Source organism: Phycisphaerae bacterium (genome assembly GCA_035384605.1).
Lineage (GTDB): Bacteria > Planctomycetota > Phycisphaerae > UBA1845 > PWPN01 > JAUCQB01.
Genome location: DAOOIV010000008.1, coordinates 1 through 91,258 on the forward strand (window position 1 = coordinate 1; position 91,258 = coordinate 91,258).

Annotated in this window: 77 protein-coding genes, 2 pseudogenes and 1 riboswitch; of the genes and pseudogenes, 46 read left to right on the forward strand and 33 right to left on the reverse strand. The window is 61.6% G+C overall.

All coding sequences use genetic code 11. From position 1 onward, the window contains the following. From PLL20_03690 to PLL20_03710, 5 genes are all read right to left on the reverse strand, one after another. Positions 1-728: hypothetical protein (locus PLL20_03690; GenBank protein ID HPD29072.1), on the reverse strand; the 728-nt coding region annotated here is incomplete at its 3' end. A 125-nt stretch (positions 729-853) separates the two neighbouring features. Further along, entirely contained in the window at positions 854-1,822 is a 969-nt protein-coding gene (locus PLL20_03695) for a prepilin-type N-terminal cleavage/methylation domain-containing protein (protein ID HPD29073.1), read from the reverse strand. A 22-nt stretch (positions 1,823-1,844) separates the two neighbouring features. Further along, positions 1,845-2,198, reverse strand: a complete 354-nt coding sequence (locus PLL20_03700) for a hypothetical protein (protein ID HPD29074.1) — start codon at positions 2,196-2,198, stop codon at positions 1,845-1,847. A 498-nt stretch (positions 2,199-2,696) separates the two neighbouring features. Beyond that, complete coding sequence (locus PLL20_03705; GenBank protein HPD29075.1) at positions 2,697-3,431, reverse strand: PEP-CTERM sorting domain-containing protein; 735 nt, start codon at positions 3,429-3,431, stop codon at positions 2,697-2,699. Between the two features lie 18 nt (positions 3,432-3,449). Beyond that, positions 3,450-4,169 (reverse strand): PEP-CTERM sorting domain-containing protein, encoded by a 720-nt coding sequence (locus tag PLL20_03710; GenBank protein HPD29076.1) that lies wholly within the window; start codon positions 4,167-4,169, stop codon positions 3,450-3,452. A 1,053-nt stretch (positions 4,170-5,222) separates the two neighbouring features. Between PLL20_03710 and PLL20_03715 the strand changes: the two genes are divergently transcribed. From PLL20_03715 to PLL20_03730, 4 genes are all read left to right on the forward strand, one after another. Continuing rightward, a complete protein-coding gene (locus PLL20_03715) occupies positions 5,223-6,566 on the forward strand; it encodes a hypothetical protein (protein HPD29077.1) in 1,344 nt (447 codons plus the stop codon). A 31-nt stretch (positions 6,567-6,597) separates the two neighbouring features. Next, positions 6,598-8,781 (forward strand): right-handed parallel beta-helix repeat-containing protein, encoded by a 2,184-nt coding sequence (locus PLL20_03720; GenBank protein HPD29078.1) that lies wholly within the window; start codon positions 6,598-6,600, stop codon positions 8,779-8,781. A 206-nt stretch (positions 8,782-8,987) separates the two neighbouring features. Then, positions 8,988-11,315, forward strand: coding sequence for a hypothetical protein (locus tag PLL20_03725; GenBank protein ID HPD29079.1), 2,328 nt, complete (start codon positions 8,988-8,990; stop codon positions 11,313-11,315). Between the two features lie 46 nt (positions 11,316-11,361). Beyond that, positions 11,362-15,186, forward strand: coding sequence for a PQQ-binding-like beta-propeller repeat protein (locus PLL20_03730; protein ID HPD29080.1), 3,825 nt, complete (start codon positions 11,362-11,364; stop codon positions 15,184-15,186). Position 15,187: 1 nt separating this feature from the next. Here the strand turns inward: PLL20_03730 and PLL20_03735 are convergent, their stop codons facing one another. Continuing rightward, positions 15,188-17,335: a trehalase family glycosidase gene (locus PLL20_03735; protein HPD29081.1), complete on the reverse strand. Its 2,148-nt coding sequence runs from the start codon at positions 17,333-17,335 to the stop codon at positions 15,188-15,190. 54 nt (positions 17,336-17,389) lie between these two features. On the opposite strand from PLL20_03735, the gene PLL20_03740 reads away from it, so the two are divergent. From PLL20_03740 to PLL20_03770, 7 genes are all read left to right on the forward strand, one after another. Continuing rightward, a complete protein-coding gene (locus tag PLL20_03740; GenBank protein HPD29082.1) occupies positions 17,390-18,517 on the forward strand; it encodes a uroporphyrinogen decarboxylase family protein in 1,128 nt (375 codons plus the stop codon). Positions 18,518-18,529: 12 nt separating this feature from the next. Beyond that, positions 18,530-19,579: a uroporphyrinogen decarboxylase family protein gene (locus tag PLL20_03745; GenBank protein ID HPD29083.1), complete on the forward strand. Its 1,050-nt coding sequence runs from the start codon at positions 18,530-18,532 to the stop codon at positions 19,577-19,579. A 63-nt stretch (positions 19,580-19,642) separates the two neighbouring features. Then, positions 19,643-21,856, forward strand: coding sequence for a hypothetical protein (locus PLL20_03750; GenBank protein ID HPD29084.1), 2,214 nt, complete (start codon positions 19,643-19,645; stop codon positions 21,854-21,856). A gap of 580 nt (positions 21,857-22,436) precedes the next feature. Continuing rightward, positions 22,437-22,709: riboswitch (cobalamin riboswitch) on the forward strand. A gap of 239 nt (positions 22,710-22,948) precedes the next feature. Then, positions 22,949-24,457, forward strand: coding sequence for a PEP-CTERM sorting domain-containing protein (locus PLL20_03755; protein HPD29085.1), 1,509 nt, complete (start codon positions 22,949-22,951; stop codon positions 24,455-24,457). Between the two features lie 75 nt (positions 24,458-24,532). Continuing rightward, positions 24,533-25,624, forward strand: a complete 1,092-nt coding sequence (locus PLL20_03760) for a hypothetical protein (protein ID HPD29086.1) — start codon at positions 24,533-24,535, stop codon at positions 25,622-25,624. A gap of 17 nt (positions 25,625-25,641) precedes the next feature. Next, complete coding sequence (locus PLL20_03765; protein ID HPD29087.1) at positions 25,642-26,454, forward strand: DUF1559 domain-containing protein; 813 nt, start codon at positions 25,642-25,644, stop codon at positions 26,452-26,454. Between the two features lie 67 nt (positions 26,455-26,521). After that, positions 26,522-27,040, forward strand: a complete 519-nt coding sequence (locus PLL20_03770) for a cob(I)yrinic acid a,c-diamide adenosyltransferase (protein HPD29088.1) — start codon at positions 26,522-26,524, stop codon at positions 27,038-27,040. Positions 27,041-27,222: 182 nt separating this feature from the next. On the opposite strand, the gene PLL20_03775 is transcribed toward PLL20_03770, so the two are convergent. The 13 genes from PLL20_03775 to PLL20_03835 all read right to left on the reverse strand — a co-directional run bounded on the left by PLL20_03775 (position 27,223) and on the right by PLL20_03835 (position 38,402). Continuing rightward, a complete protein-coding gene (locus PLL20_03775) occupies positions 27,223-28,680 on the reverse strand; it encodes a catalase (protein HPD29089.1) in 1,458 nt (485 codons plus the stop codon). A gap of 79 nt (positions 28,681-28,759) precedes the next feature. Continuing rightward, positions 28,760-29,158 carry a transcriptional repressor gene (locus PLL20_03780; protein HPD29090.1) on the reverse strand — a complete coding sequence of 133 codons (399 nt, stop codon included), beginning with the start codon at positions 29,156-29,158 and terminating at the stop codon, positions 28,760-28,762. A 303-nt stretch (positions 29,159-29,461) separates the two neighbouring features. After that, positions 29,462-29,944 carry a hypothetical protein gene (locus tag PLL20_03785; GenBank protein HPD29091.1) on the reverse strand — a complete coding sequence of 161 codons (483 nt, stop codon included), beginning with the start codon at positions 29,942-29,944 and terminating at the stop codon, positions 29,462-29,464. Then, positions 29,896-30,951, reverse strand: coding sequence for a metallophosphoesterase (locus tag PLL20_03790; GenBank protein HPD29092.1), 1,056 nt, complete (start codon positions 30,949-30,951; stop codon positions 29,896-29,898). Before PLL20_03790 ends, PLL20_03785 begins: the two co-directional genes overlap by 49 nt. Positions 30,952-31,262: 311 nt before the next feature. Beyond that, positions 31,263-32,432, reverse strand: coding sequence for an aminotransferase class I/II-fold pyridoxal phosphate-dependent enzyme (locus PLL20_03795; GenBank protein HPD29093.1), 1,170 nt, complete (start codon positions 32,430-32,432; stop codon positions 31,263-31,265). 303 nt (positions 32,433-32,735) lie between these two features. Beyond that, positions 32,736-33,788, reverse strand: a complete 1,053-nt coding sequence (locus tag PLL20_03800) for a 4Fe-4S binding protein (GenBank protein HPD29094.1) — start codon at positions 33,786-33,788, stop codon at positions 32,736-32,738. Continuing rightward, the gene (locus PLL20_03805; GenBank protein ID HPD29095.1) at positions 33,785-34,672 is read right to left on the reverse strand and encodes an ATP-binding protein; all 888 of its coding nucleotides are present in this window, start codon (positions 34,670-34,672) and stop codon (positions 33,785-33,787) included. Before PLL20_03805 ends, PLL20_03800 begins: the two co-directional genes overlap by 4 nt. Further along, complete coding sequence (locus PLL20_03810; protein ID HPD29096.1) at positions 34,669-35,316, reverse strand: hypothetical protein; 648 nt, start codon at positions 35,314-35,316, stop codon at positions 34,669-34,671. Before PLL20_03810 ends, PLL20_03805 begins: the two co-directional genes overlap by 4 nt. A 106-nt stretch (positions 35,317-35,422) precedes the next feature. Beyond that, positions 35,423-36,349, reverse strand: a complete 927-nt coding sequence (locus PLL20_03815; protein HPD29097.1) for an ARMT1-like domain-containing protein — start codon at positions 36,347-36,349, stop codon at positions 35,423-35,425. A gap of 66 nt (positions 36,350-36,415) precedes the next feature. Further along, on the reverse strand, positions 36,416-36,595 hold the full coding sequence (locus PLL20_03820) for a 4Fe-4S binding protein (GenBank protein HPD29098.1): 180 nt from the start codon (positions 36,593-36,595) through the stop codon (positions 36,416-36,418). A gap of 314 nt (positions 36,596-36,909) precedes the next feature. Beyond that, positions 36,910-37,302, reverse strand: a complete 393-nt coding sequence (locus PLL20_03825; GenBank protein ID HPD29099.1) for a hypothetical protein — start codon at positions 37,300-37,302, stop codon at positions 36,910-36,912. A gap of 175 nt (positions 37,303-37,477) precedes the next feature. Then, on the reverse strand, positions 37,478-37,837 hold the full coding sequence (locus tag PLL20_03830) for a DUF5320 domain-containing protein (GenBank protein ID HPD29100.1): 360 nt from the start codon (positions 37,835-37,837) through the stop codon (positions 37,478-37,480). Positions 37,838-38,000: 163 nt separating this feature from the next. Then, positions 38,001-38,402 carry a NifB/NifX family molybdenum-iron cluster-binding protein gene (locus PLL20_03835; protein ID HPD29101.1) on the reverse strand — a complete coding sequence of 134 codons (402 nt, stop codon included), beginning with the start codon at positions 38,400-38,402 and terminating at the stop codon, positions 38,001-38,003. Positions 38,403-38,610: 208 nt separating this feature from the next. On the opposite strand from PLL20_03835, the gene PLL20_03840 reads away from it, so the two are divergent. From PLL20_03840 to PLL20_03850, 3 genes are all read left to right on the forward strand, one after another. Next, positions 38,611-39,981 carry a sigma 54-interacting transcriptional regulator gene (locus tag PLL20_03840; GenBank protein ID HPD29102.1) on the forward strand — a complete coding sequence of 457 codons (1,371 nt, stop codon included), beginning with the start codon at positions 38,611-38,613 and terminating at the stop codon, positions 39,979-39,981. Positions 39,982-40,153: 172 nt separating this feature from the next. Continuing rightward, positions 40,154-40,516 (forward strand): NifB/NifX family molybdenum-iron cluster-binding protein, encoded by a 363-nt coding sequence (locus PLL20_03845; GenBank protein ID HPD29103.1) that lies wholly within the window; start codon positions 40,154-40,156, stop codon positions 40,514-40,516. A 54-nt stretch (positions 40,517-40,570) separates the two neighbouring features. Further along, positions 40,571-40,909: a NifB/NifX family molybdenum-iron cluster-binding protein gene (locus PLL20_03850; GenBank protein ID HPD29104.1), complete on the forward strand. Its 339-nt coding sequence runs from the start codon at positions 40,571-40,573 to the stop codon at positions 40,907-40,909. Between the two features lie 22 nt (positions 40,910-40,931). Here PLL20_03850 and PLL20_03855 read toward each other — a convergent pair whose 3' ends face one another. Further along, positions 40,932-41,159 carry a hypothetical protein gene (locus PLL20_03855; GenBank protein HPD29105.1) on the reverse strand — a complete coding sequence of 76 codons (228 nt, stop codon included), beginning with the start codon at positions 41,157-41,159 and terminating at the stop codon, positions 40,932-40,934. A gap of 382 nt (positions 41,160-41,541) precedes the next feature. On the opposite strand from PLL20_03855, the gene PLL20_03860 reads away from it, so the two are divergent. The 4 genes from PLL20_03860 to PLL20_03875 all read left to right on the forward strand — a co-directional run bounded on the left by PLL20_03860 (position 41,542) and on the right by PLL20_03875 (position 44,560). Further along, positions 41,542-42,375, forward strand: coding sequence for an MBL fold metallo-hydrolase (locus PLL20_03860; GenBank protein ID HPD29106.1), 834 nt, complete (start codon positions 41,542-41,544; stop codon positions 42,373-42,375). 116 nt (positions 42,376-42,491) lie between these two features. Further along, on the forward strand, positions 42,492-43,166 hold the full coding sequence (locus PLL20_03865; GenBank protein ID HPD29107.1) for a peroxiredoxin: 675 nt from the start codon (positions 42,492-42,494) through the stop codon (positions 43,164-43,166). 239 nt (positions 43,167-43,405) lie between these two features. Beyond that, positions 43,406-43,906 carry a tRNA (N6-threonylcarbamoyladenosine(37)-N6)-methyltransferase TrmO gene (gene tsaA / locus PLL20_03870; GenBank protein HPD29108.1) on the forward strand — a complete coding sequence of 167 codons (501 nt, stop codon included), beginning with the start codon at positions 43,406-43,408 and terminating at the stop codon, positions 43,904-43,906. A gap of 12 nt (positions 43,907-43,918) precedes the next feature. Then, the gene (locus PLL20_03875) at positions 43,919-44,560 is read left to right on the forward strand and encodes a class I SAM-dependent methyltransferase (protein ID HPD29109.1); all 642 of its coding nucleotides are present in this window, start codon (positions 43,919-43,921) and stop codon (positions 44,558-44,560) included. Between the two features lie 107 nt (positions 44,561-44,667). Here the strand turns inward: PLL20_03875 and PLL20_03880 are convergent, their stop codons facing one another. Together PLL20_03880 and PLL20_03885 are read right to left on the reverse strand one after the other, a co-directional pair. Further along, entirely contained in the window at positions 44,668-46,086 is a 1,419-nt protein-coding gene (locus PLL20_03880) for a metallophosphoesterase family protein (GenBank protein HPD29110.1), read from the reverse strand. 113 nt (positions 46,087-46,199) lie between these two features. Continuing rightward, complete coding sequence (locus PLL20_03885) at positions 46,200-46,883, reverse strand: hypothetical protein (GenBank protein ID HPD29111.1); 684 nt, start codon at positions 46,881-46,883, stop codon at positions 46,200-46,202. A gap of 175 nt (positions 46,884-47,058) precedes the next feature. On the opposite strand from PLL20_03885, the gene PLL20_03890 reads away from it, so the two are divergent. The 3 genes from PLL20_03890 (at position 47,059) to PLL20_03900 (ending at position 51,831) form a co-directional block, all read left to right on the forward strand. Further along, a complete protein-coding gene (locus tag PLL20_03890; GenBank protein HPD29112.1) occupies positions 47,059-48,678 on the forward strand; it encodes a sulfatase-like hydrolase/transferase in 1,620 nt (539 codons plus the stop codon). An 89-nt stretch (positions 48,679-48,767) separates the two neighbouring features. Then, entirely contained in the window at positions 48,768-50,558 is a 1,791-nt protein-coding gene (locus PLL20_03895; protein HPD29113.1) for a hypothetical protein, read from the forward strand. A gap of 49 nt (positions 50,559-50,607) precedes the next feature. Beyond that, a complete protein-coding gene (locus PLL20_03900; GenBank protein HPD29114.1) occupies positions 50,608-51,831 on the forward strand; it encodes a DegT/DnrJ/EryC1/StrS family aminotransferase in 1,224 nt (407 codons plus the stop codon). A gap of 72 nt (positions 51,832-51,903) precedes the next feature. On the opposite strand, the gene PLL20_03905 is transcribed toward PLL20_03900, so the two are convergent. Beyond that, positions 51,904-53,490 (reverse strand): glycosyltransferase, encoded by a 1,587-nt coding sequence (locus PLL20_03905; GenBank protein ID HPD29115.1) that lies wholly within the window; start codon positions 53,488-53,490, stop codon positions 51,904-51,906. Positions 53,491-54,230: 740 nt separating this feature from the next. Between PLL20_03905 and argB the strand changes: the two genes are divergently transcribed. After that, entirely contained in the window at positions 54,231-55,106 is an 876-nt protein-coding gene (gene argB, locus PLL20_03910; GenBank protein HPD29116.1) for an acetylglutamate kinase, read from the forward strand. A 217-nt stretch (positions 55,107-55,323) separates the two neighbouring features. Here the strand turns inward: argB and PLL20_03915 are convergent, their stop codons facing one another. Together PLL20_03915 and PLL20_03920 are read right to left on the reverse strand one after the other, a co-directional pair. Next, positions 55,324-55,467 (reverse strand): hypothetical protein, encoded by a 144-nt coding sequence (locus tag PLL20_03915; GenBank protein HPD29117.1) that lies wholly within the window; start codon positions 55,465-55,467, stop codon positions 55,324-55,326. Positions 55,468-55,721: 254 nt separating this feature from the next. Beyond that, positions 55,722-55,862, reverse strand: coding sequence for a hypothetical protein (locus PLL20_03920; GenBank protein HPD29118.1), 141 nt, complete (start codon positions 55,860-55,862; stop codon positions 55,722-55,724). 558 nt (positions 55,863-56,420) lie between these two features. Between PLL20_03920 and PLL20_03925 the strand changes: the two genes are divergently transcribed. Together PLL20_03925 and PLL20_03930 are read left to right on the forward strand one after the other, a co-directional pair. Continuing rightward, complete coding sequence (locus tag PLL20_03925; protein ID HPD29119.1) at positions 56,421-57,191, forward strand: ABC transporter ATP-binding protein; 771 nt, start codon at positions 56,421-56,423, stop codon at positions 57,189-57,191. A 176-nt stretch (positions 57,192-57,367) separates the two neighbouring features. Next, positions 57,368-58,168 (forward strand): annotated as a pseudogene (locus tag PLL20_03930) (AAA family ATPase). 661 nt (positions 58,169-58,829) lie between these two features. Here the strand turns inward: PLL20_03930 and PLL20_03935 are convergent. The 4 genes from PLL20_03935 to PLL20_03950 all read right to left on the reverse strand — a co-directional run bounded on the left by PLL20_03935 (position 58,830) and on the right by PLL20_03950 (position 64,078). Next, the gene (locus PLL20_03935) at positions 58,830-60,449 is read right to left on the reverse strand and encodes an ATP-binding protein (protein ID HPD29120.1); all 1,620 of its coding nucleotides are present in this window, start codon (positions 60,447-60,449) and stop codon (positions 58,830-58,832) included. A 214-nt stretch (positions 60,450-60,663) separates the two neighbouring features. Next, entirely contained in the window at positions 60,664-62,181 is a 1,518-nt protein-coding gene (locus PLL20_03940) for a hypothetical protein (GenBank protein ID HPD29121.1), read from the reverse strand. After that, on the reverse strand, positions 62,145-63,038 hold the full coding sequence (locus tag PLL20_03945) for a hypothetical protein (protein ID HPD29122.1): 894 nt from the start codon (positions 63,036-63,038) through the stop codon (positions 62,145-62,147). The genes PLL20_03940 and PLL20_03945 overlap by 37 nt, the downstream gene beginning before the upstream one ends. A gap of 8 nt (positions 63,039-63,046) precedes the next feature. Next, positions 63,047-64,078 carry an SUMF1/EgtB/PvdO family nonheme iron enzyme gene (locus PLL20_03950; GenBank protein ID HPD29123.1) on the reverse strand — a complete coding sequence of 344 codons (1,032 nt, stop codon included), beginning with the start codon at positions 64,076-64,078 and terminating at the stop codon, positions 63,047-63,049. A 290-nt stretch (positions 64,079-64,368) separates the two neighbouring features. On the opposite strand from PLL20_03950, the gene PLL20_03955 reads away from it, so the two are divergent. After that, on the forward strand, positions 64,369-64,827 hold the full coding sequence (locus PLL20_03955; protein HPD29124.1) for a PilZ domain-containing protein: 459 nt from the start codon (positions 64,369-64,371) through the stop codon (positions 64,825-64,827). 177 nt (positions 64,828-65,004) lie between these two features. On the opposite strand, the gene PLL20_03960 is transcribed toward PLL20_03955, so the two are convergent. Further along, on the reverse strand, positions 65,005-66,042 hold the full coding sequence (locus PLL20_03960; GenBank protein ID HPD29125.1) for a hypothetical protein: 1,038 nt from the start codon (positions 66,040-66,042) through the stop codon (positions 65,005-65,007). Between the two features lie 415 nt (positions 66,043-66,457). On the opposite strand from PLL20_03960, the gene PLL20_03965 reads away from it, so the two are divergent. The 14 genes and pseudogenes from PLL20_03965 (at position 66,458) to PLL20_04030 (ending at position 81,223) form a co-directional block, all read left to right on the forward strand. Then, the gene (locus PLL20_03965; protein HPD29126.1) at positions 66,458-67,213 is read left to right on the forward strand and encodes a PspA/IM30 family protein; all 756 of its coding nucleotides are present in this window, start codon (positions 66,458-66,460) and stop codon (positions 67,211-67,213) included. Beyond that, positions 67,213-67,589 (forward strand): annotated as a pseudogene (locus PLL20_03970) (four helix bundle protein). The gene PLL20_03965 and the pseudogene PLL20_03970 overlap by 1 nt, the downstream one beginning before the upstream one ends. After that, complete coding sequence (locus PLL20_03975) at positions 67,586-69,397, forward strand: AAA family ATPase (protein HPD29127.1); 1,812 nt, start codon at positions 67,586-67,588, stop codon at positions 69,395-69,397. Before PLL20_03970 ends, PLL20_03975 begins: the two are co-directional and overlap by 4 nt. A 17-nt stretch (positions 69,398-69,414) precedes the next feature. Then, positions 69,415-69,822, forward strand: a complete 408-nt coding sequence (locus tag PLL20_03980; GenBank protein ID HPD29128.1) for a hypothetical protein — start codon at positions 69,415-69,417, stop codon at positions 69,820-69,822. Positions 69,823-69,934: 112 nt separating this feature from the next. Next, positions 69,935-70,744, forward strand: coding sequence for a vWA domain-containing protein (locus tag PLL20_03985; protein ID HPD29129.1), 810 nt, complete (start codon positions 69,935-69,937; stop codon positions 70,742-70,744). Between the two features lie 134 nt (positions 70,745-70,878). Next, positions 70,879-72,609, forward strand: a complete 1,731-nt coding sequence (locus PLL20_03990; GenBank protein ID HPD29130.1) for an OmpA family protein — start codon at positions 70,879-70,881, stop codon at positions 72,607-72,609. 244 nt (positions 72,610-72,853) lie between these two features. Further along, the gene (locus PLL20_03995) at positions 72,854-73,795 is read left to right on the forward strand and encodes an ABC transporter permease (protein ID HPD29131.1); all 942 of its coding nucleotides are present in this window, start codon (positions 72,854-72,856) and stop codon (positions 73,793-73,795) included. Then, positions 73,792-74,700: an ABC transporter ATP-binding protein gene (locus tag PLL20_04000; protein HPD29132.1), complete on the forward strand. Its 909-nt coding sequence runs from the start codon at positions 73,792-73,794 to the stop codon at positions 74,698-74,700. Before PLL20_03995 ends, PLL20_04000 begins: the two co-directional genes overlap by 4 nt. 11 nt (positions 74,701-74,711) lie before the next feature. Further along, positions 74,712-75,581, forward strand: a complete 870-nt coding sequence (locus tag PLL20_04005) for a hypothetical protein (GenBank protein ID HPD29133.1) — start codon at positions 74,712-74,714, stop codon at positions 75,579-75,581. A 45-nt stretch (positions 75,582-75,626) separates the two neighbouring features. Next, on the forward strand, positions 75,627-76,574 hold the full coding sequence (locus tag PLL20_04010) for a histone deacetylase (protein HPD29134.1): 948 nt from the start codon (positions 75,627-75,629) through the stop codon (positions 76,572-76,574). A gap of 4 nt (positions 76,575-76,578) precedes the next feature. Then, positions 76,579-78,261: a glycoside hydrolase family 9 protein gene (locus tag PLL20_04015; GenBank protein ID HPD29135.1), complete on the forward strand. Its 1,683-nt coding sequence runs from the start codon at positions 76,579-76,581 to the stop codon at positions 78,259-78,261. 1 nt (position 78,262) lies between these two features. Next, the gene (locus PLL20_04020) at positions 78,263-79,456 is read left to right on the forward strand and encodes a hypothetical protein (GenBank protein HPD29136.1); all 1,194 of its coding nucleotides are present in this window, start codon (positions 78,263-78,265) and stop codon (positions 79,454-79,456) included. 89 nt (positions 79,457-79,545) lie between these two features. Then, complete coding sequence (locus PLL20_04025; GenBank protein ID HPD29137.1) at positions 79,546-80,340, forward strand: type IV toxin-antitoxin system AbiEi family antitoxin domain-containing protein; 795 nt, start codon at positions 79,546-79,548, stop codon at positions 80,338-80,340. Continuing rightward, positions 80,333-81,223, forward strand: a complete 891-nt coding sequence (locus PLL20_04030) for a nucleotidyl transferase AbiEii/AbiGii toxin family protein (protein ID HPD29138.1) — start codon at positions 80,333-80,335, stop codon at positions 81,221-81,223. The genes PLL20_04025 and PLL20_04030 overlap by 8 nt, the downstream gene beginning before the upstream one ends. A 183-nt stretch (positions 81,224-81,406) precedes the next feature. Here PLL20_04030 and PLL20_04035 read toward each other — a convergent pair whose 3' ends face one another. Next, positions 81,407-81,715, reverse strand: coding sequence for a tetratricopeptide repeat protein (locus tag PLL20_04035; protein HPD29139.1), 309 nt, complete (start codon positions 81,713-81,715; stop codon positions 81,407-81,409). A 274-nt stretch (positions 81,716-81,989) separates the two neighbouring features. Here PLL20_04035 and PLL20_04040 point away from each other — a divergent pair, with 274 nt between their 5' ends. The 7 genes from PLL20_04040 to PLL20_04070 all read left to right on the forward strand — a co-directional run bounded on the left by PLL20_04040 (position 81,990) and on the right by PLL20_04070 (position 89,133). After that, on the forward strand, positions 81,990-82,424 hold the full coding sequence (locus tag PLL20_04040; protein ID HPD29140.1) for a CBS domain-containing protein: 435 nt from the start codon (positions 81,990-81,992) through the stop codon (positions 82,422-82,424). Between the two features lie 101 nt (positions 82,425-82,525). Beyond that, entirely contained in the window at positions 82,526-83,182 is a 657-nt protein-coding gene (locus PLL20_04045) for a hypothetical protein (GenBank protein ID HPD29141.1), read from the forward strand. Between the two features lie 434 nt (positions 83,183-83,616). Continuing rightward, positions 83,617-84,621, forward strand: coding sequence for an outer membrane protein assembly factor BamD (bamD, locus tag PLL20_04050; protein HPD29142.1), 1,005 nt, complete (start codon positions 83,617-83,619; stop codon positions 84,619-84,621). Then, positions 84,621-85,151 carry an LPS assembly lipoprotein LptE gene (gene lptE / locus PLL20_04055; protein ID HPD29143.1) on the forward strand — a complete coding sequence of 177 codons (531 nt, stop codon included), beginning with the start codon at positions 84,621-84,623 and terminating at the stop codon, positions 85,149-85,151. The genes bamD and lptE overlap by 1 nt, the downstream gene beginning before the upstream one ends. A 77-nt stretch (positions 85,152-85,228) precedes the next feature. Further along, positions 85,229-87,253, forward strand: a complete 2,025-nt coding sequence (gene ftsH, locus PLL20_04060; protein ID HPD29144.1) for an ATP-dependent zinc metalloprotease FtsH — start codon at positions 85,229-85,231, stop codon at positions 87,251-87,253. A gap of 43 nt (positions 87,254-87,296) precedes the next feature. Next, positions 87,297-87,758 carry a GNAT family N-acetyltransferase gene (locus tag PLL20_04065; protein ID HPD29145.1) on the forward strand — a complete coding sequence of 154 codons (462 nt, stop codon included), beginning with the start codon at positions 87,297-87,299 and terminating at the stop codon, positions 87,756-87,758. A gap of 262 nt (positions 87,759-88,020) precedes the next feature. Next, entirely contained in the window at positions 88,021-89,133 is a 1,113-nt protein-coding gene (locus PLL20_04070) for an ATP-dependent 6-phosphofructokinase (protein ID HPD29146.1), read from the forward strand. An 86-nt stretch (positions 89,134-89,219) separates the two neighbouring features. Here the strand turns inward: PLL20_04070 and PLL20_04075 are convergent, their stop codons facing one another. Both PLL20_04075 and PLL20_04080 read right to left on the reverse strand, forming a co-directional pair. After that, entirely contained in the window at positions 89,220-90,659 is a 1,440-nt protein-coding gene (locus PLL20_04075) for a radical SAM protein (protein HPD29147.1), read from the reverse strand. Between the two features lie 82 nt (positions 90,660-90,741). Beyond that, positions 90,742-91,158: a hypothetical protein gene (locus PLL20_04080; GenBank protein ID HPD29148.1), complete on the reverse strand. Its 417-nt coding sequence runs from the start codon at positions 91,156-91,158 to the stop codon at positions 90,742-90,744. Between the last annotated feature and the right edge of the window lie 100 nt (positions 91,159-91,258).

Sequence of the window (91,258 nt, forward strand, 5' to 3'; positions counted from 1 at the left end):
GTGTAGGGAATGTCAGCGTAGGCCGTCTGCGGATCGGGCTGCACCGGGGTGATGACCGGCGGCAACGGATCATTGGTAATGATCAGGTTCTTCACATCCGTAAAATCGAAGCCTCCGCCACTCCAGTCCGTTCCGTAGAAACGCAGGCGACTCACGTTCGTGACGTCGAAGGTTCCTCCCTCGCTGTAGCTCTTGTTGACAAAGACTACCACATGCGACCATGTCGGGTACCAATCGCCGAAGGGGAAGAAGTTTACATTGGGCCCGTAAACGATGCCAAAATCCCGATATCCCAGATACGTGTTACCGTCAGCGGCATAGGTGTAAATGCGGACAAAGATGTTCGCATCGCCGTAGGGGTTGCTATTCGTTGCGGCATCCTGGTAGACGCGAGCATCGAACTCAATCCGCGTGCAGGGATGGCTTAGGTCCAAGCCCGTGCCCGGAGTCGTGATATGGGCCAGATTGGTGTCGAGGTAGGGACCGTAGTACCACCCCGAGTTGTAGTTGTTCCGGACGTAGCCTTCCGCCTCGTCCGCGCGGAAGCTGATGCTTCCGTTTAGATTCGGGGGAACATAGATCGCGTCGCCGTTGGGTGACTGGCTATTATAGGTGTCACCGTAATTGATCTGAGCATCCATGGGCACGTCGACGAGGACTGCACCCAAACCGATCGGTCCGCTGGTCGCCAGGATCAGCCCCGCCAGCCAAACTATCGAGTGTCTCATCTAACTCCTCCTCTTATTCCCGTGATTTCTGCAAGAACAACCCTGCCGCACACGCTGCGACAACGAGTCTTGATGACTTGCTGATCGTAGATCTTTCGCCTCCATATAGCTACGCCGTTAAAGGCTCATTGGTGCCAGCCCTTGTGAGTCTTGACGGCTCCGGGCCATTTGTGCTTCTTGGTCCACCACGATGGTGACAGGTCCGGGGGAAAGCTCGCCTCATTCTCAGGTGTACCCTCCGGGTAGGTGTTGTAACTGCCCGGGAAAGGCCGCTCATCGATGTCTTTGTCATTTACGAAACCGGTCCCGGCCGGATAACCGATCCGGGTGTGCTCGCGCGGTCGCCAGAAGTAGTGCTCGTTGGTTCTCAAGCCGCGGATGCGACCATCTGAATAGCGATCGGCAAGGTTAAGCCTGACCAGCCGCACGCTCGAATCAAGAAACAGCACGTTCGCGGCCAGCAGTGAGCGGCTACCGTGCCGATACCCCACGGTGTTACCACCCCAATAGGGAACGGTTGGACGGTTGTATTCGAGGCCTTCGGCGCTGAAACCGTGCATCCAGTTCCACCACCCGTCGGCGGCCAGAACCAGGTTACTTGTTTGCTTTTCGATAGAGAATTTGGTCCCTTGTACCTGCCAGCCCGCAGTGGCACAGGGAACGGAAATGCCGATGCTGTAATCCGATCCCGGCCCGCCGCCTTGCGGAATGGGGTAGTTGAATCCCCATTCCACCCCCCGCAACTGGTTCATCGGGTCGGGTCTCTTGTCCTTCGGGCAGTAACCTGTCTCCAGGTTCCCCAGGTGTTTCTTGGCAAACAAGACGTCAATCCACGTGGCCATGATATTCTGATGCCCCACCGCACCCGATGCCCCGCCATCGTCCAGCAGCGGAAAGTACTTGGCTTGCTCGTAACAATAACGCAGCGAAAGCCCCACCTGCCGGAGATTCGAGGCGCACACCACCGTCTTGGCCTGCTCCCTGGCCCCCGTCAATGACGGCAGCAGAATAGCGATTAACAAGGCGATGATGGCCACGACGACCAACAACTCGATGAGCGTGAACGCGCGATGGAAATCACGGCTATGTTTCATCGTCAACCCCCGCGATCCGGAATCAGTCCTTGACCGGGACCATGCCGGTCGCTGAACTGCCGCATTTCGGGCAATTCGCCATAATCGGCGGGTGCGGCGGATCACCAACCGGCTCGGGCACGAATGTCGCTTTGCACTGATCACACTGCCACAATTGCCAGGCAGCCGGTTTCCCGCAACTGCCACACTTGAACGGAGGCCTGGCCGCCGTATCCAACTTGGCCGTGAACTCGTTCCCACACGCCAGGCACTTGAGTCTCGCCTTGTAGTCCGTCCGGTCGGTAATATCATTGACATTTCCCGCCCGCAGCGCATATATAGCCACCGCCAAAGCCAGCAGCCCGATCGCAACGAGTATCTTTGCCCAGTTGCTCACTGGTTACTCACAACGTCTTCATCCGATGTTTGAAACCTGAGGGCAGACCGCCTTCTCGCGGGCCGCAACCCAAACGCACAGCGACCGGAAAACATGCGCGCAGGCCGCACCGCTCTCTGGCCGTAACGTTCCAGACTCGTTCCGCCCGCCGGCATGACATGCCCGCCGGCAACACTCGGAACGTACCCCCCTCCTTGACTTCGTTCACCTACCTTAATCTAGCCTATGATCGCCGAAATTCAAGATCCTCCACCTTTTGGAAAAGACCCGAATCGGTGCTCAGCAAGGCCGAGGTTGAATTTTCTCAGCAATATTTCTCCCCTGAACGGCAGCACAAGCACCCCCGCCTCGGTTTTGCTGCCCCCAACAGCGCCTCGTTCAATGTCGATCGAAGGTATCTACCGAGGTATCGTCTTGCCGCCTTACCAGCCGCCCGGCGTGTTCCCAGAAAACACAAAGAGGGCGGGCAGAAAAGCCCGCCCTCCGCAAGGAACGGTCTTAACCGCGTCTCCGCATCAGGAGCAGGCCGCCCAGAGCAAGCAGCCCCAGCGATGCCGGCTCCGGCACCGCCGTGATCACAAAATTGTCGATATAGGCTATGCTTGCGCCTGTACCCGTGGCGGCATCGTGACCGAGGTAGATCGTCCAGCCGGTCAGAGTGGTAATGTTGGCGATCGGGATGCCATCGTCAACCAGGACGCCGTCGTACCAGGAGTAGGCCTTCGACTCCTGGAAGTCCCAAACCATCGTGACGTTCGCATACCGGTCGAACACGGTCGGAGTTGAGCCGGCACCCGGGTTCCACCCGTGGGGCAGCGTACCGCCGAGATCCCATTGCAGGCCATACGTGGGCTCGCCCGCGTCCCACCACCACCACCACAGGTTCTCCGGCGCGTACTGCCCTGCAGGGCGATAGATGTCGTAGCTCACGGTCACGATCTGCCCCGCAAGATTGATCGCCGGAATGGCATGATCCATGGAAGACGTAGCTCCCTGGATATCGGGTACTTCGAGCTTAACAGCCTGTTGGCCAAGGACCGGATGGGGAGCGCTCACGACCACCGGATCCGCTCCGCCACCACCTCCTCCGCTCGTCCATCCATCTTGGCCGGCCAGCGCCCCCAGAACGATTCCAGGCGCCTCAAACCCGTTGGAGTCATACAAGGTGACTGCCAACACCGGCCCGGCCGCGAGCAACACGGCCAAGCCACATAACACATTCGTGAGTCTCATTGCTTTTCCCCTTTCTCTTTACGACCTGCGGCGGCGGGCAACCACCAAGCCACCCAGGGCAAGCAGCACCAGAGCCGCCGGCTCCGGCGTGATCAGCAGGTTTTTGAAATCGACGAAATCTGTTCCCTGGCCAGACCAATCCGTGCCGTAGAACCGGATGCGACTGACGTTGGTGACGTCAAACGAACCGCCATCGGTGTGCGTGGCCCCATTGACATCGATGGTGAGGTGCCACCACGTGGGGTACCAGGCACCGTACGGCGGGTTGCTGCTGTTCGCACCGTAGACAATCCCGTAATCCCTGTACCCCAAATACGTGTTGCCGTCAGCCCCATAGGTGTAGATTCGAACGAAGATCTGGGCATCGCCATAGGGGTTGGTATTCATCTCGGGGTCCTGGTAGTACCGGGCATCGAACTCGATCTTCGCATCGGCGGCGCTCAGATCCAACCCGCTGCCCGGCGTGGTGATGCCGGCCAGGTTCAGGTCGACATACTGATACCACCAGCCTCCCGCCCCGCCCCCATAGACCAGATTGTGCCGGACATGGCTTCCGGGGAAAAAGGTCTGCGTATCGGCGTTGAACGCGGGGTAAATGGCGTCTCCGCTGGGAGACTGGCTGTTGTAGGTGTAGCCCAGGTTGATTTGCTGGTCCATCGGTATCGACACCGGTAGAGCTGCAAGAGCCGCGGTTCCGACAACCAGCAGCGCCGCGACAGCCAATAGAATAGTCCTCATGGTTTTCGTCCTCCTCTTGGTAACGAACTTCACTTGTTTCACCTCAGGGCTGACTGAGTACCCTGCGATCCGCATGAACATCATTTTCGATACGCCAATGGCGCGATTGCCACATGGCACATAGGGCCGCAGTTAAGGCCGTCAGAGGAACGACAACAAAACCGTCAGAGGAACGCTCAGAGGTGCGCTCGTCCCCCCCTCTGCTCGACCGCTGAGAAAGCGCAAACAGCGGCCCCTCTAGCCTGCTATAGTAATGATTGGGCTGACCGGGGTCAACCCTTAATCGTCTTGGTTAGGCGTTTTTTCGCTAATTCATCATTCCGTCGTCACCCGCGCCAAAGCCGGGTATGGCTGGAGGGCCTGGAGGCTTGCCGAGAAACGCGCTCCGGCCAGAGGCTGGCCGGCCGCGACAGGCTTCTAAGCCGCTCTCCGAACGCAAGTTAGGGATGGCAGGTTTGGACCAGGGATGCGATCTTGACCATCCGGGGCCTCGTCCAGATGCGGCTGGTCGCCGGATAATCCCTGATTGGATCGCCTTATGGCAGGTGCGTGACAGTCTGGGCGGGCATGCCGACCGGTCCAGGTTGGGCGATCAAGGCCCTCCGGGTTTTCCCGCCAAAGGCGGGCTGATGGGCTGGCCGTGATACGGCCGGTTGGTGGTCGCCTGCGGTTCTTCCTTTCTAGGGTCTCAGCCCGTTTCAACGGGCCTAACTGACAAGGACAGGCCCGTCAAATCGGGCTTGACGGGGTAACAAAGTGAAGGGGAAATTGGCCGACCGTGAACCAGTCGTAAAACGACCGGCCTGTTTGCCCTTCGGGAAAGACCGCTGAAGCTGAAGCGGTCTGCTTCCGGCTTGCGTTCACGACAACCGGGTCAGCCGCGAGGACTGCCGCCGCCGCTGTCACGGGCCCGCTTGGGGCAAGCCCGGGCGACCCAGACTTGGAAGCGGCTTGACTTCCGTGTACCCTGGCCAACCCCCAAGCGCTCATAGGGCAAACGCGGTGCTCCTCGCAGGCCCAAGAGTTGGCAGGAGACGGGAGGACAAGCAGAGCATGCCAGCCTACGTGTCGTTTCGGTGGCGTTCGTCGCGGTTCGCGCTCAGTGCCTTCTTCGCGGTGATGCCTGCCGCGAATGCCGCTGAGTCGCCCGAGGAGTCTCCCGGCCAAGGCTCGACCCGGCCGGCCACGGTGCCGGCAGGCCTTTCGGACGACTTGACCGTCTGGCCCAATAAGGTCAGCTATCGCAACTCGGACCCGTGGATCTGGCAGAATCATGATCGGATTCGCGAAATGCGGCCGCGCGTGTTGGTGCTCAACTTCGCCAACGACGTGGATATGCCCGGCATTCAGGAGCGTACCGATAAGCTCATCAAGGCCCTGGCCGAGAGCACACGCTACCACGGCTTCAAGGACCCTGACGCCCCGGCATTCCTGAGGTATGAGGTCGCCAAGTACGTCGATATGCGCGACCGGCCCGTGCCACCCGAGCGTCTACACAAGAACAGCGCCTTCCTGCCGCTCAAGCCCGATGGCCCCAAGGATTTCGGGTGCGATTACGGCACGTTCTATGGGGACGCCTTTGCCCGCTTCTATGGGTTCCAGGATCCGAGGAACGACCGGCGGTACTTGAACCTGCATGAGCTGATCAACGCGGGGGTCGTGCACGAGCTGTGGTTCTATGCGATCCATGAGTACGAGGTGGGCTGGCCGGCGTTTGAGGTCACCGAGTTCAAGCAGTATTACGATGACCAGTGCCGGCCGATCGAGGGCAAGCACGGTCCCGCCGGCAACGGGCATGATGATTCGATGCCGTGGTCCGGCCGCAGCTTCCGCATGGCCTTCTTCAACCCGCACCGCGGTACAGGCTGCCAGATGGAAAACTTCGGCCACGGTCTCGAGGCCTACGCGAATCACAACGCCATCGGCTATTGGCGGAAGTACTTCCGGGAGTTCGCGGAACTCAATCTGGATGAGCGGTTTAAGCTGCCGTTCAGCTCACTGTATGAAATGCCCTACGGCCGCGACAACGTCGTCTCTTACCCGACGGCGACGACCATGAAGATCAAGCACCACGATCAGGAATACACGGTGGAGCCCTACATCGCCGTCGGGGGCAATGCTCACTGGCCGCCCGGAGCCCGCCACCATTACGATCTGGACAGCTCGTACACCGTCAAAAGCACCATCGAGAACTACCGGCTGCGCAACGGCCCGGACGGCAAGGACAAGGTGCTCGATTTCAACAAGGAGAAATACGCCCCATACCGCAAGACCGTTCCCGACTGCATGGGCGCGTGGATGGTCTTCTGGCGGCAGTGTATGCCGGGGTTGGACAATAAGTGCGTCGATGACGACGGCAAACCCATGAAGAACTGGTGGGTGTTTCTGTTCTACTGATGTCGAACCGCAAATGATGAGGACCCGTCCTATGAACCGGCTTCAATCATATCTGACCCCGGTAGCGCTCGTGCTTTCTTTCTCGGTCTCGGCCATCGCGGCTGAAACGATCGCCCTGAGCGAGGATAACATGGAGATTACGAAAGATACGGTCGTCAAGCCTGGCCGCTATCGCTTGCCCGATCCCGGCGACGACGGCGCCGTGCGCATCATCGGAAACGACATTACGGTCGACTTCCAGGGAGCCGAGATCGACGGCTCCTCGGAAGGACGGCTTCCCGACGCCTTCACCGGCAGGGGAATCATCATCCGTGGCCGGAACATCACCCTCAGAAACGCAAAGGTTCGCGGTTACAAGGTGGGTATTTACGCGAACGAGTGTCCGGGGCTTCTCATCGAAGACGTCGACGTTTCCGGCAACTATCAGAAGCATCTGTTATCTACGCCGGAGGCCGAGGACGACAGCGATTGGATATTCGGGCATGAGAACGACAAGAAGGAATGGATAGCCAACTATGGAGCCGCCCTGTACGTCGAGCTGTCCGACAAGATCACGCTTCGCCGCGTGAAAGCCCGTCACGGCCAGAACGGCATCTGCATCGACCGCGTCAACGATTCCAAGATCTACGACAATGACTGCTCGTTCCTGTCCGGTTGGGGCCTGGCCATGTGGCGATCCAACCGCAACGTGATCACGCGGAACGCCTTCGACTTCTGTGTTCGGGGATACAGCCATGGCGTTTACAACCGCGGGCAGGATTCGGCGGGCATCTTCATGTTTGAGCAGAACTGCGAAAACGTCCTCGCGGAAAACTCCGCGACCCACGGCGGCGACTGCTTCTTCGGTTTCGCCGGCCTGGAGGCCCTCGGAGACAAGCCGGCGCCGAGCCCCGACTTCGATTACAGGCGGCGGGGCAACAACGACAACCTGCTGATCAACAACGATTTTTCCTACGCTCCGGCCCACGGCATCGAAATGACCTTCAGCTTCGGCAACAAGTTCATCGGCAACCGGCTGGTGGGCAACGCCATCTGCGGCGTCTGGGGCGGCTACTCGCAGGACACGCTGATCGCTGGCAATCTTTTCGAGGAAAACGGAGGAATGGGCTACGGTCTGGAAAGAGGCGGCGTCAACATCGAGCACGGCTCGGCGAACGTCATCAAGCACAACACCTTCAGAAACAACCGGTGCGGCGTGCACCTTTGGTGTGCCCCGAATCCGGATTTCATGCAGAAACCCTGGGGCAAGGCGAACCACCAGAATCTCAAACCCACGACGATTGCCTGGAACACGTTCGAGGGTGATGAGGTCGGCTTTCATCTGCGCCACGCAATCGAGACGATTCTCATCGACAATCGGATGACCGGCGTGAAACGGGAAATGGTCGCGGATGAGAACGCCAAGACCACCAGACTCGATCAGCCGGCCGAAAAATGGGAGCCTCCGAAGTATCCGGTCTTCGGTGACACCCGACCGGTCGGTGCCCGCAAGAAACTGGCTGGGCGACACAACATCATCATGACCGAGTGGGGACCGTACGATTTCACCGACTTCATCGTCTATCCTCGGAAGGTCCTGGCCGGTGAGAAGGCTACTGTGCAGATTCTCGGTCCCTCCGGCGACTTCAAGGTCACCAAGGTTACCGGCTCGGTTCACGTGACGCCCATGGAGGGCAGACTTCCCGGGATGGTCACGGTCTCTGCTGTGAAGAAGGGCGTGCTGCCTTTCTCCATCGAATTGGATGCGGGTGGCAAGAAGCTCTCAGCCGTCGGGACGCTGGTGTCCGCGGACTGGGACGTCAAGTTCTACAAATGGGATCCCGCCGACGATCCCCGCGAGCATCAGGACCGCTGGGAAGCGATGATCGCCAAACCGCCTGTCGAGACCCGGAAGCTCTCCGCCGTCGACTTCAAATGGGGCGGCGGCCAGGCCGGCGATAAAGTCGGAGCGGACCACTTCGGCACGGTGGCCACGACGACCATCGAACTCCCCGCCGGCAAGTACAAGATCTGGACGATTTCCGACGACGGGATCCGCGTCTGGATCGACGACCAGCGCATCATCGATGATTGGACGTGGCACCCGCCCAAGGAAAACGGCACCACCGTGGAATTGGAAGCGGGCGCGCACACGATCCGTGTCGAGCACTTCGAAATCGACGGCGTCGCACAACTCCAGTTTCGGATGGAACCCGCCGAACAGGACAACAGGTAGATGTCCCTTGTAAGAACGGCCCGCGATCGCGGTTCGCTGCGGCCGATAGCCGGAGTCCGCCCTGCGCACCGCTTTTATCAGGACCCGCCTGGGCCGCTCATGCCTTGAGATGAGGAGGCAAACCGGATATGCTGGAATAAACGCGAGAGGGACTGGCCGGTAGCGGTCTCAAGCAAAGCAGCCATCGAACTCAAAGGAGTGCGGAGATGAAGCGGGTATGTCGTCGCGCCGCCCTGATCGTGGGCCTGGTATGGGTACCGAATCTGGCGGCGGCTCAAGACCTTACGGTCCTGAGCCCCCGCGCCCTGCTCATCAACTTCGACCCCATCATCGAGAGCCGGTCCGGCAAACGATTGCACACGGTGGGCGGATGGAACGACCCTTCGGCCCTGACGGCCGGCTACATCAACGACTTCGAGGCCGTCAGCCACGGACTGCTTCAATACCGCCTGACCCGTACGGTCAACGCCGACGTGTGGCCGATCAAAGAGGATGGTTTCCGCTACACCGATGAATCGTATCTGCAATGCCTGTCCACCTGGTCGGGCTGGCATACACCGGATCTGTGTGACTACAAGGCCAAGGTCCGCGATTTTGACTTGGCCCGTAAGGTGGATTCCGGGGAGATCGACGAGGTGCTCGATCACAGCGCCCCGTACTTCGGCGGCTATGAGACGCGAATGATCGGCCGCGGAGGCTATTGGTGTAACTCGCCAGCCCTGACCCGCGTGGCCTGCTCCAAGATCTTCATCATCTCGGTGTTCAACTACGAGCGGGGCGTCGGCGAAATGCTCGAGGACTTCGGGCATCGCAGCGAATCCATCCTGACCCACGTGTATGGCGGTTGGTCGGCCCAGCAAACGCATGCCTGGAACCGTTTCACTCTTTACGACAAGGTTTACCCGGGGGAGGCGGCTTGCGGCAACGTGCACTTTGCCCCGAACAGCGATTCCGATTACGACTGGGGCAACTGGCGTTACGTGGACAGCACCGCCGATTACTGGCTCAACGTTTTCCCCGAAGGCTATCCGAGCCGGATCTCAGACTATAAGCGATCGATGAATTGCAGTGAGTGGGGCTACGGCGACATCCGCTTGCACCACAAGTGGTGGTTCGCCCGTTTTCCGCACGCTGCCGGCTCCATCACCGAGTACGGCATGACCCGCCTGAACAACTGGTGGGCCTACGTGCAGGATTTCAACACTTACCCCGAGAGCGGGGGCGACCATGTGCCCGGCGGTACGCCTCCCGCGGCCGAGCCGTATCCCGGCGTCTGCGTCGCGGTGAGCGCCAACCTCCGTGATGACTGGGCACCGCAGATCAACGCGGCCGGCCGGCTCGTCTGGCACGGTTCCGACGGGTCGGACTTCGAGATCTACTCCGCCGATCGCGACGGCCGGATGTTCACGCGGATCACCAATAACGCATTCAACGATGAGGACCCGAAGATCAACGCCTCCGGCCGCATCGTCTGGCAGGGATTCGACGGTCAGGACTACGAGATCTACAGCGCCAACGCTGACGGGACTGACGTTGTCCGGATTACCAACAATACCGTGAACGACTGGCATCCCCAGATCAACGACCTGGGCAAGGTGGTCTGGGACTCGTTTGACGGAACCGATTACGAGATCTACAGCGCCGATGCCGACGGGACGAACGTCGTGCGGATCACCGACAACACGGCGGCTTCCGGCTACCCGCGCGAGGATGTCTGGCCGCAGATCAATAACTCAAACCGGGTCGTCTGGTTCGGCTACGACGGGTCCGATTGGGAAATCTACAGCGCCAACGCCGACGGCAGCGGCCTGATCAACGTCTCGAACAACGGTTACGAGGACGAGTACCCGCAAATCAATGACAGCGGGCGAGTGGTCTGGCATTCTTGGCTCAATTCCTGGAATACGGAGATCTACAGTGCGGACGCCACCGGCGGCCCCGTTGTCCGGCTGACCAACAACTCCTACGAGGACTGGTACCCGCAAATCAGCGACACCGGCCAGGTTGTGTGGATGGCCCGGACCGCGACGAGTTGGGAGATTTTCCAGGCCAATGCCACCGGCGGCGGCCTTATGCGGATCACCAACAACGGCACCCACGACCAGTACCCCAGAATCAACCTGGCTGGGGAGATTGTCTGGCAAGGTTTCGACGGCTCGGACTGGGAAATCTATACCCTTCGCGAAGGAGCCATCCTCCAGGTCACGAACAACAACTACGACGATCGAGCCCCCTGCATAAACGATCAGAGCCAGATTGCCTGGCATGCCGACAGCGCTGAGAACACAAGCGAAATCTTCTCCGCCATTCCGTTCGTGCCGGTCCCGGCCGACTTTGACGGCGATGGCGATGTGGACCAGGAGGACTTCGGCCACTTCCAGATATGCATGACCGGTTCGGGCGGAGCAATCACCCTCGGTTGTGAGGATGCCATTCTCGACGGCGACACCGACGTGGATGGTGCCGACTTGGACATCTTCATGAATTGCCTCAGCGGCGCCGACGTGCCGGGCGACACCGGGTGCGCCGGATAAAGCCCGCCGTCTTCCGGCGGAGCTTCGAACTGAAGAGGATCGAGCGATGAACCACAGATTGATTTCAACACTTGTCTCGGTTGCCTGTGCCGCGCCCGTGATGGGCGCTTCCTGGCCAATGAAGCATCGGGACCCGGCGCACACCGGACGGGCGGACTACACCGTCCCCGCGGAGCGGATGAACAACACGTTCTTCGACACGGTGCGCTGGCAGAAACGCTCGCCCGGTTCGCCCGGCGAGGGCGGTTTCACAAGCAGCTCAATGGTGTTTTACGACGGCGTCGGCCCGGGCGGCGCCGATATCGTCGTTGCCGGCTATCATTGGCCCAAAGGGGTCCAGGGCATGGACCGCCGTACCGGTCGTCTTTTCTGGAACGGAAACCCGAGCGGCGGAGAGACCATCGGCGCGAGCACCCCGGCCTTCTCCAACAATGGCGGCACGGTCTACGTCGTCAACGACGCGACGGCAAACGCTCAGTATCCCAACGGCCACCCGCTGATGGCGTTCCGAACCAACGTCGGGCCTTCGTCCTACTGGCACAATGGGTCGGATGCCAACCCCGGCCATCTCAGCATGCACTCACCCACGATTGCACCCGACGGCCGCATCTTCCTGCATTCTTGGGTCGATCGGCCCTACGCCGGCATGGACGACGGCAGCATGATCGAACAGAATTGGGCCGCCGCGACTCCCGCCGACTGCGGACTGAGCGATCCGTCTCTCTATACCGGCGTCAGCCCGTTGATGGTCGTCATCGGCGCCCGATGGGGGCAGATCAAGGCATACAGCGGTTCCACCGGTGCCGAGCTGTGGACCGCCAACGTCGGCGCAACGGTCGATGCCACCGTGACCATTGACCCGGCCAACGGCAACATCTACGTCGGCTGTGGCAGTGATTCCATCTTCGTGGCCGGCCTGGACAAGAATGGCAATCCGCTGTGGGGCAGCGAGGCAGTGATGGTTTTCTACAACGGCGGGGCAAGTCCCCAACGTGCCCAGGCCGCCGGTTGCCTCAGCCACGACGGTCTTACCTACTACTTCCAGACCAACGGTCAACAGGGCAATGGGCAATTGTATGCCATCAACACGGTTGACGGCTCGGTCAAATGGACCTACCCCACCGGCAGCACCGGCTGGGAGATGGTCTCATCCTCACCGATCGTGACCTCCAACGGCGTCATCATCGTCGGTAACAACGACGGCGACACCTATTATGCCATTCGCGACGACGGCACACAGCCCGTGCTGCTGGACACGTTCGCGGTCGACTCGGCCGGCAACGCCCGGGCTACGGCCACCATCGCCCCAGATGGCCTGCTTTATCTTCCGCTTCGCACCACCTGGATCGCCGGAAACGGCGATGGTGAAGGCCCCACCAACACGATCGAGAACCTGTTCACCGCCATCGACATCACCGCCGGCGCCACCGCCGAGTTGTGGCCTCCCGCAGGCCAGGCCGCCGTGGCCCTGAACCACGCCGTAGCCCTCTCCTGGCAACCGGTCCTCGATCCGACCAACCAGTTCCATCACTACGCCGTCTACCGCGCGACGACTCAGTTCAAGTCCGTGGACGGCATGAGCCCCATCGCCGCCGTCGATAACATCAATACCACGAGCTATCTTGACTCCACGGCGGTAAACGGCATCCACTACTACTACGGCGTTACCACCGTCACCAAGAGCATGACTGAGATCACCACCGTCGACGGCATCGGTCCACGCACGCCTCGCGACGAGACGGACCTGCACGTGCTCAGCCTCGCCCGCACACCGCAGTACCCACGATACCTGCCTGACTACACCTATTACTGGATCACCGAGCCATCCGGCTTCGGTCCGTATCTCTTCTCGGCGGCTACCTCCCTCGGCGGGGGGCAGACCGGCGCAACTCAACGCTGGCCGAACACCGGCGACACGGTCACCTACACGGCGACGGTTCGCAATCGCGGCACAAATACCTGGAGCGGTACCCTTTCAGGCACGTGGACGGTGGACGGGGCAGTGGTTGGTAACCCATCACAAGTTGTGACGCTCGCGCCGAATGCCACGACGAGTTTCACGCTCTTGCGAACGTGGGAGGGCCTGACCGTTGCTCGCGACATCGGTTTTGCCCTCAACGTCTCAGACGCCCGCGCGACGAATAACGCACTGGTCGTCAACACTAAGGCGGTACCCTTCCTCACCTACGTTGACCGGTCCTGCATCGAAAACTTCAGGGAAAACACGCCGGTCAGCTACCCGCAGGCCCGGACCGACGACATGCTCGACTGGCTCCAGCGACACATGACGCGGTTCAACGAGTTGTTCGCCGCCGCCGACTGCCGCAAGCGCGTGCACTACAACGTGCTCGAGGTCCTGGACGACGTCGCCCCGGATCCTGCGGTCGATACCACGCCTTACGCCATCTTCCCGTTCCGCTACCACGCAGACGAGGGAGATCCCCGCGGCTCCGGTTACTACAGCCCGACCGATGACATTGACTACGGACTGCTGCACGAAATGGGGCACCAACTTGGCCTGGTCGACATCTATCAGCTCGACGTCCCTGCCGAGGCGAACCAGGTCTCCGGGCAGGGCTACAGCGCGCGGGCCGACCTGATGCACGGTTGCAGCCCCTTGATCTCCGCCCATAGCGCCGGAGCCATGAACCATTGGTTGGACACGGTCCACGGTTATTACGGCCAATACCTGTACCAGTTGCCGGCCGAGATCCGGCTGCGAATCCTCGGATTCGATGGCCGGCCTCTGCCCGGCGCGACGGTCAAAATGTACCAGTACTGCGAGCGCCCGGGACAAGGAAAGGTCATTACCACGCAAATCAAGGCCCAGGGGCTGACCGACGCCAACGGCGAGTACACCCTGCCCAACGTCCCCATCGATCCTGTCAAGGTGCCGCCGGCCTACAACGGCGACGTGCTGAATGCCAACCCGTTCGGCTATGTGGCGGTCGTGGGAACCAATGGGCTTCTTCACTTTCGCGTCGAGTACAACGGCGGGGTGGACTACTGCTGGCTCGATATCACCGAAGCGAACGTCGCCTACTGGGAAGGCCAGACCACAACGGCGATCTTCGAGCGACTGCTCGGTCTGGGAGGGCCGGTCCAAACCCGGCCGCCCGACGATATGACCGAACTGAACGCGGCGGACTGGGCGGCCTGGGCCGAGGGTTCGAGCCCCGAGAACACCTACGTTGTTGACGATACCGGCCGTAAGGTCGTCGGCGCGGGATCGGTGAAGTTCATCACCGACGGGGGCTTCGATACCTACGTCCGTTACCCGCGAAGCTTCACGGCCCGGTGGAACCTCACGTCCGCCACCATGCTGAAGTTCAGGGTGTACGCCGAGAACCCCAGTCCCTACGACTTCCAGAACGGCAGCCCGTGGATTCGTCTCAAGGACGCCGAGAACAATTACTTCGAGTACCAGTTCTACATGAACGGGTCCCCGTACAACCTGTTGAACCAGGCCCTGGGGCAGTGGCGATCCTATGAGGTGCCCCTGGATGCGTCTCCCACGACCCAAACGGGATGGCGGCGCACGGCCGTCGGCAATCCCAGCCTGGCCAACATTCAGTTCCTGGAGATCCACGCCGACACGTGGGATTCCGGGTTTACGCTCTGGTGGGACGGCGTGGGATTTGATCTCCCGCCGACGGTGTCCGCTGATCTGGACGAGGATGGCGACGTCGATGAGAACGACTACACGATCTTCGAGCAATGCGCGACCGCCCCGGGCGTAAGGCTGCTCGCGGTGGACTGCGCGATTGCCGATTTCGACGGCGACAGCGACGTCGATCAGTCCGACTTCAGCGTATTGCAGCGATGCGTCAGCGGAGCCGGCATCACGCCGCCTTCAACCTGCGCCGATTGACTTACGATGCCGCCGCCGGCCACCGGTAAACGAGACCTGCGGCGGTGCGCTCGGCATGGACTGTCCGTCTGCCATTGATGCGACAGGATCTCGACAACTGCTGGGGTGTCGAGAGGGTCAAACTGCCCGCGGCGGGCGCAGAGACTTCGATCGGCTGGTCGGGCGCGGCGATGAGAGGGATCCGTACGATCATTCGCGAGTCGCACTCGATAAAGGGCTCCCCATTGCGAGTGACTTTCATCCCTTCGTCAAGCCGGATCTCGTATCGGTCGGTGCCGATCCGGACATTGCGGACGCCCGCGCTGGGAAATGACACCGAGCCAAAACGAAGAAAGCCGGTGGCCTCCACGTCGATCAACTCCTGGACGGCGATGTAGGCCATCAGTCCGCCCCAGTGATAAAGCCGGGCGGCGTTCCAGACGTCGCCCCCCTCGCCGGTCGTCGCATTGTAGTTCTCGTACACCCCGCCGTCCTTGCGCCAGTTGTACATGAACATCTCCAGCCCACGCCGGGCAAGATCGGCCGCAACGTCATCGAAGCGGTACCGTCGCAGCCCCTCGGCGACCAGGAGATTGAAGGGCCCCCATATCCGCCCTCGCCAGTAGTCGTTGTCGCCGAAGGCCGGGTCATTCCGCGCGATGGCCGGAATGACGTAACGTCCCCAGAATTCCGCTTCGTTGAGCAGATGTTCGCGGACCAGCCGCTCCGCCTGCCGCTCATCCGCCACGCCCGCGATCAGCGGAAAGAACGACGTCGGCGACCAGCGGTTTGAGAATCGCCCGTCCCAATGCCGGTTCGCGTAGATGCCGTGCTCCTCGTCCCACAACCGATCGTTGATGCGCCGACGCATCCTTTCGTATTCGCGACGATAAGCGGCCGCATCCTTCGGCTTGCCCAGAGCCTCAGCCATCGACGCCAGCGCCTCGCAGTCCATCGCGTAGTACGAGTTCAACGCCACGTCCGCCAATTCGAACGTGTTCGCCGACTCATTGAATGGAACGTCGTCGTACATCGGGGAGTTGTCCAGACCCGATTCGTACATCGCGCATTTGGCGGTGTGTTGCAGCGACGGGTTGTACGGAAGCAGTTGCGGGAATTCATATGTCGGCGTCGGGTTCGTGCCCCATTCCAGCAGGCCGTCCTCGTTGCCGTCGCGGTTCTTCATCCAGTAGGTATGCCACTTGCGAAGCCGAGGATAGATGCGCCGGAGCCACGCCGGATCGGGCTCGGCCTGCTCGACCTTCCAGATCATGTAGGCCCCCAAGGGCGGCATTGAGCGGTCGAGCGAAGCAGCCCCATGGGCCATGTAGTAGTTGGGGACCATGCCCAGCTCATCCACGGCCGCGGTGACAGCCTCAAAGTTGGCGCGGGACAGCTCCCTTGATTCATACGAGAGCATCGCTCCCACGAAGAAGGTGTCCCAGCAGAACACCAGCACGCCGCGCCAGTCATAACACCAGTCGCGGCTGACGGGAGACGACACCAGACGCCGCCGTGCGTCATACAGGGTGTTCCAATAGATGGCTCGCATCATGGCCTCCGGGGCTTCGGCCAGTGCTCCCGTACCGGCAAGGGCTTCCTGTTCATAAGCCTGGAAGGATCCCCCCGACGTCGCCATCGGCTTGGCGGGGGTGGCGATCAGGCTGGCTGCTTGGCCGGGTTCGGCAACCGCGTAGGGTTCGGCGATGTTGAGGAAGTAACGCCGCGGCCAAGTGGCGCCTTCCAGGTCAATCCGCCAACGGCCAAACGTGCTGCCGCGAGAAGTGACCGCCGGCGACTCGCCGAACGGCGCCACGAGCATGAAAACGATTCGGTGCCTTGTTTCGGCCAAAGGAGTCACCGTCAAACGCAGGGTCCCGCCGGTCTCGGTTGCCTCAGCCGCATAGGGCACGTTGCCGGCCATGAATTCCAGCCGGGCCGGCAGACCCATCGGAGCGTGCGGACCGAGGCAGCGCACGTCGCTCCATCGGAAAGTCTCGTACAAGTGCCCGATCTGCTTGCTGTCCGGCGACGGCGGTGATACGTGCTCATCCCAAATCGCGTACTGAACGACAATGTCCGTCCGGCCCTCCCGCAGGAAAACCAGCCGATTGAAGCCGCGAAAATCCCAGGTGTTCCATCCGGTTGGCTTGTGTTGAATCATGGCCATGAGTATACGACGACCGCTGGCATGGTCCAGCCTCCCTCATGTACAATAGCCCGCATGACTCACAAAGAACGCGTTGCCCGAACCCTCGCCCGCAAGCAGCCCGACCGCGTCCCCATTTACGACAAGTTCTGGTTCGAGGTCGAACGTGAGTACCGCGAACAATTGGGGTGCCCCTTCGTGTTCCATCCCGAGCGATCGGCATTCGACTGGGGGGCGGTTTCGCCCGAGACTCAGGCCACCACCCTTTGGGAGCTGTTCGACATGGACATTACCGAAGTCGCGTGGCCCGACTTCCGCCTGCGGTTCATCGAACCGGAGATCCTCGAAGAGACCGACGAGTGGATCCTCCTGCGCGACGGTAACTGGGCCGAACTGCGGTGGTGGAAACACAAGATGGGCACGCCCGAGCACGTCCGCTTCGGGATCGACACCCCCGATAAATGGGCCGAGGTTAAGGGCCTCCTGACGCCCTCGCGAAACCGGGTGCGATGGAATGAGTTCTGGCCGTTGTACCAGCGGGCCCGCAAGGCCGAACGATTCGTCTGCTACGGTGTGGCCGACCCGTTTGAGAACCTCAAGGACGTGGTCGGCCATGAGATCATGCTGCTCTCGATGATCGAGCGCCCCGAATGGGTGCACGATCTTTTCGAGACCTACACGGACCTGCATATCAAAATGCTTGAAATCGTCGAGGCCGAGGGCATGGTCTGCGACGGTGCCTTCGTCTACGGTGATATGGCCTATCGCAACGGGCCGTTCATGAGTCCCGCGCACTACCGCGAGTTCGTCCAGCCGTGCCACAAACGGCTGTTCGATGAGTTCCGCAAGCGAGGAATGCCAATCATCTTTCACACGGACGGCGACGTGCGGGTGGTCATCGACGATCTGATCGACTCCGGCATCGACGCCTTGAACCCCTTGGAGGCCAAGGCGAACATGGATGTTCGCGAGTTGGCGCCGAAGTACGGCCGGCGCCTCGGATTCTGCGGAAACATCGACGTCACCGTCCTGATGAGCAACGACCGCGACCGGATCCGCGAAGAGGTCCGCTCCAAGCTGGCCGCGGCAATGCCGTATTGCGGCTACATCTACCATTCCGACCACTCGATTCCGCCCGGTGTGACTCTGGAAACGTATCAGGCCCTGCTGGCCGAAGTCCGAGAGGCCGGACGGTACGAATAGAGGCTCCCTCTCATGACCAGACGCGAGATTGTTGAACGGGCGATCACGTTCTCGAAGCCCCCACGCCTGCCGATGAAGTTCGACGTGGTGGGGGTCAACGATTGTTATGACGTATGGACGCACGACCCGACCGGCTGGACCTGGGCCTTCAAGGAGCGCGCGGCAGACGAATGGGGTTGCGTGTGGGAACGCACGGAGGTCTCGAACACCGGCCAGGTCGTCGGTCATCCGCTGCAGGACTGGTCGCGTCTGGCAGACTATCAATGGCCCGACCCCGACGATCCCCGCCGATACCGCGATTTCCAGGAGCAGCTCGCAGGTGCCGACGACCGTTTCGTCATGTTCTGTTTCGGCAACGGCATCTTTGAACGCCTGCACATGATTCACGGCATGACCGAAACGCTCATCGACTTCTATGAGGAGCCGGATAAGATCCACGAAGTGATCGAGCGGATCCTCGATCACCACCTCCGGGTTTTCCGCAACTGCGCGCGCATCGCCAGCGGCCGGATGCACGCGGCGGCGATGGCCGATGACTGGGGCATGCAGGATCGGGCCTTCATCAGCACGGAACTCTTTCGACAATTCTTCAAACCTCGATACAAGCGATGGTTCGACGAGATCAAGGCGGCCGGCATGCATCCCTGGATGCACTCGTGCGGGCACGTCAACGAACTGATCGAGGAGCTGATCGACTGTGGCCTGGAGGTCATCAATCTTCAGCAGCCCAACACGGTTGGGATCGAAGACATCGGCCGGCGATATCGGGGACGAATCTGCTTCGAGTCGATCGTGGATACCCAGTCCACCTTGCCCCGCGGTAGTTACGAGGAAATCCGCGCTCAAGCGCATCGCCTGGTGGACGAGTGGGGAACGCCCGACGGCGGCTTCATTGCCAGCGACTATAACGATGCCGAGGCCATCGGCGTCACCACGGACCGCCGCCGGGTGATGTTCGCCGCATTTGCCGAGAAGGGCGGCTATCCCAATTACCAGCAGATCCTTGAGCAGACCCGCGAGGCCCTTGTGGGCCATTCCTGGGGCCGCGAGGCATCCGCGTAAGCACGGCCGGCGGCCAATCTGCGAACCTTCGGAACAAGCGGCCGGACAGAAGGAGGAGACACAATGGTCAGACCGCAAATCATCCTGGCACTGGCGTGGCAGGGCGTGATGCTCTTCTCCGTCGGTCTTGGGGCCCAACCCGTTGTCTCGGGTCGGTCCACTCCCGGCCCTATGGCTGCAACCAGGACAGTGCCGGTCTCCGTGGTCACAGCGACGGATGAGCACCGCTTGCAGCAACTCAAGGATCACGAACCGCTGGGCGCAAACATTCTCCGCCGGCCGTTTGATCCCACGTATGAGAGCGTCGCCGATGTGCTGCCGGCGATGTCGAAGCCGCGCGAGGTCGTGGGCGTCAAGGACCACCGGTATGAGATCGGGGTCGAATACGACGGCACGATCCAGATCCCCGACGACACCCAGACATGGGAGCAGACCGGAACCGTCGCGTATTTCGAGGTGGCATCGCCGGCGGTGCGGTTCGGGACAGGCGGGTGCACGAAGCGCCTGCTTCAGGGTTACCTTCCCATCGTGGTTGCCGATTGGAGGCACGAGCAGTTCGTATATCAAGAGACCGTCTTCGGCTGGTCCGAAACCATGAGCCCCGAAAAGGATCTGTACGCATATTGCCGTTTGCAGGCCTCAAACCGGTCAGATACGCCGCACGATGTGGACATCGTATTGCGTTGTGCGCCCAATACCGTCGTGAAAGAACCGCTGCGCAAGAGCCTCCGTGTGGCCGCTCAAGGCACGGCCGGGGTCTGCTTCAAAATGGCTCTGCCACTGGAGGCGGCCTCGGTGTCCGAGGTTGACGCCGGCGAATTCGAGCGGCGCCTCGACGAGGTCAGGCAAAGCTGGACCGCGATCTTGAACTCGGGCACGGTCGTCAATACCCCGGAACCAAGAATCAACGACGCCTGTCGAGCGTGGCTGGCGTACAATTACCTCGACGTGGACAAGAAGGGTGATGTGTATGAGCCGCACGACGGCGCCGGCTTCTACGAACAGGTCTACGGTTACTCCGCCGCCCTTTATTGCCACGCCCTCGATCTGTGGGGACGTCACGAGGATTCCCGCCGATATCTCGAATCACTGTTGACGTTTCTGCGGCCTGACGGTCTTTTCTTCGTGAACTACGGCCTGCCGGACCACGGGGCCCTGCTCTTCGCCTTGTGTGAGCATCATCGAATGACCGGTGACGATGCGTGGTTGCGAAGCATGGCCCCGGCAATGGTGAAAATGTGCGACTGGACAATCGCCCAACGCCGCCTGCCGACCACAACCACGGCGGACCCGAAACCCGTGACCCACGGCCTGATCCGCTTCACTCCCTACGCGGACTATCAGGAGCGGACGGTGAACTACTATGCCGACGCTTACTGCTGCATCGGTCTGGAACATACGGCCGCGGCGCTGGCGGCGGTCGGCATGGAGAATGAATCCCGACGACTCACCGCCGAGGCAACCGCCTACCGCAACGATATTCTGCGCTCCATGGATGCTGCGGCTTTCGAACGCGACGGCATGAGACTGCTGCCGATGGAGCCGGATACGCACCGTCTGCTCAAGAGCACGAATTACAGGGCAGGCGGCTACTACGGGCTGATCGCGTCGATGTTCCTGGAGAGCGAGTTCCTGCCCGCCGCCGATGAGCGCGCCCGTTGGGTCGTTGATGCCCTCGAGCGGCGCGGGGGCTTGATCATGGGCATGTGCGAATTCGACGGCGGCGTCGATCACGCGTACACTTACGGCTACTGGTTGAACTGCCTGCGGCGGGATGAGGTGCGCCGAGCGCTGCTGGGCTTCTACGCAACGTTGGCCTATGGCATGGGGCGCGACACGTATTGTGGCGTGGAAGTCACACAAATCATGACCGGCGAACCTACCCCGACCACACCGCATCTCTACTCGGGCACACAGCAGCTTCGCCTCCTGCGGATGATGCTGCTGCGCGAAGAGGGCGAGCGGCTGCTCATCGGACACGCAATCCCCCAGGCGTGGCTGGAGGCCGGCAAACGTATCGAGGTCCGCAATGCCGCCACCGCCTTCGGGCCGCTATCATTCGTGATCGAGTCCGACGAGGACGCGAGCCAGATCCGTATCCGGCTTGATCCGCCCGCCGCCCGGTTGCCCGCGTCGATCGACATCCGGCTTCGCCACCCCGCGGGCCGGAATCTGACCAGAGTCACCGTGAACGAGCAGCCGACCACCAGCTTTACCCGCGATACATTGAGTCTCCCGCCCCAACGCGGAGCAATACAGATCCGGCTGGCTTACTGACTGCCGTCCGGGCGCCCGGCTCTGGAGCCGCGGGGAATCAACATCAGTGGGCCCGCTTGGCGGGCGGCCTCTGCCTTCGGCAATGGCGGTGTCTTCGGATCGAACCTCTGCAAATCAGGGCGAACAACCGCGGCCTAAACCTGTCGGAACCCCACACACCCGGTTCATGGAGCATTTGGGCCGGTGGATGAGGGCTGGCAGGCTCGGCGAGGCCCCGCGAACCCCGGTGCAAGAGTTCCAGAAGAACAAGGGTGCAGACCTCGTCCCGTCGGCTCGCACGGTCGACGCCGAAGAACATCCCATCTACCTGCCGTGCGTGACGATCCCGACAAGGCCCAGGAGGTTCCGTTTCAGTGATTGAGGCTGGATCTGCGCCGACGGTTGCGGCTAAGCGACGAGGTCGTCCAAATGTAGTCACGACTTTTGGACACAAAAGGCCCTGGCGCTATCGCCAAAGCCGTTCTCGGCTCACAACTGTTCATCTTGGGCTGGGGAGGCGATGCGGCGCCGTTCAGCGATTCCGCAACGTGATTGTTCTGCAATTCGACAAGACCCTCTTGACACTTGTCCGCGCCGTGGTAGTATTCCGCCGTTGACAGGTACCCGGAGACCCGCTGAACGTTCTGCGGAAACCGGGTGAAAAGGGAAGCGTGGTAACCCTTCTCACGGAACGAGAAGGGAATTCCACCGCGGACGCGCCGCCGTGATGGGCGGCGGGCATCATGATTCGTGGTTAACAGCCCGCCGGCGTCCCGCTCAGTATGCCACTGTCGAGCCTGCAACGGGCCTCGATGGGAAGGCGAGCGGGAAGCAGCTCTGAGCCGGAAGACCTGCCTGTCGGAGCCTAAGGGTCCTCGCGTTTTTGGGACCGCAAGGTCTTGCTCCCTTTATCACAGATGATCGAGCAGCCTTGACGTTTCCCGAACGCGGTGGGCCACAATGTGTCCTCGCGCTCGGGACACCAAGGGATCGGCTGTCGCTCCCCTGGACAGCCGTACCGTGCCTTGGCCACCCCTCGAACACGAGGAATCAAACGAGTCTGACATCGTTCAGGGGGATTCCCCGCGCGCATCGGGGAGCAGGAGGTAAAGCATGTATCGTCGCAAGCTGTTGATTACAGGTATGGGGTTGATTGCCGCTGCCTGGGGCGGGCCGACCTTGGCAGGTCCTTACAGCGGGCCCGCCGACACCGCCCACGGGGTCGATCCTGCGATCCCCGCCGGCAGCCCGCTCTTCGTGGAGTGGGCCGACCGGATCCTTCCGCTGGGAGCAGGCACGTATTTTGCCCCGCGTGGGAGCACCAGCATTTCGCTCACCGGCTACAACAGCCTGGGCGATCTGGACGCCGCGCAGATCGCCGGTGGAGACTCGCCCGGCTATCTCACGGTGACCTTCCCGACGGGCATCCGCGACGGTGCCGGTCACGACTTCGCGGTGTTCGAGAACGGATTTGCGTACGGCTCGCCGAATGGGCTGTTCGCAGAGTTCGCCTATGTGGAGGTTTCCACCAACGGTGTTGATTTCGTTCGCTTCGACGGCATTTCAACCAACACGGCTCCGGTCGCGGGCTCTGGCGCGTTCGCCGGTTATGACGTGTCCAACGTATACAACTTGGCCGGTAAGCACGCCGCCGGATACGGCACACCTTTCGATCTCGCGGAACTGATCAACAAGCCGCTGGTACTCAGCGGCCAGGTCGATCTCAATAACATCCGGTTCGTGAAGCTCGTGGACATTCCTGGCAACGGTTCCTTCTTGGACAGCCTTGGCAATCCGATTCTCGATAACTGGCTGACCACAGGAACCGGCGGCTTCGATTTCCGATTGCCGGCCGGACAGGGGATAGGCGTCATCAATGTCGCGCCCGAGCCGGCGTCGTTGGCCCTCATCGGCTTGACTTGCGCATTGTTGACCGCGCGACGCAAATCTCGGCGAGCATCGCTGCGCTTGTTTGCGGGTGTCGTGTTGTGCATGGGATTGCTCAAGACCGGCCCCGTTCAGGCGGTCACGTTCGACGACATCGATTACTGGATCGGCAAGGGCAGTAATCGTGCCGGTTTCATCATCGACTGGAACGACGGCACGTCTGCGGAATCGCTGGTCTGGGGCTATCGCTGGGATGGCACGAAGAAGGGTGAGGACATGCTGCGGGACATTGTCGCGGCCGACGCTCGGCTGTTCGCGCTCGTCAGCGGATCGGGCGGCTACGGCGCCGCGCTCTATGGCATGGGCTACGACCTCGACAATGACGGCGTGTTCGGAGTCTCGCCTGCCTTGAGCTTCGACGCCGGCGGCATGGCGATGGGCAGTCCGAATGACTCGCGCGTGCCGACCGATACTGCCGACCACTGGAAGGAAGGCTGGATGAGCGCCGGCTACTGGAGCTACTGGCTCAGCGGTAGCGGGGACAGTCCGAGCTGGGGCTTCAGCGGTACGGGTATGTCAGGCCGAACACTGACCAACAACTGCTGGGATGGCTGGAGTTGGGCCCCCGGCTTCTCCGGAAGCGCACCATCTGAACCGGTCCCCGCACAGGTCCCCGATCCCGCCAGCTCATCACTGTTCCTGACTGGATCACTATGTGTCCTGCGTCGTAGATGATGAGAGGAAGCGCAACCGCGCCGGCCTCGCTCCTTCGCGGGGCGAGGTCGGCCTTTGCTGTTGGAGGAGACACAGATGGCACGAACGATTGTTACGTGTGCAGCAACGATCCTGGTAGCGATGGGTTCCGTTGCCGTGGCCTATGACTACGTTTACAGCCCCTCGGATTTCGCCGTTGAAGTCGTCGAGTACCAGCAAGGCGGCCCGGTCCCAGTGGATTGGATCTGGAACACGCCCTTTAACCTGCCCGAGGCTTCACTTGGGCGACCGACTATAGATACCACTGGCGACTGGTGGACCGGTCCGCCGACCGATCCGATTACCGTAGTTCCGGTCTACCCGGCATTTCGCGTTTGGGAGATGGTGTCTATCGGTGAAGGAGGACGCTTGGTCCTTGCGTTTGACCATGCGGTGGAGAACGATCCGCGGAATCCGTGCGGAATCGACTTCATCATCTTCGGCAACGCCTTTCAGGTCATCAACGGTGGCTCTTACTGGCGCAACGGTGACCCGAGCCAGTGCATCATCGGCACGTCAAGCATGTGGGCCGAGCCTGGCACGGTCTCCGTGGCCCAGCACTATGATCCCGCATATCCCGAGATGACGGTCTGGTACACGTTTGACAACCCGCCCGGGGCCGACATGTTCGCCCCCACGCTGGGCCGGATCTACGACCCCGATAATGCCCCGTCCGGTTTGCCCCACAACGGCTGGTGGGGAGCACCGACGCACCCGCTGATTCCCTTCAACCCGAACCTCGGACCGGCCGATTTCGTGGGTCACTCGCTGGCCCACTACGCGCGGAAGTACGGTTACTGCGCCGGTGGTACGGGATTCGACCTCGACGACGTCGGCCTCCAATGGTTTCGGTACATCCGCATCGACAACCCGGTCGGCAGCGGTATGACGCCTGAGATCGACGCGGTCGCCGATGTCGATCCCGACGCTCCGGCTCCAGACTTCGACTGTGATACGGACGTTGATGTGGATGACATGGCCTTCTTTGAGTCTTGCGCCACCGGTCCGGGACTCGGGCCACCGGCCGCGGGATGCGAGCGGACCGATCTCGACCAGGATGGAGACATCGATCAGGCGGACTTCGCCGTCGTCCAGAGATGCTACTCCGGGCCGGATGTGGCAGCCGATCCGGACTGCAAAGGCCTGTGAGTCTTCGGAGAATCACGATGAACGGCCGTCAGCGTGAGCGACGCGGATTCACCCTGATTGAGGTGCTCGTCGTGGCGGCGCTCATCGCGATGCTTCTGGCGATTCTGCTGCCCTCGTTGGGCCGAGCCAGGCATCTCGCTCGCAGCGTACAGTGCCTGAGCAACCTGCACCAGATGGGCGTCGCGGCGCATTCCTACGCCACCACGCACGGACGATTTCCGCCGTATCTCTACGGCAGTCCCGACGGATCGGTTTCGTATGGTTGGGACTTGCGGGTCCACTACCGATGGGAAGGCGGGCAGCGCAAGGCCACGGTCAAGCCGGGCCTTCTCTGGCAGGGCAAGACGATCGACGAGATCAATCAGTGTCCCAGCTATCAGGGCGGTGACAACTGGGTGGACTACTCCCATACGGGCTACAACTACAACAGCAGCTACGTGGGGTATTGCGAATACTACGCGGAGGTCTTGGAATGGCCGCCCGTCCCAACCGGCAAGCTCGTCGTCAAAGAGAACCCGGCTCGTCCCGAAGACATCCGACGATCGGCCGGCTGCACCTTGTTCGGCGATGGCGAGTACGTCGCCGGGGCCAACAAATTCATGCGGTCGCCGTTCAAGGGCCGCGACGGCTCGTTTTCGGGCAGATCGGCCGGCACCCAGGGATATCGCCACCTGAAACGCACGAACGTGGTGTTTGCCGATGGCCATGCCGAGTCGTGGATCAAGCGTTTTGCCGACACCTATGCGTTCGACCAGCCCAACGTGCGGCCGCATGGGGATGTCCCAACCGGGTTTCTGTCGGCCGACAACGGCCTATATGACTTGGACTGACGTGGGGCCAGGCGGCATGAACCTCACGAAAACAAATGACAACGCGACAAGGCGGAGGAGTCCTGATATGCCACAAGGCTACGTTCACGTATATACCGGCAACGGGAAAGGCAAGACCACTGCCGCCCTGGGCTTGGCGCTCAGAGCCGTTGGTGCCGGCCATCGGGTGTTTATCGCCCAGTTCGCCAAGGGCATGGACAGTAGTGAGTCGCGCGCTTTCGCACGCTTGTCCGATCGGGTGGTGCTGAGGCAGTTCGGACTTCCGCACTTCGTTCGGGGACAAGCGACGCCGGCGGACGTGACGATAGCCTCACTCGGTCTGCGTGAGGTGGAATCCGCGGTTCACGGCGGCGAGTACGACATGGTCGTTCTGGACGAGGCGAACGTTGCCGTGAAGCTTGGTCTTCTCCCATTGGACTGGCTGCTCCAGTTGATCGTTGAGAAACCCGAACCGTTGGAGCTGGTCATCACGGGTCAGGCGGCTCATCCGCGACTCATTGAAATCGCCGATCTGGTCACCGAAATGCGCGAGGTCAAGCACTATTTCCGCCGCGGCGTCTTGGCCCGAATCGGCGTCGACATGTGAACCATGCCTGCCCTCCGCCTGGCAGGAAACCACGCGAGGCCTTCCACACGAAGTGCGACGCGCGAATGAACGTCGGCGACGCCTGTAGCGAGCGCCGGCGACCCTCCGATTCGTTCGCCGTGCGTGCCGTGTATGATCCGGGAAATCCGCGCAGCCGGTCAGGGCCGTTTCCGTCGCCGGCCCTACTTGGGCACTTCGCTCAGCGGGATGCCCAGGGCTTTGGCAACACCCTCGCCGTAGGCGGGGTCGGCCTTCAGGCAGTTCCCGATGTGGCGGATCTTGATCTCCCGCGGTGCATCGCCCATCGCCCGGGCCGTATTGCCGAATAGAGCCTCCTGTTGCTGGGGGCTCATCAGCCTGAACAGGGCACCGGGCTGGGAGTAATAGTCGTCATCGTCCTGGCGGTGGCTCCAGTGGTCGGCCGCGCCCTCGATGGCCAGAGGCGGCTCGCGGAATTCCGGCTGCTCCTGCCACTCGCCGTAGCTGTTGGGCTCGTAGCCCAGAGTGCCGCCGTAGTTGCCGTCCACCCGCATCCTGCCGTCGCGATGGAAACATTGGACCGGGCAACGCGCGCGGTTGACCGGGATCAGATGATAATTGACACCCAGGCGATAACGCTGGGCATCACCGTAGGAGAACAGCCGCCCCTGCAACATCTTGTCAGGCGAAAAGCCGATGCCGGGCACGATGCTGGCCGGGTTGAACGCCGCCTGCTCAACTTCGGCGAAGTAGTTCTCGGGGTTCTTGTTCAGCTCGAGTACGCCCACGTCGATGAGCGGATAATCCTTATGAGGCCAGACCTTGGTCAGATCGAACGGATTGAACGGGAACTTGGCGGCGCCTTGCTCCGGGACCACCTGGATCTTCATGTCCCACTTGGGAAAATCGCCCTTCTCAATGCTCTCGAACAGGTCGCGCTGATGGCTTTCCCGGCACTTGCCGATGATGGCCTCGGCCTCGGCGTCGGTGAGGTTCTTGATTCCCTGCCGGGTCTTCAGGTGAAACTTGACCCAGAATCGCTCACCCTTGGCGTTGATGAGGCTGAACGTGTGGCTGCCGTAGCCGTTCATGTGGCGGTAAGAATACGGAATGCCCCGATCGCTCATCGTAATCGTGACCTGGTGCAGGGCCTCGGGCAGCGACGTCCAGAAGTCCCAATTGTTGCGGGCGCTGCGCAGATTGGTCTTGGGATCGCGCTTCACGGCATGGTTGAGGTCGGGAAACTTCAGCGGATCTCGCAGGAAAAAGACCGGCGTGTTGTTGCCCACCAGGTCCCAGTTGCCCTCCTCGGTGTAGAACTTGATGGCGAACCCGCGGATGTCTCGCTCCGCATCCGCCGCCCCGCGCTCCCCGGCCACCGTGGAAAACCGGACGAACACGTCGGTCTTCTTGCCGACCTTGGAGAAGATCTTGGCTTTGGTGTAGCGGGTGATGTCGTGCGTGACGGTGAACGTTCCATAAGCCCCCGAGCCCTTGGCGTGCATCCGCCGCTCCGGAATAACCTCGCGGTCGAAGTGAGCGAGCTTCTCCAGGTACCAGACGTCCTGCAACAACATCGGGCCGCGCGGCCCGGCGGTCAGAACGTTTTGATTGTCGGCAACCGGCGCTCCGACCTCGTTGGTCAGTTTCTTTTCATTCATAGCGTTCTCCTTTCTGAGTGAAGAGCAGTGCAAGACTAAGTCCCGTTTTAGATATCATCCAAATCATGATGAAAAAAACTTACTTCTTCTGCCTGCGGCCGCGAAGGACGACCTGATACTCCCGAACTGTGAACCGGCGAAGCGATTCCGCACCCGTCACGCGAAGAGCCTCCCAGGGCACGTCGTAGACCTTGCCCGTCTGCTCGTCGATGAAGTGGTGATGAGGCCGGACTTCGGCATCGAACAGGGCCAATCCTTCCTTGAGCACTTGCTGCCTCATTAATCCCTTTTTCACGAACAGGTTCAACGTGTTGTAGACCGTGGCCCGGGAGATGGTCGGACATCGCTTGCGAACCTTCGCCCAAGCCTCCTCGGCCGAAGGATGGCTTTCACGGTTGAGCACGACCCGAGCTACCGCAAGACGCTGCGGCGTCGGGTGAATGCCGTGCCGACGAAGAATGGCGATCAGATCCTCCACGATGATTAGACTAGGTCTAAGTCCGGACTTTGTCAAGAGCCGCTGCGTTTCCGGAGGGCACTGGCAAACAAGCCGCTGACGGCATGGGTGCCCGAACCGTCACGGAACCGGCCGCGCCGACGACCGCCTGACCCTCTCGGCCTCGGCCGCGTTTTCGTTCGGACAAACCGCTTATGGGAAGTGGTTTGTGTTCATGGGGCGGTTGACCCGCTCTGCCACTTGGGGGTGATCGCCTCCCGGCCCGATTCGACGTTGTTGCCGCAGGATCGGATTCTCGTCCCAATGGGCGATATCAAAAAGTCTTTACTCCCCCGGTTTGGATACGCGCTTTGCGACGATGTCTCGGATCTGGGCCACGTTGAATCCATGCCGGCGGGACAGTCGTCCTACCCGTTCCTGGTCAGAAACGTCCGAGGGCAACCCAAGATCAGACTTCAGCGTATCCGCCGTCACCCCCGTGGCGGCCCGGATGTTTCCGAGGGACATGGAACCGCTGATTTGTCCCCGCCCCTCACCGTTCCCGCCCCCGCGCCGCTCTCGGCCGACGTCGTCCCGCATGCGCCCCAGGCGGCTTTCCGCGTCGCCCCTTGAGATGACCTGTTTCACGGCGCTGCCCGCGTACCACGCCAAACCCGGAAATGCGAGCAACACGGCAAGGAGAAACACGATGCCACAGACGTTGCATCCGCCGGCACGAGGCGGGTCGGTTTCGGTTCCTCCGAGCATTCGCTTGACCATCACGCACACCCACGACCAGTGCGGTGCAACGTGAACGATCGGCAACATGGCATCGGGCTCCTATTCCAGGGGACCACGAATTGGCTCTTGGCATCCGTCTCGAATTGATCGAGCACGGGCGAGTAGGTCCGAATCTGAATCTCGTTGTCGGCCGGCACGAAACGGATGAGCCGCAGCCGGCCGTTGCCGCCGTTCTCGCGCTCCTGGTAGTCGGCGAGCATTTCGAGCACGTCGGCACCTGCGTCGTTTCGCGAGATCTGGTGATACTCCCCGACACTGCCAATGTGGCCGCAGAGAACCATGAAAACTTGCGGGCTGCGGCGGATGAGCTTCTGCCACATCTCCTCGCCCGAGTTGCCATCCTTGCGACACTCTCGCTGCGTCTGCCGACCGACCCCGGCGTCGCCTCGCAGGTAGCTGTGCGTGGTGATGATCGCCGACCGGGTGGGATGCCGGTCGAGAACACCCCGCGCCCAGTCGAGGGCATCGTCGGGCGCATCCAGTTCAAGATGCAGGATGACGAAGTCGACCCCGCCCCCGAAGAAAAGCTGGTACGAATTTAGGCCGTTGGGCGACGCGCCGCCGTACCACGGCCGGCCCTTGAATCGCCGCTCGGGGTCGAAATAGCGCAGATACATCGTCGCGATGCCCTTGCGGGCGCCTTCGTCGCTGTCATAGTCGTGGTTGCCGATCGCGATGCCGTAAGGAACCACCCCGTCGAGGACGGCCATGGCCTCGTCGGCAACCCTCCACTGCGAGGGCTCGTAGCCGTGGTTCTGGACGAGATCGCCCACGTGTGTAACGAAAACGATGTTCTCCTTGTCGCGGTTGAGTTTGATCCAGTTGGTCTGGGCGAAAAACAGATCCGGCCGTTTCTCGCTGTATATCTGCGTGTCCGGAAGCATCACGATCGAGAACGGACGCCGGGCGTCGGTTTGGGTTGCTGGTCCCGTGCAGCCGACGCCTGACTGCAGAATCAGCAGTACGCTGAACCAAACGAACCCCGTGTAGGCGGATGTCAGGTTGCGGCACGGCAAGCGTACGACAGTTTTCATTCTGCCTCCTTGCGGTCCATTCTGGTGTTCCACAACGACACGAGCTTCAGGCGATCAGAAGACAGAATCCAGGCGACATCGAGTCGGCGTTGCCTGTTCGGCTCGACCCGTCGGGCGCATCCGTCGCTCCCAGATTGTTCGGACGATCGAGATCTGGTCGCTCGGATTCGCTCGCGCTTCTCCGTCAAGTCGGTAGGGCCGCGTCGAGGTCGCCGCGGCGACCGAGACCTGCCATATTGTTGAGCTCGGGCCGGCAGGTCTTCGCCACCTTTGCCGGCTCCGACTATGCCCTACCGTCTTCACATAAGCTCTCAAAAGTTCTGCACCGCCCTTTCCGGCACGCATGCCAGCGCCTGCTTCAGATCCTTGACGAGCTTTTCGGCCGGTTCGATGCCGATCGAAAGCCGTACCGTGTTCTTGCGGACGCCGAACATGGTTCGCCGCTCGGGCGGCAGGTAAAGCATCGTAGTCAAATACGGAATACAGATCAGTGACTCCGTCGACCCGAGGCTGACCGCGTGATAGATGGTCTTGAGCGCCGCGACAAAACGCTTGGCGTCCTCTTCATCTTCGCCGACGTCAAAAGCCAGCATCCCGCCGAACCCTCCATGCATCTGGCGCACCGCGACGGCATGCCCCGGGTGGCTGGTGAGACCAGGGTACAGAATGCGGGTCACCTTGGGGTGCTGCGCCAGGAACTCGGCGACAATCTGGGCCCGCCGGGAAATGGCCTCGGCCCGCAGCTCAAACGTTTTGAGCCCGCGGTCCAGGAGAAACGCCGAGTAGGCGTCCAGGGTGCTGCCGATCGCCTGGCGGGTGAACCACAACGTATTGTAGTGCTCCTTCGAACCGGCGATCGCGCCGGCCATGAGATCGTTATGTCCCCCGAGAGCCTTGGTGGCACTGTGAACGACAAGGTCTGCTCCCAATTCCAGCGGATGCTGGTGGTAAGGAGTGGCGAAGGTGTTGTCCACGACGAGCATGGCCCCGACGGAATCGGCCGCCTGGCGGACCGCGCCCACGTCGATAATCTTGCACAGCGGGTTGCTGGGCGTTTCCAGGAAGATCATCTGTGTGTTGGGCCGAATGTGCTTGCCGATCCGGTCAGCCTCGTCGGCATCGAGCCAGGTGATCTGCACACCCATCCGCTCCAGGATCAACGACACCTTGTAGTTCGCCCCGTAGGTGTCGTGGAAGATGATCAGGTGGTCGCCGGTTTTGAGATACGTCAGATACACCATCGTACACGCGGCCATCCCGGAGGTGCAGACGACGCAGTCCTCGGCCCCTTCGAGCGCGGCGATCTTCCGTTCGACCTCGCGAACCGTCGGATTGTCATCGCGGTGGTAGGTATAGCCGTCGATCTCGCCGTCGGTAATCTGGCGGAGCACGTCGAAAGAGAGGTATTCATAGTTCACGGCATTGACGATGGGCGTGACCATCGGCCGGTTGCCATACGGAGTCAAGGGATCGGGGGCCATTCCGTCGTTTTCCTTTCCTTCTGAAAAAGCGTCTGGTCGTTGCCTGGACCACTACGCCCGTATCGTATCATAAACCGCTTCATCCTGCCTCAGGATTCGCGTGCGTGCGGCTGCCCGGCCTGCATTGGGGAGGTATTGTCGGTTTCGGTAGGATCGCCAACGGCCACAACGCCCGCACCATGGCATATAGGACACTGCCGGGCGAGTGCGACGCGTATCGCATCACGAATGAACGCGGAACGGTTCGGGACGCTCTTCAACATGTCCGCCAGGCAAGCGTCCACTCGAATGGTGACCACTGTCTCACGATGAGGACGTCCCATGATGCGGATCCTCCTGAAGGGTGAGCGTATCGAAACCGTCCCGGATGGCATCCCACAGACGACGTATGTCCTCCGAAGCCCCATGATCGGATGCTTCCACAACGGCTCGAGCGTCGATCTGTGCCTCGGTGAATGCGCGGTCGTAGCGAATCCGGCCGGCCACCGGGATGAAATGCTCCCGACAATACGCTTCGATGAGTTCTGACATCTCGGGGTTCAGGTCCCACTTGTTGACGCACACGGTCGCAACGATGCCGAAATGGCGGGTCAACTGGATGACCCGTCTCAAGTCGTGCTCGCCGCTCAGCGTCGGCTCCGTGACCACCAGCACAAGCCCCGCCCCGGTGATCGACGCAATGACCGGGCAGCCTAACCCCGGTGCACCATCGATGATAATCAACTCGATGCTCCGCTCCTCGGCGATACGGCGGGCATTACCGCGAACGATACTGACGAGCTTCCCGGAGTTCTCGGAGGCGACGCCCAGCCTGGCGTGCACCATCGGGCCGCAACGGGTCTCGGACACCATCCACTCGCCGCACAAACGCTCCGGAAAGTCAATCGCGCGCACCGGGCAGACCTGGACGCAGACACCGCATCCTTCGCAGGCGATCGGGTCAACCGCCAGCGCGCCTTGCCGCGTTTCACCTATCGCTTCGCTCATAGCCTGAATCATGTCGTTGTCTCTTGCGGGGCAGGATCTTTCGCAGTAAGCGCAGGAATGACAATCATAGGACGTGCTCCCGACAATCACTCCCGAGCTTCCCTCCGGGAACCGCCGTACCACGGCGCCGAATCTGCAATGCGCCAGGCACATCCCACAACTGGTGCAGTCCGCCTGACGAATGACTGCCTGATGACCGCTGTAGAAGTCATGGCACTCCTTGACCTGCGGTGAGAGAACAAGATGAAGATCGGCGGCATCGACGTCACAGTCAGCCACCACGCATCGGCCGGCCAGGACGGCCAGCGAGGCGGCAATCGACGTCTTGCCTGTTCCGCCCTTGCCGCTGATGACGACCAGTTCTCTCATCGCGAACCCCCTCCGCTCATCACGGCATGAGGCCGCGGAGAGGTCGCCAGTGTCGTCACTTCGCGAAGCAGGCTTCTGAAGCGATCCCGGTACTCTTGCGAAAGCAACGCGGCCAATTGTCCTCGCGAATACGCCTCGGCGACTCGCCGATCATCTGGTATCTCCGCTAGAACCGGAATCTGATTCCCGCTGCAATACTCCCACGTGGCCCGGTTACCGGCATCCGCTCGGTTCACCACAACGCCCGGCGGGAGATTCAGCGTCCTGACCATCTCAACGGCCAGTTTGAGATCGTGCAGCCCGAAGGGTGTCGGCTCGGTTACCAGCACGACGCAGTCAGCGCCGCGAACGCTTGCGATCACCGGACACGAGGTGCCGGGCGGGGCGTCGATCAACGTCAGATCCGTCTTGGGGGGCGCCGACTTGACCTGCCGGATCAGCGGCGGGCTCATCGCTTCGCCGATGTTCAGCACGCCGCGGTTGAACTGGATGTCTCCCGACCATCCCATTTCCAGAACGCCGATCTGGCGTGGGGTCTCGGTGATGGCCCCCGCCGGGCACACCAGCTTGCATCCGCCGCAGCCATGACAGAGTTCGGGGTAAACCAACACCGTGGTTCCGAGCGGCACGATCGCGCTGTACTGGCAAATCTCGCCGCAGCGACCGCACTGCGTGCACCTGGTTTCATCGACCTGCGGCACGGGGCGCGTGACCGGCTTGCTTACCAGCCACTCCGGTTTGAGAAACAAGTGTCCATTGGGCTCTTCCACGTCACAGTCAACGTAGGCAACGGTGCGGCCGTCGAGCGAGGCTACGTAGGCCAGGTTCGTCGCCACCGTGGTTTTGCCGGTCCCGCCCTTGCCGCTGGCTATAGCGATTCTCATGATGTTCGGTACGCCTCCTCGCTTTGTTCTCGCGGAGCGTCGACCGGCAATCGGCGCCTCGCCAGGATCAGCGGAAACACAATGTCGCTCGTGCAGCAGGGAACCCATACCGCCAGGAACAGAAAAACGGGAAGAAGTGCCCACGTCAGTGCGGTCACGTTGTCCCCCAAAGCCATGGTCATGTGGAACAAGGAAGCCCAGGTGCTCAGCAGCACATGGCCCGAGTGCGTGAACTTCGTCTGTGGCCACAGGCGCGCGACGGCAATCCCCAACAGCGCAAGAGGATTGACCAGCCACCACTTTTCGATAAATCCAAAGTGGACGCCCCTATTCGGCAATCCCAATAGATACTCCCCGACGTACGGGATGACCGAATCGCTCAAGGTCGCGATTCCGATTGACCCGACATATCCGACCAGGACGATTGCCAACAGCTTGCCTCCGCTGTGAAGCCTGTACATCGCCGCCGTCGCCAGCGCGCTGAGAAACACATGAATGGGATGAAAGGTCCAGAAAAGAGCGCTGGACGTGGACTGGGACACACCGGTCCACACAATGAGCGCCATGATGGCGATGCCTGTGGCAGTGCCAAAGGCGGTGAAGGGCACGTGAGCCTTGAGCTGTATGCGAATGTCCCTCAGCATTCCAATCGACTCCCTGCGCCACCAACCACCACGAACCATCGACATCGCCCGAACTGCTCCGCCACCCCCGCGTCCGGCGAACCGCCCGTCGCCGCCACTCCAATCTTCATGAGTGTGCCTCCTCCGCCAGCCGGTCGAAATCATCACCGGGCCGCTTAAGAGGGCTCTGCGAGACAACCCCATGTTTCCGCACGGCCATCTCGCCCAGGCGGCACTGGAGATCACGGGCGATGACGCCACATTTGACCTTGAGCAGAAAAAACAGGTTGCGATGACCGCACTCATTGAGCGTTTCATAGTTGCCCTGCCCCTTGGCGATGATCAGCTCCGCGGCATCGAACCGTTTGCGAAACGCCGGGCTGCACCGGTCCAGGATGGTCCCCGGCGCGTCGTCCCCGTTGTCGATCACCTCCACGAAATCCGCCAGGCCGGCGGCTTCGGCATCCTCCCGCGTGGCATCGTTGATGATCGGACCGGCCTTGACCACAACGGTCACGCTTCCGGGCGGCATCTGCTCGATCAACAAACGATCAAAGACGATCTCACCGGCGTTGTCGGCCAGGTATAGGATGTCACCCGCGGGCATGGCCGTCTGCCGGAGTGCCGCAACGGCATCCGGATCCACCTGCCCTTCGATCGCTTCGCGGATGGCCGAGCGGATGTCACTCTCGGTCAGGCCCGTCTTGACGCCCAAGTCGATCACATTGCCGCCAATGGCGAACCTGACCGCGGCCGCAAACGGGTCTCTCGAACTGATGACCACGTGCTTGAGGTCCGGATAGAGCCGCAGGGCAAACTCGTTGGCCTTCCGCTTGGCCGCCTCGTAAGGATCAGCCTGGCCGGTAAGTTCTCGAAGTCGGCGATGGATCAGACGACCCATTACCGGCGGCGGACTGTCGAAGGACATCGTTGACGCCAGCGCCAACACCTCGCGCAGAAGTCGTTCATGCACTTCCGGCGAGCCGGTCAGGTGGCGGGCTGAGTCAAGTGCTTGCCGCACAAAGCAAGGCACACAGTCCAGATAGGTCTGCACAATACCTCCAGATTCCGCCAAGGCGCCTGAGCCGGGCATCTCCGCATGAAGAATCCCCGCCTGTCATCACGATTCACGGGGTTGCAGACTGATCGCTTCAACTGGACACACATCCACGCAGGCGCCGCAACCCGAGCAGAGGGAGGCATCCACTTCGGCACAGCGGGCCATCCGAATGGCTTCTCTTGGGCACGCCGAAACACACAACCCGCAGGCCCGACACCGGGCCCGGTTGACCACGGCCACCCGCCTGACAACGGCCGGGGCTCCCGGGACATCGCGAGACCTCAACTCTGCCAGTTGCTGCTCCAGGATCTCGGCCCGCTGTCGGAGCTCAGCAAGCGTCTCGGTTCGCTCCGGCTGCCGAGCAGACGCGGTGCCAAGCGGTGCCGCTGACGAAACAGCCGGCTCGCTCCTCGATCTCTCGATACCCGCCCCGTCTGTCTGCCCTCGACGGCACCCGCCTCCTCTGCCGCCCATGCCGCATCGGCTCCGTCCTCGATGTTGCTTGCCGCGCAATGCTGAGCCTCCGTTTGGTTCTTCCTCAAGCGCCGGCTTTCTCAGGAAGCCGACGCGTCCATTGACTCGATCAACCACGTCAGCGACTGCTTCACCCCTTCGCTGAACCCGGAGAACGCCTCGCCCCGGAAGAAGATGAATGGCAGATACTCGAAGCTGGTCGATACGCCCTGGCTCTGCCCATACTGCAATCGCAACTGCCCCAAAAGGGCGAGACTGGCCGGATCCGTCGTCAGATGTTGCTCCACAACCAGATCCGGTTCCTCCGCCTGTATCCCAGCCAGCCAATTCAGCGCCTCGATGCACATCGGCCCCGTGCCGTTGTGAAAAATAAGCAACGTGTTCGAATCCGACGGATCCAAGACGCCTGTCGGACGTCCGTAGGCCGCCAAGACCAAGCCGCTACAGAACAGAGTCCACAGAGCCGTGCGCATATCAGGTCTCCCCAACGAAACCTCCATATACAACGCCTCCTCCAAACAGGCCGAAGAAGGCCATTGGAATCGCCAAAATCCACTGCAAGAGTCCCAATGCACAGCTCGGACACATGTGAATCATTCTCCTTTCGCCCGGGTAGCTACCCTGACCGGCTGTCGTGGATCCGGCAGGCTACCGGGCTTCTGATTGCATCGACTCGAGATCCGCAATCCGTTTGCGGATTTGCTCGAGGGTTTTTTCCATCTGTTCGGCCTGAGCCTTCAGAACCTGCGTCTGATACTCAGTCGTCGGCTCAGCGGCCATCGGGGACACGGCGCCGGGCACGGGCATTCGCGCCCAGAAGGGCAAACCCGTCGCATAGAACCAGTGACGCCATCCGCGGCCACCGCGTCCCCAACCGCCTCCTCGTCCCCAACCCATTCTCGGTAGGGGATTCGCGAAACCCGGCACGCCAAATCCGGCACAGTAGCCGGCGGCCCGGCCTGTCATCGGCCCCATTCCCATTGGCCCTGTTCCATCACCTGCTGGCATATCTACAACCTCCCTTCTCTTACGCCGGATGGATCTGATTGGCCGATCGATCCCCGGCGACCCACATTCGATCACACAACTTCACGTTGAGGGGCGTCTTCACGCCCAGCCTCGAAGACCGCATTGCCATCGGCTTTTGCTTTTGGCCATCGTGGAGGCGCGCTCACCGCACCCCCCTCGGGCCGCCAAGACCGCCGTGGCGATATCGTCGGCCTCGCATATGCCGGCGACGGCAACAACCGGGCATAATGAACCTCTCATCTGCCAGGTTGCCGTTCGCGAAAGCCTCCAGCACCTCGTCAATCCCGCCGCAGATATGCGAGATGACTCGCACCCCCGCAGAGGTCAGGGCCATTTCCAGCGGCCAGGAAATGGCCCCGCAAATCAGTACATCCGGTGCCAGTCCTGCTACCTGCTGCGCCCGCCGCAGCGGTTCCGTGGCGGTCAGGTCGACCTTCAGGCGAGCTTCTTCCCGCCCGTTCGCCACGTCGACAACCAGCAGATTGCCGGCGACATCGAACACCGGCGACACCCGATCCTGCCACTGAGGAATCGCGATTTTCATCACTATCCCCAGGTCTCAATCCGCATGCCAAGTACTCTTATGCCAACGTAATGGACGTAAACCATTTCTAAAAATAATGTTAGGAAAAACTAAGACCGACTGGATTTGTTCCGATAGAGTTGCTTATTGCAACACTTGCTGTCGGGCTTTCATTGCGTTATGCAATTCGTGTGCCTACACTGGTGGTGAGAACCCGGAGGTCGTAAACGTGCAGTCGACATATGCTCGGTCCCAGGAGGTGATCCTCGATTCCATCAACGAGGGCGTCTTCACCATTGATCTCGACTGGCGGATCACGTCATTCAATCAGGCGGCCGAGCGCATCACCGGTGTTGACCGGCAGGACGCCATGGGGAAGCCCTGCTGCGAAGTGTTTCGCGCCAGCATCTGCGAAGGCTCCTGCGCCTTGCGCCGCACCTTGAGCACCGGCAAACCGGTCGTGAATGCCACCGCGCACATCGTTAATCAGTCAGGACAGCGCATTCCGATTCGCCTCTCCACCGCCATCCTGAAAAAACCCGATGGAACGGTTATCGGAGGAGTCGAGACGTTCCAGGATCTCAGCCAGATTGAACAGCTACAGAAGCAATTGACCGCCCGGTATACGTTTGAGGACATCGTCGGTCGCAGTCCGGCGATGGTCAGCTTGTTTGAACTCCTCCCTCGGATCGCCGAGAGCGACAGCACGGTACTCATCGAAGGAGAAAGCGGCACGGGCAAAGAACTGTTCGCTCGAGCGATTCATAATCTGTCACGCCGCAGGCGCAAGCGTTTCGTGGCCATCAATTGTGCCGCTCTGCCGGATACCCTGCTGGAGTCGGAGTTGTTCGGTCACAAAGCCGGAGCGTTCACCGATGCCCGCCGAGACAAGCCCGGGCGTTTCGCCCTCGCCGATGGCGGAACCGTCTTTCTCGACGAAATCGGCGATATCTCTCCGGCCATGCAGGTACGGCTGCTTCGTGTTCTGCAAGAACGTCGCATCGAACCCCTGGGATCGGTCGAGCCGATCAAGGTGGACGTTCGCGTCGTGGCTGCGACCAACAAGGATTTGCTCAGCCTCGTCCGCGCCGGAAAGTTCCGCGAAGACCTCTTCTATCGCATCCGCGTGGTCTATCTCAAGCTGCCACCTCTGAAGCAGCGTCGGGAGGATATTCCCTTGCTGATCGACCGACTCATCGCCAAGTTCAGCCGACTGCAGGGAAAGGATATCGCCGGAGTATCACCCGAGGTGTTGGCCCGGCTCATGGAGCATGACTATCCGGGCAACGTGCGCGAATTGGAGAATATCATCGAGCAGGCTTTCGTCCTGTGTCAGGGTGGCTTGATCGAACTGCACCACCTGCCACCGGAACTTCGCCCGGTAACCAGCCAAGCGGGCGGAGAACACGGCACCCCAACGACGCTCAAATCAATGGAACGCCTCCTCATCGCCGAGGCCCTCCGTCGCCATCACGGCAACCGCAAACGGGCTGCCGCCGATCTTGGAATCAACCCCAGCACGCTATTCCGCAAGCTCAAAGCCCTCAAAATCGAGAGCCCGCCCACCGATGGCCGTAGCAGACCTCACATGGCCAAATAGTGCATTCTGCAATACTGCGGGACCGCTTCGAAGTGGACGAGGCCGTGTGCGCTCGCCGTGCCGAAATCACAAGGCTCGCTATACAAATAACTTACAAGGAATCGATTGCCATGATGCTCGTTGGAACGGTCCTTGCTCTAAACCCTGTCGCAAACCAAAGAGGAGGTCTTCCATGAAGGTGGTCGTGACAGCGCAGGGGCCGACGGCTGATTCGCCCGTAGACCCGCGTTTCGGCCGGGCTCAATACCTGATTCTTGCGGACACCGAGACTGGCGAGTGCACTGCGTTTGAAAACGTGGCCAACCTGAACGCGGTGCAGGGCGCCGGCATTCAGACAGGCAAAAGGGTCGTCGATCTGGCAGCCAAAGCGGTGATTACTGGACATGTGGGGCCCAAAGCCTTCTCAACGCTCTCGGCAGCCGGCATCGAGGTCTACACGGACGCATCGGGAACGGTTAACCAAGCTATCGAACAGTTCAAGGCCGGGGCACTCCAGCGGGCACAAGGCGCGGATGTCAAAGGCCACTGGGCGTAAACCTTTCAAGGTCGGCCGGGAATTGCCCGGCAGCAACGAACACGGGAGCAAGATATGAAGATTGCCGTACCAGTCGCGAATGGCCGTTTGTGCCCCCACTTCGGGCACTGCTCGCAGTTTGTGATCCATGAAGTGGATCCCGCGACGCGCAGAACGATCCGAAGAGAATACCTGACACCACCGCCCCACGAACCGGGCATATTGCCACGCTGGCTGCATGAGCAAGGGGTCAACGCCGTGATCGCCGGAGGCATGGGCCAACGGGCACAGCAATTGTTCGCCCAGAGCGGCATCGAGGTGATCGTCGGTGCGCCCGACAGAGACCCCGATGAAATTGTTGCCGCCTATCTGGCAGGGTCGCTCGAGGCAGGTGAGAATGTCTGCGACCACTGATGTGAGCCGTCGGTGTCATCCGTCATGTCTGGTGTGCGGCAGCAACCGGACGGACGGCTTGGCTCTGCATTTCCAACAGCAAACCGACGGAAGCGTCGTCGCCGAGTTCCACTGCGGTGCCGCCTTCCAGGGATATCCCGATCGTCTCCATGGCGGCGTCGTGGCCATGCTGCTCGACGCTGCAATGACACACTGCCTTTTCGCTCAAGACGTGGCCGGACTGACGGCCAAGCTCAGTATCCGTTATCATCGAGCCGTGGTCTTGGGTGTGCCGGTCGTGGTTCGCGCGAGGCTTGTGGACGCCAAGGCGCCGCTTTACTATCTGGAATCGCAGGTCATTCAAGATGGAGCTCTGTGTGCAACGGCCAAGGGCGCCTTTTGGGACTCCGCATGCGGAGATCTTGTTCGTGATGCGTCGGCGGAAGCGGCAGAAAGCTCGCAGGCTTGTTTTCGGTCGGTTACGATCCGGCCAAGAAGCAAGTTTCTTTTTCCTTTATCAGGGGGAAATGCTGATGCTCGACCGGCAACTGCGCGCCCGGAAACGCATCTGGGGACCGGTATGATGCCGGTCCAATGACCCAATGAAAACTCATCCCATTTTCTGTGGTGGGATGGTACTCCAAGAGCTGACCATGCTGTCAATCACCGTACTGGTCGAGAATACCGCCAACCGCTTGAATCTGCTGGCCGAGCACGGACTGGCCTTCTGGATCGAACGAGACGGCCGTCGCATTCTGTTCGACACGGGCCAGGGCTTGGCGATGCAGCACAACGCGGCGGTCCTGGGTATCGATTTGTCCGCCGTCGATGAGATCGCCCTGAGCCACGGCCACTACGATCACACCGGCGGACTGGCGGCGGCATTGTCGAACTTCAGGCAGGCGAAGGTGTACGCGCACCTCGCGGCCTTTCGCACGCGATTCGTCAAGGATCACGACGGCCAGGTGCGTCCCGTCGGTGCTCCCGTCGAATCCCGCGACTGGTTGAGTTCCCGCGTCGGGCAGATGATCGCCACCAGGGGCGGACCTGTCGGCTTGGGCGGCGGCATCTGGCTCACCGGTGAGATACCCCGCCGGAATGAGTATGAGGACACGGGGGGCGCATTCTACCTCGACGAGGCCTGCACCGCAGCAGACCTGGTCATCGATGACCAGGCAATGTTCATCGAGACAACCAAAGGGCTCGTCGTATTGCTGGGCTGCGCGCATGCCGGCGTCGTGAACACGCTGGAGCACATTCGCGCAGCCACCGGCGAGGCCCGCATCCACGCGATCATGGGCGGGATGCATCTGTTGGCCGCCGGGGAGCGACGCATGGCTGAGACGGCCGCGCGGTTGTCGAGCCTGAATATCGAGCACGTAGGCCTCGGCCACTGCACCGGATTTGCGGCCATGGCAAGACTTCACCGGGAACTCCCAAGTCGGTGCTTTCATTGCGTGACTGGAACGCGTTTGGTGTTCGACTGAATCCTTGGAACCTTGCGGCCAGATATCTGTGCGGCTTGCGCGCATGTTTCTGGATCGCAAAACGTTTGGTTTGCGGCCCGCAAAAAGGCGGTCCGCCTTAGGAAGGAGCAACATTCATGTGCTGCGAGAACAAGCTTCCGCTGATCGGCGAAAAGGCCCCGTCTTTCAAAGCGGAAACCACCCAGGGGCCTATCACCTTCCCCGATGATTTCAAGGGCAAGTGGGTTGTGTTCTTCTCTCATCCGGCGGACTTCACGCCGGTCTGCACGACCGAGTTCATGACTTTTGCCTGCATGCAGCCGGACTTCGAAAAGCTCAACTGCAAGCTGTTGGGTCTGTCCATTGACAGCACCTACAGCCACATCGCCTGGCTGCGAACGATCAAGGAAAAGATCGATTACAAGGGCATGAAAGGCGTCGAGATCGACTTCCCCGTCATCAGCGACTTGACGATGGAGGTCTCCAGGGCGTTCGGCATGCTCCAGCCGGCGGCGAGCAACACCCAGGCAGTGCGGGCGGTGTTTATCATCGATCCGCAGGCCATTGTCAGGGCGATTCTGTACTACCCGCTCAGCAACGGACGGAACATGGATGAGATCAAACGATTGCTGATCGCCATGCAGACGTCGGACAAGCACAACGTCGCCACGCCGGCCAACTGGCAGCCGGGCGACGACGTTATCGTGCCCCCGCCGGGATCCTGCGGCACCGCCAAGGAGCGCGTCGAGAAAGCCGCGTCGGATACACGGGTGCTCGACTGGTTCATGACCCTGAGAAAGTGCCCGAAATGAAACCCGCAGGGGAATGAGAGATCGCCCCTCCGGCGACCTGGGCGGTCGCGCCGGACACGGCCTGGTAAGGAAGCTTGCACGCCAACGATGGTGCTGTGTATAGATTGTCTCGTTCCGCCCAGGACACAGGATTGATGGCTGCATCGTCCGCTGACGCACTGAGCCCGTAACAACAAATGCGGCTACCGGCTCTGAAAAACCGGTAGACACCGTCGCGGCGTGCTGGGACGGGTATGACCATGACCTTGGAAGCAAGACCCATTGGAATCATTCACACTCCGTTTATCCAACCGGCAGGCACGCCGATCCAGCCGGTGTATGCCGCCTACGCCGAGGGAACCGTCGAGGTGTTCAAGCCCTTCGCGGAAGGGCTTGCGGATCTCGAGGGATTCGAGCGAATCTGGCTTCTTTATTGGTGCCACTGCTCGGCGGCCCCAAGGATGCGGGTCATCCCTTATCGCGACACACAAGAACGTGGTCTGTTCGCCACGCGGGCCCCGGCCCGGCCGAACCCCATCGGCCTGTCATGCGTCCGGCTGCTGCGTATCGAAAAAGACGTTCTCCACGTCTGCGAGCTGGACATACTCGACGGCACGCCGCTGCTGGACATCAAACCTTATGTGCCCGCGTTCGACAGCTTCCCGGACGCTGGAAGCGGCTGGCTGACTGAGGAGCGAACGGGACGGACGATTGCTGACGACAGATTCCATGTGGACAAGAATCCGACCGATGGACGATGAGGCCGACCAAGAATGAATATGGAACCTGACTACTTTGCCAAAGCCGCCGCGACCTGGGACAACGAACCGCGCCGCATCGCCTTGATGAAGGCGGTCGGCGAGGCAATACTTCGCGAAGTGCGACCCACCAGAGAGATGGATGCTCTCGATTACGGCTGCGGAACAGGGCTGATTGGCCTCTTCATCCTGCCGCACGTCCGCAGCGTGACCGGGGCCGACAGTTCCTCTGCAATGCTAAACGTGCTTCGCAAGAAAATCGCCGAGAGCGGCGTCAGCAACATGAGCGTCATCAAGCTCGATCTACAGCACGATCCCCTGCCCGCTGAACGCTATCACCTGATCGTCACCAACATGACCCTTCATCACGTTGCCGATGCGGACGCGGTGATGAGGGCTTTCTGTGAACTGCTATGGCCGGGCGGAATGCTGGGCATTGCCGATCTGGACACCGAGCCGGGCATCTTTCATCCCCCGCACGCCGCCGGCAGCGTGCATCATAACGGATTCGACCGGGGCGAACTCAAGATCCGGCTTGAGGAAATCGGATTTGAGGAGACCCGGGACACCACTGCTCACACCATTCGCAGGCCCGTGCAGGACGGCAGCGAACACGAGTTCCCGGTGTTTCTGATCACCGCCAGACGCCCGTGCTGAAAAGAACGGCCGATCACGGGTCTCATCGTGCGCGGGGCCGCGGTTACTCCTGGGGTTTCCATCCATAGGTGACGTACTTGTTGTCGAACGTACCGTCGGCGTACAGGTCAACCGGCCCCATTTCTTCTCCTTTGCTTTGCGGTTTCTGCGGGACGGCGGCGCTCAGGCACGTTGGGCACCTGCTCGATCATCTCATTGAGCTGGCCGGCTCGTTTCTTCAAGGTGAACGCGTCGTACAGATCGCCGGTGGCCGTGCGGGCCTCGTAACGCAACACGGGGCCGTCGATCGAGACGATCTGGTAAAGCTGGGTATCCTCGGCCGAGCGGCGGACCTCGGCGCGCGATGCGGGACTGAGATCGTACATCTTCGGGCCGCTCACCGACACCACGTACACCGTGCCGCCCGAAATTGAGCGCTCACCGGACCCCGTGGTTACGTTTGTCTCGGGCGCCACCAATCCGCTGCGCCCATAGGTGTGATCGTGTCCGGTCAGCACCAGGTCCACGCCATGACGATCGAACACGGGTTTCCACAGCTCGCGCAGCGGAGTGCTGTCCCGGCCCTTGGCCGTCGAAAAGATGGGATGGTGGAACGTGATCACCGTCCAGGTCTTCTTGTTCTCGGAAAGCACCTTGTCCATCCAGCCGACCTGTTCCTCTTGTTTCTCATTGGAGTTGAGCGAAATGATGCGGCAGTTCTGGTAGTCGATGTAGTAGACCGACTCGGCAAGTCCCTCCGGCCCATTGGCCGGGAACGCGAACTGGACGGCCCAGTGCCGGGACAACCAGCGACGGCTGGTTCCGTCCTGGTTCTTGGTCGAGGCGTAATCGTGGTTGCCGGGCGTGGCGATGACCGGGACCGTGGCGTTGATCCACGCCCCGGCGGCGAACCACTCGCCCCACAAGGCGTCGCTCTCCGCGCTGGTGACCAGATCCCCTGCATGTAGCGTGAAGGCCGCACGAGGCGCGTCCGAGTACGCCTGCCGAACGACTCGCGACCACATGCTGTGCAGGTCGTTCTGTCCGTCGCCCAAGTAAATGAATGAGAACCGCTCCGGGGCCGCGGAGGCCGTGCGGAACTGGAACCACTCGCTCCAGTTCTCACCGTCGCCGACACGGTACACGTATCTGGTTGCAGGTTTGAGATCGGTCATTTCGACGCGGTGCATGTGACACTTCGACAGGTCGCACCTGAACACCCGGGTGACGGCGTTGACTCGCCGGGCCCGCTGGGGGAACTGCGGCCCGGCCTCCGCCTCGGCGACCTCGCAGTAGGCGAGACTGACCTCCGTTGAGGTCCGCCAGGTGACCGCCTGCGTCGTGGTGGTGTCGCCTGTCCAGGTCAACACGATGCGATCCGGCATGACTGAAGGCGCATGCTGCACCGCGGCCGGCATACGCGGCGGGGCTTCCTGAGCTGAGCTGGGAGCCTGAGCAACCGCCGGCAGCGATGATACGAACAGCCCGATGAATGCTGCCCGAACGATGATCTTCCGCAAGGTCGTTATGCCTGCCTGATACATCATTGTCCTTTCCCGCCTGACGGCGTGCTTTCGGAGCTTGGTCGGAGCATTGTACACGCAAACTCGCCGGCTGCCATGCCCGCGGCTTTGCCCGGGCATGCGCCTATAGGTGGATTCTAGAGTCTATTCCTGTCATTCCTGCCGGGATGCTCTCCATTCGGATTGGGACATTCGGGATCGCCGCGCCGGACCCCCGGCGAGGGCGACCTCTGGCGAGCCGACGGGCCGTCGTCAACCTCATTGCCGGCGCCACCAAACGGACAGGACCGATCGTTCGTGCAGCCCCCGACACTCAGAGGTATGATACTGCCCTCAAGGTGATCGATGACGAACTGGCCTGCCGGCTCATGATCGTTTGCACGGCGACCAGAACGACTCAATCCTGCCGCGCCGTCGAATTCGTTCAAGTCATTCTTGAGCGCGGCCTTGGTTCGCCCCAGAAAATCGAGGGGACAAGCCCCTCGGCTCGTGAGAACCTCGCGGCCGGACGCCTGTGCGGCTCGCGCGAATGTTTCTGAGTCGCAGTGTGCTTGGCTCGCGGTCCGCAAAAAGACGGTCCGCCTTGGATGGATGAACGGCCGACCGGCTCGCCGGGCCGTGGCTTGGGCGTGCCGTTTGACCTTCTCGGACTGGCGGGTGACGAACGCTCCGAAGTCCTTGATCAAAGTGCCCTGCCGGGCTATGAATTGTTCCATGGCCTCGGGCCGGCCCAGGGGCAGATGGCCCTTGAACAGGATCCGGTCGAAGCAGGAAATCGTGCCAGTGATCTGGGCCTGATGCTTGTCGATGAATCGTTCCACGGCGTTCTCCTTTCCATGGTTTCATAAACCTTACCACGGTCAGGTAAGAACGCCGTCTTTGCTATAGGGGCTTACCAAGCCCTCTTTGGTTGCGGCCGAAGGCCGCCTTGGAACTCGGGTGTCATGGCCACGGCTTTGCGTGGCCATGCATGAACTCAAAGACAGGAAAGACGCGATGAGACAACTGAGTTCGGCGGTATTCCTGTTGCTTGGCCTGATCGCGGCAACCCAAACCGCCAATGCCGCCGACCTTCCGAACGTCTTGTGGATCTCCTGTGAGGACGTCTGCCCCGATTTGGGCTGTTACGGCGACAAGTACGCCCGGACGCCGAACATCGACAAACTGGCCCGTGAAGGCATTCGCTACACGCATGCGTTCTCGGTTTCCGGCGTTTGCGCCCCCAGTCGTTCGGCCATCATCACGGGCATGTACCCTACCACCATCAGCACGCACCACATGCGATGCAAGGCCGTGCCGCCGGCCTGCGTGAAGTGCTTCACCGAATACCTCCGGTCCGCCGGCTACTACTGCACCAACAACTCCAAGACCGACTACAACTTCGACGCCCCCGTGACCGCGTGGGATGAATGCAGCAACAAGGCCCATTGGCGCAACAGGACGCCGGGGCAGCCGTTTTTCTCCGTGTTCAATCTGACCGTGACCCACGAGAGCCAGATTCGCTGCTCGCCCGAGCAATTCGCCCGGCACATGCAGAAGGTCGCCCCCGAGCATCGCCATGACCCTGCCAAAGCGGTTCTGCCCCCCTACTATCCCGACACCCCGATCGTGCGCAACGACTGGGCCCGCTACTACGATCTGATCACCGCCATGGATCTTCAGTTGGCCGACCTGCTCAGACAACTGGAGGAAGACGGCCTGGCAGACAAAACCATCGTCTTCTTCTTCGGCGACAACGGGCGCGGCCTGCCGAGGGCCAAGCGGTGGCTCTACGACTCGGGAATACACGTTCCGCTGGTGATTCGCCTGCCGGACCGCAAGGATGCCGGCACGGTGTGCGATGACCTGATCAGTTTCATCGATTTCGGGCCCACCGTGCTCTCGCTGGCGGGGGTGAAGGTGCCCGCTCACATGCAGGGGCAGCCGTTCCTCGGCGGGCAGAGGGCCGGGCCTCGCCAATACGTTTTCGCCGCACGCGACCGCATGGACGAGACCTATGACATCATCCGGTCCGTTCGAGACAAGCGGTTCAAGTACATCCGCAACTTCAAGCCCGGGCGTCCTTACGCCCAGTACATCGACTACATGGAAAAGATGCCGACCATGCAGGAGATGCGCCGGCTCAACAAGGAAGGTACGCTGACCGGACCCCGGAAAACCTTCTTCCTGCCCGAAAAACCAGAGGAAGAGCTTTATGACTGCATCAATGACCCGCACGAGATCACGAACCTGGTGAATCTGCCCGAGCACCGCGAGAGACTGATCGAAATGCGCAAGGTCCTGGAGAAATGGATGGACGACACCAGGGACCTTGGTCTGATTCCGGAAGAGGAACTGAACGAGCGCATGCGACCCGGCGGCAGATGGGCCGTGACCGCCGCACCGGTGATGGAACCTCCCGGTGGCAGCCATCGGGGGCCTGCCTCGATCACGATCTTCTGTCCGACCGAGGCGGCATCCATCGCCTGGACCTGTGAAGAGGGCGAGCAAGCTCATTGGAGGCTGTACTGCGAGCCGATCCGGCTGAGTCACACCGCCACCGTCAGAGCCAAGGCTGTCCGGCTCGGGTACAAGGAGAGTCCGGAAGTCCGGGCAGAGTACCGAATCGAGCAATAGGCGTGCGCTACGATTGCTCGCTGACGAACTCGTATCCGCCGAAAGAGGTGGGGCAAGCAACTTGCGACCCGTCAGCGTGAGGTAACAGAATGAGCAAGGCGGACTGGCTGGTTGTGGCGGCCTCGTGTGCACTGGTCTTCGTGGTCGGCATATGGTTCTCGCGACGCTCATCAAAAAAAGGAGCCGAGGGCTACTTTACCGGCAACCGCGACGTGCCCTGGTGGGCGATCGGCCTGGCCAACACGGCTACCTACCAGTCCGGCAACGGCGCCTTCGTCATGATCGTCCTGGTCTTCGGGTTGGCCGGAAACTGGATCTGGTGGGCAAGTTGGATCATCTGGATGCCGCTGGTGGCCATCGTCTGGGCCCGATTCTGGAGACGCATGCGGATCGTCACAACCGCCGAGCTGATTTCTCTGCGCTACGGCGGCAAACCGGCCATGATCGCCCGCAAGATATACGCGTTCGTCTGCTGTTTCGGGTTCTCCGTGCTGATCATCAGCTATATCACGGGGTTCTTCGCACAGACTATCGAGCCGCTGTGCGCGTTGAACACGAGCAGGATACTGTTGATCTTCGGCGGGACCACCGTGCTCTATACGATGTTCGGCGGTCTGCTCGGCGTGGTGTACTCGGACGTGGTTCAATTCGCGATCATGCTGCTCGGCAGCACCCTGTTTTTCTGGTTGGCGGTACCGCAGCATGGCGGATGGGAACAGATCCTGGCTCGCATCACCGCCGTCCGTCCGGAGGCTCTGACCCAGGTGCCGCCGACCAGAAGCATCGACACTCTGACCGTCCTGATCCTCGTCTTGCAGGGATGGTTCTTCGCCGGCTCGCCGACCGCCGGCGAAGGGATGACCGCACAACGGTTCATGTCGGCCCGAAACGAACGCCACGCGATCGGCGGACAGTTGTTCAACTGTTTCCTTGCTCTCACGCTGCGCACGCTGCCATTGATCGGACTGGGAATCATCGCCATGGCCCTGTTCTGGACGTCTGCCTCCGATGCACAACTGGGACCAGCGCCGGCGGGCATGTCCTCGCTCGACAAGCCGGCCCATGCCTGGGGGGAACTCATCAAGCGGTGCAACCTGCCTGTCGGTTTTGTGGGCCTGCTTGTCGCGGCGGAAGCGGCGGCTTACATGTCAACTCTCAGCTCGTTGACCAACTGGGGCGGCAGCTTTGTGGTCAACGACCTGCTGCCTTCGCAAAACGATCCCCGTCGCCAGGTATGGGTCAGTCGGATAACCACACTCCTGCTGTTTGTCCTCGCGGCAACGATCACCCTTTTGTTCGTCGACGACATGGTGAGTTGGTTCAAGTTCATCAACAACGCGATGGTTATCTTCTTCCTGCCCCTGGCATGTTTCCGGTTCTTCTGGTGGCGGTTCAACGTGTGGGGTGAGTTGGCGGCGATCCTGCTGGGGTTGCCTATCGAGATCCTGGTCTGGTTTGTGCTGGGCTATCAGGAAAAACCGATGTGGCAGGGACTCGGCATGCTGTTCGTGCTCAGCTTCGTGCTGCTGACAATCGTGACGCTGCTGACGCCGCCCGAGTCGCCGGAAACGCTGAAACGGTTCTATAAACGATGCCGGCCTCCAGGCTTCTGGGGACCGGTTCGCGGTGACACCGACCTCGCGGGTCGCCACGACCCCTCCTCCGCTCGGTTGGTCTTTGACTCGATTCTCGGTATCCTCGCGTGCCTGGGGCTGGTTCTGGCAACCAATGCGGTATTCGTAAAGGACTGGCCCGTGATGATCGGCGGCCTGGCCGCTGCCGTCGTGCTCGGCGGCTGGCTGTTGGCAAGGGTCCTGGAGTCCGGCCCGGCCGATGATCCAACGCCGGACGCTTCCGGCCTGCCGAGATCGAGTACGTAGCACGCCCGGCACCGAGCAACGCCGGTACATCAACGAAAGGATGAGGCCGATGGCAGCCCAACTCGCGATTCACGGTGGCACACCGGTCAGAACAAAGCCGTTCCCTTCCTGGCCGGTCTACGGACAACCCGAGGAACAGGCCGTCCTGCGAGCCCTGCGCAGCGGCAAGTGGGGCAAGCTCGACGGGGTCGAGGTCGCCGCATTCGAGCGGGATTTCGCGCGATACCAGGGTGCCCGGCACGGCATCGCCGTCCTCAACGGTACAGTCGCGATCCAAGTCGCCCTCATGGCCGCCGGTATCAAACCGGGCGATGAAGTCATTGTCCCGCCCTACACCTTCTTGGCGACGGCCACCGCAGTCGTGACCTCCAATGCCACGCCGGTCTTCGCCGATATCGAGCTGGACACGTTCAATATCGACCCCAAGGCGATCGAGGCCCTGATCACCTCGCGCACCAGGGCCATTATTCCGGTCCACTTCGCCGGTCTGCCGGCCGACATGGATGCGATCATGGCCATTGCCAGGCGCCACAACCTGGTGGTCATCGAAGACGCCGCCCACGCCCACGCGGCCGAGTACAAGGGGCGCCGCGCCGGGTCCATCGGTCACATGGGAACATTCTCTTTCCAATCCAGCAAGAACCTCACCGCCGGTGAAGGCGGTTTCATCACCACCAACGACCCCGCGCTGGCCGAGGCCTGTCGCGAAATTCATAACTGCGGGCGGCGCGAGGGCCATGCGTGGTACGAGCATTTCGTGATTGCGGCGAACTTCCGGCTGAGCGAGATCCAGGGTGCTTTGCTCAACGCACAGCTCCAACGGCTGGAGGAACAGGCCCGACGCCGATGGGAGAACGGCCGGTACCTCACCGAACAGCTCGGCCAGATCCCCGGAATCAAGCCGCAGAAGATCATCCCGGAGTGCACGCGCCACGCGTTTCACTTGTACTGCTTCCGCATCGACGCCCAGGAACTCGGGGCTCCCAGGCAGGCATTTCTTGAGGCGCTTGCGGCCGAAGGAATCCCTGACTTCGGAGGCTACCCGCTGCCCCTTTATAAGCAGCGGGTGTTCTTGGACCGCGCGTTCGGCCCCTTCGACGGCTGCCGCGGCATCGACTACGCAAAAACCTGTTGCCCGAACTGCGAGAAGATCTGCTACGAACAGGGCGGGTGGCTTGAACACCGAATGCTGCTGGGCACGCGCGAGGACATGGACGATATTGTCGCCGCGTTCCGCAAGGTATACGAAAACCGCAGCCGACTGCAGGGCTGAACCATTGCCGGACAAGCATCGTGAAAGGCCCTGCAGACAATCGAGACGAGAGGGCCTGCCGCCCGAGCACCGTCAACCGACATGCACCGAATTGGCGGGGGCCAGCCTCGCAGGGACAGCCGGTCCGGCAACTGCCTCCGCCTCCGGCAGCGGGCGCGGTCTCGACGAGAGGCCGGCTTCCGGGCGGGAGATCCAACCGATGGTTAGAAACGAAACGGCATAGATGGCCAGAAAAACGCTGAATGCCGGCCCGTGAACGGCGGTGACATAGATCGCCCAAGTGGCCGAACAGTATGCACCGATCAACATCTCCGCGAACCACAGCCGGCGGAACCTCTGGGCCTTATAGCGACTGGTGAACCTGGCATTCCGGGTGCTGCCGGATTTCGGCGTGCGCACGAACTCGCCCCCTCGTACGTACAGGCCGCGGATGACCGCCAGGGCGTTGTTGATCGACAAACCGGTGCCAAGAAGCAGCATCACCGGCGTCATTCGCACGCCGCCGAGGCCGCCGCCCAGATGGTAGCGGGCATAGCCGTAAACGATCGGCGAGGCCACAACCGTGAGAATCATCAATCCCCAGCCGAACACAAAGCACCACCAGAACGGAAGCGGATCAACCATCGCGAGCATGGGCCGGGCCAGCAGCGCCAGCATCAGGGTCCAGAGATAGACCGCGTAATGAGTCAAATGTAGCGTGGCCTCGATCTTGTGCGACAGGCCCAGGGATGACCGCCAGATTCTGGGCAGCAGCTTGATCGCCGTCTGGACACCCCCTGTGGCCCACCGCCGCTGCTGCGCCTTCAGGGCGCTGATCGTGCTCGGCAATTCCGCGGGACAGGCCAGTTCCAGACAGTAGTCGATTCGCCAGCCGGCGAGCTGGACACGGTAAGACAGGTCGAGATCCTCCGTCAAGGTGTCGGCAGACCAGCCTCCGACGGCCGGATCCTCAATGGCCGCCTTGCGCCAGATGCCGGCCGTGCCGTTGAAGTTCATCATCAGGCCGTTCCAAGCTCGCGCCCCCTGCTCGACTGCAAAATGCGCGTCCAAGGCCACCGACTGGGCTTTCGTCAGCCAGGATTCTTCCTGGTTCAGGTGCGCCCAGCGGCCTTGGACGCACGCCACCTTCTCATCTCGGGCCAGCAACGGCACCGCGCGACGAAGGAAATCCTTCGGGGGCACGAAGTCAGCATCAAAAATCGCCACAAGCGGATGACGACAATGAGCCAGACCGGCTTTCAAGGCCCCGGCTTTGAATCCCTGCCGGTTGTCGCGGTGAAGAACTTCGATATCGACACCCTGTTCCCGCAACCTGCGAGCGGTGCGATCGACCAGCAGGCGGGTTTCGTCCGTGCTGTCATCCAGAACCTGTATCGAATGCTTGCCACGAGGATAGTCCATCGCCGCCACCGCTTCCATGACCCGAGTGGCAACATCGGCCTCGTTGTAGATGGGGATCTGCGTGGTGACGCCCGGCCACTCGCGCTCCGGTGTGTTGGCGAGGTAGTGGTCTACGAATGCTCGTTGCTCGGCACCCTTGACGCTGCGGCGGCGATGAAAAAGGAACAGCAGTATATAAAGGTGCAAACCGTAGACGGACAACATGGCCGTACTGACCATGAACAGTCCCACAAGGACGGCATCGAACCAATTACTCACTGCGACCCGCCTCGCGCCGCGCGGCCAATAGACAAAACAAACCTCGGCGACCGGCCGTCAATGCCGCAGCCGCCCGTTCAAGAAAAGCCGTGGATACCCACGCTTTGAGCACGACACCCTGCGCCGCGGGTGCCGATTGCCCGCGTCATCCTCTGGTCATCCCAATCATGGCGAGCCGCTCCGTCCATGTGCCTGATTTGGGACCGCATCGAGAAGCCATTGGCTGTCACATTAATTGTGCCTGGGCGGGCTGTCAACGAAGAGCGGTGAATGCCCCCTGACAAGCGGAACGTGGCGACGGCGGCATACCGGGGGTGCGCGACCGTCTGGACGGGCATGCCGACCGGTCCAGGTTGGGCGATCAACCTCTTCAAGGGGTGTTCCCGCCAAAGGCGGGCTGACAGGCCGGCCGTTATACGGCCGGTTGGTGGTCGCCCACGGTTCTTCCCTTTCCTTTCCAGGGTCTCGGCCCGTTAAAACGGCCCCCGATGGGGTAACACAGCGAAGGAGGAATTGGCCGACCGTGAACCAGTCGTAAAAGACCGGCCTATTTGCCCTTCGGGAAAGACCGCTGAATCGCTCTGCTTTCGGCTTGCGTTCACGACAACCGGCTCAGCCGCCAGAAGTGCCGCCGCTTCTGTCACGGGCCCACATAACGGCGGCGGCCTTGCCGGATCTTGACTTGCCCGGCGGTGATTCGTAACGTTTGCGTTTCGTTTTCAGTGAAAGGAACCCAAGCCGTGCAGGAAGCCATCGCCAAGGCAGGATCCCTGATCGAAGCTCTGCCATATATCCAAGGATATTACGACAAGATCGTGGTGGTGAAACTGGGCGGTTCGGTCATGGATAACCCCGAGACCGAAAGGGAACTGCTGCGAGACGTAGTGTTCATGAACTACGTCGGAATGCAGCCGATCATCGTGCATGGCGGCGGTAAAGAGATCAATGCGGCGATGGACGACGCGGGCCTTGAGCCGGTTTTTGTCCAAGGACTTCGCTATACGGACGACCGAACGCTGGCTATCGCCGAGCAGGTTCTCTGCGGCCGCATCAACCGACGGCTCGTCGAGACGCTGGAATCGCTCGGTGTTGCGGCTATCGGGCTGAACAGTCTGACAAGCTGTGTCTTGTTCGCCGAGCAGATGTATCTATGTGGGGAGGAGAACCGCCGGATCGATGTCGGCTACGTCGGAAAGATCGAGAGAGTCAACGCCAGGATTCTCGAGCTGCTCTGTGAGGCCGACACGATTCCCGTCATCGCCCCGATTGCCCGTGACCGCAGCGGAGGCAAGCTGAACTGCAATGCCGACACGGCAGCCGGCGAGGTAGCCGCGGCCGTCAAGGCCGAAAAACTGGTGATGGTCTCGGACACTCACGGCATCCGCGAGAATCCCAAAGATCCCGAGTCCTTCCGCCCGACGCTCAACCGGAAGGAAATCACCGATTTCATGAACCGCGGCATCATCGACAAAGGAATGGTCCCGAAGGTTCAGGCTTGCCTGCGGGCCCTGGAGGCCGGAACCCGGAAGGCTCATATCATCGACGGCCGCATCCCTCACTCACTGCTCCTGGAGATCTTTACCGACAAGGGGATCGGCACGCAGATTCTGCAGTAAAGATATGCTTTGAGTCCCCAGGAAACGTACCGGATCACCCCTGCCTGCGTTCAGAGCACGCAGTGGGGCAGACGTACCACCGGCAAGGACGGGGCGCGATCAACCGCCAAAAGCAGATGGGGCGAACCAGCACTTCTCTGATTCGCCCCAAATCTCTTGCCGTGTCGTATTCCGACTCGGGTTCTGCAACCCTTGTCGGTTACCCTGATTACAGGGATTAGGCCGCCGGCATCGCGCCCATGAGCAGCTCGAGAAGGTTCACCAGGACCCCCGCGGTGCAGCAACTGATCTTGGGCATGCAGCCGCAGCCACAACCAAACAGGGTTGCCGCCGACACGATCGCAAACATGACTTTCTTCATCGTTCTTCTCCTTTAGAAGATACTGGCGAGCTCAGAACCTCAGGCCGCCAAAACCAACAAACAGGGAAACACTTCCACTCACGTCAGGTTATCGGCGCTCATCCACCGTGACGTCCGTTACTCCCGCCTCACGTCCTAGCCTTGCGATTCCCACCCATGCCCCGGATCCCCGCAATCAGTTTCCTCAGAACATCCGTCGCGATCCAATCCGGGCCCTCGTGACCCTTTCGGTCACTCCGATCACAACACAAGGATTAGGCCGCAGGCATCGCGCCCAGCAACAGCTCAAGGAGGTCCACCAGGACACCCGCGGTGCAGCACCCGATCTTCGGCATGCAGCAGCCACACGCAAACAGAGTTGCCGCCGACACAATCGCAAACATGACTTTCTTCATCGTTCTTCTCCTTTGAAGATACTGGCTAGCACAAAACCTCAGGCCGCCAAAAAAACAAACAGAGGAAAACTTCCACTCACGTCCAGGCATCGGCGTCACTGCGCCGAGTTGTTCAAAACTACCTCGCGCCATGGCACCCAGGTGATGACCTGGGAATACGGCAGACCTATAAACATCGGTCGCATAGCATAGTGTCCATGAGTTAGCTTGACAAGGGGTCCAGCATGAAAAGCTGGACCCCGCACATTGCTCACAGGCAGAACCAACCGCGCCTCAGGCCTTTCGACCGTATTCCGTCTGCCTATATGGACATCCTTCATTCTATCGGACGACCGAAACCATATCCTACAATCCGATTCAATGCAACCCCCCATGCCCCAAAAAAACCGCAGGCATCCTTCCTTTGACTCGCCCGCCAAAGACGCTGTACATTACCGCCCAACTCACAAGCGGCAAGGGCGAAAGGGGGTCAAAATCGGCCAAGATAGGCGATTCTTAGCCTCTATCCAGATTGCAGCTCTTCACAAAATGAGCCTTATCCACCTATCAAACATCACGATGGTTCGTCAAGGGCAGCGGATTCTGGCGGATATCACCTGGCATGTCAAGAAGGGCCAGCATTGGGCCTTGTTGGGCGCCAACGGTTCCGGAAAAACCACCCTGCTCAAGGTCATCACGGGATATGAATGGCCCACAACAGGGTCTGTGACGGTTCTTCGTCAATCATTTGGGAAGTGCAATTTGCCTGAATTCCGCAAGCAGGTGGGATGGGCCAGCAGTGCGATTGAAAGCCGGTTACCCGTCTATGAACGCGCGATCGACATCGTGGCGTCGGGCTTCTTTGCGTCAATCGGCCTTTACCGGCAGCCCTCCGAGGCCGAGTGGCTTACGGCAACAGAAATCATTCGACATGTCGGCGGCGACCAGATCATGCACCGCCCCTTCGGCCTGCTTTCACAAGGAGAGCAACGCCGGATTGTGATCGCCAGGGCTCTGGTCAATCGGCCGCAACTCTTGCTGCTCGATGAACCGTGTGCAGGACTCGACCCGGCCGCCAGAGAGAGCCTCCTCGCCGACTTGGAACGCTTGGCACGATCGCCGCACGCACCGACCATCATCATGGTCACACACCATGTTGAAGAGATCGGCCCCTGGATCGGCCACGTTCTGGTACTCAAGAACGGTACTGTGTTGAAAGCAGGACCCAAGAACGAGACCCTCACAACCCCCGTTCTTTCGGAAGCGCTCGGTTGTCTCTGTGAGGTCGAGAAGCTGGGCGATCGCTATCGGCTGACCCTGATCGGGGGCCAATCCTGTTCCCCCACCTGATTCTCCACGGCGATCGCATCTCGAAAAACCACACGACCAGGGGCGTCGAACCGTCAATGCTTTGCATCGGCTCCTCATATTCAGATAGAATGACGAATCCTGGAAAGCCCAGATCCGCTTGCTGAATTGCAGGCGGCAGGGAGGCTATCCATCAGCATCTCGGCAATGGAGGTCCGATGCGGCGCATAGCCATCATCAACCAAAAGGGCGGAGTGGGTAAGACCACGACGACGATCAACGTCGGGGCGGCTCTGGCAAGGATGGGGCATCGGGTCCTGCTGATCGACCTCGATCCACAGGCGCATCTGACCCTCCATCTCGGACAGGATCCTACCTCCGGTCAGATCGGCGTCTACGAAATGCTTACCGACTCAGCCACGGTGGCCAAAGCCCGTCGCAGGATCGCCAGCAACCTTTGGATCTGCTCGGCAAGTATCGACCTTGCCGGTGCAGAAGTCGAACTGGTTAACGTCGTGGGACGGGAGGTCATTCTTCGCGATCTGCTGGATCAGCATATCAACTCGAGCAAGACGGCTCCCTATGATTATGTGTTGATGGATTGCCCCCCGTCGCTGAACATTCTGACCCTCAACGCCCTGTGTGCTGCGACCGAAGTCCTGATCCCCCTCCAACCGCACTATCTGGCCCTCCAGGGTCTGAGCAAGCTGCTCGAAACGGTGGCGGTGGTCAGCAAACGCATCAACCCCGCCCTCAAGGTGACCGGCGTGGTCGTGTGCATGAACGAGTCGGGGACCAAGCTGGCGGGCGAAGTGATCGACGACGTGCGGTCATTCTTTGCCCAGGCCCGCGGCACTGGTGTTCCATGGAGTGATACACGCGTGCTTCGGACGGTCATCCGCCGGAATATCAAATTGGCCGAGTCGCCCAGCTACGGCAAGAGCATTTTCGAATACGCTCCGGACAGCCATGGGGCCGAAGACTACCTTCAGCTTGCGGCGGAACTTGACTCGCCCGAGACAAACGCGGCAACGAAGCAGCCCTCTGAGCCTGCTGAGTCGAAAAAGGCCGAGGTCTTCGCACGAGGAACGGCCTCTTTGCCGAATATCCAACCCGCGAAGTCTGAGCCGCCCGAGAAAACGAAGCCCGAGTCTCCCGCCGCAACTGCGCCCCAACCCGAGAGATTGGTGAAGCGGCGGCCGGCTCACGTGCAGAGAACGGCCGCGCAGCACTCAAACAAGCAACAGCAAACCAAGACGCCCGGAATCGATCCTGCGTTGGCGGTCCTGGTACCCGCCAAACCGGCCACTGCCGTGCTGCATTCTCACAAACCGGCAAGAGCCAAGACGGCCGGAGCATCCGACTCCGCTTCCCAGACCAAACCGGTCCCTGTTGTCGAGCCGCGCTATGGTTCGACACAATCGTCCTGCTCCCCGTCGTCATCCCGACCCGAACCGCCCAAGCGCAAGATTCGATCGACGCAGTTGAAGGCTTCCGACTCGGGAGATCCAACCGGTAAAAACGCCGTGCAGGCGGGCGTCGCTAGCGAACACGCCGTTGTGGAGGCCTCCGTCGTGCCTCCCTCTTTGCCGCCGGCGCCGGCGGAACCTGCAACCCCCCCTGCCAGGAACGCCCGGCCGGCAAAGGCCGTCTGAGCGTTGCACCAGTTCCGATGGAAGCCTACGAATCGCTCTTTCTTTTGCCCGCGTCAAGACACGACCGGACTGCGGTGGCCAATTCGGCGAGTTCAAACGGCTTGCGAAGCAGACCTGCCGCGCCCTGTTTGCCAAGACGTCTCAACCACGCGTCAGTCGGCGATCGAGTCATCAAGAGAATCGGCGCGTCTGGACAATGCTTGCGGATCAGTCTCACAGGACTGACGCGAGACAGATGCGAGATCTCCGCATCGAGCAGCACCAGGTCAATATCATCTGAATTGGTTCCCAGAAAAGCCAGCGCCGAGGCCAGATCAGCCCGTCCGACGGTGCAATAACCCAGCGAAGACAACTTGGCTTCGGTGGCTTGCAGGTCGGCGGTCTGCTGGTCGATCAACAGAACGGTTTCGCTGCCTCGCGGCGGGGCGTTCGCGGCTTGGGCAACGGCCGGCCGCCCGGAAGACTCCCAAGGTGCTACCGGCAGCCACACGGACGCAACGGTACCCTTGCCCAAAACGCTCTCAATACGAATCTGGCCCTGGTGGCTGTGAACGATGCCTTGCGTGGCGGCCAGCCCCATGCCGCGTCCGGTGGGTTTGGTGGTGAAGAAGGGATCGAAGACTCTGCCCACGGTTTCTTCGTTCATACCGCAGCCGTGGTCCCGCACCTGAAGCCGGACATAGCGACCCGCCGGCAGCCCGAGAACCGCCGCCTGATCGGCGTCCAACTCCTCGCAAACGGTGGACAACTCGATCAAGCCCGACTGTCCGCTGGCCTCGACCGCGTTAAGGCACAGGTTCATGATCACCTGCTCCATCTGGGCCGGATCCGCGATGATCCGAGGCAGATCCGGAACCAGATCGGCCTTCAGTTCGATCCGTCGAGGAGTGGTTCGACGAACGATCCGGAGCACCGATTCGACGTGGCGGTTGAGATTCGTGGGCTCCGGCTTCTGCAATCCGCCCCGCGCAAAGGCCAATAGCTGACGGGTCAGCGCCGAGGCCCGTTCCGCGGCGTCCATCACGTCTCGCAACAAGTCCTTGACCTTGGCGGGAACCGGATCCTTCCGCAGGACGATGGACAAATTCCCGATGATCACCGCGAGCAGATTGCCGAAGTCGTGAGCAACGCCGCCCGCAAGAGTCCCGATGCTTTGCAGCTTCTGCGATTGCAGGAGTTGAGCCTGGAGACGGTTGCGATCGGTCACGTCGTTCGCGACGCCGATAACACTGGTAATCTCTCCCCGTTGATCTCGAACGGGCGAGTACCAGACTTCGAAGCTGCGCTCTCGATAACTCAGCGGCGAAGTGAACGTCTCGCCTGAAAGGACTCGTTCAAAGTCCGCTACGATCTGCGGAGCATCAAGGAAAACCTCTCGCACCGATCGGCCCACCAGATCCTGCGACCGGAGGCTTAAACGCTCGAGCGGCTTGCCCTCGCACAGGATGATCGTGCCGTCCCGCTCGATGGCGAACAGAACGATCGGCGATCTCTCGGCGATGAACCGCAGTCGCTCCTCGCTCTTGCGGAGGGCCTCGACTGCCTGTACATGCGCTTGCTCGATCCGTTCAAGCTCGCGAATCCGGGCCTTCAGGGCGGCGATTTCCGCCTGCAAATCAGCCACCGATGAGCCGGCCTCAGACATCCCGTCGCTCCGGAAGTATCCGATCGTTCCCGCTGCGTTTCAGAATCCCGGTGCGGTCCCGCCATCCCGCCGATCCGGTGACGGTTGCAACGGTACCCCACGCCGCTTCAGAACGTACGCCTATCGTAGATGAAAGAAGACGTAGAGTAAATCGCGCGTGCCGAAAAGATGTCATCAGCCCGCCACGGGCCGATTGCCCCCGGATGCGAGCGCATTACTCCGCCGCGACTCCGACTTCGGCCGGCTCATCGCTATCCGCCGCTTGAGCCGTCTCACTCATGCGAAGACGGAGTTGCTCGAGGTTCTGCGTGGCCGCAGGGTCTTCGGGATGCCGGAGACGCCAGTCCTCCAGCACGCCGACGGCATCGGTCAGTTCCGCCTCACTTGCCTGCGGGATCCAGGCGGCAACGCAGGCCATCACGGTCCGGCGGGCGTATTCAAGATCGGTGGCAGTGCGGTGCGCCGAGAGCGTCAACCCATGTTCCAGCACCATCCGCATGGCCTGAACCGGGTCAAGACAGCTCATGCGCGTCACCGCCAGAGCCGCGCTCTCCTCGACCAGCCGGGCCGCTTCAGGCGCCCGCGGTTCGGCTCCCAGCATGCGCCTCCAAACGTTCGACAATTGCCCGCAGTCGGCGTGGGAGATGAGCGACGAGAATCGGTGCCTGACCAGTCGAACCACCTGCCGGGCCAATTCACGTTCCAACGGCAGATCCATGCTGAGCCCGACGTAAGGCATGGCAATATCAATCAGGTTCTCCAGGCTGTTCGACGCGGCGCTGTCGAGGGCCAGACACAGTTCGCCGATTCGTTCAAGAGCCTTCACGTCCTTCTCGCCGAAACGATCGGCGAGCATGCCGATCAGGGCGCTGGTCCGGCCGGCCTCGATAAACCGATCGACCGCGCGGGCCCACGGATGATTGACGGCAGGAGCCGATTCCGGGTCGCCGGAGGCATCGAGGAACACGTATTCGGTTCCGGCGATGCGTTCCCGCGTCCCCGCCACCACATTCGCCAGTATCACCAGTCTGTGGGGTCGCGAAACGGTGAAGGTCACCCCGACGGAAAAAGAGATCTCCGGCCTGATCGGGGCCGGGATCGTAAGCAGAATGAGTTCGGCGAGGGCTGTCCCTTCGACTCCCGCCGAGAAAGCCACTGCGTTACCCGACAGAAGCCGGTCGGTGGCGGCGGCAATCCACCTTCCCGGGACCGCCGCGCCCGCAAACTCGAAAGCGGGGGTGGCCAGTCCTCGTTCCGGCGACAAGAGCAGTGGTGGCAGCTTGACCTCGGCGGTTAGATCCACTGTCGTTCCGCCCTCGGCCTCGGCCGCTCGCACCAAGGCAAAGGGGTTGTTGCGGAACCGTCTCAGATCGTCACCCCGGACCACGAAGATGCGCGTATACGTTCTTCTCCCGCCCCGCCCCGTCGGCTCCTTTCCCGCGTGACACGTATACAGCACCGCGAATCTCCCGTCGCTGATCGGGAAGAACGACACGCCGGTGGCCTCCGGCGTATCGGCGCACAATCCTCCCATCGCGGGCGTATAGCGCGTGATTTCCCCGCAATCCCGGGGCGACAGTCCGCCGCTGGCGGCGATGATGCGGTATCCTTGTCCGGCCGCGTTGCACAGGCAGGTGTAGACCGCTTGTTCGCAGACAACCCTGTCGGCCGTAGTGGGTTCGGCTTTGGCCGGCCTCACAACTGGACGGCTTTCATCCGCTGGGAGATCCATTCGAACGGCTCCAGGACGCCGCGTGGTGCCGCATGGAGCGGGACCTGCACCACGTTGCCGTCCTCATCGTGGGCGTATCCGAGCGAGCCGACCACGCTGGCGGCGAAGAATTCCACGTTTTCGAAGCGGCTGTCGCAGAGGTTCCACAGTCGGACGAGATTGGTTTCGGCGAACTCTCTGGGGTTGTCAAAGCATTCGGGGCACGTATCGGCCTTGCACAGCACGATGGCGATGGGGTTTCGGACCCGCTCTTTCCGGTGGGTGGCAAACCGCTGGTCCACGTAGCTGATGAGCTTGTAGGCGAAGTAGTCCGGGTAGGGCGACCCGGATGCGGCAACGGCGGCGTCGATGAGCACCATGGCCCCCGCGCTCTTGGCCAGAAGTCCGCTGATGGCTGCGTACGTCTTGGGCGACTCAACTTCCTGCGACAGGGCTTCGCCGGCCATGTCCGGCAGCAGCACATCGAACCACTCGTCGGACCGTTTCAGCCGGTGCCGGACCTGATAGTACGCCCATTTCCAGTGTTCAACCTCCAGAGGCGTCTTGGGCGGGAACCGTCGGCTGTTCAGGCACCCGATGACCGTCTGCTGCAGGTTGACCGAGTAGGCTCCCTTGGGGATGGCCTCGAAACCTCCCGCCCGCTTGCTCAGCAGGTCGAGCAGGAACCCGAGGTAGACGGTCTTGCCGACGTTGGCCTCGCCGAGCAGGGTGATGATGGCCGGCTTGCGGTTCTGCTGTCGCGCATCCTCGATCAGGGCCATGGGAGCCCCGCACTGGCTGCAGATCACCGCGCTGGGCGCGTTCTTATGATCGCAGATCAGGCACACGTTGCAGCGATAGCCGTGTTCGTCATACATGCCGTCTTTCACTCCGTGCTCTGACCGAGCCAGCAGGCGTCCGCCAGGCTCAACGCGCATCGAAAGCCCAGATTGTGGGCTCGCGTCAGGGCGTTGAATCCGCTGCGGAACAGGGCGGTGCACTGAGACTCGAAATACGTGTCGAACGCCCCGCCGCGAGCCGCCTTCATGGTCATCTCGCCGACGACCTGCACCCCCTCCTCGGTGACAATGTCCAGATCGGTTTCGACCCACTCCCAAACGTTCCCGATCAGTTGCAGGACGTTGTTGGGCGCCGCCCCCTGATCATACTCGTCCACCGGTACCGTCGTCCCTACCTGCGAAGCCCAGATGTTGCATTTGCGCCGGTCCATCGCGTCGCCCCACGGAAAGCGGTAGAGCACGTCGGTGTCGCTGACGATCCGCCAGCTCGCAGCCAGTTGCCACTCCGGCTCGGTGGGCAGCCGCTGCCCGATCCACTTGGCGAACGCCGCGGCCTCGTACCAGCAGATGCCGACCACCGGATGACTCGCCAGCCGCTGGTCGTGACGACCGTCACGCCAGTACCGCGGACCAGGACGCCCGGTCTGGTCGCGGAACTGGATGAGATGGGTCCAAACCGCCTCCGGCCACAACGAGAGATCGTCATATCCGCCGGCATCAACGAAAAGCTGGTAACGGGCGTTGGTGACCGCGTGAATGTCGATCAGGAAGGAGGGAACGCTGAAGTCGAGCACCTCGGCGTCGGGAACCTCGGTGAGCGTTCGCAGCAGGGAGGCGCGGCCCTCCGGGACGATGGCCATTTGCCGATCAAGGTACTTGGTGGCCTGTTGCACGACCTCGGACCAATCGCGGTGCGATTCCCACTTGGCCTTCTGCTGAAAGATGAGATTGAACCGTTCCTGTTGGAACATGGCCAGGAGGGGATCGTCTTCAAATACGTTCTGCGGGGCGGGATCGTAGTCGTCCGGCCTGGGGATGACTCCGACCGGCGGTGCCGGCTCTTCTGCAACGCCGCCGCGAGAGGTGGTCTTGCTTCGGGTCCAGAAATTGAACGCCATGAAGATACTCTTTCATACGTCGGCCGGCGGATCGGCCGCTGCGCGTCGGCTCCGGATGCGACGCCGCATTACCGGAGTGTGGCGCTTCCTGTATCTGCTATTCGGTCCTGGCCCGACGATGCTTGAGACTTGGCTGTGACAATCGCGGTACATCAGCTATGACCATGCGGACGACGGGAGTGAGGCGGATTTATCGGACAACGGCAGGCCGTTCACACAAGTCACCCTGCCTGCGGGTCGATACGAAACGAGCCGGGAAAACCTCGCCGATACCCGAGGACAAAACCACCATGAGCGGTAAGGCCGCCGACGATGCGCCGAAGCGATCCGGCACACGGGACGACAAGAACTTGTTTCTCGATCACCTTGATCGTCTCGATCAACGATCAACACCCCTGTCCGTTGCCGAACGCCGCCGGTACGAGCGGCACAGGCACCGCGTCGATCAAGGCCTCGAGGTCATCTTCGACGCCTTCGACGAGCAACCGGTGACTTGTCACGTTCGGCCTCGTAACCTCAGCCAGGGCGGGATCGCGTTTCTTCACGAGGCCTACGTCTACCCCGAAACGCGCTGCACCGTCGTCCTCATTTCGGCAACCGATCAACCTATTGAAGTGTCGGGTCGAGTCGTGGGCTGCCGCCACATCTCCGGCAAACTGCATGAAATCGCCATGGCATTCGACCGCCCCATCGACGCGGAAGATTTCCGCGAGTGCATCGACGAAGCCGTCGGCGGCGATGAATCCTGATCACCTCGGACTTCGATCCAGCCCGACTCCCGCATTGCCGGCCCACTGGTCCTGCCGCCGCAGGGTCGTTCCGACATTCGGGTTCGCTGCAAACCTGCCCGCCGCGCGGGCGTATCTGGCCGGCGCCGCATCCGTCTGGACATCGGTATCGCGCGATACTGGAAAAGGCAGTGCCGGCTAGGACCCACGGTGTGTCTGGGCGCTGCGAACCATGGCGACAATACCCGACTTGACGACGGGAGGCAGACTGGGCCACGCCCTGATAATCATGATCAAGTCATCCTCGGGCGAGCCGGCCCCCGGAACCGGCGGCATCGATGCGCTCGCCCCGTCAGGCTCAGCCTGCGTTGGGGTCGCCGCGACGGCCGCCTCATCCTGCCCGGACCAGCCTGACAAAGATGCGGAAACGGGCGGTAACTGGAAAACCTCCGTCACCTGTTCCTCGACGCTGGCGGCCGTGATATCCGGCGGCGTCACCTGTGGCGGCGGAACCGCGGATCGCAAAGAAAAATGGCCCGGGTCTATCCTTGTTTGCAGAATCGCGTTCGCCGCATCGGCCCCCTCGAGCCATCTGCCGCCGTCCCAGATCCTGCTCCAGTGGTTGTGGCTGTGGTGCCGACCCGGCAATCGGACCCAATCCTTGAAACTCGCGGATTCAACCTGCGCACGCCGGGGATACACTTTCGGAGGAACCGGCAACGACAGATCCGCGTAGTTGCTGACCAGCGTGCGGGCGAACACCCAGGCGGTACCCGCGTCTACCTTGTCGCCGAAGATAACCCACAAGTGGTAATCACCTCGCCCGCTTGAATCCTCAAGAATCGGATGAAAGCCCTGTTCCTTGAGCGTGTCATACCAGGCCAGGGCCGCCTTCAGATTGGCGGCCGGGGTGGCCATCGCCGATGGGTCGTGCTGCCCCAGATCGATGCTGATCCAGCGCGCACTGTTGTCCACGCCCTTGGCGTGCAAGCCAATCAGATGCCCGACGTTGTCTCCCACGTAATGACGGGCCAGCAGGTCGGTGGTCAGGCAGGCCTGCCCGCGCAACTGCTTGGGAGGGGCAATACGGACAATACGGCTGTAGCTGCGCTGCTCCGGCGGCAGGTACTGGGCCCACTGGTCCGTGCGGTTCACCATGTGGGCCGCGGTCCATTCCGCCAACACTTGGGCCTTGGCTGCCCATGCTCCCGCAAGTGTGTCAGTGGAAACGGCCATTCATCACCGTTGGGGTCACACCCGGCAACCGGGTGGCGGAGCCCGGCCGTCACATGCGCCCCCCGTGCCTCTTAACCCGATAAATCCCAAAGCCTGGCGATACGGAACCGGCCCGCCGGTCCCTCAGGATCTTACGATACATCGGCCCGGCCCCTCACCCCCCCTTAGCAACTGCACGGCGAAAACCGCCTCGGAACCTGAGCCTGGACGAAATACCATGGTGCATCCGGGTAATAATCTCCTCCCGCAAGCCTTATAACAATGTGCCGAACGTATAATTGACAGCACTACCACGGCCCGATATACACGACCACACCAGACCGGTGCGCAGGGTTCTGCCCGTTCGGCGGACAAGAAAACGCCACCGAGTCCGGACCGTACCCGTCCGTTCCGGCCGAAAGACGCGAGGTGTGAAATGATCATTGGCAAACTATGGCATACCCTCAAGGCACAACTGAACAAGCTGGCCAATTTCTTCTGGACCGCCGACCCCATCGCCCAGATGCAGTACGAGTACGACGTGGCCGTCAACCAGTTGAAGGAAGGACGTGAAGGGCTGGAGCAGTACCGCGCCTTGGTGGAGAGAGTCACCCGCCAGGTCGCCAGCGACAAGTCTCATGTGTCCAGCTTGGAGGCCAAGGTTAGGGCTTATCTCCAGGCGGGCGATCGTGAGACCGCGGCACGCTTTGCCCTCGAGTTGCAGAAGGCCAAACAGGAACTCGCGGAAAACGAACAACAGCTCAAGCTGCACGAAGAGGCCTACAACAACAACCTGACCAAGATCAAGCATGCCGGCAACAAGCTGGCCAAAGTCCGGGAAAAGATCGCCCGCTACGACGCCGAGTTGAAGATGAGCCGGGCCGAGGCCGAGATGGCCAAACTGGCCCAATCCTTTGATTTCGACGTGACCACCGATTTCGGGCAGATCGAACAGGTCATTCAGGACAAGATCAGCCTGAACCGGGCCAAGACCCGCGTGGCCGCCGACCTCTCCAGCCAGGGCGTCGAGGACGTTCGACGCGAACAGGCCATGGAGAAAGCCCTGGCCGATCAGGCTCTCCGTGACTTCGAGGTTCAGATGGGACTCGTCACCCCCGAGACGACCGGGGTGGCCGAGGCCGCCAAGGAACTCGGACCGGCAAAAGAAAAACAAGCAATGAGTAATGAGTGATGAGTGGCAGGATTGAGCGGTTTGAGGATTTCATCGCGTGGCAGAAGACTCGTTCGCGGCCGACATCTATAAGCTGACCGGACACCGTGCCCTTGCCCGCGATTTTGGCTTGAGGGACCAGATGAGGAACGCGGCCGTCTCGATCATGTCCAATATCGCGGAGGGGTTTGAGAGGGGGCGATCGGGAGAATTCCATCAGTTTTTGTCGGTTGCGAAGGGCTCCTGCGCCGAGGTGCGATCTCTCCTCTACGTGACGAGAGACGCCGACTACATCGATGAGGCGACGTTCAGGCTGTTGATGGGCAGGGCCCAGGAAGTGGGACGCCTGGTTGGAGGGCTTCGATCTTCCGTCGAGCGAAGGCGGCATTCGGCATGACTCAGACCGGTTCACCCACTCCTGACCCATCACCCATCATGCATGACTCATCACTCATCACTCATCGCTCATCGCTCCCGGCCTGGTATCCTGATTGGGCAAAGCAGTTGGCCGACCTGTATTTTTCGGGCACAACCTGCCTGTTCGTCCTCCATGGGAACGTCCACGACCTCGTGCGCTGCCCGACGCGCGATGGCGAAGGATACGTCAATCTGTCCCAATTCCTCGCAACCCAGGTTTTTGGCACGTGGGACATTGTGCTGCAATACGACCTGGGCCGAGGTCTGCGGCCGTTGGCCGGCAGCGACCCGCAACGCCTGCAATCCATGGTGCAGTATCTGAGTGCCCGGTTGGGCGAAGCCGGTTCCTGGCCGCGCGACCCCGATAACGTGCTTCTGCTGCTCGACAAGCTCATCGAGCGCAACATCGTCGAGCCGGACGCGGCCAGGCGCAAGAGCATCAGCATCATCCTGGAATACGCCCAGTATCTGGTTCCGGCGGGAGAAGTGGCCGGACTGGCCCGCACCCAAGGAACCAACCTGGTCAGGCTGCTCGGATGGGCCCAGAACCCCTACATCAAACGACTGAACCTGGCCTTCTGCCTCGTCGCGGACAAACTCACCGAGATCAATGATCGGCTGGTCCGCAACCCGCACGTGGCCACGATCGAAATCCCCCTCCCTGACGCGAGCGCTCGCGAGTCATTCGCGTCGTGGGTGTGCGAAACGGAGAGGATCTCCCCCTCAAAAAACTTCACCGCGAAGATGCTGGCGGACCAGTCCAGCGGGCTGAGTCTGGTAAGCCTCAACACCGTGCTCTCGCAGTCGCGGTACACCGCAGAGGGCATCGACCCCGCCAGATTCCGCAATCTCAAGAAGGCCATGATCGAGCGACAGTGTCAAGGTCTTGTCGAGTTTGTCGAACCCAAACACAAGCTGGATCTGGTCGTCGGCCAGGCGGTCGCTCGCAAACGGCTGGAGAACGATGCCGAACTGATCACCCGCGGACGATTCGAGTCCGCTCCGATGGGCTATCTGCTCTGCGGGGCGGTGGGCACGGGCAAGACTTTTCTGGCCGAATGCTATGCGGGCACGATCGGCATTCCCTGCCTCAAGCTGCGGAACTTCCGGTCGAAGTACGTGGGGGAAACCGAGGGCAACCTCGAACAGGTGCTGACCGTGCTGCGGTCCCTGGGGCCCGTGGTGGTGATCATCGATGAGGCCGATGCCGCGCTCGGCAGCCGCTCGGCCGAGGGTGATTCGGGAACGTCCAGCCGCGTGTTCTCGATGATCGCCGGCCAGATGGGCGATACGCGATACCGCGGTCGGATTCTGTGGATGCTGCTCACCTGCCGGCCGGACCTGCTGCCCATCGACTTGAAGCGACAGGGCCGCGCCGAGGTTCACATTCCGATGTTTTACCCGCAGAGCGAAGCCGAAATCCGCGAGATGTTCCTGGCGATGGCCCGGAAGAACGGAATCTCCCTGTCGCCCGAGTTCGTCCCGCTGGTGAATGCCGATCGGCGACTGAGCGGGGCGGATATCGAGAGCATCGTCCTGGCCGCCGCACGACGATCGGCGTGTGCGGGCCGCGACCAACCGCTGGCAGAGGACATTCAGCAGGCAATCGATGCCTTCATTCCCTCCGCGCAGGGCCTCGAGAAGGAACTGCAGGAGCTGGCGGCGGTGCTCGAATGCACGGAGTTGGAGTTCCTGCCGCCGGATTGGCGCGCGAAGGTGACCGAGCCCAACGGACGGGTGAAACTCCAGGAACGCATGATGGCGATTCGAAGCCTTCTGGAGGATTGAGCACAAAGGAGACACGTATGGCCAAGAAGAAAGCGATGGTCAAGAGGAAGAAGGCCCGGCCGGCGAAGAAAGGAGCCGCCAAGAGCAGCCCGAAAAAGCGTAAGCCCCGCACCCCGACGGCCGGGGCGGCAAGGTCCAGGTCGTCGAGCTGGCTCGATGCGAACTCTCACAAGCCGCTTATCGATCAGTACGCCCGCAAGCTGACCTCCTTCATGGAGGCCGTTGCCGACGGCAGGATCGAGGAGTCCGAGCTTGCGGCCCAGGAAAAGCGGCTCGTCCGATTGATGAAGGAGATCGAGCCGCAGCTCAGCGACGCGCTGCATGAGAAAATCACCCGACTGCTGTGCGAACTGACCGCATATGACCTGATGCAGATGCTGCATTCGATGCAGGAACACCGGCCTCAGGCGACGTTCCAGGGCTAGGTCGATTCAAAAAAAGCGGCGGATTTATCATTGCCCCGCTGGAGCCGGCCGGCTAAACCGGCACGCAGGTTTATTCGGTCGGTCAAAACCTGTTCTGAAAGGAAGCCGCCCCATGAAGACCGTGACAGGCAACAATCCGGTAACGAAACGACTTGCATGCGGCGGCTGGCAGGCAGGCTTGTTCGTTCTGAGCCTGGAGCTGTTGCTGTACGGCTGCGACCGCTCCCCACCTCCGACCTCGCCGCACCGATCGCCGGCTCCGATGACCGCTGAGGTCGCCACTCATCTGATTCCCCTGCCGCAGGCCGATCAGCGGTTATGCACCGCCGTCGCCATCCTCGTCGACACATCCGGCAGTATGAAGGAGGAGGTTGTCGACCATCAGGGCGTCCGACGGCCCAAGTATCTCATCGCTCGCGACGCCTTGAAGGAAATCGTCGACTACACGGGCCAGTGGGAGAAAACCCACACGGACCGCGTCCTCGAGATGGCCCTTTTCAACTTCAGCAGTTCGCCTTCCTCGGTCCTGCGGATGGGACGATTCGACCTGGCCGGGACGCAACAGGCTCTGCAGACGATTCCCCAGCCCGGCGGAGGAACGGCGATCGGCGAGGCGATCGAGGAGGGTTTCAAGGCCCTCTACCAGTCCGGCTGCGTGCGCAAGTATCTCATATGCATCACGGATGGCGAGAACACCGCCGGCCGCCCGCCCGACCGCGTCGCAAGGCAACTACATGCCCAGACCCAGGGCGAGGTGGAGATGCACTTCATCGCCTTTGACACCTCGGCGACTAAGTTCGGCTTTCTCAGCGAGGTGAACGGACATACGACCGAAGCCGCCGACGGAGCACAACTCCGGGCCCGGCTGACGGACATTTATGAGAAACGGATTCTGGCCGAGGCGCCTGCGGAAAAGGAGTAGGCCGACCGGCAGCTATTGACCGCGAACCTGGCGGCGGAGATGCTGGCGCCGCAAAGCGAGACAATGACGCATGGGAACCGCCGGCTCATCATCAGCGGTGAGCCGGCAAAAAAACCCAGATGGGAGGTAGAACCATGGCAGGACAACCTAAAGGACCGTTCTACGCGGTGCTGGGCATCATCATCGTCGGCCTGGTGGCCTTCGCGATCTATCGCAGCGACTTGTTTGCTCCCAGGGAAAAAACGCCCGGCACGGATGTGGCTTTGTTGCCGGGCGGCGAGCAGGTCGAGGATGCCAGCAACCCGACGGGCGTCACCACGGTCAAAGAGTACACCTTCAAGCCGGTCGAGCGCCTGCCCCAGGTCAAGGGGACCTCGGCTTATAAGCCGATGACCGACAACACCGTCCGATTCGCCTTGAACGTCTGGGCCGGCTGGGCGCCGATCATCTACGCCAACAACGGCTTCAGGCCGGGAAAGGTCTGGAAGACGCCGGACGGCAAGGACTTCAAGGTCGAACTGGTGCTGATCGACAACCCCGTGGCCATGCGAGACGCCTACGCCGCCGGCGACGTCCACATCGGATGGGCCACGCTCGACATGGTCCCGCTGTTCATGGAAGGCTTCGTTGATGTCACCGGCAAGCCGCGCGACAGCCGCGTCATGCCCCGAATCTACCAGCAGGTCGACTGGTCCAACGGCGGCGACGGAATCGTCGTCCGCGACTACATCAAGACCGTATCCGACCTTCGTGGCAAGAAGCTGGTGCTGGCCCAGAATTCGCCCTCTCAGTACTTCGCCCTGAATATGCTGGTGTCCGGCGGCGTGCAGCCTTCCGAGGTGAACATGATCTACACCGAGGACGCGTTCCAGGCGGCGGCCGCGTTCAACGCCCAGAAAGACATCGCCGGCGCCGTCTCATGGGCCCCGGACATCTACAACCTCGAGAAGGTCAAGGGAAACCGCATGCTGGTGACCACCGCGACCGCCAACAAGCTGATCGCCGATGTGTGGTTCGCCCGGGCCGACTTCGCCCAGGACAACCCGGGGATCATGGAAAGCCTTGTTCGCGGGATCTTCGACGCGATGGTCGATCTCAAGGAGGAGACGAACCGCAAGAAAGTGGCCGAGTTGATGGCCGCCGGATACAACATCCCGGCCGGCGACGCGCTGGGCATGCTGGGAGATGCCCACAGCACCAACTGGGCGGAGAATTATCAGTTCTTCGTCAACCAGAACAACCCCGCCAACTTTGAGCGAGTCTGGCGGCAGGCCTACAACCTCTACCGCCGCATCGGCTCCATCACCCACCAGCCGGTTTCGTTCGACCAGGTCATGGACTTCTCGATCATCGAGAAGCTCGGCAAAGAGCCCAAGTACGCCTCCCAGAAAGACGAGTACCGGATCCAGTTCACCCCCGCCAGCGCTGGCGAGATCAAGGCCGAGGACCCCATCCTGACCAACACGGTCTTCATTCACTTCTTCCCCAACAGTTGGGACTTGCACAAAAAGGTGACCAAGAAAATCGACGGCAAGGACGTCGAGCAGCTCTACGATCCCCAGGTCGATTTCGTGCTCGAGGACATCGCCAAGCTGGTCGGCCAGTTCGGGGCCGCCCGCATTATCATCCAGGGACACACCGACGCCTCCATGCGCGGGCAGGTGACCCCGAGCCTTGTGAAAGAGCTGTCGCTCAACCGGGCAAACGCGGTTAAGGAGGCCCTGGTTAATAAGTACAAGCTTGACCCCAACCAGTTTGCGGTCGAGGGCGTGGGTTGGGACAAGCCGGCCGACCCGAACGACCCGGACAACCATGCCAAGAACCGCCGCGTGGAGGTCAAGGTCTACCCGGCAGAAAGACAGTGACCCCCTCTTCGGGGCCCACGATCGGCAGCCCTCGCCCATGTGGGGTCTGTTCGCGAGCCGGTGATTGTGCGATGATCACCGTGTCCCCTGCCGCCTGGCAACAAGCGGTGAGGGACACTGCCTTTTCGGATGGAGGACGGCAGCAGGCATGACGGATCAACCGGCACAGGTTGCGCCCCCAAGCGCCCACCAGCCCCCCGCTCCCGCTGCATCCACGGCAACCAGCTGTGAGCGATCCTGTCCCTTGCGCAAACTGTTCGTCCTTCGCCGCGAGATCCCGCCCTGGCAGGCCGGTCTCTGCGGCATCGCCTGCGTTGTCATGGTTCTCGGTTTGTGGTGGCTGGCGACGCGCGGCGAGCCGGAGCAGCGACTCCTCGGACCGACCGTGCTGCCCAGCCCGGCGGAAACGTTCGCCACCTTTCCCAGCCTCTGGTTCGATCGCGCGTTGACCCGAAACACCTGGGCCAGTCTGCGGCGGGTGGCTCTGGGGTTCGGCCTGGCCACCCTCATGGGCGTGCCGCTGGGCATCCTGGGCGGATGTTTCTCTTGGTTCCACGCCTTCCTGTCGCCGTTGTCGATCTTCGGCCGCAACATCCCTGTCGCCGCCCTGATCCCCCTGACCTTCTCGCTCTTCGGAATCGGCGAACAGCAGAAGATCATGTTCATCTTCATCGCCTGCGTGGCGTTCATCGTCTCCGATTCGGCTCAAGCCGTTGTCGACGTGGACCGCCGGTACATTGACACCGCCTACACCCTGGGCGCCCGTCGGCGTCAGGTCATCCTCAAGGTACTCGTCCCCCTGGCCATGCCGGGTATCTTCAACTCGCTGCGGCTGCTCTTCGGCCTGGCCTTCGGATACATCATGCTGGCCGAGCTGGTCAAGTTCGGCGACGAATCCGGCGGGTTGGGCGACATCATCATGACCTCCCAGAAGCGGGGCCAGAAAGAACATATTCTCCTGGTGCTGATGATCATCCCGCTGGTCGCGATGGCCATCGACCGCGTGCTGTTTTGGATTCAGCGGGAGCTGTTCCCGCACCGCTACGGCAGTCACGGGATTCTCAATCGTGGTCTGCGGTTAGTGTTGCACGTGTATGAGGATTTCATAAACATATTCCGCAGGTCGGTTGCCCAGGCCGCGATCAGTGCCCGCGAGCCGGCCTCGACTCCGGATAAGAAGCCATGACCGAGACCGACAATACAACCGCTGCCGGTCCCGGCAAACCCGCCGAGCCGGTGGGTATCGGCGAGGTGTTGCCCGAGATCCGCAAGCCTGAGCAGCTTGCCCGGCCGCCCGTCGTCCAGTTCTCCGGCGTGACCAAAACCTACAACGCGGGTCGGGCCAACAGCTACACGGCCATCCGCGACGTCAACTTCGTGATTGAAGACCTGCCCGACAAAGGCGAGTTCGTCTGCGTCCTGGGGCCCAGCGGCTGCGGTAAGAGCACGATCCTCCGGCTGGTCGCCGGCCTCGAGCCGCAGCATCCGCCCACCGAGGGCCGCGTGCTCGTCCTCGGCAGGCCGGTGACGGGCCCCGGAGCCGACCGCGGAATGGTCTTCCAGGACTACACGAGCTTCGATCACCGCACCGTGCTCGAGAACGTCACCTTCGGCCTGGAATGTCAGCACAGGCCTCGCAAGGAGCGCGACGAACTGGGCAGACACTGGATCGAGCGCGTCGGTTTGAACGTCAAGACGGACGCGGACAAGTATCCGCACGAGCTGTCCGGCGGCATGCGCCAACGCGTGGCCATCGCCCGCACGCTGATACTCAAGCCCCGCATCATCCTGATGGATGAGCCGTTCGGGGCCCTCGATCCGCAGACGCGCATGAACATGCAGGATCTGCTGGTCGCGCTGTGGAAGGAAGTGCAGGCTACGGTGCTGTTCGTAACGCACTCGATCGAAGAGGCCGTGTATCTCGGAGACCGCGTCTACATCATGAGCAACTCGCCGGGTACCATCCTGCGGGAACTGGTGGTCCAGCCCGCTGACCGCCCCTCCAAGCAGATGCAGCGGGAGCCGAAGTTCCAGGAAACGGTCGCCTATATTCGTGACCTGATCAGCGAACTGGAGGAAGGGCGAGACTAGAGGTCGGTCCGGTGTATTTCGTCAAGTACCTCAAAACGGCGTTCCTCAACCGCTGGAACCTGCTGCTGCTGGCCGGCGCAATGGGCTTTGCGCTGCTGAGCGGCCGGGCCGACGTCTGGGTGCCGCTGGTGCTGGCCGTTGAGGTCGGCTACCTGGGCATGCTGGGAACGCATCCAAAGTTCCAGGCTTATGTCGATGCCCGGCAAAACGCCGCTCTCCGTCAGCAAGGCACGGCCGACGTCGAACGGATGATGAAGTCGATCATCGCGGCCCTTCCCGAAAAATCCCTGGAACGATATGAGGCCCTTCGAGCCCGTTGCCTCGAACTGCGACAGATCGCCCTGGCCATCAAGTACCCCGGACACACGGGCTCCGCGTCGATATTGGAGCAATCGCAACTGGCCGGCCTGGACCGCCTGCTGTGGATCTACCTTCGCCTTCTGTTCACGCAATACTCCCTTGAGCGGTTCTTCCAGAAAACCAGCGAGGCTCAGATTCAGCAGGACATCGATAGCCTCCAGGCTCGATTGCAGAAGGTATCCAGGCTGAAAGACGAGGCGCAGCGACAGAAGTTCATCCGAACCATCGAGGACAATCTCGAAACCTGCCGGAACCGCCTGAGCAACTATCAAAAGGCTCGCTCCAACTACGAACTGATCCAACTGGAAATCGACCGGCTCGAAAACAAAATCCGCTCGCTGAGCGAACTGGCCGTCAATCGGCAGGAACCTGATTTCATTTCCGGCCAGGTCGACCAGGTCGCCGCCAGCATGCTCGAAACCGAGCGAACCATGAACGATCTGCAATTCGCAACCGGGTTGATCACCGTCGACGAAACCGCCCCTCAACTCCTGCCGCGCGAGGAGATCAGACAACAATGATTCGTCCGGTTTTGCAGAACGCGGTATCGGGGATAAGCTGCTTGCATGACCGTCGGCTGGGTCTATGACCGGTTCTTCCATCGCCATCAAACGGGTGAGACGCATCCGGAGCGGGCGGTTCGCCTGGAGGTCATCGTTTCTGACCTGACGGCGGCTGGACTTCTGGGCCGGATGCGGCACCTGCCGTTCCAGCCGGCGCCGACTGACATCGTGAGCTGGATCCACGAGCCCGCCTACGTCGAGCTGGTGAGAATGGCCTGCGAACAGGGTTTCAGCTTCATCGGTTCGTCTGAGACAAAAATCTGCCCGGAAAGCTATGACGCCGCCCTCCTGGCCGTCGGAGGGGTGTTGGCCGCCTGCGACGCTGCCATGTCCGGCGAGGTCCCGCGGTCGTTTTGCGCGGTTCGACCGCCCGGACACCATGCCGAACGCGACCTGGCCATGGGCTACTGCCTGTTCAACAATGTTGCCATCGCCGCTGAGTACCTGGTTCGCCGCCACGGCCTCAAACGGATCGCGATCGTCGATTGGGACGTTCATCACGGCAATGGTATCCAGCATGCCTTCGAGGAGCGCCGCGACGTGTTCTACATCAGTGTTCACCAGATGCCGCAATCGCTGTTCCCCGGAACGGGTTACGAACACGAAATGGGGCGCGGGCCCGGCCAAGGTTTCACCCTCAACGTCCCCATGAAGCCCGGCAGCGGCGACCGCGAGTTCCACGAGGCCTTCGACACCCGGATCTTTCCCAGACTCGACGAATACGAGCCCGAATTTGTCCTGGTCAGCGCAGGCTTCGACGCGACGCGAGGCGAGCGCATCGCCTCCCTCGATCTGGAGCCGTCGTCATACGGATGGATGACCGAGGCGGTTGTGGAGATCGCCAGGCGACACTCCCGCGGTCGGCTGGTCAGCGTGCTCGAGGGCGGGTACGATCTTACGCGACTGGGGCGATGCGTGATCGAGCACATCACGGCTATGATGGATGAGTAGACCGATGCCGATGCGGAATCCAGGAGCTGACAGTCTTCTGTTTGCGGCACTCTTCCTGTTGGCCCGCGGGGTACTGGCTGCCGCGAACGATCCGATGGTCTCGCGGCCGCCCGAGTCGCGGGCGGGCGAAGCTGAAACCGGCATCTGGATCCGGGTCAACCAAATCGGCTATCTGCCCGACGATCCGAAAATCGCCGTCCTCTCATGCGATGTGCCGCAGACGGGTACTTTCTCGGTCGGCAATTTCACGGCCCCGATCGGCGAGGACCAAGGCGCGTGGGGACCGTTTCGTCACAACTACCGATTGGACTTCACCCCACTGGCCAAGAGCGGCCGCTACAAGGTGCGATTCGGCGACACCGCGTCGCTGCCCTTCACCGTTGGCCACGACGCCTATGCCGATGTGCCGGACAAGCTGCTCGGTTTCATGCGCCTTCAGCGCTGCGGCGACAATCCGGTCACCGGTAAGAAATGTCATCAGCAGGACGCCATCGACACCACGGACGGCCGCAAAGTCGACCTCGTCGGCGGCTGGCACGACGCAGCCGACCGGCTCAAGCACATGATTACAACGACCTATTGCGTCGCGGCCCTGTTTCTGGCCGGCGCGGAGGAAGAGGCCCGCTATGGGGCGGTCCTCGTCGGCAAGCTCCAGCCCGATCCCGACACGATTTATGTTCAGATTGGTGATGACCGAGACCACATGCCGCCGGCTACATTGTGGCACGACGACCAGTCCGACTACGGGTGGGGCAAGGGTGGTCCGCGAGCCGCCTGGCGGGCCACCGGTCGACCGGAAGGGCCGAAGTACAAAAACAACTCTTCAGGGATGGCCAACCTGGCCGGCAGGGCTTCGGCAGCGATGACATTGGCCGGCAATCTCAAGACGGCCCAATCCATGTACGACCTGGCCCGCCGACGCCCCGGCAACGCCATGTCCGTGCCGGTCCGAGCTCCACACTACTACGGCGAGAGTACCTACCACGACGACCTGGAGTGGGCCGCGACCGAACTGTACGTCGCCACCAAAGATCCCCAGTACCTCAAGCAGGCGGTTCAGTACGCAGGACAGGCCGGGCCAAACCCGTGGATGGGCAAAACCCGCCACGGCCACTATGAGTTCTTCCCTTACGTCAACCTCGCCCACTGGCGGCTCTATCCGTACGTGGATGAGGAGACGAAGAAGATGCTCGCCGATCATTATCGAGTCGGCCTGGAAGCGGTGCGCCGGATCGCCGAGCGCAACCCTTACCGCCTGGGTACTCCGCTGGTCTGGTGTTCGACCAACGACGTGATCGCCCTGGCTACCCAGGCCGTGCTCTATGAGAAGATGACCGGTGACCGCACCTACCGCACGCTGGCGGCTGAGGCCCGCGACTGGATCTTCGGCCGCAACCCGTGGGGCGTCTCGATGGTGATCGGGGTCCCCCAAGACGGGAACCCGGTGCGACGTCCGCACCACCGCTTCCATAGCATGGCCGGTATTCTGCCCGTTGGCGGGCTGGTCGATGGACCCGTCTACAAGGACATCAACGACAGTCTGAAGTTCGAGCCTTTTGGAAACGACCTCTACGCACGGTTCCAGTCCGAGATCGGCGTTTACCATGACTGCTATGAGGACTTCAGTACCAACGAGCCGATCATCGACGGGACCGTCTCGCTGCTTCTGCTTCTGAAGGTTTGGTGATATGGGGCGGCTTCGAATCATTGGTTTGGTGCGCGAAGCAAACTACGTCCGCCAGATGTGTTTGTCACCGATGACCGCCGCCCAGCGCCAGAACCTCAGGAATCGTGTGCAGCGAACCCTTTCGCAGATCAGTGCGATCTGCGACCGGCATGGCGTTCGGCCTGGCCAGTTGCCCGGACCCAGCAGGCGAGCCTATGAGTTCCTGCTCAAGCTGGACGTCGACAACCTGCCGACCGTCGAAACGCCCCCCCAACAACACCTGCCGCAGAAGCACCTGCCCGACTCGGTCCGCCTCGTCGGTCTGCGCGCGTTTCTCGACACCCTGCTCGACGACCTGGCTCGACAAGCGCACCTGGGCCGATTGGACGCCGCCGCGATGCTGCGAGTGGTGCAGCAGACCGCTCAGCGCCTGGACCATCACATGAGCCGCAACGAGTTCGAGCCCGGGCATCTGAGAACCGAGTCCCGAGACCTGGTCGCCTGGTTCCGCTACTTCGCCCGGCCGGAAAACATGGATCGCTACGTGCAGGCGGTACGCCGCGCGCAAGCCGTCTTCGGGGCCATGCCGGAGGCAAATGATCGCTGGAGGGCGCCCTTGCTGGTGCACTTCCGGCCCTCAGGTCACCTCTATCGCTGGCGAGTCGGAGCCAGGGGTACGCGGATGGTTCTTTCAACACCCATGATCTGCTTTGATGACGTGACGTTCGGCCATCTGGGGCGCATGATGCTCGGCAACCGGCAGCATCTGCCGGCCGTCAACGCGGCCATGCTGTCGCACCCGTACCAGTCGATTCGCACGGCCATGGATGAGGCGGCCGGCCGGGTCGAGCATACGAAGGGAATGACCTACGACCTGGCAGAGGTCTTCGACGACGTCAATCGGCGCTATTTCGGCGGGAGCATGTCCCGCCCGAAGCTGAGCTGGACCCGACGGCTCACCGGGCGGCGGTTCGGACATTACAACTTCGCCCACGACGTGGTCAGCATCAGCAGCACGCTGGATCGGCCGGACGTTCCGCGGTTCGTCATCGAACACGTGATGCACCACGAACTGCTGCACAAAAAGCACGGCAGCAGGTGGAACGGTTCTCAACGCCGCTGCCACACCCCCCAGTTCCGCGTCGAGGAACGCACGTTCGAGCAGTTTCAGGAGGCCGACAAGTTCCTGAATGCCCTCAGCCGCCGAATGCACTGAGCAAGAAGCCGCAGTCTGCCCATGAACCGCTTGTATCCTATTTTTAGTTAATGCCTTGACAAGGTATTAACGAGAAATAGAATACAACCATGAAAACGAAACTGGGACCGTTGGAGACCCGTTTGCTCGCCTACGCCCAGATGCGACGACTCCAGGTTGTGCGAGGGGGCGAACTGGCCGAGCCGCTGCACCTGTCGGCACAACAGGAAATGAGGCTTCTGAGTCGATTGGTCCGGGCGGGGATAATCGCGCGAGTGCGGCGCGGCCTGTACTTGTTGCCACCGCGGCTGCCGTTGGGGGGAAAATGGAGCCCGAGTGAAGTCCTTGCTCTCAGCACGTTGATGCGGGACCGCCAAGGCCGTTACCAGATTTGCGGGCCGAGTGCATTCAGCCGCTACGGTTTCGAACAGCAGATCCCCACGCGGACCTATGCTTACAACAACCGGCTGTCGGGGGACCGCAGGATCGGCGCGACCTCGTTCACGTTGATCAAGGTGGCGGATGAGCGACTCGGCAGCACCGAAGAAGTCCCGGTCGACGAAGGTCTGACGGCGGTATATTCCTCACGCGTACGAACCCTGGTGGATGCGGTCTACGACTGGTCGCGATTCGACAGCCTGCCGCAAGGATACGACTGGATTCGTCGCGAGTTGGCAAGTCGGCGCGTCGGCGCCAAGCAGCTTGTCGCCGTGACGCTGCGCTACGGCAACCAGGCAACCTTGCGGCGCGTCGGCGCTCTGCTGGAACGAGAAGGCATATCCGGTCGTTTGCTCGCCAGGCTGCGGCGAGCGCTGAGGCCGTCCCAATGCCTGATCCCATGGGTCCCCTCCCGGCCTAAACGGGGCAGGACGGATCAACAATGGGGGGTAGTGTTCAATGACTGAGGCTGAACAACCCGCCATTGACGCCCATGAGGACCCCGATCTGTTTCGGGAAGCACTTAACTTCACGGCGGCCGAGACGTTCTTTCCGGAAAGGCTGATCGAGAAGGACTACTTCTGTACAGTCCTCTTGAAGTATCTCGCCTCCTTCGGCGGCCAACTGATATTCAAAGGCGGAACGTGTCTGGCCAAGGTGCACGCCGGCTTCTACAGGCTGAGCGAAGATCTGGACTTCGTCATCCCGACACCCCTGACGGCATCCCGATCGCAACGACGAAGACGAGTGACAGCCTTGAAGAATGCTGTCGCGGGGTTGGCCGAGCGTGTTCCATGTTTTCGTGTGACGGGGCAGTTGCTCGGCGCCGACGACTCGTCGCAGTATGTCGGGACCGTCAGCTACTCCTCGTTGATAAGCCGGCGTGACGAAACCATCACAATCGAAGTCAGTCTTCGTGAGCCGCTCCTGATGCCCACGATGGAAGGCTCGGTACGGACGCTGCTGCTGGATCCGGTGTCTGGTCGCCGGATGGTTTCACCGGCTGTGGTTCCCTGTATCGCCAGGGTGGAGGCGATCGCCGAGAAGTACCGCGCAGCGCTAACGCGCCGTGATGTTGCGATTCGCGATTTCTACGACGTGGACTACGCTGCGAGAAAGTTGAGCATTCGGCCGGAGGACACGGAACTGGTCGGGCTGGTCAGACGCAAGCTCGCTGTGCCCGGTAACGGTCCGATCAACGTGGGTCCGGACCGGCTGGCGCAGTTGCGCGCGCAACTGGATGCCCGGTTGAAACCCGTGCTGCGCCGGCCGGACGCCGATGCATTCGACTTGGATCGCGCCTTCGGAATCGTTCGCGAAATGGCCGAACGGTTGCCCGTAGCAAGCTGACCGAAACGCCCGGCCAATCGCCGCACCGACGAAAAGGCGTTCAAGCAATTGGTGGAGGCCGACAAGTTCCTGAATGCCCTCAGCCGCCGAATGCACTGAGCAAGAAGCCGCAGTCTGCACATGAACCGCTTGTATCCTGTTTTTAGTTAATGCCTTGACAAGGTCTTAACAGGAAATAGAGAGCTACTCGAGTAGTTTCAGCTTATCGCCCATCTTGCCGGCGGCGTGCTTGTCACCGGCGCGAGCGGCGGCTTCGACGCCGCTTGCCAGAACGGCCTTGGCCTCTTCTTTGCGGCCAAGGTCGATCAGCGCGTTGCTCAACTGGGTATAGGCAGGGACGTAATCGGGGTCCAACTCGATGACCCGCCGGAAGCCCGCGACGGCCTGCTCTTGCCGCCCAACCTTGACTTGCTCCATGGCCAGGGCGAAGTTCAGGAAAACGTCGTCCGGACTGGACGCGAGCATTCTCTCGATTTGTTCGATTCGCGGCACGAAAGCAATACCCTCAGTCAACCCAAAAACGTGCGAAAACCGCCGCGACCCTGCCCCAGCGCAGCGGCGAGGTCGCCGCGGCGACCAAAACCTGCCGCATTGTTGAGCTCGGGCCCGCACGTCCCCGCCGCCTTCGGCGGCTGACCACCCCCTGACCTTTTCACGCCCGTTCCTGAACGCAAGGCCGGACCTGTCAACCGGCCCGTGCCACGCTATGATAGCTACTGTACTTGGCGGCATCGGGCCGGGCAACCGCAAACAGGGACGGCGGCACATGACGGAACAAGCTCGAAAAGTGCGCGAGATCATGACCACCGAAGTCGTCACCATCGGCATGGACGAGACGCTGGAGACCGCCCGGCGAATCTTCAATCAGCGCCGGTTCCACCACCTGATCGTGGTTGAGGGCGGCAAGCCCGTGGGCGTTATTTCGGATCGAGATCTGCTGAAAAACCTCAGCCCGTTTGTCGGCGTTCGCATGAGCGAGCGCGCCCAGGACATCGAGACGCTGAGAAGACGCATCCACCAGGTCATGACGCGCAGACTGGTCTCGATTGAACCCGACGCCCCGGTCGCCCAGGCGGCCCGTGCCATGATGCACCATAAGGTCTCGTGCCTGCCGGTTATCAAGAACGGCTCCACCCTGGTCGGTATCATCACTCTGCGCGACCTCGTCCGATGGGTGGTGATCGATTCGATCGAAAAGTAGATCTTCCGAGAGACGCGTGCGAAGCACCCAGCCGGACGCAGCGGTCTGTCTTCGCCGGGGCCGCTGGCAAACAACCTGCGCAGCGGCTAGACTGCCGCCGCATGAGCACTAGCCCTGCAAAACGCGTTGGGATCGGCCGGTCCTTTGTGGCCGGTTGCTGCGCGGGCATCCCGGCAGGGGTGATACTTGCCTATCTGGCCCCGATGCCGTTTTACCTCGGCCTGTTCTTCTTCTTGGTTCTCGGGCTGGTGATCGGCGCGATCATGTTTCGTTTCGGCCGAGGTGCCGTTCCGGTTCGCCCGCTGACGTTGAACCTGATCGGATCGGCGGTCGTGCTCCTGACTTGGAGCACCACGCTCGTCACCGAGTACGCGACCCTCCCCCGACTGGTCGCCCGGCGGACCGAGACCTCCATGTTCCGCCGTCTGACGCCGCAGCAGAAGGCTGAAGTTGCCGCCAAGAGCCGTCAGCACGTCATGAGCCGGCTCCTGGGACGCCCTTTTGACGAAGGCCTCGGCGATTGGCTGGCCGGCTTCCCGAAATACCTCCGGTGGATCGCCCAAGACGGCACAATGGAATGCCCACGCGTAGTGGACCCCACAACGTTCACCTTCAAAGCCGGCCAGAGCAAAGCTTCCTGGGTCTTTCGCGTAGTTGTCTCAATGGCCTTGCTGGCGTTCGCTGTTCTCTCCCAGTACCTGCTCCTGGCCCGGACCACAAAGGACCAACCTTCAATTGACGCCATTCCGTCCAAGTAGCGCAGGCACGCAAGCCGGCTTCCTCAGGGGCAATCGCTTGTCCGCGACGTCACTCGGCGGATGGCGCGCTGTCGAAGGCAAGCCGTAACTGCTTGTCACAGCGAATCTCCCGGCCGCCTGAGGAGGCCGCCGCGCAATTGCCACGGCGGCAGAAGCCCTCTATAATCGCCGTCTCCTGGAGAATATCCGGCCGAGCGGGCGGGGTTATCCGCACAGGCCACGTGAAACCAGAGCCACATGGAACCCTGGCCATGAGTCTTGTCCCTCCGAACCTGAGTCTCAGTCTCTTCCGTGGGGACTGGTGCGCATTCTGCGCGCATGTTTCTGGATCGCAGAGCGCTTGGGTTGCGGCCCGCAAAAAGGCGGTCCGCCTTAGCTTTCTTGCCCGTCCCGGCGTTTGTCTGCTGGCTCTGGCGGTTGCCGGCGCTTGCCCCATGGAACTACGGGCCGGCGAGGTGCCCGTTCCGCCGAAACGGCATGCAGAGCACCTTGTTTTCAACGAGAAGACCGGAGAATGGGAATACGGCGTTGAGCCGATTCCCGGAACTGAGGACGGCGACCTGGACATCGCCCGCCAGTGGCTGGCTCAGGGTGAATATAAGACAACCTGCAAGATCGTCAGGGACTGGATGAAGCAATACGGCAGTGATGCCCCGCGATACCCTGAGGCACTGTACCTCTATGGCACTGCGTACCTGGAGCGAGGCCTGTACCGGCAGGCCCACAAGGCCTACCAGGAACTGCTCGACAACTATCCGGGTTCGCAGTACGCCGAGTCGGCGCTCTCCCAGGAGTTCCGCATCGCCGAGCAATACATGGCCGGCAAGCGAAAGCGCATCTGGGGCGGTCTGTTGTGGTTCAGGGACCGCGAGGGCGGCATCGCGATCATGGATGACTTGGTTGCCAACTACTCCGACACCCCCTTGGCGGAAATGGCCCAGATGGCCAAGGCCGAGTATTACTTCAGTCGCGGCGAGCTCGATCTCGCCGAATCCGAGTACGCCACATTCGCACGCGAGTATCCCCGCAGCCGCTGGCATGCCCGAGCCCTGCTGATGAGCGCCCGATGCGCCCAAGGCCGCTTCGCGGGTATCAAGTTCGACGAGGCCCCATTGATCGAGGCGGAAGAGCGCTACCGTCAGTACCTGCGGGAATACCCGGCGGCCGCCGAGCGCGATGAGGTGTCGACGACGATCCAACAGATTACGGCCACTCGGGCGGACAAAACGCTCGACATCGGTAAGTTCTACGAGAAAACCGAAAAGTTTCAGGCCGCGAGGTTCTACTACCGGGAAATCATCATCCGCTGGCCCAAGACGCCTGCGGCCCTCGAGGCCCGCAACCGGCTGGCGGCCATCGGCGAGCCTCTCGAGGAACCCGCGATCCTCGAGCCGCAGGCCTCAACCAACGCCGTCCGTCATCAGGAGACGCAGCGCTGATGCAACCTACATCTCATCATCATCGATCTGTCGCCGCCCTCGATATCGGACGTCTGGCCCTTCTGGCCGGGAGCCTCCTGGTTTGCGGGTGCGGCTACAGTAACGAGTCGCTGCATCCCCAGACGATCCGTACCGTGTACGTGGAGATGTTCCAGTCCCGGGAATTCCGCCGCGGCATCGAGTTCGAGCTGACCGAGGCCCTGCGAAAGGAAATCAACGTCTCCACCCCATACACGAACGCCCCACCCGAAAAAGCCGATACCATTCTGTCGGGGGAAGTCCTGGAATGGCGGGAATCTTCCCTCGGCTGGGATCCGATCGCCATCCGACCGCGCGAGACGGCAGCCACATTGATCGTCCGCTACCGATGGAAGGATGTCAGGACGGGCAAGCTGCTGCGGGACCGTCCGCGGTTTGTCACCACCGTGACTTATGTGCGGCCGGCCGGCGAAACGGCGGCCGAAGGCAGACTGGACGCGGTCAGCAAGCTGGCACGAAACATCGTCGGCGACATGGAAAACAGTTGGTAGTCCGAATAACATGAAGGCGGGGGAAGGACGCCAGTTGCGGCGCCTGCCCGTCGACACGCCGACCGAGGAAGCACCGGATGTCTGAAAACCCGTCCGACCGCGATGATCGCCAGGGATCAAGGCCTCCCGGACCGCCCATGCGCATGTCCCGCGGTCTGTTCGGATGGGCGGCCTCGATCATCATCTTCGTCTTCCTCGCTTTCTACCTCATGTCTAACGCCGGCCAGCGCCGTGAATTGACCGTGGACCAGTTCTGGAAAGAGCTGGCGGACAACAACATCCAGGAACTGGTCATCCAGGCCAACAACAACACCATCCGAGGCAAGCTCAAGAACACCCAGGGCAAGGACCAGCCGCCGGACTTCGAGGTCAGCTGGGACAAATCCGCCTTCAACGATGCCTTCTGGACCGAGTTGCGGGCGTCCGGCGTCCGTTACAGGATCGACCAGACCGGCGGGGCGCTCTTCAATATCCTGATCAACTTGCTGCCCTGGCTCCTGGTCATCGCGTTCGCCTGGTTCTTCGTCTTCCGCCAACTCCGCGGAGTCGGCGGCGGACCGGGAGGTATGCTGGGCAACTTCGGCCGATCCCGACATCGCGTGACCACCAAGGAGCATACCAACATCACCTTCGCCGACGTCGCGGGCATCGACGAGGCCAAGGAGGAGTGCGCCGAGATCATCGAGTTCCTCAAGAACCCCAAGAAGTTCCAGCGGCTCGGGGCCCGTATTCCGCGCGGCGTGCTGCTGGTCGGCGATCCGGGCTGCGGCAAAACGCTGTTGGCCAAAGCCATCGCCGGCGAGGCGGACGTGCCGTTCTTCAGCATCTCGGGCAGCGATTTCGTGGAGATGTTCGTCGGCGTCGGTGCCTCGCGCGTGCGCGATCTGTTCAAGCAGGCAAAGGACAACTCGCCTTGCATCATCTTTCTGGATGAAATCGACGCCGTCGGCCGTCGCCGCGGAGCAGGCTTCACCAGCGGCGGACACGACGAAAGGGAACAGACGCTCAACGCCATCCTCGTCGAGATGGACGGCTTCGACACTTCCGATCAGGTGGTGGTCATCGCCGCTACGAACCGGGCGGACGTGTTGGATCCGGCACTGGTAAGGCCCGGGCGTTTCGACCGGCAGGTCTTCGTGCCCCTGGCCGACGTCAAGGGCCGGCTGGAAATCCTTAAGGTCCACGCCAAGAAGGTGAAGCTCGGCCCGGACGTGGATCTGAATAAGCTGGCCCGCGGCACGCCGATGTTCAGCGGGGCGGACCTCGCGGCGATCATCAATGAGGCGGCCTTGCTGGCCACTATGGCCAACAAGGATTACGTCGAAATGGAGGATCTCGAGGAGGCTCGTGACAAGGTCCGATGGGGCCGGGCCAAGAAGAGCCGCGTGGTGGATGAGAAGGAACGGATCGCCACCGCCTACCACGAAGCCGGCCACGCCGTGGCCCAATGCCTGTTGCCCGACGCCGATCCTCTGCACAAAGTAAGTATCATACCCCGCGGCCCCTACGGCGGTGCCTCATTCTCGTTGCCCGAAAAGGACCGCACAACTTACAGCAGCAAGTGGCTCAACGCACAGTTGCGCATTCTCTGCGCCGGACGCATCGCCGAGGAAATCACCTGCAACGACGTCAACACGGGGGCCTCTGCTGACATTCGACAGGCCACCGAAACGGCTCGCCGCATGGTTGCCGAGTGGGGCATGAGCGACCGCGTGGGCTTCATCTACTACGGCGACGATCCCTCCCGCAAGACGATGTGGGTCGACCTGCCCGGAGGCAAGGAGTATTCCGAGGAAACCGCCCGGTTGATCGACCAGGAAGTTCAGCGCGTGCTCAGCGAGGCTTATACCGACACCCGTCGGCTGCTGACCGAGAATCGTCAGAAACTGGAGGCAGTAGCCCAGGCCCTCCTGAAGTACGAGACGCTCGATGCCGCTGAGGTTCACGCGTTGCTGAGGGGTGAAAGCCTCGATCGCCCCACGGTGTCCGATCTGCTGGACGCTGCTCACGCGGGAATCGGCGTCCGCGCTTCGGCCGGTCCGGGTACCTCGAAGTCTTCACAGCCTGAGTTCGGCTCGGGGCCGCTGCCCCAGCCGGGATGAGATGAGCGTCATCGATGCTTTCTGAACCCTGCGGAGATCGTGCATGGCCAACGCCGAAATCATTCCCGTCGGGATGAACGACCTGCCGCTCATCGTCGATCTCTACAACGAGATCTTTCGCCCGGGCCGCGAGCACGCTTTCTTCGCTCATCGTCTGGGCACACAGCGCAACCCGTTGCTTCTCCTCGCCCAGGTCCAGAAGCGCCCGGTCGGCTTTGCCCTCGGTTACGAGCTCAAGCAGAGCACGTTTTACTGCTGGTACATCGGCGTCTTGCCGGAATTCCGACGCGCCGGCGTCGCCTCCCAGATGATGGAGGCCATGACGGCATGGGCTCGCGACCAGGGTTACCAGATCATCCGCTTCGAGTGCTACAACCGACATCGCCCGATGCTTCACGTCGCCATCCGGCAGAACTACAACGTCGTCGGCATTCGGTATGACGCCGACGCCGAGGACAATCTGATTATTCTCGAACAAAACGTTAATGAAGAAGCTGCCGATTAGCATCAACGGTCGCAAGCGGGCAAACCCGCGCGCGGATTCACGACCAACTGGGTCTGATAACTCGCCGACGGACGCGAGACACGCCCTGTTGCAGTCAGGGTGAGATCAGTGAGAGTCCCGGCCGGCGGGCCGCCCAGGCGTTTCGCGAGTGAATGCGGCGGCCGGCGTGTCAGCGGAGCCGCGACCGACTCGGAGTTCGACCGCTGCGGCCCAACGTGAGCTGCACGCACGAAATGCGGCCGCGGCAAACAGGAGCCTTTCAATGGCTGACGAGAATCGAATTGAACGCATCGGCATCTTGACCGGCGGCGGAGACTGCCCCGGACTCAACGCGGTGATCCGAGCGGTCGCCAAGGCAGCGATGCATCAACATGGCTTGGAGGTCTGGGGAATCGAAGACGGTTTCCTCGGCCTCATCCGCAACCGTATGCGGCTCTTGGGCCGCGACGACGTGTCCAACATCCTGACGCGAGGCGGCACCATCCTGGGCACCTCGAACACCGCCAATCCGTCGCGTTTCGCGGTGGGCATCGACGAACAAGGAAATCCGGTTGTTCAGGATGTCACCCAGCGAGTCATCGAGCACATCGCCGAACGACAGCTTGATGTGATTGTCTGCGTCGGAGGCGATGGAACAATGTCCGGTGCGGCGAGCCTCATTCAGCACGGTGTCCGATGCGTCGGGGTGCCCAAAACCATCGATAATGATCTCATGCACACGGAAATCACCTTCGGCTTCCTGACCGCGGTAAACACCGCCACCGAGGCTCTCGACCGCATCCACACCACCGCATCCAGCCACCATCGCGTAATGCTCGTCGAGATCATGGGACGAAATGCCGGCTGGCTGGCATTGACCAGCGGCCTGGCCAGCGGGGCGGACGTCATCCTCATCCCCGAGATTCCCTACAGTCTTGAGGCCATCTGCGACTACTGTCTCAACCGCAGCAAGCGAGGCAAGTCATTCACCATCATCGCGGTGTCTGAGGGAGCCAGACCTATTGGAGGCGAACAGACGGTCGACCGCGTGGTCGCCGGTAGCCCCGACCCGATCCGCCTCGGCGGCGTCAGTAACGTCCTTTGCAAACAGATCGAGGCCGCGACGCGCCTCGAGTGCCGCGCGACCATTCTCGGACACGTCCAGCGCGGCGGCACGCCGGTGCCCGCCGACCGTGTCCTGGGCACGCTCTTCGGACACAAAGCCCTCGAACTGGCCCTCGCCGGAAAGTTCAACGAAATCGTGGTCAGCCAGAACGGGCGAATCACCAGCGTGCCCATCGAGTCCGTGGCCGGCCGGCAGCGACTGGTGCCCCTGGATCACCCGCTGATCGCGGCAGCCCGATCCGTGGGAACCAGCTTCGGCGACGGCCTGTGAGCAGACCCCGCCGACCGACGTCGTGCATGCTGCCCGCAGACCCGGGGACGATGCCGCATCTTGTGCATGTCTCCGTCGCGCCACGATCATTTCTCGGCGGCCAGCCGGCGCAGGATATCCCAGTAAGCCCCGCGCATGCCGCGGCCGATCGCATCGGTCAGCACCCGGTTGTCATTGTAGTTGTAGTTGGTCGCGTCTCTGATCCGCGGCGGCGGGAAGAACCGCTCGTCGCCGGCGATGATGTCGCAGACCAGCGAGCCGGGATCATCGCTGAGACGGCGATCAAAGTAAAAAACCGGTCGCAAGAGGCTGTCATTGTCTTCGACGCAGCCCCGCAGATTGGGGTTGGCCGACAGCGGCCCCTGCCTGCGAATCGACTCGGCCAGCGGAGTACCCGGATAAAGCCGCACCCCCGTGGCCGCCCCGCAGCGGTCGGGATCGAGTCGCCTGACGAACTCGATTGTCTCTCTCACCGACGCCTCGTCCTCGCCCGGGCCTCCTAGAAGCAGGTCGACCATCACCGTGATCCCTGCCGCCTTGCAGGCCTGCACCGCGTCGCGAATTGCGTCTCGCCGATAGCTCCTGCCCAGCGCCGCCAGCATGCGGTCGCAACCGCTGTCGGAGCCGAAGTTGACGCCCACGCAACCGGCCTGCTTCATGGCTAGGGCGAGTTCATCGGAGAACGGGTGCGGACTGCAATAGACATACCACCGGACGCGCTGCCCCAGCCCCCGCCGGATCATCTCGCGGCAAACCGCCAGGGCGTGATCATACGGAATGTTGAACTCTCCGTCGCACAGGTGCAGCACGTCGACGCCTTGCTTGAGCAGCGACTCAACCTCATCAGCCACCTGGGTGGGCGGGCGGCAACGCACCTGTCGCCCCTTGGCAACCGGGTCGGCACAGTAGATGCACGACATCGGACAGCCTCGCTTGGTCTCGACGTTGCCCTGACCGCCTTCGCGGAAGTAGCGGGCGTTGTCGAGCAGGCTGCGGTCAGGCGAGACGTCGAGAACGGCCGGCGGCTGAGGCGGATTGAGCATGCACCGGCCGTCGGCTTCGCGCCAAACCAGACCAGGCAGCGTGTGGTAATCCTTATTGCCCGACAGTGCACGAGCCAGCCCCAGAAAACCCTCCTCGCCATCGCCGATGATGCCGAAATCCGACTTGCAGATGCTCACGATCTCGGCGGGAAAGACGCTGAATCCGCATCCGCCGAGAGCGACCGGGGCATCGGTTAGCGTGGGGATCTGCCGCACCAGTTCTGCTAGCTCCGGCACGAAGAACGCGCAACTCGGGTAATAGCAGTCATCCGTATTGCGGAACGTCACCCCGATCAGCAGCGGTTCAGCATCGGCCAGGCCCTGCCGCAATGCCTCCGCTGGGTCATCCGCAAAGCACAGATCGATCAGGTGAACCTCAAACCCTCCGCGACGCAGACTCCCCGCGACATAGTCCAGGGCCAGCGGCGCGATCGCCGGTTTCATCCGGTTGGAGTTGATCAGTACAACGGGTCGATTCGCCATTTCGAGCCTCCGCGACGCACTATAGCCCGTAAACGAATCGGGTCAACGGAGGGAATCGGCTTCTTCCTGTCGACGACCGCTCTCATGCTTCCTTCCGCTCCGGCAGTTTCCATCCGCATTCCGGGCACACGCCGCTGGTATTGCCGGTCAGGTTGTAGCCGCACCGGCCGCAGAAGCCGGGATCGAGTTCGTACAGCTTTCCGAAATACTTGTCGGAACGCAGGCTCCGCAGGCCGAAAACACCGCACGCCAATGCGAGAACCAGAAGCGGTAGCATGATCATAAGACCGAGCGTGCCATTGCCGCTTTGGCGGAAACTGAAGATCGCCTGGGCGCACACGAACACGGTGAACGCCATGTTCCAGAGCAGGTTGATCTTCGCGTACCTGCGACGTTCGTTACCTCGGGCCTTGCGGGACTTGATGATCAACACCACGAACACGCAGGCGCACAGAACCGCGATGACGGTAAGACCTATCGAGATATGCAGTGTACTCAATCCGTGACTCCCTATGGCGAGAGGCGCCATTGGCGGGCAAAGCCCGCCCTAGTGCGTCTGAGAGTGTACTCGATCAGAGGGGTGCAAGTCCCCTCCAGGC

Coding starts and splice junctions, on each gene's coding strand:
- PLL20_04040 (HPD29140.1), top strand. CDS start 81,990: ATGACGGAACAAGCTCGAAAAGTGCGCGAGATCATGACCACCGAAGTC.
- PLL20_03855 (HPD29105.1), bottom strand. CDS start 41,159: ATGATAACGGATACTGAGCTTGGCCGTCAGTCCGGCCACGTCTTGAGC.
- PLL20_03900 (HPD29114.1), top strand. CDS start 50,608: ATGGCAGCCCAACTCGCGATTCACGGTGGCACACCGGTCAGAACAAAG.
- PLL20_03745 (HPD29083.1), top strand. CDS start 18,530: ATGACCAGACGCGAGATTGTTGAACGGGCGATCACGTTCTCGAAGCCC.
- PLL20_03795 (HPD29093.1), bottom strand. CDS start 32,432: ATGGCCCCCGATCCCTTGACTCCGTATGGCAACCGGCCGATGGTCACG.
- lptE (HPD29143.1), top strand. CDS start 84,621: ATGCAACCTACATCTCATCATCATCGATCTGTCGCCGCCCTCGATATC.
- PLL20_03735 (HPD29081.1), bottom strand. CDS start 17,335: ATGGCCATGATTCAACACAAGCCAACCGGATGGAACACCTGGGATTTT.
- PLL20_03875 (HPD29109.1), top strand. CDS start 43,919: ATGAATATGGAACCTGACTACTTTGCCAAAGCCGCCGCGACCTGGGAC.
- PLL20_03720 (HPD29078.1), top strand. CDS start 6,598: ATGAACCGGCTTCAATCATATCTGACCCCGGTAGCGCTCGTGCTTTCT.
- PLL20_03775 (HPD29089.1), bottom strand. CDS start 28,680: ATGAATGAAAAGAAACTGACCAACGAGGTCGGAGCGCCGGTTGCCGAC.
- PLL20_03695 (HPD29073.1), bottom strand. CDS start 1,822: ATGAAACATAGCCGTGATTTCCATCGCGCGTTCACGCTCATCGAGTTG.
- PLL20_04010 (HPD29134.1), top strand. CDS start 75,627: ATGACCGTCGGCTGGGTCTATGACCGGTTCTTCCATCGCCATCAAACG.
- bamD (HPD29142.1), top strand. CDS start 83,617: ATGGAACTACGGGCCGGCGAGGTGCCCGTTCCGCCGAAACGGCATGCA.
- PLL20_04025 (HPD29137.1), top strand. CDS start 79,546: ATGAAAACGAAACTGGGACCGTTGGAGACCCGTTTGCTCGCCTACGCC.
- PLL20_03805 (HPD29095.1), bottom strand. CDS start 34,672: ATGAGAATCGCTATAGCCAGCGGCAAGGGCGGGACCGGCAAAACCACG.
- PLL20_03715 (HPD29077.1), top strand. CDS start 5,223: ATGCCAGCCTACGTGTCGTTTCGGTGGCGTTCGTCGCGGTTCGCGCTC.
- PLL20_03725 (HPD29079.1), top strand. CDS start 8,988: ATGAAGCGGGTATGTCGTCGCGCCGCCCTGATCGTGGGCCTGGTATGG.
- PLL20_03920 (HPD29118.1), bottom strand. CDS start 55,862: ATGAAGAAAGTCATGTTTGCGATTGTGTCGGCGGCAACTCTGTTTGCG.
- PLL20_03710 (HPD29076.1), bottom strand. CDS start 4,169: ATGAGGACTATTCTATTGGCTGTCGCGGCGCTGCTGGTTGTCGGAACC.
- PLL20_04030 (HPD29138.1), top strand. CDS start 80,333: ATGACTGAGGCTGAACAACCCGCCATTGACGCCCATGAGGACCCCGAT.
- PLL20_04070 (HPD29146.1), top strand. CDS start 88,021: ATGGCTGACGAGAATCGAATTGAACGCATCGGCATCTTGACCGGCGGC.
- PLL20_03765 (HPD29087.1), top strand. CDS start 25,642: ATGAACGGCCGTCAGCGTGAGCGACGCGGATTCACCCTGATTGAGGTG.
- PLL20_03860 (HPD29106.1), top strand. CDS start 41,542: ATGCTGTCAATCACCGTACTGGTCGAGAATACCGCCAACCGCTTGAAT.
- PLL20_03925 (HPD29119.1), top strand. CDS start 56,421: ATGGTTCGTCAAGGGCAGCGGATTCTGGCGGATATCACCTGGCATGTC.
- PLL20_03800 (HPD29094.1), bottom strand. CDS start 33,788: ATGAGAGAACTGGTCGTCATCAGCGGCAAGGGCGGAACAGGCAAGACG.
- PLL20_03955 (HPD29124.1), top strand. CDS start 64,369: ATGAGCGGTAAGGCCGCCGACGATGCGCCGAAGCGATCCGGCACACGG.
- PLL20_03945 (HPD29122.1), bottom strand. CDS start 63,038: ATGTATGACGAACACGGCTATCGCTGCAACGTGTGCCTGATCTGCGAT.
- PLL20_03895 (HPD29113.1), top strand. CDS start 48,768: ATGAGCAAGGCGGACTGGCTGGTTGTGGCGGCCTCGTGTGCACTGGTC.
- PLL20_03980 (HPD29128.1), top strand. CDS start 69,415: ATGGCCAAGAAGAAAGCGATGGTCAAGAGGAAGAAGGCCCGGCCGGCG.
- PLL20_03985 (HPD29129.1), top strand. CDS start 69,935: ATGAAGACCGTGACAGGCAACAATCCGGTAACGAAACGACTTGCATGC.
- PLL20_03835 (HPD29101.1), bottom strand. CDS start 38,402: ATGAAAATCGCGATTCCTCAGTGGCAGGATCGGGTGTCGCCGGTGTTC.
- PLL20_04045 (HPD29141.1), top strand. CDS start 82,526: ATGAGCACTAGCCCTGCAAAACGCGTTGGGATCGGCCGGTCCTTTGTG.
- PLL20_03770 (HPD29088.1), top strand. CDS start 26,522: ATGCCACAAGGCTACGTTCACGTATATACCGGCAACGGGAAAGGCAAG.
- PLL20_03915 (HPD29117.1), bottom strand. CDS start 55,467: ATGAAGAAAGTCATGTTTGCGATCGTGTCGGCGGCAACCCTGTTTGGT.
- PLL20_03825 (HPD29099.1), bottom strand. CDS start 37,302: ATGCGCACGGCTCTGTGGACTCTGTTCTGTAGCGGCTTGGTCTTGGCG.
- PLL20_03760 (HPD29086.1), top strand. CDS start 24,533: ATGGCACGAACGATTGTTACGTGTGCAGCAACGATCCTGGTAGCGATG.
- PLL20_04065 (HPD29145.1), top strand. CDS start 87,297: ATGGCCAACGCCGAAATCATTCCCGTCGGGATGAACGACCTGCCGCTC.
- PLL20_03890 (HPD29112.1), top strand. CDS start 47,059: ATGAGACAACTGAGTTCGGCGGTATTCCTGTTGCTTGGCCTGATCGCG.
- ftsH (HPD29144.1), top strand. CDS start 85,229: ATGTCTGAAAACCCGTCCGACCGCGATGATCGCCAGGGATCAAGGCCT.
- PLL20_03990 (HPD29130.1), top strand. CDS start 70,879: ATGGCAGGACAACCTAAAGGACCGTTCTACGCGGTGCTGGGCATCATC.
- PLL20_03845 (HPD29103.1), top strand. CDS start 40,154: ATGAAGGTGGTCGTGACAGCGCAGGGGCCGACGGCTGATTCGCCCGTA.
- PLL20_04015 (HPD29135.1), top strand. CDS start 76,579: ATGCCGATGCGGAATCCAGGAGCTGACAGTCTTCTGTTTGCGGCACTC.
- PLL20_03785 (HPD29091.1), bottom strand. CDS start 29,944: ATGTTGCCGATCGTTCACGTTGCACCGCACTGGTCGTGGGTGTGCGTG.
- PLL20_03865 (HPD29107.1), top strand. CDS start 42,492: ATGTGCTGCGAGAACAAGCTTCCGCTGATCGGCGAAAAGGCCCCGTCT.
- PLL20_03705 (HPD29075.1), bottom strand. CDS start 3,431: ATGAGACTCACGAATGTGTTATGTGGCTTGGCCGTGTTGCTCGCGGCC.
- PLL20_03880 (HPD29110.1), bottom strand. CDS start 46,086: ATGATGTATCAGGCAGGCATAACGACCTTGCGGAAGATCATCGTTCGG.
- PLL20_03950 (HPD29123.1), bottom strand. CDS start 64,078: ATGGCGTTCAATTTCTGGACCCGAAGCAAGACCACCTCTCGCGGCGGC.
- PLL20_03830 (HPD29100.1), bottom strand. CDS start 37,837: ATGCCAGCAGGTGATGGAACAGGGCCAATGGGAATGGGGCCGATGACA.
- PLL20_03850 (HPD29104.1), top strand. CDS start 40,571: ATGAAGATTGCCGTACCAGTCGCGAATGGCCGTTTGTGCCCCCACTTC.
- PLL20_04020 (HPD29136.1), top strand. CDS start 78,263: ATGGGGCGGCTTCGAATCATTGGTTTGGTGCGCGAAGCAAACTACGTC.
- PLL20_03965 (HPD29126.1), top strand. CDS start 66,458: ATGATCATTGGCAAACTATGGCATACCCTCAAGGCACAACTGAACAAG.
- PLL20_04000 (HPD29132.1), top strand. CDS start 73,792: ATGACCGAGACCGACAATACAACCGCTGCCGGTCCCGGCAAACCCGCC.
- PLL20_03755 (HPD29085.1), top strand. CDS start 22,949: ATGTATCGTCGCAAGCTGTTGATTACAGGTATGGGGTTGATTGCCGCT.
- tsaA (HPD29108.1), top strand. CDS start 43,406: ATGACCTTGGAAGCAAGACCCATTGGAATCATTCACACTCCGTTTATC.
- PLL20_03935 (HPD29120.1), bottom strand. CDS start 60,449: ATGTCTGAGGCCGGCTCATCGGTGGCTGATTTGCAGGCGGAAATCGCC.
- PLL20_03975 (HPD29127.1), top strand. CDS start 67,586: ATGACTCAGACCGGTTCACCCACTCCTGACCCATCACCCATCATGCAT.
- PLL20_03810 (HPD29096.1), bottom strand. CDS start 35,316: ATGCTGAGGGACATTCGCATACAGCTCAAGGCTCACGTGCCCTTCACC.
- PLL20_03730 (HPD29080.1), top strand. CDS start 11,362: ATGAACCACAGATTGATTTCAACACTTGTCTCGGTTGCCTGTGCCGCG.
- PLL20_03740 (HPD29082.1), top strand. CDS start 17,390: ATGACTCACAAAGAACGCGTTGCCCGAACCCTCGCCCGCAAGCAGCCC.
- PLL20_04075 (HPD29147.1), bottom strand. CDS start 90,659: ATGGCGAATCGACCCGTTGTACTGATCAACTCCAACCGGATGAAACCG.
- PLL20_03960 (HPD29125.1), bottom strand. CDS start 66,042: ATGGCCGTTTCCACTGACACACTTGCGGGAGCATGGGCAGCCAAGGCC.
- PLL20_03940 (HPD29121.1), bottom strand. CDS start 62,181: ATGGATCTCCCAGCGGATGAAAGCCGTCCAGTTGTGAGGCCGGCCAAA.
- PLL20_03790 (HPD29092.1), bottom strand. CDS start 30,951: ATGAAAACTGTCGTACGCTTGCCGTGCCGCAACCTGACATCCGCCTAC.
- PLL20_03750 (HPD29084.1), top strand. CDS start 19,643: ATGGTCAGACCGCAAATCATCCTGGCACTGGCGTGGCAGGGCGTGATG.